Raw genomic sequence first — 115,343 nt, forward strand, 5'->3', positions numbered from 1 at the left:
ACTCTGGATGCCGCCCGATCCCGCCACGGCCTGATCCTCCGGCAGCAGGCGTACTGACGCACACCTTGAGACGATCACACAGCGCAATCAACAGAACCCGAAATGCGCAGGACGTGAATGCTTACGTTGTGATGTGATGCTCTCGCACCGCTTCGCGAACGCCATCGATTGTCATCGCAGTTGGTGATTTGACCGACATCAACTCCGCCTTTGGCTTGCGTAGCCCGAACCGAACCGCCGAGATCCCTACAGTGCAGTGCCGTGCGGGGCGTGGATCGAGTAGCCCATGAGCACTGGTCCGAAATTCTTGATGACATCCAGTCCGTTCGCTTCCGCGGCGACGATTGTCGTTATGCAGGCGTCCGCCTCGCCGCGCGCGCACGCCCGCGCCGCCTGAGCGTTGCTGTCGGCCGCAAGAATTCGCACGTCCAGTCCATCGAGAAGGCTCACCGGAGCCGGATGACTGACGACCCTGACCGCCCGGTCAGCCGCCGGCGACGAGATCCGCAGACCGGCGGCGACGCCGTCGGCGTCCGACGCGTCCATCACGATGTCTCCGTCCGACCTACCGGCGAGAACCATCGGATGCGTCGGAATCACGAAGCACTCGCGCAAGGCCATGGTTTTTATATTCTGGAAGACGATCTCATGCAGGCGGGGATATACCACACAGCCGAGTAACACGCTGTTGCCCGGCTTCTCCAACACCGCCAGGAGCGCCTTCTCTAGGGTATCGTGGAGCACGATCTCTCCGGACCGGTCGCCACGCCGTTCGAGCCAATGGCGGGCGGCTGCCTCGCAATTGGTGCCCGCGGGTCCGAGTGTGTGCAGCCTGAGGCTCGTTTTTCGCTGCATTGCTCTCCTGATTGCTGCCGATTAGGCGCTGCGTTCAGACGCGATCGCGAGGGCGGCGCCGACGCTCAGAATTTGTAGTCCTCGCGCACAGGATGGAAGGAATCGAAACCCTTGGCGCGTGTCCGCGCCCAGGCCGAATGGCTCACTCCACCGGGGATCACCAAGGTGTCCCCCGCGTTCAGCACCAGGAGATCGTCGCCGACCCGAATCTCGAGAACGCCTTCCAGGCAATGCGTTATCTGCTCCGCCTCGTGAGCGTGGACCGCCACCTCCGCATCTTTCTCGAACTCCCACGTCGCCACCGTCATGCGGTCACCGTGCACGAACCGTATACGGGCGCCGGGGAACAGATCGGTGACCACGCCCTCGTCGGCATGACGAATACTTGTCATTTCACCTTCTCGCTCGGATTGTGACTGCCCTGTCGACCCGACAGCGCCAGGAGATCGTCGCCGGAGCACAGAACTCCGTACAAAAGTCACTTACACGCGCACACTGAGGGCACAGAAGTCGCACAGCCGCGAGACCCGCCTTCCGGGCCGGTTTCACGGGGATTCGCGCCGGGCGGGGACCGCCGCCCTCGTGGCCCGCGATTCCCGCGCGGCTCCCAGCCGGCTCGTCCGCCGCGACACGCGTGCCCGTGTGTCCCGCGTTCGACGATCCCCTGTCCCCTGTACGAGGGATATGCGGTCAATATGCGCAACGCGCTCAGGCTGGGGCAAGGCCGCCTGGCCGGACGGTCTCGCTCTCCGCCGGTGACGGCCTCGATCAGTGCCCGCGTGCGAGGCCATCCGCGAGGAGACGCGACGTGTCGATTCACGAGAGGACTCGGATATGTCGAAAAGGGTGACGGCCCCGACGGCCTACGTCGAGCCGCCTCCGGAGTCGTGCGTCCACCGGTTGTTCGAAGCCCGAGTGAAAGCGGACCCCACGGCCACCGCGCTGGTGGACGCCGGCGGGCGGCTCACCTACCAGGAGGTCAACGAGCGCGCCAACCGGCTGGCTCGTCTCCTCGTCACGAACGGCGTACGGACGGGAGACCTGGTCGGGCTGCGTGTGCCCCGCTCGGCGGCCTGCGTCATCGCGATGATCGCGGTGCTCAAGGCAGGCGCCGGCTACGTTCACCTAGAGGATGTGATGCCGCTCAGGCGCCTGCGCGCCATAGCGAACGAGTGCGACCTCCGGCTTGTCATCACCGCGTCACCGCTCGGCTGGAGGGCGGCGGACGGCAGGCCGGTTCTCTCTCTTGACGACGAAGAGGCCGCGCTCGCAGGCACCCCCGGTACCGACCTCTGTGTCGACGTCCGTCCCAGTGACGTGATGTACGTGCCCTACACGTCCGGCTCAACTGGTGCCCCCAAGGGCATTCGGCTGCCGCATCGCAGTATGCCGGGGCTCCTCCAGGGGACCGGTTGCGTGCAGTGGGGGCCGAGCCACAACAGCCTGCACCACTGCGCGCTGTCATGGGACGGGCACGTCGTGGAGATCTTCCCCGTGCTGCTGTCCGGCGGCAGCGTCGTCATCTTCGAAGGCGACGCCGGCGACCCGCTCGCCGTCGCCACGTTCGCCCGCGTCCATGACGTGACGACGCTCGTCCTCACCGCGGCCGCTCTCAACGTGGTCGTCACGGAGGACCCGACCCGGTTGTCTGGCGTGCGGCACCTCATCACCGGCGGGGAGGCGGCCTCGCGTCCCCACATCGCCAAGGCCCTGGCGGCACTGCCGAACTGCCGGATCGTCAATGGTTACGGCCCCGTCGAGTGCAACGGACTCACGACCGCCCATCGGATCCGGGCCGAGGACCTCGATCGCTCGTCGATCCCCATCGGCCGTCCCGTCGGGGACCGCGTCGTCTACGTCCTGCGACCTGACGGCGGACTCGCCCCGGACGGCGAGGCGGGAGAGCTTTGTGTCGGCGGTCCAGCGGTCGCGGACGGCTATGTGGGCATGCGGGGGGCATCCGCCGAAACGTTCGTTCCGGATCCCTTCTCCCCCTTCCCGGGTGCCCGTATGTACCGGACCGGCGACATGGTCCGCCGTACGGCCGAGGGGGTCTTCGAATTCCTCGGGCGCTACGACGAGCAGGTGAAGATCAGAGGTGTGCGGGTAGAGCCGGGTGAGGTGACCGCGGCGTTGCGGAGTAGCCCGCTTGTGGCCGACGCGGCCGTGCTCGCCGACCACGGCTCCTCCAGGGGCGTACGCCTGATCGCCTATGTCCTGCCGACACCCGAGACCGACCCGGGGGAACTGTCGACGTCTCTCGTGACCCATCTCCGGGAGCGGCTCCCCACGGCCATGCTCCCGGGAGCCATCGTTCCGGTCCGGTGTCTGCCGAGAACGCGGACCGGCAAGGTCGACCGCGAGGCGCTGCACGCGGCGCAGGTCGAACACCTCGCGCACGGCATCGCCGGATCGGCTCCCACAGGAACTCACCCGGTCACCGAACTGCAGGGACTTGTCGCCGGCATCTGCGCGGACCTGCTGGAACGCTCGGCGGTCGGCCTGGACGACAATTTTTTCGATCTCGGCGGTCACTCACTGCTCGCCTCTCAGGTACTGGCCCGGGTACACCGCCGATCAGGGGTGGGGATACCACTGCGGCGGTTCTACGAGGCGCCCACCCCGCGAGGTCTGGCCGCCGCCGTGGAAGCCGTCCTGCGGGACGGTGACGAAGGCGGCACGAGCCGGGCGAGCAGCCGACCGCCACAGTCCGCGCCACCGGCGACGGCTCCGATTCGGCGGACAGAGCGGACGCGGGTACGCCTCGCCCGGCCTGCGGCCGGCGGAGGATCCGCGGCAGGCTCCCGGCCGGAGGGAGCGGAACGTGTTCTCGAAGAGGAGAGCCCCCATGATCGATGAACCGCTGTTCATACGACCGAACCTCACAATCGAGGGCCTGGTCGACCAGTTCTACGCGTGGACATACCTCCTCTCGCCCGCCGCCTCCGCGATGAACCTCGTCAACCTGCAGCTTCCGATGCTCGACTCCTACCTGGAGCAGCCGAGGACGCACGCCGACGCGGTCGCCAACCCGCGCATGAAGGGAGGATTCTTCGTCGATCACGGTGGAGCGCGCCTGGATGAGATCAAGGCGCTCCGCGATCACATGAGCACCGAGAACACCGACCTCGTCGCGCTCGCCAGCGCCGTCAAGGAGGCCGAGGACCTGCTGCGCGCGCAGGCCGACGGCTACGATCTGACCCCTCTCTACGGCCGGTTGCCTGCCAGTCTGCGCGGCTACGTGGAGCTCGTCTACGACCGCGACCACCATGCGTCTCTGCGTTTCCTTGAGGCTGCGCTCTACCGCAGCCCCTACTATCGAGAGAGCAGGCAGTCGGTTGAGTTGATGCTCGACGACGGTGGCGAGAGGCCGTTCTTCATGAGCACCCCCCGGCTGCCGCAGGAGGGGCATCTACAGCTGCCGCTGCCGCTCAGACACCCGGGCATCGACACGCTGTTCGCGATGCGCTCGACCTCCCGGACGTTCAAGGATCTGCGAGAGGCACTCGAGATCTCCGACGACCGCGTCGCCGGAAACCTGCGCGCCTACCTCACCGACCGGCCACTGCTTCGCGAGGATGTCACGGTCGAGGATGGATGCAGGATCCGCTATTTCGGTCACGCCTGCCTGGTGCTGCAGACCTCGGCCGTCAGCATCGTCGTCGACCCTTTCGTGAGCGGGCACACCGCCGCCGAAGACCGCAGATTCACCTACGCGGACCTGCCGGAGCACATCGACTACTGTCTCATCACCCACGGCCATCCGGACCACACCGTCCTGGAGACGCTGCTGCAGATCCGCGCGCGCACCGATCTGGTGGTCGTACCGAGGTGCGGCGGTGGGGCCCTGCAAGACCCGTCACTGAAGCGGCTGCTGGAGAATCTGGGTTTCACGGTCGAGGAGGTCGACGACTTCGACGTGCTGGACTTCGAGGGCGGCGAGATCGTGGCCACGCCCTTCTTCGGCGAGCACTGCGATCTCGACGTGCGGAGCAAGAGCACGTACTGGATCCGGCTGGGCGGCAAGACCGTCTTCGTGGACGCCGACTCATCCGGCGTCGAGCCGGAGTTGTACGGTCACATCGCCCGTGTGGTGGGCCGGACCGACATCGCCTTTCTGGGCATGGAATGCGATGGCGCCCCGCTCACGTGGATGTACGGAGGCCTGTTGACCCAGCCGGTGAGCCGCCGCATGAGCGTCACCCGAAAATTGTCCGGCTCCGACGCGGCCCAGGCATTGGGCATCATCGAGCAGCTCGGGTGCAGCAAGGCCTACGTCTACGCGATGGGCGAGGAGAGCTGGCTGCAGCACGTCATGGCCATCAGCTACACGCCCGAGTCCTACCAGCTGAAACAGGTCGCCGAGTTCCTCGACGGGTGCGCCCACCGGGGGATCGAGGCCGAGCATCTTCTCGTGCGCAAGGAGTTGCGCTGGTGAGCAAGGCACGACATGAGTTCCGGTGGCCGGCTCCTCCCCTGGCCCCGGAGGCTTCGGCGGACGCCCTCGCCACCCGCGACAGCCGCCTCCACGTGCGGGTCCTCTTGGACACGGGACCGGACCGGACGGAGCTCGCGCACGTTCGGCGGCTATTCGCCGAGGTCGGCGCGAGCGTTGAGGTCGAGGGCCACTCGTACGGAGGCCCTCCGCCGACGTCCATGTTCCTCATCGTCGTGAGCGTGCCACTGCTTCCCTTTCTGGCGCGCTTCCGGGCACCGGAGGAGAGCCCGGCCGCTCTCGCCTCGCTGGTGCAGCGACTGCATCGGATGCGCGCCGACCCATCCCGGTGGGGCCGCCCCCACACTGTCGTGATCGAGGACGTGTGGAGCGAGGTGACGATCCGATGCCCCTCCGGGCTGCCGGAACGGGCGTACGGTGACCTGCTCCTGCTGGATCTGAGCGGCTTCGGCCCGGACTCACCAACAGTCACCGTGAGTTGGGACGGGCGTTCCTCGGCCTGGTGGGCCCGCCTCGACAGCGGGCCTTGCCCGGTCCTGCGAAGGATCCCTCTCGACACCGGCCCTACGCGTCGCCCGCCCAGCGTGACGGGAATCGGCCCCGGTGAAGTGGAGCAGGTACGCGCGCTGGCCAACGGCGGTACGGACTCGGCCATCCGGTGGCAGCGGGCGAACGTCGTCCTCCTCTCCATCATGGGCTGGAACATCTCTGCCATCGCCCGCAAAACGCTGTTGTCTCCGGATCGCGTCAGGTCTCTCCTTGAACACGTGGAGCGTGCTGGAATCGCGGCCCTCGATCCCGGCTGCCGAGGTGAGCGCGCCTATCGCCCGACGGCCGAGCAGACGCACGAAGCGGTCGCAATCGCCTTGACCGCGCCAACGGACTCGGACGTCACCGCGTCTGCGAGCGGCACGGGCTGGGATCGGGACACGCTTGCCGAACATCTGGTCCGGGCGGGGATCGTGGAGGACGTCACAGCGGAATGGCTGGACGAGGTCATGCGCTCGTCAGGACGACCGCCCGAGCGTGGCCCGGATGAGCCCGCAGACCTCCGGTAGCCGTTCGCGGTAGTAGAAGTGCCCGCCGGGCATGAGGTGCGTGAAGACGGGCCCCGTCGTCAGTGACCCCCACTCGCCCAGTCGGCCGGGGGTGACGTCCGGGTCGCCCATCCCGCCGATCGCCATGATCGGGCACCTCAACGGGCGCGTGGAGGCCCGGTTCCGGGCCAAGAGGAGACAGTCCCCGCGCAGCACCGGAATCGCCATGTCCAAAATCTCGGGCGTCCACTCCATGCCGCCGTCAAAACCCACGGCGGCGATCCAGTCCTCCCACTGCACAACGGTCATGCCCGCGACGACGTCCGGATCCAGGCTCCACAGCTGCGGAGGGGGTGCTGCGGAGGCGACCATCAACGCCACGTGGCGCCCCGCCTCCTCAAGCCGTTCCGCCACCTCGTAGCAGACCGCTGACCCCATGCTGTGCCCGACGAAGACGAGCCTGTCCGCCGTCCCCTCCGTTCTCTCCGCCAGCTCCGCCACCGCCGAATCGGTGAGCTCTCGCAGGTTCGCCGGCAGCGGCTCGTTCCACCGTGGTCCCCGGCCCGGGTACTGCAGCAGGACAGCCGTGTCGCCCTCGCGAACGAGCGCGGCCGCCCAGTCAGCCATGCTGTACGCGCTGCCGCCGGCGTAGGGAGCCAACACGAAGGTGTAAGCGGGCGATGACCCGCGCGTGGGGGGTCCCACCTGCTGACCGGTATAGCGCCAAAGAAGCGGGCTGATGCGCTCAATTCCCATGAGCCGTCTCCCCCCTTCGAACCGTGCCGAGCAGCGCGTCCGCCAGGGAGGCGGGAGCCTCCGCCAGGGCGTCTTCCCTGACCGGGATGTCCACCACGCGTAGAGGACCCGAAGTCGCCGCCCGCCAGCCCTTCACGTAAGCAGCGCTGAGAGGGCGCGACCGCGCTCTGAGCAGGGTGATCGGGCACGACACCTCTCCGGGCCTTCCCACGTACCCCTCCGTCATCATGAGGTCGGCCCGCAAGACCGGTTCGAAGAACCGGAAAAGCGACTCGTCGTCGCGTATCTCCGCAGGGGTCAGCTCGTTCTCCCTCAGCCAGGCTCGCAGCTCCGCGGAGGTCATCGCCGACACGGGCCTCTCCGCCTCCGGGGCCGTCGTCCCCGGGGGTGGCTGACGAGCGACGAGGAGTCCGAGCACCGGGACGGACACGGTCCCGGAGGTGTGAACGATGGCCAGAGCCTCGTACGCGAGCAGCGCGCCGGAGCAGGAGCCCACGACGAGGATCGGCCTGCCGTGTGAGCGGGTGTCGCCCGCCAGCACGGCGGCTATTTCGGCCGCCGCTTCGGCGACCGTGGCGTGGGGCCGCTGCCGCACCCGCTTCTCGCGTCCCGGCAGCCGGATGCCGCGCACCTCGATGTCGGGAGCTACAACCCGCGCCACCGCGTTCCACGGCGCGGCGCCGGCGCCCGCGTGAGCGATCCCGTACGCGACCGCCCCGGCGTTGGGATTCGGCAGTGGCACGTGAACCGCAGCCGGATCGTAACCTTCGGCATCGGCGTTCACAACGAGTCCTCGACCGCATCGTCTGAGGAGCGCCCCCCGTCGATGAGAGCGGCAGCGACCTCCTCGATCGTCTGATATTCCAGAATCACCCGAGACGACAGCCCGGCCCATAGGCCGGGGTCGTCCAGATGTGCATGCGCCACGATCCTGGCCGCGAGCAACGAGTCCCCTCCGAGGTCGAAGAAGTTGGCCTCGGCATCGACATGGTCCAGGTCAAGGGCTTGGGACCACAGCCGAGCGAGTTCGGCCCGATAGAGCCGGAGCATGGCGTCGTCGGAGGAACGCCGCGGCCGGCGGCGATCGGCGTCGCTGGGGCGGCGCCTGACGTCCTCCGGGTCGGGTAGCGCCCCACGATCGAGTTTCCCATTTGGCGTCTGCGGAAGCCGGTCGACCACCACGATCGTGCCGGGGACCATGTACCCGGGCAGGACGCGTTGCGCGAGCACACGGACCTCCTCCGCGACCCGTTCCGTGTCCAGGGACGCGGAGGGACCCCGGAGCACGTAGCCGACCAGCCGCTGATGCCCGCCGTGAACGCGCAGATCAGCCGCGGCGGCGGTGACCTCGGGGTGCCGCGCCAGGATGGATTCGACCTCCCCGAGCTCGATCCTGTAGCCCCGGAGCTTGACCTGCCGGTCCATACGACCGAGGAACTCCAGCGCGCCGTCGAGCCTGCGCCGGACGAGATCGCCGGTGCGGTAAAGACGCCCCCCTCCGCCATGTATGGCGTCGGGGACGAAGCGCGAGGCGGTCAGCCCGGGGCGCCCGAGGTAGCCGAGAGCCACTCCGTCGCCCGCCACCACCAGTTCTCCGGAGGCCCCCTCCGGCACCGGCGTCAAGCGCTCATCGACAACACACAGCTGGTTGTTCGCCGAGGCCCAGCCGATCGGCACCTTCGCACCGGCGCACCCGTCCTGATCCCTGTCGATCTCGTAGATCGCGCAGTTCACCGTCGCCTCGGTCGGCCCGTACCCGTTGTGGATCGTGGCGCCGGGCGGCAGCAGCCTGTTCGCCGAGGCGACCAGCGCACCGGTGACCTCCTCACCGCCGAGGTGGACGGTGGTCAACGAGCTCAGATCAGGGGCGACGGCGAGGAGCTCGGCGAAGAACGCGGGAGTGGTGTGCAAGGTGGTCGCCTGGTGACGGCGGATCGCTTCGGCGAACTCGAGGATCTCCCGGTCGGCGCTCGCCGCGAAGCACAAGGTGCCGCCAAAGCACAGCGTCGAGAGAAGCTCCCACATACCGAAGTCGAACGCGTGGTTGAGGTTCTGCAGCACCCTGGTGCCGGTGTCGATGGAGAAGTAGGACCTGCTCCATTCGAGCAACGGCGACAGATTCCGGCAGGTGACCGCCACCCCCTTCGGCGTCCCCGTCGATCCGGATGTGTAGATCACGTAACACAGGTCGTCGGGGTCGCCGACGGCCTCGGCGAACCGATCAGAGCAGACGTCCTCACCATCGGGGCACGTACCGAGGTCGGTGTCGAGCTCGATGACGTGGGCCACGCACCCGGCGCTGCGTGCCAGGATCTCGGCCCGCTCCCGGTACCGGCTCTCGGTGATCACGATCCTGGCCCGGCAGTCTCGAAGCATGAAGACGAGCCTCTCCTCCGGGAGGACCGGGTCGAGAGGAAGGACCGCGCTGCCCGCTGCGAGGATGCCGAGGAGACCGACCGGCAGGGCGGGACCTTTGCCGACGAGCAACCCCACGACCTCGCCCTCGGGGCGTACCGCGGGAGTGTCCTCTCCCGCACATCCCGGAACCGCCTCGCACGACTGCCCCCTCATGCGCGGCTCGGCAAGGGCCGTTGGAGACTCTCGAGGCTGATCCCGTGACGCAGCGCAAGGATGACGCCGGCCGCCTCAGCGTAGCTGCGCACCCCTGTCACCCCGTCGAGCTGGAGCCGTTCAGCGGTGACGTCGATGATCGTCTCGTTGTCGGCCACTCCGATCACAGGAATGCCCCGGTGTGCGGCCTCGAGGACTGGTATCCCGCCAAGCGCGCTCGCAGGGGCGACGACGGCGAGCACGTCGTCCAGGCCGACCGTCCGAGCGATCCGGCACCGCGCGGCACCAGTTATCTGCGGTGCCCGCCGCAGGCCGATCAGAACGCTGGCCAGCCCGTTGGCGGAGACGAACTCCCCCGCGCCGCGCGCGTCCACGACGCCCTCCGGCAGGGCGACGTCCTTGAAATTGACCAACGGCGCATGCGCTGCCGGGGTGGAGAACGTGCGCACGATCAGATGAGAGAGCACCGCTTCGGCGCCGCCGACCGGATTCGGATGGCGCCCCTGGAAATGGTCGCTGTACGAGCCGGTGGACAGCTCCTGCACGTCCGTCGTCACCGCGATCGCGGTCGCGCCCGCGTCCAGCAGCTGCTGCGCCGCCTTCAGCAGCACATCGGGCCGATCGATCTGGCCGGTATAGCCTCCTGAGGGGTTGCGCACACTCCGCGTGCCGATTGGCTGGTCGGTGACCACGACGTCGACGATGTCGATGCCGTATACCGCGCGCACCGTGTTCACGATGTTGAAGACCTCGTCGAGCGCGGTGCGACTGGCCCGCTCGACGATGATCCCCACCCGGTTGGCGTACGGCTGGTAGAGATTGACCATCCCACGGACGAACAGGTCGATGCACGCGCCCTCCGTGTAGAGGACGCGTTCTCCGATGGAGATGAAGTTGGACGCGTTGACCGCGTTGGGATTGGTCACCACGTAGTCCGCGGCGGCGGCCAGGAGCGCCGTCGCCGGAGCGGCGTCGCCGGCGTAGCCTCCAATGGAGCATCCGACGCCCGTGGGTATGAGGCTGATCACGACGCCGATCCCACCTGGCGCCGGCGGCACGGCGGCCGGTAGCGGCGCGGCGACGATGCCATCGCACTCCGTCGCCTCCACAAGAACGCGCTCTGGGTCGGCGTCGCTGATGTACCAGCGCAGCGGTTCGCTGTCGAACAGTCCTTCGATCGCGGGGACGAAGCCACCGGCTGCCAGCAACTCCGCCCGGCCGACGGTGTAGGAACGGTTGACAATCACGTCAGATCACGTCTGCCTGTTCTTGATAAGCCGGGCGACTTGCCATGCCCGACACCACAACTGCTCGTAACTGATCTGGAAGTCGGAACCCGCACACGCAACCGCTTCCGGCGTTGCCGCGACCTGCGCCGCGAAGAGCGCGAAGGGGGTGTACTCGGTCGGGTAGCCCGGTGATGGTTCGTCTTCGTCCGCCGCCGTGTTCATGGCTGTCTCTCCTCCCTTGAATTTCGGCGCTCCGATTTTCGGTCATGACACCTCCGCCGGGACGGCCGGGATCTCACGTCCTAACCGTGCCAACGGCGAAGGAATCAGGAAGACAAGGGCCAGGCACATCCCGATCGCGGAGATCAGGAGACCGGTACGCAGGCTCAGCGCTCCGGCGAGAAGACCACCGCACGCGGCGCCGAACGGGGCTCCCCCGAGCGCTGCGAACCGGATGGTGGCCGCGACGCGGCCCTGTATCACGTCAGGCGTCATCGCCTGCCGGATTGTGAGGGCGATGATGTTGGCTGTCTGCGCCGAGGCGGCGTAAACGAGATTGATCGCGACGAGCAGGGCTACGGCGATCAACCCGTTGCCCTGAACGGCCGCGATCGCGGTGATCACCAGGCAGGCCGCCACGCGCAGGAGGACGAGGGCCGGCCCGTATCCCATCCGCGCCGGCAGCAGCCTCGACAGGACTGAGGCGAGCAGGAAGCCAGGTCCCAGCGCTGCGAAGACGAGGCCGATCGCACCTGGCGACAGGTGCAGTTCACGCGGCAGGAACACCAGGTAGACGGTCATACAGGCGCTGGAGGAGAAGTTGTATATGGCCGCAGTGATCGCCATGGTGCGGAGGGAGGCGTTGCGTCCCACATGCTGGAGTCCTTCGAGGATTTGCCCCAGCGCGCTGGAACCCTGTCCCTGCCCGTCTGGCGCCGTTCGGGTTTCGGGTCTGCGGATAAGTGAGATCGACGCTGCGGACAGCAGGAAGGAGATCACGCTGCCCACGGTCGCCACCGGGGCGGTGAGGAGCTGGACCAGACTCCCGCCCAGTGCGGGCCCGGCGATCTGAGCGGCTGAGCGGCTCGTTTCCAGCAGGCCGTTCCCCCTGCCCAACTGATCTCGCCGTATCAGTCGCGGCAGGTACGCCTGGTAGGCGATCTCGAAGAAGACCGAGCAGGTGCCGATCAGGAAGGCGGCGACGTAGAGCGTGCCCATGCCGAGCCGTTCCGTGAGATAGGCCGCTGTGACGGCGCCCAGAGCCACAGCCCTCCCCAGGTCGGCCACTATGAGGATGTCGCGCCGGCGCCGCCGCCGGTCGACCATGACCCCGGCGAGAAGCGCGACCAGGAGGAAGGGCACCTGCTCCGCCGAAGCCAGCAGTCCGACCTGTTCGGGCGGTGCCTGCAACGCGATCACCGCGACGAGTGGGAGCACGAGCATGCTGACCTGGCTGCCCACCTGCGAGCACGTCTGTCCCACCCAGAGCTTCACGAAGTCGGGGTTGCGCCAGAGTCCTGCCCCGTCGCGCGCGCCGGCCGCAGAGTCGTCCATGACCGGATCATGAGGATCACGGTCGGCCCTCGGATCCTCGCCCTCCGCGGTCCCGCTCGTTCCGCCGCTCGTCACTACCGCACACCCCCTCGAAACCCATCCGTGCGGCTCAGGCGCCCGCCCACTTCCGGGCCAGTGATTCAATGCGGCCGATCTCCGGTCCCTCCAGGATGCGTTTCGAGACCCCCAGGGGGCTCGGGTTGGTGAAGAAATCGCTGACCGAGAAGTCGATCTCCAGGCGCTGGCACAGCAACGACACAATCCGTACGGCCTGTAAGGAATGACCGCCGAGCGTGAAGATATCAGCCGTCAATTCGTGGACCGGCGCCCCAAGGATCTCGGCGAATGCCGCCTGGACCACGCGCTCGACGGCCCCCAGACGGACCGCGGGGGGCTCTTCTCGAATGGGCGGAGCCGGAAGCGCCCTCCGGTCGACCTTGTTGTTCGCCGTCAACGGCAGGCGATCGAGCCTCACGAAGAAAGACGGAATCATGTATTCGGGAAGCGACTTCCCGAGATGGTCGCGTAGCGCCTCGACCGGCAGTTCGTCCATGCCGGTGTAGTAGGCCACCAGGCATCTGTCGTGGGGGCCTCGGTCGGCGACGGTCACGACGCACTCGCCGATGCCCGGCAGCCGCCGTAGCACTGCCTCCACCTCTCCGGGCTCCACTCGGTGGCCACGGATCTTGACTTGGTGATCCGCCCGCCCGGTGAACTCGAGCACTCCGTCGGCCCGGCGGCGTCCGAGGTCCCCCGTACGGTACATGCGACCACCCGGCCGGGCGGAGCGCGGGTCGGGCAGAAACCTCTCCGCCGTGCGACGGGCGTCGCCCGCGTACCCCCGCGCGATTCCCGCCCCGGCGATGACGATCTCGCCCGTCACGCCCTCCCCCACGTCGCGCAGCTCATCGTCGAGCAGGTCGACGCGCACGCCCTCGACGGCACGGCCGATAGGCGGCGCTCCCTCCCCCGCCTCGTACCGTGCGAGCGTGGCCGCGACCGCCGCCTCCGTCGGACCGTAAGAGTTGTAGAGCTCACGCCCCTGAGCCCAGGTCTCGGCCAGCTCCGCCGACGTGGGTTCCGCGGCGACGAGGATCGCCCTGACCGTGGGCAGTGGAGTGACCGGCAGAGCGCCGAGCACGGACGGCGGCATGGAGACGAACGTCACCTTCTGGCGCCGGATCAGGGCGATGAGCCCGGGCGGATCGAGCAGAGCCGCCGTCGGCGGAATGACGACGCAGGCACCCGCCGCGAGCGGCACGAAAAGCTCGAACACCGACCCGTCGAACCAGGGCCCCCCGGAACCGAGCACGCGGTCGGAAGGCGTCAGTCCCAGCGGGACAGTATGGGAGAGCGCGAGATTGACGACGGACGCGTGCTCGACCATGACGCCCTTCGGCGTGCCGGTGGAACCCGAGGTGTAGATCACATAAGCGAGGTCCCGCGGGAGCAGGCCAGTGTCGAGGCGCTCGCCGGGAACGACATCGACAGCCGGTATCCGGGTGCCCTCGATCGTCACCCTGGGCAGGCCCGCGGGCAACCCAGCCGAGTGCGCGGCCGTGGTGACGACCGCGCTGACGTCGGCGTCGGCAAGAATCCGTCCCCTTCGCTCGGGCGAGTCGCCGGGGTCGACCGGTACGTATGCGGCGCCGGCTTTCCAGATGCCCAGGATGGTGAACGGCACCTCGATTCCGCGGTCGAGACACACGCCGACCCTGTCCTCCGGACCGACGCCCAACCGTGCCCGCAGGTGCACGGCCAGCTCAGCTGCGAGCCCGTCAAGTTGCCGGAAGGTCAAGATCCCATCCGGGGCGCGGATCGCCTCGGCATGCGGCCGCAGGGCGGCCTGGCGTTCCACCAGGACGTGCGCGAGGCGCGGAGCCGCGACCGCGGCGTCATTCATCACTTGCTCCCGGAGTTCCACCGCACCTGCCTTCAGCGTCGGTTTCGGACGCTGAGCGGGCGCATGTCCGTCCACGCTTCCTCGATGTACGCGAGGCAACGCTCCTTGGATCCGCGTACGCCGACCTCACGCCATCCCGCCGGAGGGGCCGTACCCGTCTGCCAGATCGAATACTGCTCCTCGTGATTGACCACAACGGTGTACTCGGCGGTGTCCGGTACATCCGCGGCTGCGAATTCACTGTCGGTCATTGCTCTCCTGTTCGATCTCATCGATGACCGCCGGGGCGGCTCTTCGCACGCTCCAGTTCGACGAGCGCCCGTACAAAGCTCCCGAGTTCGGAGTACTCGAAGACCAGACTGATCGGCACTTCTATATCGAAGTCGCGATCCAACCTGTTGATGACCTGAGTGGCGGCCAGCGAGTGACCGCCTAGATCGAAGAAATCGTCATCAGGCTCGACCACGTCACGGTTGAGCACCTCCCGCCAGATGTCGCCGATCGCCCACTCCAGCTCGCTCATGGCGCCCGAGGCCACACCTGGCGCGCCGCCCGGACCAGATCCACCTCCGGGGAGCGCCTGGGAGGCCGCGCGTGACTCTGGGTGCCCGGAATCCGTGAGTGAACAGATACGTCCCTCTGCGGACCACCGGCAGTAGCGCTGCGTGGAATAGACGGTCTCGCCGTCGATCAGGGAGAACAGCGCCCGGATCCCCGGGTCGTCGACTACTTCGAACGTATCCGGACAGGCATTCGGGCGGAGTGACCCGGCAACGAAGAGCCGCCCGGGCACGCCTGCGGGCACTAGATGGTTCCGGCTGTCGAGGATCAGCGCGCGCGACCCGCCGAGCTCCAGGCCCGGGCACCCGAGGACGTCGTCCAACCCGTCCGCGTCCGGGCACCACCGCCTCAGTATCAGCGACTGCTCCGGTTCTGTGAGCATCTCCAGCTCACCGATGCCACGGTCCGGGGTGGTGACGGAGCTCGCCAGCAGCCGCGTGTAATGGTCGTGCATCCGGCGGATCCCGTCGGCGTCGAACAGTTCCGGGGCATAGTCCCAGCACGCCGTCAGCCAGCCGCCGTTCTTCACCACGCCGAGGATCAGGTCGACAGGCGCGGGACCGAAATCGGACTCGATCGCCTCCATTTGCAGCTCGCCGCGCCGGACGACCTCACGGTCCACATCCGCGTACTGCATCATCACGTCGAAGAACGGCTGGCGGCCGAGGCCGCGTGCCGGCCGTAGCTCCTTCACCACCCAGTCGTAGGGCACCTCCTGGTGCTCGTGGGCGTCGAACCAGACCTCACGCACCCGCCGGAGCATCTCGCGGAAGGTGGGCGCACCGGAGGCGTCGAACCGGAGAGCCACGGTGTTGGTGAACAAGCCGACGAGAGGCTCGAACTCCTGCCGGGTCCGGTTGTCCACAAGGGTGCCCGTGACGAAATCCTCCTGGCCGGAGTACCGATGAAGGAGGATCGCGTACACCGTGAGCAGTCCCGTGAACAGAGAGGCCCCATGCCTCCTCGTCAACGCCTCCAGCTCGGCGACCGTCGAGTGGTGCAGGGAACCGATGAATGTGTTGCCGGTGCGACGTGCCGGGCGTCTCGACGCCGGTGACAGATCCAGCGATCGCGGGGGGTGGGTCAGTCGCCGGCGCCAAAAATCGAGCTGGCGCTCCCCCGTCTCACCGGACATCGACTCGCGCTGCCAAGCGGCGTAGTCGCCGTACTGGATAGGCAGCTCCGGCAGGACACCCGCGAGGCGCGACCGTTCCCCGCTTCCCTGTTCCTCCGCGGCGAGGTAGAGCGTAGTGAGCTCGTTGTGAAGCACGCGCAGGGACCAGGCATCGCAGACAAGATGGTCGAAGAAGAGCACGAGCACATGATCATCATCGGCCAGGGGAACCAGATGAGCCGAGAAGAGTGGCCCGTTCTCCTGGTCGAACGGACGCTGCAACATCCCGCGGATCCAACACCGCAACGCGTCGTCCGAGACGTCGTCGAGCTCGACATGGTGCAAGGGGACAGCCGGCGGCCGAGGATGGATGTACTGGACGAGGGTGCCGGACTCATGCCCGAAGGTGGTGCGAAGAATCTCGTGCCGGTTCACCAGCTCCGTGAGCGCGTCCGCGAGAGCGCGTACGGAGAAGCGTCCCCGGAACCGCAGTCCTGTCTGGAAGTTGTACACGCTTGACACGTTGCCTTCGAATTTCTGCAGGAACCATTGGCGTTCCTGCGTCAGCGAGGCGGGGACGACATCGACCTCGTACACCGAGGCTCTGCCGAGGGGGAAACTCATGCGCCCTCCGGAGTGAACGCCACTGGCAGGCTGCTGTAGCCGAAGAGGAAGTTGGAGTGGATCTGCTTGGCGGGCCCGCGAGACTCCATCTCGTCCACATGCCTACGCAGTGCGTCGAGCAGTGCCGCGAGCTGAATGCGGGCCAGTGACGCGCCCACGCAGTAGTGCGGCCCGTACCCGAATCCGACATGCGGGTTGGGCCGACGGGCGATGTCGAATCGGCCGGGCTCCGCGAAGACGTCCTCGTCCTGGTTGGCCGAGGTGTTCCAGATGGTGACGATGTCGCCCGCGCGCACCCGCTGGCCGCCTATCCAGGCGTCGGCCGTGGCAGTGCGGGCGAAATGCATTGCGGGAGTACTCCAGCGCACCACTTCCTCCACCGCTTCGTCGAGGTTCACGTCTCCGTTCTTCAGCGCACGCCACTCGTCGGGGTGCTGGATGAACGCCAGCACGCCGGTGGTGGAGGTCAGCCGGCTTGACTCGTCTCCACCGACGATGAAGCTGTAACAGTTGAGGACAATCTCGTCGTCGGACAGCGGACCGTCATCCGACACGGCGTTGATCATGTAGCTGATGGCGTCGCCCTCAGCGGGGGCGCGACGGCGTGATGCGACCAGGTCCGCGAGAAAGCCCAGAATCTCTCCCCTGGCCGCCAGGGTCTCAGCCTGACTGAACTTTCCGGTGTCGGAGCTGAGCACTCTCTTGCTCCAGTGCAGCAGCCGCTCGGTGTCTTCGGCAGCCGGCACACCGAGCAGATCGCAGACCGTTCCTATGGGAATGCTCTCGGCCACATCCTTGGCGAAATCGAACGAGCCCCGTTCGACCATCTCGCTGATCCGAGCCCCGGTACGCTTACGGATCCGTTCGGCCAAGGGTCCTAGGACACCGGGTTTGAACAGATCCCGGATCATGCCGCGCAGACTCCGATGGCGTCCGCCGTCGGCAACCGTGACCATGGCGTTGCCGGCGGAGTCGCCGCGACTTTGCAGCAGAGTGGTCAGCATGTTGCCCTTGGCGGAGCTGAAACTCGTCCCCGCCCGGTAGACCGACACGATGTCCGCGTATCGCGACAGCACCCAGAAGCCGGGACAGGTGTCGCTTGCGGGATGCCAGTACACCGGCCTGTCGGCCCGGAACCGCCGCCACATGTCGTGCAGGTCCACCCCGACGAAGCTGCTGGGATCAGTGAGGTCGACGTCGTCGAGGTGGTCCACGACCCTCAACGCGGGCGTCTGCGGGTGACCGCACGGCCGAGCCTCGATGCTCACGGTCCGACTCCTCGTGCCCAACTCGGATGCGATTGCGTGCAGGCCGATCCTCCAGGTCGGACGCACAGACGGCGCACAGTGAGGGCACACCTGCCACCGGTCGGACTGCACACGAGGGCCCATGCGGTTTCTGTGCGGCCCATGTGCGGAGCCCTGGGCATCCTTGCCTCGATGGATGGGAGGCGAGGATGCCCGGCATGTGGCTTGAGGCCGGCTATCGGCAGAGCAGTTTCGACGGGGCCGTCGCGGAGATCGGCTTCGCGTATGACAACGTGCCCTTCTATCGAGCGCACCTCGACGCCGCGGGACTACGGCCCGGCGACATCCTTGGCCCCGACGACCTTCGTCGCGTCCCGCTGACGGAGAAGGCCGACTACCGGCGGAACTTCCCTCGCGGCGTCCTCGCGCGCGGCAAAACCCTGAGGACGCCGCTCACGCTGAAGAGCCAGAGCTCGGGCACCGGCGGTGAACGTCTCACCACGATCACCCACACCTACGACCTGGCCGCGCGGATGCGCACCACGCTCAGCGTCAACAAGCCGCTCCTGGAGGCTCTGTCGGGGTGCAGGCAACAGCGTCCGGCACGGTACGCCGCGCCGAACTGCTCCGACGTCGAATGCGCCACCCCGTTCACGACGATGCACGACCGGCTGTTGCCGGATGGGACGCTCGTTCTCCCGGTGTCTCACGACCTGCTCGCGACCCCGGACCAGCTTGTTCGGCAGGCGATCGACGAACTGGACGAGTTCCAGCCGCAGTGGTTCTACGCGGACGCCACTCACCTGGCTTTCCTCGTCCGCCGGTTCCGCGAGCGGAAACTACCGCCGCCTCCGGTGTCGGCGATCGCGCTCACCTACACGATGGTCACCCATGTGGCACGCCGCCAGCTCCGTGATTTCTTCGGCACCGGCATACCTTCGGCCGAAATCGTATCCATGACAGAGATGGGGTGGGTGGCGATGGAATGCCATTTGGGCAACATGCATATCAACAACAAGAGCTTCCATACCGAGTTCATGGTGGGCTCTCGCCCCGCGCGCTTCGGAGAGCGGGGTGAGCTGGTGATCACGAGTATCGGCGACAGACTGTTGCCGCACCTGCGTTACCGGACCGGTGACATCTACCGGCTCGGCCGGGGGCCCTGTGACTGCGGAAGCAGCTTTCCCCTCGCAAGGCTTGAGGGTCGGCGCCAGAACATGATCCCGATTCCGGGAGGCGGCGAACAGGAGAGCGTGAGCGCGCGCCAGGTCAACGACTGCGTGGGCGACGCCCCCGGGATCGACGTGTACCGGTTGCACCAGGCCGTAGACGGCTCTCTGCTCTTCCAGTACATCCCCAGCGCTCATCGCAGGAGCATGGAGGACGAAGTGACCGAGCGGCTGCGAGGGCTGTTGGGCACCGGCTCGAGGCTCATGGTCGAAGCGGTCGCCTATATCCCGTCCGAACGCTCCGGCAAGTTCGCCTCGTGCACGTCCGACCTCTCCTCGATCGTCGTCAACCCGGAAAACGGCGGCGGCGTGGGCGCGTTCGGCATGAGGAGCAGCCGGTGAGGCCCACGGCGATCACGAACGGCTCGGGCGTCCCGCCTGATCTCGCGGCGCTGACCCGGCCAGACTTTCCGTTGCTGCAGACGACGGTCGACGGCCACCGGATCGTCTATCTCGACAATGCGGCGACGAGTCTCACCCCTCGCCAGGTCCTCGATGAGATGAATCGCTTCTACGCCGCAGTCGGCGCGAACGTCCACCGCGGAAAGCATGTCCTGTCCGAGCAGGCGTCGGACGACTTCGAGAACGTGCGTACGCGAGTGGCGCAGTTCACCGGTTTCCGGGGAGACGAGGTCGTGTTCACCGCCAACACCACCGCCTCGATCAACGCCGTCGCCTCCGGGATGCCGCTGACTTCGGACGACCTCGTACTCGTGCCGTTCGACGGGCATCATTCGGCGATGCTGCCCTTTCGGCGCGCGGCCGAGGTGAGGTACATCCCGGTCGACGGCTCCGGCTTCGTCGACCTCGATCGGTACAGTGACCTGCTGCGGCTGGGACCCACCGTTGTCGTTCTCAATCACTGTTCCAATGTCACCGGTGTGTACGCTCCCATAGCCCAAATGGCCGAGATGGCGAAGGAAGCGGGAGCGGTCACGCTGCTCGACGCCGCCCAAAGCGCGGGCCACCGCCGAATACGGGACGACAACCTGGATTTCCTGGCGTTTTCCGCGCACAAAATGCTTGGGCCTACCGGAGTGGGGATCCTGTGTGGGCGCAGAGCGCAACTCGCCCGCCTCCGACCCCCGGCGCTCGGAGGCGGCGTCGTCGACTGGGTCGACAGTCAACGCTACGAACTGCGCAAACTGCCTCATTCGCTGGAAGCCGGCACACCCAACATAGCGGGTGTGTACGGTCTCGGCGCCGCCCTGGACTACCTGGACCGAATCGGATTCACCGACCTCGCAGACCACGACCGCGCCCTCGGCGACGCACTCGCCGCCGAGGCGCGCGATCGAGAGGACCTCCGTGTGCTCGGTCCGGTCGGGTCGGCCGACCGCGGAGCCATTCTCAGCTTCACGATTCGCCGTATCCACAATCTCAAGGAAATCGCCAAGATCCTCAGTGACGCGTACGGCGTGATGTGCCGGAGCGGTCACATGTGCGCACAGCCCTTCGTCGATGGATTCACCGACGACGAGGTGCTGCGGGTGTCGGGATACCTGTACAACGACCGCGAAGACGTCGCCGCCCTGTTCTCCGCCCTTGACGCCGTGATCGATTCGGTCCGCTAGGCGAGGACCGGCGACGCCACCATGCAGACCAGTGGGGAGAGCCCGTCTATGGACGAACCCGGTACCGTCGGGTCGGTCATCGACCTGCTAGAGGAGAGCGTACGCAGGAACCGGGACAAGCCAGCAGTCTTGTCGCGTCACGGGACGCTCCGCTACGGCCAGTTGTTCGAGCGCGCCGAAATCGCCGTCGGCCGCCTTCGCTCGCTTGGGGCGGGCCGGGGAAGGACTGTCGCGGTACTCGCGGCTCCCTCGGTCGAGGGCATCCTCGGCCTTGTGGCGGCTGTGCTTACGGGCTCCGCCTATCTGCCGCTGTGCCCGTCCCTGCCGATACGGCGGATCGAGGCCATGCTCGCCGATTCCGAAGCCTCAGTCCTGCTGCACTCCGGTCACGCTCCCCCTCTCTTCACCGCCGACGTACCGCGTCTGGTCACGATCCCGATCCATGTGGCCACCGCGCCCCCGCCTGCCGGGGCGTCCTCAGAGGGCATGCCCGTCAAGAGTCATCCCGAGGATCCGGTGTCCGTGATATACACCTCTGGCTCGACAGGCGATCCGAAGGGCGTCGTGGTGCCTCATCGGGCGTTGGCGAACCGAATCACCTGGGGACAGCAGACCTACCCTTTGCGGCCCGGCGACCGAGTGCTCCAGCACACTCGTTATATCTACGACTTCTCCGCCTGGGAGGTCTTCGCGGCGCTCGCCTACGGAGCGACTCTCGTCACCGGAGAGTTCCGCAACTACCCTGACTTCACCGAGTTGTCTTCGCTCATCGAGGACTTCACGGTGACGACGGCGCACTTCGTGCCCACGCTGCTGTCGGCGTTCGTCAACAGCGCGTCCTTCGGCCGATGCACCTCGCTGAGCACGATTTTCTGTGGCGGCGAAAGCCTGCCGAAGAGCCTCGCCGAAGAAGTCCGGCGACGTACGGGCGCCGTCATCTACAACCAGTACGGGCCGACCGAGACGTGCATCGACTCCACCTTCCACCTCTACTCGCCGGAGCCGGCAGGCACCGGCGTGGCGACCGAGGGCGTCGTTCCCATCGGCCGGGCCGTCGCTCGTACCCGGCTGCACCTACTTGACGGGAATCTCTGCCCTGTACCGGACGGTGTGCTCGGCGAACTGCACATCGCCGGCGCCGGCCTTGCGCACGGATACCTCGGCCGTCCGGGTCTGACCGCTGATCGCTTCATCCCCGACCCTTTCGGTGATCCGGGCACACGGATGTACCGGACAGGGGACCTTGTGCAGCGCGACGGCTCCGGCTCGCTCGTCTTCCGGGGACGCGCCGACCTGCAGATCAACCTGCGCGGCGTACGCGTGGAACTGGAGGAGGTCGAGGCCGTGCTGGCGGCCTGCCCGGGCATCGCCGCCGCGGTTGCCCTTCCACCCGCCGACGAGCACGGCGGACTGCGAGCTGTCGTCCTCCCCGTCACCGGCGTTGTCCCCGATCCTCTCAAGGTACGCGAGTTCGCCAGAGACCGCCTTCCAGCCGCCTTCGTCCCCAATCAGATATCCGTGGTCGCACGGCTGCCCCGGCTGGTGACCGGCAAAATCGACCGAGCGGGCGTACGTGAGCTGGCCGACCAGGCAAGACAGCCGTCGACGGCACCGGACAGAGACGACGAGAGTGGACGGACGCACGATCTGGCCCTTGTCACCCGGATGTGGCAGGAGCTGCTGGGAGTCTCCCGGATCGGCGCGGACGACGACTTCTTCGAACTAGGCGGGCACTCCCTGCTCGCAGTCGAACTCGTCAGCAGGGCAAACGAGACGCTGGGAGCCGACATCCCCTTGGCCGACTTCTTCGAGGAGCCCACCGTCGTCAATTTCGCGAGGCTGCTCGCCGCGGGAAGGAGTGAGCTCGCATGAGCGAGGGGCAGACCACAGCCACCCTGATCGCATTTCCGGCCGCCGGCGGCGGAGCCTGGATGTTCGCCCGGCTGCGCCGGGCGTTGCCGTCCCATGTCGAGCTTGTCGTTCCCGACCTTCCCGGCAGGGGCAGGCGCGCCGGGCCGGGACAAGCCGAGAGTTTCGCGGAGCTGGTCGGACAGTTGTGCGACGAGCTCGGTGAGCGCGTCGTCCGCCATCCCTACGTGGTGTTCGGATCGTGTTTCGGCAGTCTCCTCAGCTTCGAGCTGCTCCGCGAGATCCGCAGACGTCGGTTACCGCTGCCCCGGGCATTCATGGTCTCCGCGCGAGAACCGCCCGACACCGCTCCGAGCTACTCGAGGTACCTGTCCCGTGAAGACGGGGAGCTCCGCGACTACCTGCAACGCAACCATCCCGTCGACCGATCCGACAAGCCCGCGGCACAGCTCCAGGACCTGCTTATCGGCTACCTGCGCAGAGACGTCGCGATCGCCGCACCGTACCAGTACACGGCGGAGGAGCCTTTGCCTGTACCGATCTTCGCCTATCACGGCACCGACGACCCCGAAGTGCCCCCGGACGGGCTGGAGGAGTGGCGTACTCACACCACACAGGAATTCACCCTGCGACTGGTCCCGGGGGAGCGAGACTTCTACCTCTCCGATACCCGTCAGCTTCTCGCCGATCTGACCGAGGTGCTGTCGTGACGCCCCCGGATCGGTCTCTGCCGTTGTCGTCGGCGCAGGAGCGATTGTGGTTCTTCGACCGGATGCACCCGGGCAGTGTGGTCTACAACGTGCCGATCGTGTTCTGGCTGCGCGGAACCCTGGACACGACCGCGCTACAAGCCGCCCTGGACGAGGTGGTCGCCCGCCACGAAATCCTCCGCACCCGATTCACCACCGTCGAAGGCCGCCCAGTACAGACCATCGATCCCCATCCGAACCTGTCCTGGACCACGCACGACCTCACCACCACCCCCACCCCCACACACGACCCCACACACGACCCCCGCCAAACAGCACTCGCCCACGCCCACGACCTCGCCCGCATCCCCTTCGACCTGTCCACCGGGCCCCTCCTCCGCCCCTGCCTCCTACGCACCGGCCCCCACGAACACCTGATCGCCATCACCGTCCACCACATCGTCTTCGACGCCTGGTCGCTGGAAATCTTCACCCGCGAACTCGCACACGCCTACACCACCCACACCACCACCCCCGGCCGGCGCCCGACCCCCCTCCCCCCACTCCCCCTCCAATACGCCGACTACGCCGCCTGGCAACGCCAACAACTCACCGGCGGCCACCTCGACGACCACCTCGCCTACTGGCGCACCCACCTCACCGACGCACCACTCGCCCTCAACCTCCCCACCGACCACCCCCGCCCCCGCACCCGCACCCGAACCCACACCGGCGGCTACCAAACCATCACCCTCCCCCGCCACCTCACCACCGCACTACGCACCCTCTGCACCGACAACGGCGTCACCCCCTTCATGGCCACACTCGCCGTCTACGCCGCACTCCTCTCCCGCTACACCGGCCAAACCGACATCCTCATCGGCACCCCCATCGCCAACCGCCCCCACCCACACCTGCAACCCCTCATCGGATTCTTCGTCAACACACTGCCCATCCGCATCGACCTCACCGACGACCCCACCACCACCGAACTCCTCCAACACATCCGAACCACCACCATCAACGCCTACGCCCACCAAGACCTCCCCTTCGAACAACTCGTCCGCGACCTACGCCCCAAACGCGACCCCACCCGCCCCCCACTGACCGAGGTCCTCTTCTCGCTCTACCACGGCTCGGCGGATGCCGACACGTTCGCCGGGCTCGCTGTCGAACAGGTCGCGATGCATCCGGGCGCCGCGGAATTCGATCTCTCACTGATCCTCAGACAGTCGGGAGACGATGTGATAGGCCAGTTGGAATATCGCGCGGACCTCTTCGAGACGCAGACGGCACGGCGCATGCTGGCGCACTACGTCACTCTCGCCGAGTCAATGGCCGCCACCCCGCACGCCCGGCTCTCCCAGATGCGCCTGCTGACGGAGCGGGAACGGTATCAGCTCGTCACCGAGTGGAATCCGCCCTCTCCGGCGAGGCCCGCCGCCCTTGCCGACGCGTGCCTGCACGAACTGGTCGAGGCACAGGCCGATCTCACCCCCGAGTCGGTCGCGGTGTCCTTCGGCCGGAACTCCTTGACCTACCGTCAGCTCGACGACCACGCGAACCGGCTCGCATGGTGGCTGCGGGAGCAAGGCGTCGCACCAGGGGTACCGGTCGGAGTATGCCTCGAGCGATCCGTAGAGTTGTCGGCCGCGGTGATCGCCGTCCTCAAGGCCGGTGGCGCGTACGTGCCGATGGACCCCTCCCATCCACCCGAGCGCAACCGGGCGATCGCCGAGAACGCCGGCATTCAAGTGGTTCTCACTCAAGACCACCTCGCTGGAACGTTCACCGACTGCTCCCGGGTGTTCCGCACGGACCGGGACTGGCTCCAGCTCAGTCAGGACAGCCGGTTCCCCACACGCCGGCCGGAAAGGCTCAGCGCTCCCGATGACCTCGCCTACATCATCTACACATCCGGGTCCACGGGCGCGCCGAAGGGCGTGATGGTGCGGCATCGATCTGTCGTCAATCTGGTTCACGCGCTGATGACGGACCTCGGGATCACCTCAAAGGATCGGGTGCTCGCCGTCACCACCGTCTCGTTCGACGTCGCCGGGGCTGACTATTTCGTCCCGCTGTCCGCAGGCGCATCGGTGGTCATAGCAGCACGTGAGACGATCATCGACGGTACCGCCCTGGCAGCGCTGTTGCGCTCTTCCGATGTGACGATGATGCAGGCGACACCATCGCTTTGCCGGATGCTGCTCGACAGCGGCTGGCCGGGGGACCCGGCACTGCAACTGGTCTGCGGCGGCGAGGCGCTGTCGGCGGAGCTGGCCGATCGGCTGGTCATCCGGGCCGGTCGGCTCTGGAACGGCTACGGGCCGACCGAGAGCACGGTGTATTCGCTGACCGCCCTGGTCCAGCCGGGAGACACGGCCCCGGTGCCGATCGGCAGGCCGATCGCGAACACCAGGGTGTACGTGGTGGATCAGAGGCTGGACGTCGTGCCGGTCGGCGTACCCGGCGAACTGCTCATCGGCGGAGACGGCGTAGCGCTGGGGTATCTCGGGCTGCCGGGCCTCACCGCGGAACGGTTCATTCCCGATCCCTTCAGCGGCCGGCCCGGTGACCGGCTGTACCGCACGGGCGATGTCGTTCGCTACCGTCCCGACGGCGTGATCGACTTCCTCGGCCGGATCGACCACCAGGTGAAGATCCGCGGTTTCCGGATAGAGCCGGGCGAGATCGAATCCGCGCTCGCCAAGCAGCCGGGCGTCAAGGAGTGCGTGGTCGTGCTCGACGCGAGCAGCACCGGCGACGCGCGGCTCGTCGCCTACCTGACCGGGAACGGCGGACCGGACTCGAGCTTGAGGCTCCGCACGGCGCTGCGCGATCGGCTACCTGACTACATGGTGCCCGCGGCGTTCGTGTGGCTCGATGTCCTGCCTCTGAACGGGAACGGGAAAATCGACCGATCCGCGCTGCGACCTCCTGAGCACGACCGAAGCGCGCTCAACAATCCGTTCACACCTCCGCGAGACCCGTTCGAGCAGTTGCTCACCGAGTTGTACGGCGACATCCTCAGCCTGCCCCCGGCCGATGTCGGAATCCACGACGACTTCTTCACGCTCGGCGGCCACTCGCTTCTCGCGACTCGGCTTGCGTCGAGAGCTTCGTCCGTGCTGTCCGTCGATCTGACGCCCGCCGACATATTCGAGCGACCGACCGTGGCGGAGTTGGCGGAATTGGCCCGGAACGGACGGAACCGTCCACTACCCGCGGCGATCCATCCCGTGCCTCGGAATCGGTCTCTGCCGTTGTCGTCGGCGCAGGAGCGATTGTGGTTCTTCGACCGGATGCACCCGGGCAGTGTGGTCTACAACGTGCCGATCGTGTTCTGGCTGCGCGGAACCCTGGACACGACCGCGCTACAAGCCGCCCTGGACGAGGTGGTCGCCCGCCACGAAATCCTCCGCACCCGATTCACCACCGTCGAAGGCCGCCCAGTACAGACCATCGATCCCCATCCGAACCTGTCCTGGACCACGCACGACCTCACCACCACCCCCACCCCCACACACGACCCCACACACGACCCCCGCCAAACAGCACTCGACCACGCCCACGACCTCGCCCGCATCCCCTTCGACCTGTCCACCGGGCCCCTCCTCCGCCCCTGCCTCCTACGCACCGGCCCCCACGAACACCTGATCGCCATCACCGTCCACCACATCGTCTTCGACGCCTGGTCGCTGGAAATCTTCACCCGCGAACTCGCACACGCCTACACCACCCACACCACCACCCCCGGCCGGCGCCCGACCCCCCTCCCCCCACTCCCCCTCCAATACGCCGACTACGCCGCCTGGCAACGCCAACAACTCACCGGCGGCCACCTCGACGACCACCTCGCCTACTGGCGCACCCACCTCACCGACGCACCACTCGCCCTCAACCTCCCCACCGACCACCCCCGCCCCCGCACCCGCACCCGAACCCACACCGGCGGCTACCAAACCATCACCCTCCCCCGCCACCACACCACCGCACTACGCACCCTCTGCACCGACAACGGCGTCACCCCCTTCATGGCCACACTCGCCGTCTACGCCGCACTCCTCTCCCGCTACACCGGCCAAACCGACATCCTCATCGGCACCCCCATCGCCAACCGCCCCCACCCACACCTGCAACCCCTCATCGGATTCTTCGTCAACACACTGCCCATCCGCATCGACCTCACCGACGACCCCACCACCACCGAACTCCTCCAACACATCCGAACCACCACCATCAACGCCTACGCCCACCAAGACCTCCCCTTCGAACAACTCGTCCGCGACCTACGCCCCAAACGCGACCCCACCCGCCCCCCACTGGTTCAGGCGATGTTCGCGTTCGCGCACAGGCGCGGTCACGCGCTCGAGTTCCCCGTGCTCGTGGCCGAGCCGGTCGACCTCCCGCCTCGTCTCAGCCGGTTCGACCTGTCGCTGATGCTGGAGGAAGAGGGCAACCAGATCAGCGGAGGACTCCTCTACGACAGCAGCCTGTTCGAGGGCGTCACCATCCAGAGGGCATCGGACGATTACGTGGCGCTGGCAACCCTCATGGCGCGTAGACCGGATAGGCGTCTGTCCGAAGTGTTCCCGGACCTTGCCTCTGCGGAAGAAGGCTCCATCACATGATCGAGGAAACCGGAATCAACGCGGCTTCTGGCTTCGACGAGGAAGCCGACCTGTACGACATGATGCGATCACCGCAGAGCAAGATCGATGTCCCGTTCTTCCAGCAAGCCGTCAAACAGACAGGTGGCCCCGTTCTCGAACTCGCTTGTGGGACGGGACGAATATTGCTGCCGTGCGCCATGATCGCCAAGGAAGCGGTGGGCGTCGATTTGGCACCGAAAATGCTCGCCATCGCCCGCCGCCGAGCCGCTACGCATGGTTTCACGCCGGCGGCCGTCCAACTGGTCGAGGGCGACATCCGCAACGTGCGGCTCAACCGCGTCTTTCCACTGGTGCTCATGGGAGGTCAGCCGTTGTGCTTCCTGCCCACTGAGGACGACGTCCGGGACACGCTCGTCACCGTACGCGCGCACCTCGCCCCGGACGGCCGGTGGGTGGCCGCGGTGCCGGTCCCGCGATGGGACGAGCTGATCCTGCGGAGCTCCCGCCCCCCGGCCATCGCTGAGGGGCGCCATCCCCGCACCGGTCAACGGCTTGCGATCCATGACGAGACCGTCTGCGACGAGATCAGGCGCCTTGTCGTGCGCACCCGCATCATCGAGACACTCGACGACGAAGGCAAGGTGGTGCGCGTGCAGCGCATCACGCAACATCTCTACTTCCGAGACCCCTCCCGCCTGCGAGAGATGATCACCGATTCCGGGTTCCGCATCCTCGAGTTGTACGGAGGGTACGCGAGGAACCCGTTCACGGATCGGTCACCAGTGATGATCTGGATGGCCGGGCTAGCCCCGTGATCAGCACCGACCGGTCCCGGTTGCTGGTCGACGCCACGACCACGTCGCACCCAGAGCGCCCAGACCGGCGTCAACCGCTTCTCGGGTCACCGATCCTCCGCTCAGCGTCCTGAGGGGAGCCTATTCATGGAGGAATGATGGTTGAACCAACCACGACAGAAGCGAATCCCGGCCTCATGGAACGCTTTCAGGTTCCCGGTTCCTGGGAGTTCACTCCCGAGGTCGCCGAGGAATTCGATGACCATGTCCATGCCAGCGTGCCGTTCTACGATGACATCCAGCAACTCGTCTCCGGCCTTTCCGACTGGCTCGCGCCGCGGGGCTCAGTCATCGCCGATCTGGGCGCTTCCACCGGCACCACGGCCGAGCTGATCGCCAGTCGGCATCCGGAAAGAAAACTCACGTTCCATCTGTACGACTCCCAGACGAACATGCTCAACATCGCCCAGCGCAAGCTCAAGGGCGTCGACGCGATCATCCACTGTCACGCTACATCCATCGAGAACGGTCTGGCTCACAACGGTGCCAGCATGACGCTCGCGTTGTTCACCCTTCAATTCCTCGACCCCGTTGACCGGGCGACGGTCCTGCGCAGCGCCCGGGGCCGATCGCGGCCGCACGGCGCTCTCATCGTCGCCGAGAAACTCCGCCTGCTCGATCCCCGCTGGCAGGAGATAGCGATCAGCAGCTCACACGACTACAAATACGCACACGGACAGAACGCCGATGCCGTGCACGCGAAGGAACGCTCTCTGCGTGGCGTCCTCAATCCGCTCTCCGACCTCGAACAGCGACGTCTGCTCAATGACTGCGGCTGGCGCGGCGTGGAGACCTTGTTCCGCTGGCACCAGTGGGTGGTCTACGCGGCCTTCGCCAGCGACATCAGTGAGGGAAGGCCGCTTGGCGACCACAGTGAGACGCGGCGCTGCTGTGTTGACCGCTGACCGGTCCGCCGGTCGAGATGACGGAGCCCCGCCTCCCGGCCACACCCGTCGAATGGAGACCGCGTGACAGGACATGAGATGTCTGCCCGTCCCGGCCCGGGCGGACCTCCTCACCAGTTGGAGCACGCGTATCCGGAGAACGACGGGATTGCACAGCAACTACTCGCCAAGGGGCGGGCGCGATGGACCGGGAAGACAGCGCTCCCCGGCGCCAGTGAGGAGCCCGTGGCTTCCGCTGACCGCAGCGAAACCGATCCGCACGGAGGTCTCGGTGAGGTCGGCGTCGGCCTAGTCTCCTTCGGCCAGGAGCGCATGTGGCTCACTGACCAACTTTCCCCCGGAAACAATGTGAGCAACTGCGCGTTCGCGGTACGTCTGCGTGGCGCCCTGGACCGCTCGGCTCTCGCGCACAGCATTCGAGCATTACAGCTTCGGCACGAGATCCTCAGAACGGTTTATCTCCCACATCCTGAGGGACTCCGTCAGCGAGTCCTTCCGGAGCCGGCACCACTTGACGTCCAGGACCTGACCGGTGAGCAGAATTCCCATACCCTCGCCCGCGATCGAGCGATTACTTTGGCGAATCGCCCCTATGCACTCGAACGGGAATTACCCGTCCGGTGGACGCTGTTCATGCTCCGCCCCGACGACCATCTGCTTCTCATGTGCTTTCACCACATCTGCACCGATGGCTGGTCGGAGTCGATAATAAACCGAGAGCTCAGCGCCCTTTACGCCGCCTTCAAAGAGCAACGAACATGTCCGCTTCCGATGCCGACCACGCAGTACAGGGAGTTTGCGGCCTGGCAGCGGCAGCAGTTCGCCGCACCACACACCGCGAAGAGCCTCCAGTTCTGGTGCGAGAGGCTTCTGGACGCGCCGGACAACTTGTTGCTGCCCTTTGACCGCGCCGCCACGGCACGCACGGGGTTCATCGGTGCGACCAGCGAGCATCGGCTGGGTAGCGAACTGGCCGAGCGCGTCCGTCGCTTCTCGAGGCAGGAACGGGCCACCGGGTTCATGGTTCTGCTATCGGCGTTCGCCGTTCTGCTGTTCCATGAGTCGGGGCAGGAGGAGATGGTCATCGGTGCGCCCACGGCGGGGCGGGGACGCCCGGAGTTCGAGGAGATCGTGGGCTATTTCGTCAACACTTTGGCGTTCCGGCTCGACCTGTCCGGCAATCCGTCCTTTCGTTCGCTCCTTCGACGTGTCCGCGAAAGCGTCCTGGAAGCGATGCCACACCAGCACGTTCCATTCGACAAGGTAGTTCAGGAGGTACGACCGACGCCTTCCCCCGGACGGCCGCGGCTCGTTCAGGCCATGTTTCACCTTCACAACACGCCGGCCGAACCGCTGCGCCTTCTTGATCTGCGCATCGAGTCCGAGCAGTTGTTTCCACAGGCCGCGGCCCTCGACCTGATCGTCGCTCTCGATCCGCAGGATCCCGGCCTGCGGGGAGTGTGGTCGTATCGGGCCGAACTGTTCGAAGCGGCCACTGTGTGCCGACTACAGCGAAAGTACGCATGGATGCTCGATCTTCTGATCGACGCGCCAGACCTGGCACTCGCCAAGTTTGTGGCACTCTCGAACGCCCCGGCAGACTCTCCGCCGAGAAGCTGACAGGCCGGAGCGGTCACAGCAACACAGCGTTACCCCAGGATGAAAATGGCTCAGTGGTCAGGGTCCAGGCCAACGCCCGGCAAAGCCCCAACCTCTCCCACGTTAGTCCCAGGCACGCGTCCGCCCATGACTTTGGTGGCGCCCTTGACCACCCCCGCCCCCGCTCTCGCCCCGCGACCACGCCCCAGCTCCCCGACACAGTGCACGAAACGACATCAAGTGTGCAGGAAAAGACAAGACACTCATGTCCGTTCGCTTGCATGCTGGTTCCAGCGGATCCCGGCAAGCGGTCGAAGCGTAGCGTTACGCAGGATGAAAAAGGCTCAATGTTAGATATTAGCGTAAATGTTCGAGTAAGGCCTTGTTTGGACGCACCGTAACTGACATCATCGAAACCGATGGAGTTCTCACAATATAACCATAAATCTCGCGATGACAGGAACGAGGCAAGCGGATCTGCAGATGCAGAAGGACCCTCCATGTTGACCGATAGTGATGCTCCCGATCCCCGACAGTCATCCAGTCAGGAAGAATTCGTCACCCAACTGCGTAGGTTGAAGGCGTGGTCTGGTCTTAGCTACCGGAAACTCGAGCAAAGGGCCGCCGCAGCCGGCGATCAACTGCCGAAGAGCACACTTGTGACCGTCCTCAGCAGAAACACGCTACCTCGCGAGGAAGTAATCGTCGCCTTCGTCCGCGCCTGCGGGTTCCCACAGGAGACCGTCGCTCAATGGACTGCGGTCCGACGGCGCCTCGCGATGGCGGCGGTACCTCCTGCCGGCGGGGCGGCATCGAATTAGTGCATTGCGGCACCACTATCGGCTCGGCGATACAGGCGACGCGCAGAATGTGAGTGGGTGAAAGTGAACCAGATCGGAAGATGAGCCACGCTGAACGGCATCAGGTCTTTCACCCGGATACGAGCGAAGCGATCGCGTCCCCGGCGTGGATGGAACTGGGTAGAGCAGGCTGAGTCGCATAGCCACCGCCAACCGACGCGCCGCTGATCAGGGGAACTTCCCCGGTCAGCTTCGATCGCGAGCTAGCCCTACGCGGCCCTCATCGGTCGGCTCCCAGTGGACACGGCTCTCGCTTGGCACCCGTGGACTTTGCGGAACTGCCGCTGATGCTGAACGGACAAGGCGATGTTCCGGTGGCGTCGATGGGATCCGCGGACGCCGAACGCCCAATCGCCGCGTGCTGTGCTGCGCACCGTACGCGCCGGAGGGTCGGCGCGACGACGTTAGGCTCGTGAAACAGGCCTCAGCCGCCCTGGCAGACGGAGCAGGGGGTGAGGCCGGACAACTCGGCGTCAGCCCGCGTCATGGTCTCCACACCGCTGTCGTCCATCCCGCTGACCAGGGGACATTCGGCGCTGTGGAAGCGCCGCGTGCCGACCATCACCCGCACCCGAGCGTCCCCGGCCTCGTCCCCGTCCGGGCCCCCGGCCGCAGACTGCTCGGCCGGGCGACCGGCGCCGTCGGCGTCGTCGTCGGCACTGTCAGCGCTGCCGGTGCTGTCGGCTCGCTCACCTGCCGCGCCCTTTTTTGCCGCGCCACCGCTCTTGCCCGCACCGGCACGTGTATCACCGGTGCCCGTGTCGCCGCCGGCCGCTGCCGAGGTGGCACCCGCGTCGCTGTCGGGCGCGGCGTCGGCCGGATTCGAGGTGGTGGGACCGGCGGAGGCCTCGAACCCGGCGCGCCCGGATTCGGTGGTCTCCGCCGGCGCCACCGGCTTCTTGCCCGGTGCCTTGGTCGCGCCCGGCTTGACTGCCTTGGCCGCGCCCGGCTGGGCGGAAGGGGAGGAGGTGCTCCCCCCCGGGTCCTCGCCTCCGGCGGCACCGGCCGGGGCCGGGTCCCAGGGCCGGACCCTGCCTGGCCTGAACCAGTCGTGTTCCGCCGTGTCGGTGATCGACTCGTCCGTCTCGTCGTCGGCCCGGCCGGGTTCGTCCCCGGTGCCGGACGGCGACCAGGACCGTGCGGACCAGGACGACACCGAAGACGCCGACGACCCAGACGACGACCCGGGCACTCCGGACGACCCGGACGTGGACGATCCCGGCGACGGGGTACCGGAGGCCGGGCTCCCGGAGGCCGGGCTCGCGGCGCCGGACGGCTTCGTCACGCTCCGGCCGAACCAGTCCACCGGCGTGTGGCCGTCGCCCTCGTCCTCGGTCACGCCTGACGACGTCTCACGCTTCCCTTCGCGCTTATCGTCCCGCTCCTCCGGCCCTGCCGTCGAACCGGACGCGGACGACCCGGACGCGGGCGATGAGCTGGTCGAAGAACCGATGCCAGACGAGGCGGAACCGGACTTCCCAGTCCCGGAAGACCCGGTGCCGGAAGACCCGGTGCCGGAAGACCCGGTGCCGGAAGACCCGGTGCCGGAAGACACAGCCCCAGAGGACGCGCTGCCGGATGCCGTGATGCCGGAGGAGACGGCGCTGGATGTCGCAGCCTGGGAAGCCGTGGTGCCGGACGAGCGGGCGGGCCCGGACGGGCGTGATCCCTGCACGCCGGTCTCGGGGAGCCCGGAAACGGGCGGCTTGGGGTCGGCTGCTGCGGAACGGGGAGACTCCGGCTCGGTGGCGGCGGAGGCCCCTGCGGGGCGGCGGGTCGGCTGGGGTCCGGCTTCGCCGCGCGGAACGCCGACGCTGATCGTGGCGTCGCCGACGGCGCTGTCACCGGCGGTGTCGCTGCTGGGGGCGTCGGCGCGGAGAGTGGTGTCACCGGCCGCGCTACCACCGGCCGTCGCACCACGGAGGGCTTCGGCGCGGAGAGTCGTGTCATCGGCCGCGCTGTCACCGACTGTCGCACCGCGCGGGGCGTCGGCGCGGAGCGTCGCGTCACCGGCCGCGCTGTCACCGGGGGGTGTCTCACCCCGGGCCGCGCTCTCGCCGGCGGCTTCGCCCGAGGCTGCGTCACCGGGGCCTGTGTCGCCGGGAGCCGTGTCGCCGCCGGTGGCGCTGTCGCCGGGTACGGGCTCCTCCGGCTCCGCCGGACGGGCGAAGGTCTCGGGGAGGCAGGTGGTGCAGGGGGTGAAGCCCTCCTCGCGGGCCTCCTCGTAGGTAAGCTCCTCGGTCTCGCGCCCCACGAGCTGGCGGCAGGTGGCCAGGTGGAAGCGTCTGCGTCCGGGGATCACCAGGACGATCGCGTCCGGGGCGAGGCCGCGGCCCGCGGTGGCCGGCGTCCGGGAGACCGGCGCCGTCCGCTGGGAGGGCTGCGGCGGGAAGGGCTGCGCGGGGAAGGCCTGGGAGGGGAAGGGCTGTGCGGGAAAAGACTGGGGCGGCACAGCCCCGTGATGCGTGACCGGCGGTGCCGCCACCATGGGCGTCGCCACCGGGTGCGCCGGTGCCCCTGCGAGGGTTCCGCCGTACGCCCCGCTCATCGCGCCGACGGGCGCGAGCTGGGGCGTGGTCGAACCCTGGGGGGTGGGAGCGGTCCCCTCGGCGGCACGCCCGCCGGACGGGAACAGCTCGTGGCGCCTCAGCAGTGCCCCGATCAGCAGACAGACCGCCGACAGGACGCTGACGACGATCGACCACATCACTAGGGAGGGCGTCCCTAGCACGACGCCCGCGATGAGCAGGACGATGGCGGCGAGGACCAGTGCGGCACTGATGAGGATCACGGGGGTTCTCCGAGCTACCGGGTCCGTGTGAGGACCCGCCACTGCTTACCGGCGGTCGTTGTGGGGGCCGTCGGGACCGGGGAAGGCGCCGGAGTGCTGGGGAGGCTCCTGGGCGAAGGGGTTGGGCGCGCCTGTCACCTGCTGCGGACCCGGCGCGGCGGCGTGGGCCATGGCCGGACCGCCACCGAGGATCGGGAAGGGCCCGCTGCCCTCGGCGGAGACGTTCAGCTTGTTGAGCTGGTCCTCCAGGAACAGCTTCAGGCGGCTGCGGTACTCGCGTTCGATGATCCGCAGGTCCTCCACCTTGCGCTCGATCTCGTCGCGGGTCTGCACCAGCGTGCCCATGGCCTGGCGGTGCCGCTCCTGGGCGTCGCGCTCCAGCGTCTCGGCCCGGGCGCGGGCGTCGCCGATGATCTGCTCGGCCTGACGGCGGGCCTTGCCGAGGATGTCGTCGGCCTCACGCCGCGCGCGGGTCACCGTCTCGTCCGCCTCGCGGCGGGCGTCGGCGATCGCCTGGTCGGCCGTCTGCTGCGCGAGGGCGAGCACGCGGGCCGCGGTGTCCATGTTGTCCTCGGCGGGCGGCAGGCCCATACCGACGGGCACCGGCTCGGGGCGCGCCGGCTCCGGAGGCTTGATCGGCTCCGGCTGGGGGGCCATCATCTCGGGCTTGGGCTCGGCCACCGGAGCGGACGCCATCTGCATGGAGCCCGGCATGCCCATGCCGCCGGGGACCTTGCCCCTGAGGCACTCGGCCAGCTTCGCGCGGAGTTCCTCGTTCTCCTGGATGAGACGGTCAAGCTCGGCCTCGACCTCGTCGAGGAACGCGTCGACCTCCTCCTCGTCGTACCCCGGCCTCAGCCGGGTGGTACTGAACTGCTTGTTCCGCACATCAGCGGGCGTCAACGGCATTTGGGTCTCCTTGGCGCGCTTGGAGTCTGTCCGGTAGAGCGTTACCCGATCAACGTGGAAGCGCGTTCACGACTTGGATCAAGACCAAAACCACAATGAACAGCACTGTGAAGCTCAGGTCAAAGGCCACCGTACCCAACCTGAGGGGCGGAATGAAACGGCGGAGGAACTTGAGGGGTGGGTCGGTCGCCGTATAGGTGACCTCAGCCAGCACCAGGACGACCCCCGTGGGCCGCCAGGAGCGGGCGAACGCCTGCACCGTATCTATGATCATTCTGCCGATCAGCAGAACCAGGTAGAGGGTCAGGGCGATGACCAAGATCTCGCTAATGATCCCCACGGTCGAGCCCCGCCTCCCCTCGGTTCCGCCGCCTCCGGGCCACAGGGGCACCGCTAAGCCGGTCACTGTTCATGTATGGAACTCTAGCTCTGGTTGAAGAAGCCGCGTTCCGCGATTCTGGCCTTGTCCTCGGCGGTCACCTCAACGTTGGCGGGGGACAACAGGAACACCTTGTTGGTAACACGTTCGATGCTGCCGTGTAGGCCAAAGACGAGACCTGCCGCGAAATCGACAAGGCGCTTGGCGTCGCTGTCGACCATCTCTGTCAGATTCATGATGACCGGCGTGCCCTCGCGGAAGTGCTCGCCGATCGTGCGCGCCTCGTTGTACGTGCGCGGATGCAGGGTGGTGATCCGCGCCAGATCGGTCGTACGGCGCTCCAGCACGGTCGTGGGGGGACGCGGAGCCGGGACGGACGTCTCGGTGTCCTCGTCGCGCTCCGGAGCCCCGGCATGCGCACCGGAGGTCGCGGCGAAGCCGCGCCGCGACGACTCGTAGTCCTCGTCGCCGTAGTCCTCGTCGGTGCCGTACTCCGCCGTGTACCTGTCTTCGTAGCGGTCGTCCTCCACGAGACCGAGGTAGACCGCCATCTTGCGCATCGCGCCGGCCATCGCTCGTCGTCCTCCGCGTTTCTGGTGCCTACAAGGTCCCTGGGGAAGGCCAGGGCGGTAGCCGTACCCCCCTTGGAGCTCACCGCTGATCGACCTCTACCTGGAGCGCGGACACCATGGTCCACTTGGGGGACATTACCTGACGAAGGGCTTTCTGCGGCCGAGCAACGCCGTACCGACTCTCAGGTGTGTCGCGCCGTTCGCGATGGCTTGGGGGATGTCACCGCTCATTCCGGCCGATATCACATCCGCGCCGGGGTGTTCCTCGCGGAGGCGTCCGGCGACGGCCCGCAGCCGGGCGAACGCCGGTGCCGGGTCCTCCCCCAGCGGGGCGACAGCCATGACCCCCCGCAGCCGCAGCCCCTCGGTCTTCGCGACGAGCGCCCCGAGGGCGGGCACCTCCTCCGGCCGCGCGCCGCCCCGCCCGGCGCCCTCGTCGAGGGAGACCTGGATGAGGCAGTCCACCTCGCGCCCGGCCCGTACGGCCTCGCGGCCGAGCGCCTCCACCAGGCGGGGACGGTCGACCGAGTGGACCATGTGGGCGTACGCGACGACGGAGCGGACCTTGTTCGTCTGTAACTGGCCGATGAAGTGCCAGGTGAGATCGAGGTCGGCGCAGGCGGCGGCCTTGTCCGCCGCCTCCTGGTCGCGGTTCTCCCCCACGTGCGAGACGCCCAGCCCGGCGAGCAGGCGCACGTCGGAGGCCGGGTAGGTCTTGGTCACCGCGATGAGGGTGACCTCCGCCCGCGACCGGCCGACCGCCCGGCACGCCTCCTCGACGCGCCGCTCGACCTCCGCCAGGGCGGCGGCCAGCTCCTCGCGCCGGTCCGCCTGCCGGTCGTCCCCGTGATCGTCCCGGTGATCGGGGTGGTCGTCCCGCGGGTCACGCACGGGCCACGCCCGCGGGCGTCCGCCCCGCCGCACCCCTCGGCCCGGCCCCCGTCTTGGCCCCTACTGGGGCTCCGGCCTCGGCCACGCCGCGCCGGAAGATCACTTGAGGAAGTCCGGCACGTCGAGCTCCTCCTCCTGCTCCTCGAACACCACCGGACGCCGGGGACCCGGCTGGGAGGGGCGGGAGGTGATCGGGGCCGGCGGCTCGGGGGTGGGCCTCGGGATCGACACCGGGCCGGTGACCCCCTGGTCGCGCCCGCCGTCGGCGGCGTCCCTCGGGAACGGCGTGACCCCCTCGGCCTGCGGCGCGGCCTGCTGGGCGGGCTGGCCCACCGGCTGGGCCGGCTGCGGCACGGCGCTCGCCTGCGGCTGGGCCGTGGTGTGCACGGTGGCGGCCTGCGCCGTGGCCGGCTGCATGGTGGCGGGCGGCGGCGTGGGCGCCGGGGTGGCCGCGGACGGCGTCACAGCGCCGACCGGCCGTACGGAGGGCTGGGCCGGCTCCGGGCGCGGCTCCGGCCTGACCGGTGCCGGGGTCGCGGGGCGTGCGGCCTGGGCCGGCGCCGGGCGGGCCTGCTGCGGGCGCGCCAGCGGAGCGGCCACCGGCTTGACCGGGGCCGGCTCGTCGAACCCGGCCGCGATGACCGTCACCCGCACCTCGTCGCCGAGCGCGTCGTCGATGACCGTGCCGAAGATGATGTTGGCGTCGACCGCGGCGGCGTTGCTGACGAGCTGGGCCGCCTCGTTGATCTCGAAGAGGCCGAGGTCGGAGCCGCCGGCGATGGACAGCAGCACACCGTGGGCGCCGTCGATGCTCGCCTCCAGCAGCGGGCTGGAGACGGCCATCTCGGCGGCGGCGACCGACCGGTCGTCGCCCCGCGCGTGGCCGATGCCCATAAGGGCCGAACCCGCGCCGGACATGACCGACTTGACGTCGGCGAAGTCCAGGTTGATCAGACCGGGCGTGGTGATGAGGTCGGTGATGCCCTGCACACCGGACAGCAGCACCTGGTCGGCGGCCTTGAACGCGTCGAGCACGCTCACCTGGCGGTCGGAGATCGACAGCAGCCGGTCGTTCGGAATGACGATCAGCGTGTCGACCTCCTCGCGGAGGGTCTCGATGCCGGCCTCGGCCTGCATGGCCCGGCGCTTGCCCTCGAAGCTGAAGGGCCGGGTGACCACTCCTATCGTGAGCGCGCCGAGCGAGCGGGCGATGCTGGCCACGACCGGCGCGCCGCCGGTGCCGGTGCCGCCGCCCTCGCCGGCGGTCACGAAGACCATGTCGGCCCCCTTGAGGACCTCCTCGATCTCCTCCCGGTGGTCCTCGGCCGCCTTGCGGCCCACCTCCGGGTTGGCGCCCGCGCCGAGGCCTCGCGTGAGCTCGCGCCCCACGTCGAGTTTCACGTCGGCGTCACTCATCAGCAGCGCCTGGGCGTCAGTGTTGATGGCGATGAACTCGACGCCCTTGAGTCCCTCCTCGATCATCCGGTTGACGGCGTTCACTCCGCCGCCGCCGATGCCGACGACCTTGATGACCGCGAGGTAGTTCTGCGGTGCTGCCACGACGAGGGGCCTTTCCGCTCGTTTGCGTTTCATGCGGGCAGGGCCCGCCGTCTTCTCTTGAACTCTCACCCTCAAGTTGAGATTTAGAGTTATGTCAACCTGAGGATTGATACGGACAGTAGGGTTGCGCGTCCCCCAGGGTCAACTAACCGCGCCGCAAGGCAGTCCGGCGTGTCGCGCGCTGTCCTATTCGCACGATGCCCCGGTCCAGGGCGGCTTCGGCCGGTTCGAGCACAGTCAGTGAGATTTGTCACCTGACCGTCACCACTTCGGGCGAACTGACGTCGTAGTTCTTCCCCGGCTTGGCCAGCGCGGCGAGCAGCACCCGCCCCTTGCGGGCCGAGTCCCGCGCGTCTCCCCAGGTGACGGAGCGGCCGTCGGTGAGCTTGAGGGTGATCGACCGGGGCGAGGGGGCGCGCAGCTCCCGCAGCCGGCCGAGGAGGTCGCCCGGCAGCGCCCGGAGCACGGTGAGGCCCGCCCGGGTGGCGGGATCGTCGGCGGCGGCCCGCTCCACCCGCAGCACCGGAAGCTGCGGCGGGGCGACCGTCACCTGCTGGAGGACGACCCCGTACCGGTCGATCACCGCCGTCGCGACGCCCAGGGGGACCGCCGCCGCGGGCACGCGCTCGACCACGCTGATCCGCAGCGTACCGGGCCAGACGCGGCCGACCGTGGCGGACTCGACGGCGCGCAGCGCCCGCACCCGCCCCTCGACCCCGGCGAGGTCCACGGTGGCGAGCGGGGTGCCCGTCCGCACTCCCGCCGCCTGGCGCAGCTCCTCGGCCGGGACGCGGCCGTTGCCGGTGATCTCGACCTCCCGCACGCCGAGGACGGGCGAGAAGAACACGACCCAGGTGGCGACGCCCACGACCCCGCCGGTCAGCAGGGTGGCGAGCGCCGAGCGCCGGACGGCCCGCCTCACCGGGCGGACAGCTCCGCGACGATTCGCGGGCCGAGCTCGGTGACGTCCCCCGCGCCCATCGTGAGGACGATGTCCCCGGCGTGTGCCCGGCCGGCGACGAGGGCGGGCACGGCCGCGCGGTCGGGGGCGTAGACCACCCGCTCGGCCGGCAGCGGCACCTTCCCGGCGACGAGCGCCCCGGAGACCCCGGGCTCGGGGTCCTCCCGCGCGCCGTACACGTCCAGCACCACGACCTCGTCGGCCAGGCCGAGCGCGACGCCGAACTCGTCGGCGAAGAACCGGGTGCGCGAGTAGAGGTGCGGCTGGAAGACCGCGATGACCCGGCCGTCGCCGCCGACCACGTCGCGGGCGGCGCGCAGGTCGGCGGTCAGCTCGGTCGGGTGGTGGGCGTAGCTGTCGAAGACCGTCACGCCGCCGGCCTCGCCCTTGGACTCGAACCGCCTCTTCGCGCCGGTGAAGGCGGCCAGGCCCTCCTTGACGTCGTCGAAGCGCAGGCCGAGGTGCAGCGCCACGGCGATCACCGCGGTGGCGTTGACCGCGTTGTGCCGGCCGGGCACGGCCAGGCGCACCTCGCCGCGTCCCGGCCCGCCGGGCGCCCCCGGGCCGAGCTCCACCCGGAACTCCACGCCGAGGCCGCGCGGGGCCACGTCGGTCGTGCGCAGGTCCACCCCGGCGCTCTCGCCGTACGTGACGACGGTGAGGCCGCGCTCGCGCGCGATCGGCACGAGGGCGGCGGCGCCGGGGTCGTCGGCGCAGACGACCAGCAGCGACCCGACGTGCTCGACGAAGCGGGCGAACCCGTCGTGGACGGCCTGGGGGTCTCCGTAGTTGTCGAGGTGGTCGGCCTCGACGTTGGTGACCACCGCGATCCGCGGCGCGAGCATGAGGAAGGAGCCGTCGCTCTCGTCGGCCTCGGCCACGAACACCTCGCCCGTGCCGTCGTCGGCGCCGAGACCGGTCGTGACGAGCTGGCCGCCGACGCAGTACGACGGGTCCTCGCCGCACTTCTGCAGCGCCACGGTCAGCATCGAGGTGGTCGTGGTCTTGCCGTGGGTGCCGGCGACGGCGATGCCGGTGCGGCCGGACATCACCGAGGCCAGCGCCGCGGCGCGCGGGATCACCCGGAGGTTCTGGCGCAGCGCCTCCCCCAGCTCGGGGTTGGAGTCGCGGATCGCGGTGGAGACGACGACCGTGTCGACGTCCTTGATGTGGGAGGCGGCGTGGCCGACGTGGACGGTGGCCCCCATCTCGCGCAGTTCGGTCAGCTGCGCGGACGGGCGCGCGTCGCTGCCCGACACCGGTACGCCCCGCTTGAGCAGGATGCGGGCGATGCCGGACATCCCGGCGCCGCCGATGCCGATGAAGTGCACCCGCCCCAGGTCGGCCGCCGGCACGGGGTCCACGAGCTTGACGAGACTCATCGGGAAGCGATCTCCAGCACCTTGCGGGCGAGCGTCGTGTCGGCGTCCTTGCGGCCCATCCGGGAGGCCGCCTCGGACATCGCGACCACGCGCTCGGGGTCGTTCAGGATCGGCAGCAGCGTCTGGACGATCCAGGCCGCCGACAGGTCCGCGTCGTCGACCATCAGGCCGCCCCCGGCCCGGACGATCGGCTCGGCGTTGAGGCGCTGCTCGCCGTTGCCGTGCGGCAGCGGCACGAACGCCGCGGGCAGCCCCACGGCGGTCAGCTCGGCGCAGGTCATGGCGCCCGCGCGGGACAGCACGAGGTCGGCCGCGGCGTAGGCGAGGTCCATCCGGTCGACGTACGGAAGGATCACGTACTGCGGGTCGCCGGGCGGGGGCTCGATCTCGACGGTGTTCTTCGGCCCGACCACGTGCAGCACCTGGACACCCGCGGCGCGCAGGTAGGGCGCGGCCTCCAGCGCGGCCTGGTTGACCGAGCGGGCGCCCTGCGACCCGCCGAACACCAGCAGCGTCACCCGGTCGGACTCCAGCCCGAAGTACGACCGCGCCTTGTCCCCCATCGACAGGCGGTCCATCGTGCTGATCTCCCGGCGCAGCGGGATGCCGACGTACTCCGCGTTGGGGAGGACGGCGTCCGGGTGCCCGGTGAAGACGTGGTCGGTGAGGCGGGCGCCGAGCCGGTTGGCGAGGCCGGGCCGCGGGTTGGCCTCGTGGACCACGATGGGCACGCCGCGCCGCCGGGCGCCGAGGTAGGCGGGGGTGGCGACGTAGCCGCCGAAGCCGACCAGGATGTCCGCGCCGACCTTGTCGAGGATGCCGGCGGCGCTGCCGATGGCCCCGGCGAGCCGGCCGGGCACGGTGAGGAGCTTGGGGCTGAGCGAGCGGGGCAGCGGCACGGCGGGCACGAGCTCCAGCTCGTAGCCGCGCGCGGGCACCAGGCGGGTCTCGAGTCCGCGCTCGGTGCCGAGGCAGGTGATGCCGATCCTCGGGTCGAGCCGGCGAAGCGCGTCGGCCAGCGCGAGCGCCGGCTCGATGTGGCCGGCCGTCCCGCCGCCGGCGAGGACCACCCTCATGTCACTCCCTGCTCTCTCGCGGATGTTCCCGCGGACGTTCTCGCGAATGCTCCCGCGGCCGCTCCCGCGTCGTTCCCACTCGTGCCGTACGCGGCCGTGCCGTCCGCCGGACGGCCTCGCGCGGGGACGCGGGCCGGCGCCAGGCTCGGGCGTTCAGGCCAAGCCAGCTTAGAGCCCGCGCGACCGGTCCGGGGCCACGGGCCGCCAGCGCCTCGGCCGCACCCGGCTCCCGTTTGGCGAACGACAGCAGCATGCCGAGCGACGCGAGCGTCGGCAGCAGCGCCGATCCGCCGTACGACACGAGCGGCAGCGGGATGCCGGTGACCGGGAAGGCCCCGATGACCGCGCCGATGTTGACGACGGCCTGCCCGGCGATCCAGGCGGTGGCCGCGGCGGACGCCAGCCGGACGAAGGGGTCCCTGGTCCGCATGGCGATGCGCAGCCCCGCGTAGCCGAGCAGGCCGAACAGCGCGACCACCACGAGCGTCCCCAGCAGCCCGAGCTCCTCGCCGATGATGGAGAAGATGAAGTCGCTCTCGGCGTGGGGCAGATAGTTCCACTTCTGCCGGCTGGCGCCCAGCCCGATGCCGAACCAGCCGCCCGACCCGATCGCCATCAGCCCCTGCACGGACTGGAACCCCTCGTGCTGCGCGGTCTCCCACGGATTGAGGAAGCCGGTCAGGCGGCGGAGCCGGTAGGGCTCGGCGATGATCATAGTGGCGGTCGCCAGCGCGAGCAGCCCGAGGATGCCGCCGAAGAGCCGCACGGGCGCGCCGACCACCCACAGCAGCGCCAGGAAGATCATCATGAGCACGAGCGTCGTGCCGAGGTCGCGCCCGAGCATGACCAGGACGGCCAAGAGGGCCACGCCCGGCATCAGGGGGATCAGCAGCTGACGCCACTCGATGCGTCCTGCGCGCGCCCGCGTCGCGAGCAGGTCGGCCCCCCACAGCACCAGGGCCAGCTTCGCCGGCTCCGACGGCTGCACCGAGAACGGGCCGATGACGATCCACCGCTGGGCGCCCAGCAGTTCCTGGCCGAGGAAGATGACCATCAGCAGGCCGAGGATCGACAGGCCCATCAGCGGATAGCCGGCGAGGCGGAAGAACCGCTGCGGCAGCCGGGAGCACACCCACATGAGCGGGAGCCCGATCGCCACCGAGGTGACCTGCTTCAGGAACCAGTAGAACGGGTTCCCGGTCCGCTGCAGCGCCTCGATGCTCGACGCCGACAGCACCATCATCAGCCCTAGGGCGAGCAGCAGCGCGCTGCAGCCCAGCACGAGGTGGTAGGACGTCAGCGGGCGGCCGAGCAGCTCGCGCAGCGCCGCGATCTGGGCGCCGGCCCAGCCGCCCGGCGCCTGCTCGCCCGGCGCCTGCTCGCCCGGCGTTCGCTCGCTCTGTGTTCGCTGACCTCGGGCCCGCTCGCTCTGTGCCCGCTCCCCCCGGGTCCGGCCCGCCGGGGCGCCGGCCGGGCTGCCGGTCTGGCCCGGCGCCCGGCCGCTCGCCGTCCGGTCGCTCACCGTCCGGTCGCTCACCGTCCGGTCGCTCACCGTCCGGTCGCTCACGGTCCGGTCGCTCACGGTGCCGCCAGGCGGTGCACGGCTGCGGCGAAGGCCTCCCCACGCGCTCCGTAGCCGGCGTACATGTCCAGTGAGGCTCCGGCGGGGGCGAGCAGCACGGTGTCACCCGGAGAGGCGAGCCGGGCGGCTTCGGCGACGACGCGGTCCATGACCCCAGTGTCTTGCCCCGGCACGTCCACGACGGGGACATTCGCGGCGTGTCGCGCCAATGCCCGCCGGATCAGCTCGCGGTCGGCCCCCAGCAGCACCGCGCCGCGCAGCCGGGGCGCGGCCTGCCGTACGAGGTCGTTCACGTCGGCGCCCTTGAGCTGGCCGCCCGCGATCCACACGATCGAGGGATAGGCGGCCAGCGACGCGGCCGCCGCGTGCGGGTTGGTGGCCTTGGAATCGTCCACGTAGTCGACGTCCCCCACCGTCGCGACGTGCGCGATGCGGTGCGGGTCGGGCGTGAACTCGCGCAGGCCCCGCCGTACGGCCTCGGGCGGCACGCCGTGGGCGCGGGCCAGGGCCGCGGCGGCGAGCGCGTTGGAGACGTTGTGCGGCGCGAAGGGGCGCACGTCCTCCAGCGAGGCCAGTTCCTCCGCCGAGGACGCCGGGTCGGCCACGAAGGCCCGGTCGACCAGCAGGTCCTCCACGATCCCGAGCTGCCCGGGCCGCGGCACGGCGAGTGTGAAGCCCACCCGGGAGGCGTACGGCTCGGCCAGGCGCGACGACCACGCGTCGTCGGCGTTGAACACGACGGTCCCGGCGGCGGTGAAGACCCGCGCCTTGGCCGCGGCGTACTCCTCCATCGAGCCGTGCCAGTCGATGTGGTCGGGCGCGACGTTGAGCACGGCCCCCGCGAGCGGCGCGAGGCTCGACGACCAGTGGAGCTGGAAGCTCGACAGCTCCACGGCCAGCACGTCGTACGGGCCGTCCACGGCCTCCACGATCGGCACGCCGACGTTGCCCACGGCGAGGGCCCGGTGCCCGGCGGCGGACAGGATGGAGGCGAGCATGCGGACGGCGGTGGTCTTGCCGTTGGTGCCGGTCAGCGCCAGCCAGGGGGCGGCGTGCTCCCCGCGCAGCCGCCAGGCCAGCTCGACCTCCCCGATCACCTCGGCGCCCGCCTTCCCGGCCGCGACGAGGAGCGGATGAGCGGGCCGCCAGCCGGGCGAGGTGACCACGAGCGAGACGCCCTCGGGCAGGGCGGGCTCGCCGAACCGCACCTCCACCCCGAGGGCTTCGAGGTCGGCGGCCGCGGCGCGCTGCCTCTCGCCGTCCACCGCCTCCAGGACGGTCACCCGCTCGCCGCGGCGGGCCAGGGCCCGGGCCGCGGCCGCGCCCGACACGCCGAGACCGGCGACGACCACACTCACTGCTTCGGCATCCATTCGAGGTAGAACAGGCCGAGACCGGCGGCCACGCACAGCGCGGCGATCAGCCAGAAGCGGACCACGATCGTGGTCTCGGCCCAGCCGGACAGCTCGAAGTGGTGCTGGAGCGGAGCCATCCGGAAGACCCGTTTGCGGGTCATCTTGAAGAACCCGACCTGGATGATCACCGACATCGTGATGAGCGCGAACAGGCCGCCCAGGATGACCAGCAGGAGCTGGGTCCGGGTGGTGAAGGCCAGACCGGCGATCACGCCGCCGAGGGCCAGGGAGCCGGTGTCGCCCATGAAGATCTTGGCGGGCGGGGCGTTCCACCACAGGAAGCCCAGACAGGCCCCCAGCACCGCCGCCGCGACCACCGCCAGGTCGAGCGGATCTCGCACCCAGTAGCAGTTGGGGCCGAAGCCGACCGTCGTGCAGCTGTTGCGCAGCTGCCAGTTGCCGATCAGCACGTACGCCGCGAGGACCAGGCAGGTGGCGCCGGAGGCCAGGCCGTCGAGCCCGTCGGTCAGGTTCACCGCGTTGGAGAAGCCCACGATGAAGAACAGGACCCAGACGACGAACCCGATGAGCCCGATGGACGGGCCGATGTCCCGCAGGAACGACACCCGCGTGTCGGCCGGGGTCACGGCGTAGGCGTTGGGGAACCGCAGCACGAGCACCGCGAAGACCGCGCCGACGACGAGCTGGCCGGCGGCCTTGGCGCCGCTGCGCAGGCCCAGGCTCCGCTGCTTGTAGATCTTGATGAAGTCGTCGAGGAAGCCGACCGCCCCGAGGCCGGTCATCAGGAACAGCACCAGCAGGCCCGAGGCCGTCGGAGGGTCGCTGACCGCCGAGAAGACGGTCACCCCGTGGGCCAGGAAGTAGCCGATCAGCGCGGCGATGACGATCACCGTGCCGCCCATCGTGGGAGTGCCCTTCTTGTCGTAGTGACCCGACGGGCCCTCCTCCCGGATGTTCTGGCCGTACCCGCGCCGGGCGAACAGCCGGATGGCCAGCGGCGTGCCGACCATGGACAGCAGCAGCGAGATCGCCCCCGCGATGAGGATGTTCCTCACCGGGCGTCACCTCCGAGGATCGCCTCGGCGACCCGCTCGAGCCCGGCCGCACGCGGCCCCTTCACCAGCACCGCGTCCCCGGGCGCGAGCCGGTCCGACAGCTCCCGCGCCGCCGCGGCGGCGTCGGGCGCGTGGATCGCGCCGGGGGCGCCCCTGAGCACCGGCCCGGCGTCCTCCCCCACGACGATCACCGCTTCCAGCCCCGCGCCGGCGGCCAGCCGCCCGAGGTCCTCGTTCAGCGCGGGGCCGTCCTCGCCCAGCTCGCGCAGCGCGGCGATCACCGCGAACCGCCGCCGCCCGGCGCCGATGACCCCGAGGCTGCCGAAGGCGGCCCGCATGGAGTCGGGGTTGGCGTTGTACGCGTCGTTGATCACGGTCACGCCGTCGGGCCGGTCGGTGACCTCCATCCGCCAGCGGCTGCGCGGCTCGGCCGCCGACAGCTCCTCGGCGATGGCCGCCACCGGCATGCCCAGCTCGTAGGCGGCGGCCGCGGCGGCCAGGGCGTTCTCGACGGCGTGCGCGCCGTACAGGCGCAGCCGCACCGGGGCGGCGCCGGACGGCGTGCGCAGCGTGAACGAGGCGCGGCCGGCCGCGTCGAGCGTCTCGTCCTCCGCCCGCACGTGCGCGCGGGCCGCGCGGCCGAACCAGGTCACCCTGGCCTCCGTACGGCCGGCCATCTCGCTGACCAGCGGATCGTCGGCGTTGAGCACCGCGGTCCCGTCGGCGGGCAGCGCCTCGACGAGCTCGCCCTTGGCCCGGGCGATCGCCTCCTTGCCGCCGAACACGCCGAGGTGGGCGGTGCCGACGTTCAGCACCACGCCGATGCGCGGCGGGGCTATCTCCGCCAGGTAGGCGATGTGGCCGATGTTGCGCGCGCTCAGTTCGAGTACGAGGAACCGGGTGTCCTCGTCGGCCTTGAGCACGGTCAGCGGATGGCCGATCTCGTTGTTGTACGAGCCGACCGGCGCGACCGTCGGGCCCATCCGCGTGGCGAGCCCGGCCAGCAGGTCCTTGGTCGTGGTCTTGCCCGCGGAGCCGGTCACGCCCACCACGGTCGCGCCGGGAAGCTCCCTCACCACGGCGTTCGCCAGGGCGGCCAGGGCGGCCTGGGGGTCCCCCACGATCACGGCCGGCGCGTCGACCGGCCGGGTGGCGAGGACGGCGACGGCGCCCGCCTCGTGGGCCTGCCGGGCGAAGTCGTGCCCGTCGGCCCGCTCCCCCTTGATCGCCACGAAGAGCGAGCCGGGCACGACCGCCCGCGAGTCGATCACGACCGGTCCTCGGACCACGGCCGCGGGGTCGGCCAGGCCGTTCAGGGCTCCCGACGTGATCTCGGCGACCCGGGCCAGCGGCAACGGGATCATGTGTCTGTCCTGCTCTCTTTCGCGTCGCTTGTCGGGCCCCCGTGAAGCGGTGGAGCACCGTCACCCGGAGCGCTGTCAACCGGAGCCCTGTGAACCTGAGCCATGTGACCCGGGACGCCTGGGGCGCTCCGTAACACCGCCTCACGCACCGGCGGTCTCCCCTGCGGCCCGCCGTGCCCGGTTCCGCTCCGCGATGGCCGCGGCGGCCACCTCACGGTCGTCGAAGGGGATGACCTCGCCCCCGACATACTGCCCCAGCTCGTGTCCCTTGCCCGCCACAACTACCACATCTCCGGGCGAAGCACCGCCGACGGCCAGGCGGATGGCGGCCGCCCGATCCGGCTCCACGACGACGTGCGCCCTCTCCTGCGGAGGTACCCGCAGCGCGCCCTCCAGCATCGCGGCGAGGATCGCGAGCGGGTCCTCCGTACGAGGATTGTCGCTGGTCAGGATCGCCACGTCGGCGAGGCGGGCGGCGGCCTCGCCCATCATCGGGCGCTTGCCGCGGTCGCGGTCGCCGCCGCAGCCGAGCACGACGACCAGGCGCCCGCCGGGCCCGTCGTCCCGTGTGCTGCCCTGCCCCTTGTCCGGGGCGTCGTCCAGCACCGCCCGCAGCGAGCTGAGCACCGACTCCACCGCGCCCGGCTTGTGCGCGTAGTCGACGATCACCTGCACGTCCCCCGGCACGTCGCCGTCGCCCGGCACCCGCTCCATCCGGCCGGGGACGCCGGTGAACTCGCCGACGCCGGTCACCGCGGCCTGCAGCGGGACGCCCGTCTCCACCAGCGCGACCAGCGCGCCGAGCGTGTTGGCCACGTTGAACGGGCCGGGCAGCGCCACCGCCACGTCGGCCTCGACCCCTCCGGGGCCGACGAGGCGGAACCGGCTGCCGCCGGAGCCGAGGCGGACGTCCTCGGCGCGCCAGTCGGCCTCCGGCGCTCCCGTGGCGGAGAACGTGGTGATCGGGATCTTGGCCGTGCCGGCCAGCTCGCGGCCGTGGGCGTCGTCGGCGTTCACCACCCCGAGACGGCTGAACTCGGGGGTGAACAGGCGCGCCTTGGCCGCGAAGTAGTCGTCCAGGTCCCGGTGGAAGTCCAGGTGGTCCTGCGACAGGTTCGTGAAGATCGAAACATCGTAGAAGAGGCCGTCCACCCGGCCGAGGGCCAGGGCGTGGCTGGAGACCTCCATGGCCGCGGCGCTCACGCCCTGCTCACGCATCAGCGCGAACAGGGCCTGCAGGTCGGTCGCCTCGGGAGTGGTCAGATCGGGCGTGAACCGCACGTCCCCGGCACGGATCTCCACGCCGCCGACGAGGCCGGTGCGGTGGCCCGCCGCCCGCAGTCCCGCCTCCAGCAGGAAGGTGGAGGTGGACTTGCCGCTGGTGCCGGTCACACCGATGAGCGTGATGCCGGACGCGGGCCTGCCGTACACCCAGGAGGCCACCTGCCCGAGCACCGCCCGCGGGTCGGGCACGACGAGCACCGGCAGGCCGGTGGCCGCGGCCGCGTCACGGCCCTCGGGGTCGGTGAGGATCGCCGCCGCGCCCGCCGCGAGGGCGGCTCCGGCGAACTCCGCGCCGTGCCGGGAGGTGCCGGCCACCGCCACGTACAGGTCGCCGCGCCGCACCCGGCGCGAGTCGAGGGTGACGCCGGTGACGGCGCCGCGGACCACCCGCGCTCCGGGGGAGGGCACGGCCGACGACGACGGGCCGAGCAGGGACGCGAGCGCGGACAGCGGGCGGGCCTGGACGGCCTCTGGACGCATGGACGACGCGGAACGCACGGCGAGAGCGTACCCCTCTCCGCCGCTCGCCTCCGCCACCCGGCCGTCCGTCACCGGGGCCCGCGTGGTCTCCACCCCGGCCGGTTCGATCCCGGTCACTCCGCGGGGCGAAGGACCATCGCGGGCGCCTTCGTGCCGGTCGGGGGGATCTTCCTGCTCTTCAACGCGAAAGTCATGACGTCCTTGAACACCGGGGCGGCGACGGCGCCGCCGTAGTGGTCCTTCTTCGGGTCCTGGATGACGGCCAGGGCCATCAGCCGGGGCTGGTCGGCGGGGGCGAAGCCCACGAACGTCGCGGTGTATCCGCAGTATCCCGCGCACTTCTCGTCGTACCGCATCGCTGTGCCGGTCTTGCCCGCGACACGGTAGCCCTCGATCGAGGCCTCCTCTCCCGTGCCCTCGTGGCCGACCGCGGCCTCCAGCATGAGCGCGATGGATCGGGCGGTCGTCTCGCCGATCACCCGCGTGCCCTTGGCGGCCGGAGCGGCGACGAACGCGCCGTGCGCGTCGGTGGTGCCTGCCACGATCGAGGGGGTCACCCGCACTCCTCCGTTGGCGATCGTCTGGTAGACGCTGGCCATCTGCAGCGCGGTGACCGAGATGCCCTGGCCGTAGGCGATCGTACAGCGCTGGCTGCCCGACCACGTCTGCCACTGGGGCAGCAGGCCGTCCTGCTCGCCGGGGACGCCCGAGCCGCTGCGCGCGCCGAACCCGAAGGACCGGAACATGTCGTACAGCCGCTGGCTGGAGATCTTCTCCGCCGCCATGATGGTGCCCACGTTGCTCGACTCCGCGAGGACCCCGGTGAACGTCATCGACTCGGGCCCGTGCGGGTGGGCGTCCTTGAGCTGCTGGTCGGCGCACTGGATGTGGTCGGGCACCCGGAAGACGGTGTCGGGCGTGACCACCCCCGCCTCCATCGCCGCGGCGGCCGTGATGACCTTGTTGGTGCTGCCCGGCTCGAAGATCTCCGACACCGCGCGGTTGGCGCGGTCCTCCGCCGGGGCGGACTGCCAGTCGTTGAGGTCGGCCTGGGGCGCGTTGGCCATGGCGAGGATCCGGCCGGTGGCCACGTCCATCACGATCACGCTGCCGCTGCGCGCCCCGGTGTCGTGCACCCGCCGGGCCAGCGTCTGCTCGGCGGCCCACTGCAGGTCCCGGTCGATGGTCAGCCGGACGTCCCGTCCGGGCACCGGCGCCTCGCGCTGGCTGCGCGTCATCGGGATGCGCTGGCGGTTCGCGCCGAGCTCGATGCTCTGCTTGCCGTCCCGGCCCGCGAGGACGTCGTTGTACGCGCTCTCCAGGCCCTCCAGGCCCCGGCCGTCCACGCCGGTGAAGCCGAGCAGGCCGCCCGCGAGCGACTTGCCGGGGTAGAGACGGCGGTAGGTCTCCTTTGTGCCGACGCCCCTGAGCTTGAAGCCCATGATGCGCTTGGCCCGCAGGGGCTCGACGTCGCGGGCCAGCGGGATGTAGCGCTGGGTGACCTTGGCCAGCGCCGCGTCGATGTCCTGCCTGGGCTTGTTCAGCTCGCGCGCCAGCGTGGCGGCGACCAGGTCGCGCTTGGCCGGGTCGACGTCCTTGGGGTCGACGTAGACCTCTCTGGCCTCGACCGTCACCGCGAGTTCGTGGCCCTCCGCGTCGGTGATCGCGCCGCGCCGCGCCGGCAGGATCTCGGGCTGCACCCGCTGCTGTACGGCCTTCGCCTGGAGCACCTTGGAGTCGAGTCCCTGCAGCTGCACCAGCCGTCCGGCGAACAGCGACAGCACGATCGCCATCACCAGCATCGCCGCCCGCAGCCGCCGTACGGGGTTGCCCAGCCGTAGCACGGCCGGCGGGCGCGGGGGTGGCGGCGGCCCGCCCGGCGCCCGGAGCGGACGCGGCGGGGTGCGCCCTGATGTGCGCGGCGGAGTACCTGCTGGTGTACGCGGCGGTGCGCCTGTTGGGGTGCGCGGCCGTGTACCTGCCGGTGTACGCGGCGGAGCGCCGCCCGTCCGGGCACGATCCTGGCCCGCGCCGCCCGACGTTCTTCCACCCGGCGCTTCCGCGGCAGATCCGCCCCTTGGCGAGGGTCCAGCCCCCGGCGCGCCCTTGCCGGAGGCGCCGGCGCCCGTGGCGCTCCTGGGCGAGGCCCCACCGCCCGGCGCGCCCCCGGAGGACGCTCCTCTGGCCGAGGCCGCTCCGGCAGGCGGGCGGGCCCCACCGGCGCCGCGGGACGAGACGTCGCCCCCTGCGCCCGCGCGGGACCGGGCCGGCGTCTGACCGCCGCTCCCCGCGCCACGTGGCCGCCCCGCGGCTCCGCCACGGCCCCGATCCGAGCCGCCGCTCCCGGCCCGGGACGCACCGTCGCCCGGCACGCCCTGATCGGCCGCGCGCTCGCCTCCCGCACGGTCACGCGCCGCGCGGCTGCCCGGCACGCGGTCGCCGTCCGTACGATCACGGGCCGCACGGGTGTCCCGGGCGGGGCGGTCGGGGGCTGCGGCGTCGCGGTCCGCGGGGCCTCTCGCGCGGCCGGCGTCGCCGCCGCGCCCGGCTCCGCCGCCGGCGCCCGGGCGTGCCGGACGCGCCGGACGGCCGGACGCGTCGCCGGACCCGGAATCGGACGGGCGGCCGGGACGGCCGGGTTTCTGCGGTCCGTCCTGACGGGAGGGCCGTCCCGGGGACCCCGGGTCACGCCTGCCGCCGCCCGGGCCCTGGCCGCCACCACGCCCGGTGGGACCCCCGCGGCCGGGACCCGGGTTCCGGCCGCTGTCTCTCACCGGTCCGTGCCCTCCTCCGTGCCCTCCTCCTGGCCCTGCTGCCCGGCCGTGCCCTCGCCCGTCGTGATGAACCGAGGGGCGGAGCGGTCCTGCTCCAGGCCCTGCCCACGACCCGCCTCGTCCACCGCGCCGGGCTGACTCCACGTGCGGAGCAGGTTCTCCTGCTCGGCGGCCTGCCGGTGCAGGTCGTCGATGCTCGACCGCAGGTCGGTCAGCTTGAACGAGTCCTGCGCGAGGACCGTGTTGAGCAGCAGGAGGGTCACCAGACCCCCGCACATGAGACCCACGACGAGCAGCACGAACGGCGCACGCGGAGGCCGCCGGAACGCTCGCCGCGCCATTCTGGCACGTGGGGACGTCGCCGGGGAGGCAGCGGCGCCCGCGCCACGCCGGGCGCGTCCCGGCGCGGGCGCGGCCTCGGCGGTGTCCCGGCGCTCCCGCTCCGGGCTCTCCCGGCGCGGCGACTCACGCTCCGGCGTCTCCCGGAGCGGCCTCTCACGGAGCGGCCTCTCACTGGGCGGCGCGACACGGCCGGCCGCGGCCGCCCGTACGGCGTCGCGCTTGGGGGCCGGGGCGGATCCGGCGGCGGTCTTCGCCGGGGCCCTGCCCTTCCGGGGAGCCGCGGGCGCCTCCTGGCGGGCCCTCGCCTCGGCACGGGCGGGCGTGGCGGCGGGGGCCGCCGCACGGCCGCGTCCGGTCACGCCGCCGCGGGGAGCCGGGACGGCCTCGCGCGGGAGTGCGTCGCTCGCCGCGGCGGGCCGGGCCCGGCGCGGCTGGTCGTCCTCACGCCGGCGGCGCGCGCCGCCGAGGGGCCTGTCGGGAGTCGCGACGGTCTCGCCCGCCGATCCGGCGGCCTGGCCCGGCACCCGGCCGGGCACGCGAGGCGGCGCGGCCACGCGTCCGGCCGCCCTCCTGCTCTCCTGCTCTGTCCTCATCCCTCGCGGATCCTCTCTGCCGCCCGCAAGCGGGCCGAGGCCGCCCGCGGGTTGCGGGCCACCTCTTCGTCGTCCGGGAGCTCCGCTCCCCTCGTCAGAAGGCGGAACCGAGGCTGGTGCGCCTCCAACGGGACCGGCAGCCCCGGAGGGCTGGTGTCCTTGGTTCGCGCCGCGAGGACCCGCTTGGTGAGCCGGTCCTCCAGGGAGTGGTAGGCGAGCACGGCAACGCGCCCGCCCAGTGCGAGCGCGCCGAGCGCGGCCGGGAGCGCGCGCTCCAGCGCGGTCAGCTCTCCGTTCACCTCGATGCGCAGCGCCTGGAACGTTCTCTTGGCCGGGTTGCCCCCGGTCCGCCTCGTCGCGGCGGGTATCGCCGCGCGTACGAGGTCGGCGAGCCGTTTCGTGCTGGTGATGGGGTCCTTGGCACGCTCCTTGACGAGGAGGTTCGCCACGCGTGCCGCGAAGCGCTCCTCGCCGTAGTCGCGCAGGATGCGGATCAGGTCCGCGACCGGGTAGGTGTTCACCACGCGCTCGGCGGTGAGCTCCTGGTCGCGGTCCATCCGCATGTCGAGGGGGGCGTCGTAGGAGTAGGCGAAACCGCGCTCGGCCTCGTCGAGCTGAGGGGAGGACACGCCGAGGTCGAACAGCGCGGCGTCGATGCGGGGCCGTCCGGCGTCATGGAGCACGTCGGCCAGTTCGTCGGAGACGGCGCGCACCAGAGTGATCCGGTCCGCGTACGGCGCGAGCCGCGCGGTGGAGCGCGCGATGGCGGTGGGGTCGCGGTCGATTCCGACGAGGTGGAGGGAGGGGTGGGCGGCGAGAAGCGCCTCGGCGTGCCCGCCGAGACCGAGGTTGGCGTCCACGGCCACCGGCTCCGGTCCGGTGAGCGCCGGAGCGAGCAACTCCAGCACGCGATCGAGCATGACCGGAACGTGACCACCCGGCTGACCGGGCTCGTACGACAACGCTTCCAACCCCCATTACGCCGCTGTACTCGCGGATTCGCGGCTGTGCCGCCGGTGACTACCCAACGGATCCCCACCCATGCCGGTTCCTCCAGTGGAACCGACCCGCCCGGCCAGGTCCCCATCCGCGTCGCCTGCCGTGGCGTCTGACACCGGGGAAGGTGCATCAGCTGCCATCTGGGAGCGGGTGGAGACCTCGCCGAACGTCACCGACGGGTCTTCTGATCGAACGAGAAAGGGAATCGAGCTACAGGATCCCGGGCAGCACCTCCTCCGACAGATCGGAGAATGCCTGCTCCTGGGCATCCAGGTAGGTGTCCCACGCCTGGGCGTCCCAGATCTCCAGACGCGTGTTGGCGCCGATGACGACGCAGTCGCGTTCCAGCCCGGCGTACCGCCTGAGCGTCTGGGGAATCGTGATGCGCCCCTGCTTGTCCGGCATCTCGTCGGACGCGCTGGCGAAGAAGACACGGCTGTAGTCGCGGACCGCCTTGGCCGTCACCGGTGCGGTGCGCAGGGCCTCGGTGATGCGCTGGAACTCCTCTACGGGGAAGACGTAGAGGCAGCGCTCCTGGCCTTTGGTGATCACCAGACCCTCCGCCAGCTCCTCGCGATACTTCGCCGGCAGGAACAGCCGTCCTTTGTCGTCGAGGCGCGGGTGGTGGGTGCCGAGAAACACCGGACCCACCTCCTGTGCCTTGCGGAGCGCTCAGCTCTGTAGCCTCTGCCCTCCACTGCGCACCACCATACTCCACTTCTCCCCACCGTCAACTGATTCCGGCCGTGTCCGCATTCGAAATCGGCGGCGTTTTCGCAGGTGAAATGGGGTGGGTCGGAGTGGGGCGCCGCGCCGCCCCCGCCCGCGCGCGGGCGTGTCGGCCCACAGCGCGACCCTTGACGCGCAGGGGGTTCCGGCCGGGCGCGCGGCCCGGTGGGGGAAGGGGCGGGAAAGCGGGTGGGGGGAAGTGGAGCGGCCGGGGTCGCGCCCCGGGATTCGGCCGGTCGCGGTACGTGACCGCGAAAGGTCAGGACTCTACGCGCACTTCACCCTGATTTCTGGACAAAGTCGCCCGCGAACCACAGGGGACATAAGGTCGGTACACAGAATGGAAAAGGAACGTTTAACGCCCCATTCTCGGGGACGCACCCTCATGGAGGCCTGGTGGCTGTAACACCCGACGTCACCGACGCGACAGCCCCGCTTGAGGATCTGGTGGACACCGCCCATCGGATCCGCAACGCGATCGAATCCGTGATCGAGGGCAAGAGCGACGTCGTCCGCCTGACTCTCACCGTGCTCCTGGCGGAGGGCCACCTACTGATCGAGGACGTGCCCGGCGTCGGCAAGACCATGCTCGCCAAGGCCCTGGCCCGCTCCATCGACTGCCCGGTCAAGCGCGTGCAGTTCACGCCCGACCTGCTGCCGAGCGACATCACCGGGGTCAGCGCGTACAACCAGCAGACGCGGGAGTTCGAGTTCAAGCCGGGCCCGGTGTTCGCGAACATCGTCGTCGGCGACGAGATCAACCGCGCCTCCCCCAAGACGCAGTCGGCGCTGCTGGAGTGCATGGAGGAGCACCAGGTGACGGTCGACGGCGTCACCTACACACTGGAGTCGCCATTCATGGTCATCGCGACGCAGAACCCCATCGAGATGGAGGGCACCTATCCCCTCCCCGAGGCGCAGCGCGACCGGTTCACCGCCAAGATCGCCATGGGCTACCCCGAGCCGGCCGCCGAGCTGGAGATGCTCGACGTGCACGGCGCCTCCCAGCCGCTGGACAAGATGGAGCCGGTGGCGACCACGGCCGAGGTGGCCGCGCTGATCCGGGCCGTCCGCGCCGTCTACGTCTCCCAGCCGGTCAAGCGCTACGCCGTCGACATGGTCGCGGCCACCCGGAGCTCCTCCGACCTGCGGCTGGGCGCGTCCCCGCGGGCCACCCTCCATCTGGTGCGCAGCGCGCGGGCCCACGCGGCGCTGTCCGGCCGCGACTACGTGATTCCCGACGACCTTCAGGACCTGGCCGTTCCCGTGCTGGCGCACCGCCTCCTGCCCAGCCTCGAGGCGCAGGGGCAGCGCCGCCGGCCGGAGCAGTTCGTCGACGAGCTGCTGCGGCGCGTCCCCGTCCCGGACGCGCACTGAGTCCGGACGCCGAGTCCCGGACGCGCACTGACGAGAAAGCGACGGAGGGCCCATGCCCGGCCTGAAGGCTCTGACATCGCGGGGACGGTCGTTCCTCGCCTCCGGCGTGGCGGCCCTGGTGTGCGCCCTCGTCCTGGGCGAGCAGGACCTGCTGCGCGTGGCCGTACTGATCATCGCGATGCCGCTGATCGCGTCGCTGGTCGTGACGCGCACCCGCTACCGCCTGTCCTGCACCCGCCGGCTCGGCCCGGCGCGGGTGCAGGCCGGCGAGGAGAGCACGGTCACCCTGCGGCTGGAGAACGTCACACGGCTGCCCACCGGGCTGCTGCTGGTGGAGGACACCGTGCAGTACGCGCTGGGCACCCGGCCGAGGTTCGTCCTGGACCGCATGGAGCCGCGCGGCGTCCGGGAGATCGACTACAAGGTCGGCTCGGACCTGCGCGGGCGTTTCCCGATCGGGCCGCTGTCCGTGCGGATCGCCGACCCGTTCGGGCTGGTGGAGCTGACCCGCTCGTTCACCGTCACCGACACGCTCGTGGTCACCCCCGAGGTGGTGCCGCTGCCGCAGGTACGCCTGTCGGGCGACCACACCGGCGGGGGCGACAGCCGTACGCGGTCGGTCGCGGCGGCGGGCGACGACGACGTGGCGCCACGCGAGTATCGCCAGGGGGACGACCTGCGCCGGGTCCACTGGCGGTCGACGGCGCGGCGCGGGGAGCTGATGGTCAGGCGCGAGGAGCAGGAGTGGCAGAGCCGCGGCGCGCTGCTGCTCGACACCCGCAGGTACGCCCACCGGGGCGAGGGGCCGCGCTCGTCGTTCGAGGTGGCGGTCTCCGCCGCCGCGTCCATCGGGGTCCACCTGTCCGCCGAGGGACTCGCCCTGCGCCTGGTCACCGACCAGGGCGCACGGCAGACGGTGGACACCGGCCAGTCGTGGTCGCTGCTCGACACGCTCGCGGTCGTCCGGCAGAGCTCGGCGCGGTCCCTGGAGCACGGCGTCGGCGCGCTGCGCCAGGGCGGCGGGGAAGGCCTGATCATCGCGGTCCTCGGCGCGCTCGACCCCGAGGAGGCCCACGCCCTCGCGCGGCTCCGGCACCCGGGTGTGACCGCCGTGGCGGTGCTGCTCGATCTGGCCGGCTGGGACGGCTCCGGCGGTGAGCACGCGCAGGCCGCCCGGTCGGTGCTGACCGGGGCCGGCTGGCGGGTGCTCGACCTGCCCGCCGGCGCCTCGCTCGCGACCGTGTGGCCCGAGGCCGGAAACAGCAGGAGCGCGGCCTGAGCCGGCCGGGCTGCCCGGAGAAGAGGTGGAACCCTTGAAACTGCCGATCACGGCGGGGCTCGCCACGGCGGCGGTCACGATCACGCTCTATCCGCTCTTCGAGGGCGGCGCGTGGTTCTGGTCCTGCATGGGGGTCATCCTGGTCGTCGCCGCCACCGGGACGGTGGCCTCGCGCCTGGGCGCCCGTCCCTGGGTGGCGCCCGCGGTGGCGCCCGTCGCGGTGCTCGTCTACCTGACGGCCGCCTTCACCGCGCAGGAGGCGTTCCTCCGGGTGATCCCCACCCGCGGCTCGCTCGCCGGGCTCGTCGCGCTCCTCGGGGAGGGTTTCGACGACATCCAGCGCTACGCCGCCCCGGTGCCCGCCAACCCCGGCATCACCCTGCTCACCACGTCGGGCGTGGCGCTGATCGCCCTGGTGGTGGACGTGTTCGCGGTGCGGCTGCGCCGCGCCGCGCTGGCCGGGCTGCCGATGCTCGCCCTGTTCACCGTGCCGGCCGCCGTGCTCCCCGAGCCGATCGGGTGGCCGGCGTTCGTCGTCGCGGCGTTCGGATATGTCGGCCTGCTCGTCGCCGACGGCCGGGAGCGGCTGAAGGGCTGGGGCCGGGCCGTGGTGGTCCGCCGCTCCGGCCCGGCGTCCGGGGTCGCGCCGGACACCGAGCGGCTGGCCCTGTCGGGCAAGCGCATCGGCGTGACGGCCATCGTGTTCGCGGTGCTGGTGCCCGCGATCCTGCCGGCGCTGTCCCCCGACCCGCTGTTCGGTTTCGGCGTCGGCAACGGCCTGGGCGGGAGCGGCGGCAACATCGGCATCCCCGACGCCATCGCCAAGCTCGGCGGCCAGCTCAGGCAGGACCGCAACGCCACCGTCCTCAACTACACCAGCAGCGACGACAAGCCGCACTATCTGCGGATCTACGCGCTCGACGTCTTCGACGGCGCCAAGTGGACCTTCAGCCCACTGCGGGGACGCCCGGAGGACCGGGTGTCGGAGGGGCCGCTGCCGCCCGTGCCCGGCCTCGGCCCCGGGGTTCCGGTGAAGCGGGCCACGATGCGGGTCACGATCAGCGAGGACCTCGACCGGCTCCACTTCCTGCCCCTGCCGTACCCGGCCCGGCAGGTCGACGCCGACGGCGACTGGCGGGCCGACCGCGGGTCGCTCATGGTCTTCTCCACCCGCGACGAGGTGGCGGGGCTGGACTACCAGGTCGTCGCCGACGAGCCCGACCCCGGTGCCGGGGCGCTGCGGTCGGCGGTGACGCCGCCGGAGAGCGAGCCCTTCCTGCGGCTGCCGGAAGGGCTCGACCCGCGGGTGAACGCCCTCGCCCGCCGGGTCACCGCCGGGGCCACCACGCCGTACGAGAAGGCGGTCATGCTCCAGGAGTGGTTCACCCGGAAGGGCGGCTTCACCTACAGCCTCCGCGCGTCGGGATCGGGTGCCGAGGCGCTGTCGCGCTTCGTGCTGCGCGACCGCGCGGGCTACTGCGAGCAGTTCGCCGGGGCGATGGCCGCGATGGCCCGGATGGCCGGAATCCCGGCCCGGGTGTCGATCGGCTACACGGGCGGCAGCAAGATCGACGGTAAGTGGACGGTCCGTACCCACGACGCCCACGCCTGGCCGGAGCTGTTCTTCGACGGCGTCGGCTGGCTGCGGTTCGAGCCCACCCCGGCCGGCGTCGGCGGGCAGGGCACCGCCGAGGTGCCGGAGTACACCCGGCCCGTCACACCGGAGGCCGAGCCCTCGGCCGGTCCCTCGGCGGGACAGTCGGACGACGGCGAGGACACGACCGGCGTCGGCGGCCCGTCCCGGCCGAACCCCCGCCAGCTCGACCGCGAGCCGCAGGGCGCGCCCGTCGCGGCCGACCCGGGCACGCCCACGAGCGTCAAGATCGGCCTCGGGGCCGCGGGCGCCCTGGTGCTGCTGCTGCTGCCCGCCGCGGCGCGCCTGCTGGTGCGGCGCGGCCGGAACCGCCGGCTGGCCCGTCCGTCCGGCGGGCCGCACGCGGCGTGGGCGGAGCTGCGCGACACGCTGATCGACTTCGGCATGGCCGGGGAGCCGGGCGAGACGCCGCGCGCGCTCGGCCGCCGGATCGGTGAGAGGTACGCGCTGGACCGGCGGGCCGCCGAGTCGCTCGCCCGCGTCGTCACGGCCGAGGAGCGGCTGCGGTACGCGCCGGCGCCCCCGGCGTCCGGGCCGGTCCCCGCGGACCTGCACCGGATCAGGCGCGGGCTGGCCGCGCACCTGTCGCGGTGGCGGAGGCTGGGGGCCGCGCTGGCTCCGGTGTCCACGCTGCTGCGGGTGCGGGCGTTCGGCGAGGGCGCGCTCGACGTGTTCGACCGGATGGAGAACCTGGCGCCCAGATTGAACAGGACACGGTTGAGCAGGACGCGGCCGGCCGGGGCACGGCAGGACGGGACGCGTTCGGGCGGCCCGGACGGGCCGTTCCGCCGGCCGGCCACCGGGGACGACGGCGAGCCCGCGCGGGAGCCGACCCTCACCGGCACCCGCCGCTGAGCGGCGAGGCCGATCCGAGGGCGATCCGAGGCCGGAAGAAGAGGCCGGGCACAAGAGGCCGGGCACAAGAGGCCGGGCACAAGAGGCGGTGGGCCCGCTGTGCGGGCCCACCGGGGGTGTTCAGAACGTGTGCGCGAGCACGGGGATCAGTGCTCGTCGTGACGGCGGCGCCAGCGCTCCTCCATGCGCTCCATGAAGCTGCGGCGCTGGGGGCGGCGGCCTCGGGTGCGGGACGACTGGGAGTCACCGAACCCGTTCATGCGTTTCCAGCTCGACAGGCCCCAAAGACAGGTGGCCAGCATGACCACGAAGCCGGCGGCACCGAGCCAGATCAATGCCGCGACGACGCCGACCATCAGCAGGACCACGCCGAGTGCGAAGCCTATGGAGGCCTTCACCAGGCGGCGCTTGTAGTGGCTGCGCGGATCACTGATCCGTACGGTGTTCGCCCACTTCGGGTCCTCGGCGTAGAGGGCCTGCTCGATCTGGTCGAGCAAGCGCTGCTCGTGCTCAGACAGCGGCACGGCGCCTCCCAAGGACGGCCCCATTCAGGGGAAGACGGCAACGGACGACGCGGGGTGTCCGAACCTCGCGGTCGGTTATCCCCAGAATACGAGGCCTCAGACGTAGGCGAAAGAAAACGACCAACGCGGTCCAAACCGGAGGCGACGTCATGGACCTATTGGACCAAACGGACGACGAACAAGCGACGCCGGCTTCACCGCGTCCGGGCCGAAGCGGCGGGCGGCCCGGTCCATGGCCTGCTCCGCCTCCCGCCAGCCCGTCTCCCGTTCGCCCAGGCCGAGCTGGCGGGTCGCCGCAGCGGCCGGGCCGAGGTTCTCCACGCGCACCCCGACCAGCCGCAGTCGCACCCGTTCCAGTCCTGCCGCCTCGTAGAGCTCGCATGATGTGTCGTAGATCTCCTTCGCGACGTCCGTGGCCTCGCGCAGCGTACGCGACCGGGTGATGGTGGTGAAGTCCGAGCGGCGGAGTTTGACGCTGACGGTGCGGCCGACGTGCCCGGCGGCGCGCAGCCGCGCGGCGACCCGCTCCGACAGCCGGAGCAGCTCACGCCTGATCGTCTCGGGGTCGTCGACGTCGTGCGGGAACGTCTCCTCGTTGCCGATGCTCTTGTCGGGCGCGTGCGGCACCACTCGGCGTTCGTCGCGCCCCCAGGCGAGGGCCGCCAGGTGCGTGCCGGCGACGCCGAGCTCACGCCGGAGCGTCGCCACCGGCACCTGGGCCAGGTCGCCCACGGTCCGGATGCCGAGCCGTACGAGGGCCTGCTCGGTGCGCTCGCCCACCCCCCACAGGGCGGCGACCGGCAGCGGGTGCAGGAACTCCACCACCTTGCCGGCCGGGACCACGAGCAGGCCGTCCGGCTTGCACTGCCGTGAGGCGAGCTTGGCCACGAACTTCGTGCTCGCCACGCCCACCGAGCAGGTGATGCCGTACTGCTCGGCGACCTGGGTGCGGATCATCCGGGCGATCGCGGCGGGACTGCCGAGCCTGCGCCTCGCCCCGCCCACGTCCAGGAACGCCTCGTCGGAGGCGATCGGCTCGACCTCGGGTGTGATCGCCTTGAAGATCTCCATGACGCCGCGGGACACCTCGGAGTACTTGCCGTGGCTGGGCGGGATCACGGTCGCCTGCGGGCAGACGCGCCGGGCGCGGGTCATCGGCATCGCGGAGTGGACGCCGAACCGGCGGGCCTCGTAGGTCGCGCTCAGGACGACCCCGCGCGCGCCCGCCGCGCCCACGATGACCGGGGTGCCCCGGAGCTCCGGGTGGTCGAGCAGCTCGACGCTCGCGAAGAAGGCGTCCATGTCCACGTGCAGGATCGGGCAGCCGCTGTCGTCGACGGGCCCCTCCGGCGGCGGCGACGGATCCCGGGGCAGCAGCTGGTTCCGGGACATGACGTCACCTTACCCGACCGCTCCCCCACCAACCCCACCCCACCCGAACGTCTTTTCTATTCGCGTCCGACCACGGTCGCCCGCGTCTGTTCGCGGGGTCTGTTCGCGCGTCTATTCACGGTACGCGATGGCGTGGATCTGGGTGGCGATGTCCCGCAGCACGGGATGGGTGGCCGCCGCCCGCTCCAGCGCGACCAGGCCGTCGGGGTCGCTCTCGGCCAGCATGCCCGGCACGAGGTCGGCGAAGATCCGCACGCCGTGCACCTCGCCGACGGCGAACCCCGCCGTGCCCAGCAGCGCGGCCAGCGTCTCCCGGGAGAAGCGGCGCGGCGTCGGGTCGCGGTCGCCCCAGCGGCCCCCCGGGTCCGACAGCACCTGGCGGGCCTCGTCGAAGTGCCCGGCCAGGGAGCGGTGGACGGCCGCGGCGACCGAGTTGGCGGCGAGCACGCTCACCACGCCGCCCGGCCGCAGGATGCCGGCGACGGCGCGCAGGGCGCCCGCCGGGTCCTCGACGTACTCCAGCACGCTGTGGCACAGGACCAGGTCGGCGCTGCCGGGCTCCAGCAGGTCGCCGAGGTCGGCGGCGTCGCCCTGCAGGCCCTTGACCCCGACGCCCGTCTCGGCGGCGCGGCGCTCCAGGGCGGCCAGCGAGTCGGGGGTCGGGTCGACCACGGTCACGACGTGGCCCAGTGTGGCCAGCGGCACGGCGAAGCCGCCGGTGCCGCCGCCCGCGTCCACGATGTCGAGGGTCTCGCGCCCGAGGGCGGCCGTCCGCTCGGCGAGGACCGCGCGCAGCGCCTCCCAGACGACGGCGCGGCGTGTGGCGTCACGCACTTGCGGCCTCCTCCCGGCTCAGAGCGACAGCGAGGGCTTGAGCTGCTTGAAGCGGGCCAGCAGGCCGTTGACGAACTGCGGCGACTCGTCGGTCGACAGCTCCGCCACCAGATGCACCCACTCGCTGATCACCACACCCTCGGGGACCTCCTCCGACCACAGCATCTCGTACGTGCCGCCGCGCAGGACGTTGCGGTCCACGGCGGGCATGCGCTCCAGGGTCCAGCCCTCGGCGTACGTCGAGATCAGCTCGTCGATGCGGTCCAGGTGCCGGACCACGCCCTCGACGAGGAAGGAGGTGTACTCGTTGACCGGCGGGTCCGCCCGCTCCACCCGCTCGGCGAGCACGTCGAGCGGGCTCACCTGCCGGGCCTCGGCTTCGAAGAGGACGTCCAGCGCGCGGCGGCGGGCCTTCCCCCGAGCCGACACGTCAGGCCCGACCGAGGTACTCGCCGGTGCGAGTGTCGACCTTGACCTTCTCGCCGGTGGTGATGAAGAGGGGGACCTTGATCTCGGCGCCGGTCTCCAGCGTGGCGGGCTTGGTGCCACCGGTCGAGCGGTCGCCCTGCAGGCCGGGATCGGTGTGGGCGATCGTCAGCTCGGCGGCCGCCGGGAGGTCGACGTACAGCGGGTTGCCCTCGTTGAAGGCGATGGTCGCGGTGGTGTTCTCCAGCATGTAGTTGGCGGCGGTGCCCACCACGGACCGCGCGACGTTGACCATGTCGTAGGTCTCGGTGTCCATGAACACGAAGTCGTCGCCGTCGAGGTAGGAGTACTGCATCTCCCGCTTGTCGACGTTCGCCACGTCGACCTTCACGCCGGCGTTGAAGGTCTTGTCGACGACCTTCCCGGACATGACGTTCTTCAGCTTGGTACGGACGAACGCGCCGCCCTTACCCGGCTTGACGTGCTGGAACTCGACAACGGCCCACAACTCTCCGCCGTCGAGCTTGAGCACGAGTCCGTTCTTCAGGTCGTTCGTCGTCGCCACGTGCGTCTCCCGCGTGCGGCTGCCCTAGAGGACGAGCAGCTCCTTGGTCGTCAGTGTGAGAAGCTCCGGCCCGTCAGCACGCGTGACCAGCGTGTCCTCGATGCGCACACCGCCCGCGCCCGGAAGATAGACCCCCGGCTCGACGGTGATCGGAACTCGATCCTCTAGTCTACCGGTCCTGCCAGGGCCCAGGAACGGCAGCTCGTGGATCTCCAGGCCGACCCCGTGCCCCAGCCCGTGGCCGAACCGCTCGGCGTGGCCCGCTCCGGCGATCACCTCGCGCGCCGCCGCGTCCACCTCGCCGGCCGTCGCCCCCGGCCGTACGGCGTGGCGGCCCGCGCGCTGCGCCCGCCGCACGAGGTCGTACAGGTCGCGCTGCCAGGCGGCGGGCGGGCCCACCGCGACCGTGCGGGTCATGTCGGCGTGGTAGCCGCCGTACCGCGCGCCGAAGTCCATCGTCACGAGGTCGCCGCGCTCGACGCGCCGCTCCGAGGGCGAGTGGTGCGGGATCGAGCCGTTCGGGCCGCTCGCCACGATGGAGTCGAAGGCGGGCCGGTCCGCGCCGAGTTCGACCATGGCGACCTCCAGCCACCGGGCGATCTCCCGCTCCGTGACGCCGGGGGCGACGCGCTCCACGACGAGGGAGAACGCCTCGTCGGTGAGCGCGCACGCGCGGCGCAGCGCCTCGATCTCCGCCTCGTCCTTGACCGCGCGCAGGGTCTCCACCAGGCCGCCGGCCGGGGTGAGGGCGGGGCGGCGTCCGGGGTGACTGCCGGACGGCCGCTCGGAGAGCCGCTGGAACAGCCCGACCGGCATGTGGTCGCCCTCCACCAGGACCCGCTCCGCGCCCGCGCACCGGTCGAGCAGCGCCCCCGCCACGTCGCGGTCCTCGACGACCTCGACTCCCGCGCACACCGCCTCGGCCGTCTCCCGGTAGCGCGAGTCGGTGGCGAGGGCGGCCTCCCCCGCCGCGGTGACGAGCACGGCGGCGTTGGAGCTGGTCAGCCCGGTCAGGTAACGCACGTTGACCGGCCAGGTGACGAGGACCGCCCCGGCCTCGTGCTCCCCCAGCGCCTCGGCCAGCCGCGCGCGCCGCCTGGCGTGGGTCTCCTCGGCGGTCTTGTCGGAAGTCTTGTCGGCGGTCCTGTCGGCGGTCCTGTGGACATCGGTCACGAACGGACTTTACCGCCGTCCTCCGGGCATCCCCGCAGACCGCGCGTACCCTGCCTGGGACCGGCGACCGGGCCGCGGGTCAGGACGCCAAATCCCTGATCTTCTCGATGAGCCCGACGCGCTCCTCGTGGGTGTGCGCGAAGGGGGCGACGTTGAGCGTGGTGACCCCGGCCTCGCGCAGCGCCGCGATCCGCTCCCTGACGTGACCCTCCGAGCCGGCCAGGGAGATGTGTTCCAGCAGTTCTCTCGGCACCAGCGCCTCGGCCTCCTTCTTCCTGCCCTCCAGGTAGAGGTTCTGGATCTGCTCGGCCTCCTTCTCGTAGCCGTAGCGGCGGGCGAGGTCGTTGTAGAAGTTCCTGCCCTTGGCGCCCATGCCGCCGATGTAGAGGGCGGCCATCGAGCGGCCCAGGTCCAGCACGTCCTCGACGTCGTCGCCGATCGCCAGCACGGCCTGCGCGATCACGTCCAGTTCGCCGAGCGCGGGGTCCCGGCGCTCCCGCCCGGCGGCCAGCGACGCGCCCCACACCTCCCCGGCCTTCTCGGGCATGAAGAAGATCGGCTCCCAGCCCTCGGCGAGCTCGGCGGCCAGCTCGACGTTCTTCGGCCCGATCGCCGCGACGACGATCGGGATGCGCTCGCGCACCGGGTGGTTGATCAGCTTGAGCGGCTTGCCGAGGCCGGTGCCGCCCTCCAGCGGAAGGGTGTAGTGCCGTCCCTCGTACTCCAGCCGCTCGCGCCGCCAGACCTTGCGGCAGATCTCGATGATCTCGCGGGTGCGGCCGAGCGGCGCGTCGTACGGCACGCCGTGGAAGCCCTCGATCACCTGCGGGCCGGAGGCGCCGAGGCCGAGGGTGAAACGCCCGTCGGACACGTAGTCGAGGCCCGCGGCCGTCATGGCCAGCAGGGCCGGCGTTCTGGAGTAGATCGGCAGGATGCCCGAGGCGATCCGCAGCCGCTCGGTCCGCGCCGCGATGTAGCCGAGCTGGCTGACCGCGTCGAAGCTGTACGCCTCGGCGACGAACACGATGTCCAGCCCGGCCCTCTCGTAGTCGGCCAGCTCCGCGACCGTCTCCTTGAAGTCCCCTGAGTAGTTGAGGGCCATCCCGATCCGCATCCGCCTCGTCCTTCCGCGCGTACACCGGTGAGTAACCGAATGATGTTCCGTCGGCGTGACCAAGGCTAACGACCCGGACCGGCCGCGGCCACCTCGCTCAGGGGCGGCACAGGGGGTCTGGTAGCGGCTCGGCGGCGACTCAGGGGCGGTTCAGGGGCGGTTCAGGGGCGGTTCAGGGGCGGTTCAGGGGCGGTTCAGGGGCGGAGGGCGACACCGCCGAGCACCGGCAGGGCCACCCCGCGCAGGGGCAGCGCGTCGGGCTCGGGCCGCCACCGGTTCAACTCGACGACCCCGGGTTCCACCAGGTCGAACCCGTCGAAGAACCTGGCGATCTGCGTGGCGGGCCGGGCCTCGAACGGCGCGTTGGCCCTGCTGTAGACACTGCCCATCGCGGCCATCTCATCCGGAAGGGGATCGGAGCTGACATGCGAGATCACGACGTGACTGCCCGAGGGGAGCAACTCGCGATAGGCGGCCATGAGCCCCTCCGGGTCCTCCTCGTCGCGCACGAAGTGGAGGCACGACACCAGCAGCAGCGCCACGGGCCGGTCGAGGGCGAAGCCGTTCGCCTGCGCCGCGGCGACGACCTCCTCCGGCCGCCGCAGGTCGGCCAGCGCGAAGCGCACCCGGGGATCGCCTTCGAGCAGCGCCCGCGCGTGCGCCGCCACCACCGGGTCGTTGTCCACGTACGTCACCCGCACGTCGGGCGAGACGTCGAGGGCGATCTCGTGGACGTTGCCCTGCGTCGGAAGCCCCGCGCCGAGGTCGAGGAAGGCGCGGATGCCACGTTCGCGGGCCAGGAAGCGCACGGCCCGGCCGAGGAAGGCGCGGTTCTCCTGTACGGCCTCCCGCACGTGGCCCTGCGACAGTTCGATGATCCGCTCGGCCGCCGCCCGGTCGGCGGGCAGGTGGTTCTTGCCGCCCAGATAGTAGTCGTACATCCGGGCGACGTTGGGCCGCGTGACGTCGAACCCACCGGGCGCCTGCTCCGTCATGACACGCTCCCGCTCGGCCGGATGATTCCTCATGATCATAATGGTCGGCCCGGCAAACGGCGCCGATTCGGGCAAATCAGTCGGCGCCGGTGTCGGCGCTGCGTCGACGCCGGGACGCGGCGGGTCTGCTCGGCGCGTGGTCCGCAGCCGGGCCGGGCCGCGGTGGGCCTGCGCGACCACACGGCGGGCGGCATGCCGGCGCTGCGGGGTGTCGTCACGGGCGCCGGCGTCCGGCCGAGGGTCTCGACGGCGGTCTCCCCCGTGGCCTTACCGGTGGCCTCACCGGCGATCTCCCCCGTTGGCTCCCCGGAGTCGCCGCAGGTCGTCCGGGGTGTCCACGTCCGCCGGGTCGCCCGCGTCGTCGCAGGCCACGGCCGTGACGAGTCCGGGATGGGCGCGCAGGAAGGGACGGGCGCCCACGTCGCCCACGGCGAGCGCCTCGACCTCCGCGAAGTGCTCGCGGGCGATCAGTACGGGGTTGCGCGGCACGCCTCCGTACGCGGCGACGGCGACCCGGGCGCCGTCCCGGAACGCCGCGACCAACCGGCGCACCGCCTCGGGCCGTACGAGGGGCTGGTCGGCGAGGGCGATCACCACCGCGGCGGCGGACGGCGGGAGCGCACGCAGCCCGGCCCGCAGCGACGAGCCCATGCCCGTCTCCCACAGGGGGTTCCGCACGACGACCGCGCCGACCTCCGCATCCTCAGCCGCGCCCTTGGCCATGCCCCCGAGCGCCTCCGCGACCGCGCCGACCTCCACCTCCTCAGTCGCGCCTCCGGTCGCGTGCTCGACCGGGTCCGCCCCCACGCCCGCCTTCGTATCACCGGCCGCCTTCTCCACCGCGCTCTCGGTCATGCCCTTGAGTTCGGCCTCGACTGCGGCCTCGGCGGCTCCGACCACGACCAGGACGGGCCGGCACCCGCCCTCCGCGAGCAGCCGGACGCCTCGCCCGGCGAGGCGCTCCCCCTCGAACTCCACCAGGGCCTTGGGCCCGCCGAACCTGCTGCCGCCCCCGGCCGCCAGCAGCAGCCCGGCGACGACCTCCTCGTCCGTCACGTCACCGCTCGCCGTGGATGCGACCGGAGGTCTCGGTGAGCGGCCTGCCGCTGCCGCCCCAGCGGAGCCGGATCAGCTCCGCCGCGATCGACACGGCGGTCTCCTCGGGCGTGCGCGCCCCGAGATCGAGCCCGATGGGCGAGCGCAGCCGGGACAGCTCCTCCTCCGACAGCCCGGCCTCGCGCAGCCGCGCCAACCGGTCCTCGTGGGTGCGCCGCGACCCCATCGCCCCCACGTACGCCGCCGGGGTGCGCAGCGCCGCCTCCAGCAGCGGCACGTCGAACTTCGGGTCGTGGGTGAGCACGCAGATCACGGTGCGCCCGTCGACCTCGGTGGTGGTCAGGTAGTCGTGCGGCCAGGCCACCACGACCTCGTCGGCCTCGGGGAACCGCTTGGCGGTCGCGAAGACCGGCCGCGCGTCGCACACCACCACGTGGTAGCCGAGGAAGCGGCCGATCCGCGCGACGGCCGCGGCGAAGTCGATGGCGCCGAAGACCAGCATGCGCGGCGGCGGCGCGAAGGAGAGCACGAACACCGGCAGGTCGTCCAGCCGCCGCTCGCCGTCCGGGCCGTACCGCCGCACGCCCGTCAGGCCCTGCGCCAGCATGCCGCGCGCGTCGTCGTCCACCGCGTCGTCGAGCCGGGCGGAGCCGAGCGAGCCCGTCGCCCGGTCCGGCCACACCACGCGGCGGGCGCCCACCCGGCCGGGACCGCCGATGATCGTGGCCACCGCGACCGGCCGCCGCGTCGCGACGGCCGCGGCGATCTCCCCCAGCTCCGGGTAGTCGCGCCGCGACACCGGCTCCACGAACACGTCGATGATCCCGCCGCAGGTCAGCCCGACCGCGAACGCGTCGTCGTCGCTCACGCCGTACCGCTCCAGCACCGGCGTCCCGTCCCCGGCGACCCGTGTGGCGAGCTCGTACACCGCCCCCTCGACGCAGCCGCCCGACACGCTGCCGACCGCCTCGCCGTCGAGCACGGCCATCGCCGCCCCCGGCGGGCGCGGCGCGCTGCGGAACGTGCCGACGACGGTGGCGAGCCCGAACCGCCGCCCCGACTCCCACCACTCCAGCACCTGGTCGAGCAGATCACGCATCGGCCCCTCCCCTCCGTACGGCCCCGCGCGGATCCGCGCGCCGACCGGCCAGCAGCGCGGCCAGGTCCTCGAACGCGGCCAGGCTGTGCCCGGCCAGGAAGTCCGTGACGTACGGCAGCGCCGCGCGGATGCCCGCGGTCAGCGGCCGGTAGGCGGGGTCGCCCTTGTGCGGGTTGACCCACACCACCCGGCGGGCGAGCCGCGAGAGCCGGGCCATCTGCGCGCCGAGGAGGTCGGCCGGTCCGCGTTCCCAGCCGTCGGAGGCGATCACGACGATCGCTCCCCGGGGGTCGGGCAGCCGCAGCAGGGCCCGCACCTCCTCGCCCAGCCTGGTGCCGCCGCTCCAGTCCGGGATGGCGGCCGAGCACTCGTCCATGGCGAGGCCGGGATCGTGGTGGCGCAGCGCGCCGGTGATCCTCGTCAGGCGCGTTCCCGCGCTGAACACCTCGGTCGCCCGGGGCTCCGCCCGCACCATCGCGTGCGCGAACCGCAGCAGGGTGTCGGCGTAGGCGGCCATCGAACCGCTGACGTCGACGACCAGGACGACCCGGTGCGGCCGGCGCCGGCGGGCGCGGCGGCGCGGCCGGGCGGGCTCCCCGCCGTCGCGCAGGATCTCCCTGATCGTGCGCCGCCTGTCGTACGCCGGACCGTGGGGCGACGGACGGTACCGCCGCGACCTGCGCGTCTGTCTCGTGCCGCGCAGCAGCGCGAGCAGGCGGTGGACCTCCCGCCGCTCCGCCTCGCTCATCCGCGCCACGTCCCGGTGCCGCAGCACCTCGATCTCGCTCGCCGTGGCCGGCGGCGCCCCCGGCTCGCCGGTGGTCCGCGGGCCGCCCGTGTCGTACGGCGCCGCCACCGGCCGGGCCACCGATACGGCCGTTCCGCGGACGCGGTGTGCCGGCCGGAGGGAGGCGGAGAAGTAGGCGGCGAAGCAGCGGTCGTACCGGGGCAGGTCGTCGGGGCCCGCGCACAGGGTGAGACGGCCCGCCCAGTAGACGTCCCGTGCCACGGCGGCGTCGAGGTGGGCGAGTGCCGCCAGGAAGTTCTGCGTGCGCTGGGGGTCGGCCGGCACTCCGGCCGCCCGCAGCGTCCGGGCGAATCCGACCAGCCCGCCGGTGATCCGCTCGGCGTCGCCCGCCTGCCGTGGTCCGGCCCCCTGCGCTTCGGAACTCTGCATTTCGGAACTCCGCGCTTCGGAACTCCGCGGTTCGGGCGTGCGCTCGGCGGGGCGGCGGGCGCCGGGGTCAGTCACGTCCGCCGTCCGCGTGGAGCAGCCCTCCCGCGCGCACCGTCTCCTGGTCCTCCCGGTGCTTGAGCAGGGCGCCGAGCGTGGCGGCGGCCAGGGCCGGGTCGAGTTCCGCCGCGCCGAGCGTGAGCAGGGCCTCCGCCCAGTCGAGCGTCTCCGCGACGCCGGGCGGCTTGAGCAGGCCGGCCGCGCGCATCCGCCCGGCGGCCCGCGCCACGTCCGCCGCGAGCCGTTCGGCGCAGCCGGGCAGGCGCCGCCGCACGATGGCCACCTCCCGGTCGAAACCCGGGTGCTCAAGCCAGTGGTAGAGGCAGCGCCGTTTGAGCGCGTCGTGCACCTCACGGGTCCGGTTCGAGGTCAGGACGACGACGGGCGGGGTCGGTGCGCTGATCGTCCCGATCTCCGGCACCGAGATCGTGAAGTCCGACAGCACCTCCAGCAGGAAAGCCTCGAACTCGTCGTCCGCCCGGTCGATCTCGTCCACCAGCAGCACGCTGGGCTGCGTCTCCAGGGCCCGCAGCAGCGGCCGGGCGATCAGGAACCGCCGGTCGTAGATCTCGCCCTCCAGCGCGGCCACGTCGGCGCTCCCCGCCGCCTCTGCCGCCTTGAGGTGGAGGAGCTGGCGGGGGAAGTCCCAGTCGTACATGGCCTGGGCGGCGTCCAGGCCCTCGTGGCACTGCAGCCTGATGAGCGGCGCGCCGAGGATCGCCGCCAGCGTCTTGGCCAGCTCGGTCTTGCCGACGCCCGCCTCGCCCTCCAGGAACAGCGGCCGCCCCATCTTGAGCGCGAGATAGGCCGCCGTCGTGAGCCCCTCGTCGGGCAGGTAGTCGTGGTGGTCGAGCAGCTCCGCCAGCCCCGCCGGCGAGTCGATGTCGGAGATGGTGGTGGTCCGCCGCAGCACACGGACAGGCTACGCGCAGGCCGTTCCGCCCCGCTCTGGCCGAATCCGCCAAAGCCGGGCGACCCGGAGACGCCGCCTTGGCACAATCCCACAGCGCTCCCCCACGCGGTCACCGGACCGGCGGGCGAGGCAGGCGCCCGGGTCCCTGCCGGTCCCCTCAGGCCGGGTCGGCGTCCGGTGGTCGATCGGCGACGAGGTCCAGGCTGTCGCGTCGCCCGGCACTCCTTAGGGTCGGAGCATGACCGACGACCCGAGTCTGCCCCGGCCCGCCTGCCTCGCCGGCTCCCCCGCCGGGCGGGCGCTCGCCGCCGAACTCGCCGCCCGATGGGCGGAGCCACACCGCCGCTACCACACGACGGCCCACCTGCGGGCGGTCCTGGCCGCGGTCGAGCCGCTGGCCGCCCAGGCCGCGGACGCCGACGCCGTACGGCTGGCCGCGTGGTTCCACGACGCCGTCTACGACGGGCGGCCCGGACGGGACGAGGAGCGCAGCGCCCAGCTCGCCCAGTCCCGGCTGCCCGCCTGCGGTCTGCCCCCGGCGCGGGTCGCCGAGGTCGCCCGGCTGGTGCGGCTCACGGCGGGCCACACGTACGAGCCCGGGGACGCGAACGCGGCCGTCCTGTGCGACGCCGACCTCGCGATCCTCGGAGCGCCGCCCGAGACGTACGAGGCGTACACGAGGGCCGTGCGCGAGGAGTACCGGCACGTGCCCGGCGACGCCTTCCGGGCCGGCCGCGCCGCGGTGCTGCGGGCGCTGCTCGGCAAGCCCCGCCTGTTCGGCACTCCCGTCGGCCGGGACCTGTGGGAGGACCGCGCGCGCGAGAACATGACCCGTGAACTCGCCGATCTGGAAGAGCGCGCCTTTACAAAGTAGATCTGTTTCGCGTCTTCGGGAGGCGCAGGCCGGACGCGCGCAACCGCCGTACCAGCTCCTGGCTCCCGACCGGCTCGGCTCCCAGGAGGACGGCCCGGTCGTAGACCGTCTCCGGCACGTCGTAGTGGTCCCGGTCGAAGGCGCGTTCCGGCACGTCGAGCAGGCGGGCGAACTCGTGCAGTTCCCGCAGTGACGAGTCGCTGACCAGATGGGACCAGAGCAGCCCCCGGGGACCTGGCCAGTTCGGCCGGTCGATCAGCACCGCCATGCGCTCTCCCGTCGTCGCCGATCAGCATAAGCCGATGACACGGGCATGGGTCGCGGCCAAAGCCGAGGTCGATTTCGCCGACGCTCCCCAGATTTGCCTGGTAGGTACCCCTGGGGGTATAAGGGAGGCATGCAGATGAACGAGGCGATGGTCGGCGACGCGGTGACGCGACTGCGGAGGGCTCATGGCCAGCTCGCCGGGGTGATCGCGATGATCGAGGCCGGCGAGGACTGCACCAAGGTGCTGACCCAGCTGGCCGCGGCTTCCAAGGCGATCGACCGGGCGGGGTTCAGGCTGGTGGCCAGCGGGCTGCGACACTGCCAGGCGGCGCAGGAGCGGGGCGAGGAGACTCCGATGAGCGTGGCCGAGCTGGAGAAGCTGTTCCTGGCCCTCGCGTAGGCGACTCTTCCGGAAAGGCTCGCTTTTCCATATCCCGACGATACCCCCCGGGGTATATACACCGGAGGTTGCAGTGACTTTGGACGTCGATCCGACCCGCTTCGCGCAGGCGCATGGCGAGGGTGCCACCGTGGCCGGCGTCCGGGAAGCCGGGCTGGAGGTCCCCGGGCGGCCGGGTGACGCGCGACGCGGGCGGCTCACCGGTAGCCCCTTTTTTTGCTCGTCACATACCCCCGGGGGTACCAGGAGAGAAGTATTCCCCTCGGTGCCGATCGAGGGTGAGCCGGTCGCGGTGTTCTCCCGCGGCAGCCTCCTGGTCGCCTCGTCGTACGCGACCCCGGCTCGGCCACGCGGCCTGGCCACCCCACCTGAGAAACCGAGAAGGAAACCGTGAACACCGAACTCCCGAACACCGGATCCCCGGACATCGACACCGCCACCGCCCGTGCGCTGATGGCCGCCAACCCCGACGTGCTCGTCGTGGACGTGCGGACCCCCGCCGAGTTCGAGACCGCGCACATCGGCGGCGCGATCAACCTGCCGTTCGACCAGGTCGACGCCCACCTGCGGCGGATCGTCGCCGACGCCGGCGGGCGGATGCTGCTCGTCTGCCAGTCCGGCGGCCGCGCCACCCAGGCGCGCAAAAGGCTCTGCGAGGCGGGGCTGCCCGACACGGTCGTGCTCGCCGGAGGGATGAACGCCTGGATCGCCTCCGGCGCTCCGGTGGTGCGCGGAAGGCAACGATGGAGCCTGGAGCGCCAGGTTCGCCTGGTCGCGGGCGGCCTCGTGCTCGCCTCGATCGTGGCCGACCTGTGGCTGCCGGGGGCGCGCTTCGCAGGCGTCCTCGTCGGCGCGGGCCTGATGTTCGCCGGTCTGACCGACACCTGCGCGATGGGCATGCTGCTCGCCCGCCTGCCCTACAACCGGGGCGCGACCACCGACGTGGACGCCGCCCTCGCCTGTATCCGCCGCCCCGGCCGCGGCGCGGCCTGACGGATCAGGGAAACACCATGACCGCTCTCACCCTCGTCGGCGCCGTCGTCGTCGGTCTGACCCTGGGCCTGTTCGGCGGCGGTGGCTCGATCCTGACCGTCCCCCTGCTCGTCTACGTCGCCGGCGTCCCGGCCAAGGCGGCGATCGCCATGTCCCTGTTCGTCGTCGGGGCGACCAGCGTGGTCAGCGCCGTCGGTCACGCCCGCGCCTGCCGCATCCGGTGGAGGACCGGGCTGGTTTTCGGCCTCGCCGGAATGGCCGGTGCGTACGGTGGCGGCCTCCTCGGGCCGCACCTGCCCGCGACGGCACTGCTGGCGGGGTTCGCGCTGATGATGATGGCCACCGCCGCCGCCATGATCCGGGGACGCAGGCCGGCCGGGCCCGCGCCGGCCCGCAAGGATCTGCCGATCCTGCACGTCGTCGCCGAGGGCGTCGTCGTCGGCCTGGTCACCGGAGTGGTCGGAGCCGGCGGTGGGTTCCTCGTCGTCCCCGCGCTGGTGTTGCTCGACGGCATGCCAATGGCCACGGCCGTCGCCACCTCCCTGGTGGTGATCGCGATGAAGTCCTTCGCCGGGCTGGCCGGCTACCTGCAGACCGTCCCGGTCGACTGGTCGATCGCCCTGCCCGTCACCGCGGCGGCGGTCGTCGGCGGTCTGGCCGGGGGGTGGCTCGCCGGGCGCATCCAGGCCGACCGCCTGCGCAAGGGGTTCGGCTGGTTCGTGCTCGTGATGGGCGGCTTCGTGCTCATCCAGCAGGCCCCGTCCACTCTGTTCCACGCCGCGTGGGGCGTCGCCGCACTACTGACCGGCGCCTCCGTCGCGGCAGCAGGGATCGTCCGTCCACTCCTGCGCAAGGGACGCCACCGTGACCACCTGGGCCCCGCGCACCGGGGGACTCAGCCGCACCCGACGGCGCGAGCGGAGAAAGGCGAGGTGGGACACGCAGGAGGAAACGCGCACACGGTGGAGGTGCTGGGGCGCGCGCTCACCACCGGCCGGCCCACCGCCGCCGAGCTGCCCGCACGGGTCGCCACCGCCCCTTCGCGGGGCCGCGGCACCTCACCCGACCATGACCGATCGGTACCCCTGGGGTATCAAGCGAATAGGAGGAAACCGATGTTCTTCACGCAGTACTACCTGGACTGCCTGTCTCAGGCCTCGTACCTGATCGGAGACACGTCGACGGGCCGGGCGGTGGTGGTGGACCCACGGCGCGACGTGTCCGAATACCTCACCGACGCCGAGGCGCATGGGCTGCGAATCGAAGGAGTGATCAACACTCACTTCCACGCCGACTTCCTCGCCGGCCACCTGGAGCTGGCCGCGCGCACCGGCGCCTGGATCGGCTACGGTCGCGCCGCCGAGGCCGAGTACGCGATCCGCAGGCTGTCCGACGGCGAACGGATCGAACTCGGCGACGTCGTGCTGGAGATCCTGGAGACGCCCGGGCACACGCCGGAGTCGATCAGCGTCCTGGTCCTCGAACACGCCGCCGACTCGGTCCCGTACGGCGTGCTGACCGGAGACGCGCTGTTCATCGGCGACGTGGGACGACCCGACCTGCTCGCCTCGCTCGGCATGACCTCCGACCAGCTCGGGCGCATGCTCTACGACAGCGTCCAGCACAAGCTGATGGGCCTGCCCGACGAGGTGCGGATCTTCCCCGCCCACGGCGCCGGCTCGGCCTGCGGCAAGAACCTGTCCACCGAGCGGACCTCGACGATCGGCATGCAGCGGGTGACCAACTACGCCTGCCGGCCGATGAGCGAGCAGGAGTTCCTGTCCATCGTCACCGAGGGACAGCCGCCCGCGCCCGGCTACTTCATCTTCGACGCCGTGCTCAACCGCAAGAACCACGACCTGCTGGACGTCGCCGCGCACGCCCGGCCGCTGACGGCCGAGGAGTTCCTCGCCCGGCGAGCCGCCGGCGCGGTGGTGCTCGACGCCCGCGACGCGCAGGAGTTCGCCCTGGCCCACCTGCGCGGCTCGCTCAGCGTCCCGGCGGACGGCCGGTTCGCCGAACGGGCCGGCACGGTCATCGAACCGGGCAGCGAGATCGTCGTCGTCGCCCCGCAGGACCGCGAGGTGGAGGTCGTCACCCGGCTGGCCCGCATCGGCTTCGACACGGTGACCGGCTACCTGCGCGAACCGGAGGCCGCCTTCCTCGCCGGGTCCGACGAGATCGCCCACTCCACCCGCCTGACCGCTACCGAGCTGTGCGAGGCGCTCCGAGCCGAGCGGCCTCCGTTCCTGCTCGACGTCCGCAACGCGAGCGAGCTCGCGGACGGCGGCGTCGAGGGAGCGGTCAACATCCCGCTCGCCCAGCTCCCGGCCCGGCTGGCCGAGGTTCCGGACGACCGTCCCGTCGTCGTCTACTGCGCCGGCGGCGCCCGTTCCGCCATCGCGGTCAGCCTGCTGGAGCACAGCGGACGCGCCCAGGCGAGCGACCTCATCGGCGGATACGGCGCCTGGCTGAGCGCCTTCACCCCCTCCTCCGCCGGTTCCCGATCCTCAGGTGACCTCCGCTGATCCCGTGCCGGCCGGGGACGTTCGCCACGGTCGCCGGAACAGTCACCTCTCTGTTTAGGGAGGAAAGATGAAGGAGAGATTCGCGCGGAAGCCCGCGGGCGAGCGGCGCAGGAGCCGCCGTCCGGGACGGTCGAGGCAGTGGGCCGATCTCACCCCGAGGCGGCGGGCGGTGCTCCTGACGCTCGCGTCGGTGGAACTCTCGCTGACCGCGACCGCCGCCGTCGACCTGTTCCGCCGCCCGCGGACTCGGTTGCGCGGTCGCAAGGCCCTCTGGTGGCTCGCCCTGGCCGTCCAGCCCTTCGGGCCCATCGCGTACCTCGCTCTGGCCCGCAGGCCGAGGAGGACGTAACCCGTGGCGGTGCGGAGCCGGGGGGATTCCGCGCGTTCCGCTTCCGGCGTCGCGGGCGGGCGGATGTGACCGGCTGATGTCGTGCCGGTCACATCCGCGTGGGGCGACCGCGAGAAGACCCGGAGCGGCTCTGCCGAAAGGCCGCCCTCTACGCCTCCGGCCGTCTCCGCGTTCCGGGCCGGTCGGCGGCTAGCACTTGCCCTTCACGCGCTTGCATTTCGGACAGCACTTGTACTTGCGATGGTTCGTGCAGCGATAAGAGCACTTGGGCGGCTTCGGTTTCGCGACGGACGCGCCGGGAGCCGCCTGCGAGACGGCGACGCCGCCGGAGATCGTGGACGCCCGCACCGGGGATCCCGCCGCCGGCCAGAGCGCGACCGTCGTGAGCAGCGCCGAGCCGATGGTCATGCCGAGTCGCCTTCCTCGCATGGCCGTTCTCCTCTCCGATCACGTCACACGTGGGTTCGGGTGTTCCTCTTCCATAGTCCGGACCGGTTCCGGAATGCGTCCAGACCATCGGCCGACACGCGACATGATCCGGGGTGAATCAATTACGATTCCCTATCTCCCAATCGACGTGGAGCGGCCGGAGTCCGTTTGGATTAATCCCCGATGGGCGTTTTCCGGTATTCTCCCGGCACGGGATCTACGTTCTCCCGGAACGGCGACCGCCAAATGCGTGGACGACCATCGCGATGGAATTCTCCGGATACGGCAAAAGCCTGAATAGTCGGCATCTGGGCGGCAACCTCGTCCAGAACGTGCCCGCGGGAACACAGCCGCGGAACCACAGGGTCACCAGGGGGAAACGATGGCCGCACGACATGCCCGATCCCTTGCCGCGCTCACCGCCGCGGTCACACTGACGCTGGCGCTGCTCACCGGCTGCGGAGGCACGACCACCAGGGCGGTGTCCGAAGAGGCGGCCGTCGCCGGACCGGCGGCGGCCGCCACGCCGACCGCGACGGAGAGCGAGTACAACTCGCCGTGCCCGTCGGGCGGCAACGCCAGGCGGTTCGCCAAGACGCGCTTCGCGCTGCACGCGGGCCTCGCCCTCGGCGCCTTCCACCGCTACATCTACAAACCGCTGCGCAGCGGCGGCTTCGAGCAGGGAGCGGAGAAGCGCAAGCGGACGTTCGCGAAGGCGGCGGTGGCGGGACTGTTCGCCCTGCACGAACTGAAGGTCGCCAAGGGGTTCGCCGTGGCCAACCCGACGCTCTGCAAGGCCGTCGAGGGCGTCGGCACCAAGGTCAGGGCCCTCACCGACAGACTCAAGAGCGGCACCGCGACGGAGGCCGACCTGAACGCCGGCCAGGCCTCGCTGAGCGGCCTGCAGAGCGACGCCGCGAGGACCGGTTTCCCGTTCAAGGAGCGGAAGGTCACCGTCCCCGGAGCCTCGTGACCGGGTGCCCGGGTCCCGCCGGCCGCCGGCCGTCGGCCGTCGGCCGTCGGCGGAGAGACATAACCTATTGACTTGGTAGGAAATATGGACAACTCTTGTGGGGAATCTTCCGTCGTCCCTGCGAGGTGTGTCCATGTCCGTCGCCGGAATCGAAACCGGCACCGCCCCACACGCCGGCGGCGCCCCTGCCGTCCGCGCCGCCGCCGTAGGCGCCGCGGTCCGGTCCGCCGGGAGGCGGTCGTACCGGTGGGTAAGCCCCGTGGCCGTCGTGCTGGTGTGGCAGGCCGCGAGCGGCAGCGGGCTGCTGCCCGCCCGATTACTCGCCGCGCCGTCGCAGATCGCGGCGACCGCGCTCGACCTGGTGCGGTCCGGCACGCTGCCCACGGCGATCGCGGTGTCGCTCGAACGCGTCCTGCTCGGCTTCGCGGCGGGAGCGGCGGCCGGCATCGTCCTGGCGCTGGTGGCCGGGCTGAGCCGGGCCGGAGAGAACGCGGTCGACCCGATCATGCAGATGCTCCGGGCGCTGCCGTTCTTCGGGCTGATCCCGCTGTTCATCCTCTGGTTCGGCATCGGTGAGACGCCCAAGGTGCTGCTGGTCGCGCTCGCCGTCTCCTTCCCCCTCTACCTCAACACGTTCTCCGGCATCAGGGGCGTGGACGGCAAGCTCGCCGAACTCGCCCGTACGCTCCGGCTCGGCAGGGCCGCGCTGGTGCGGCACATCGTGCTCCCCGGCGCGCTGCCCCAGACCCTCGTCGGGCTGCGCCAGAGCCTCGGCGTGGCCTGGCTGGCGCTGATCGTGGCCGAGCAGATCAACGCGGACGCCGGGCTCGGCTACATGATCAACGACGCGCGGGAGTTCCTCCGCACCGACGTGATCGTGGTCGGCCTGCTGGTCTACAGCGCGCTCGGGCTGCTCACCGACGCCCTGGTCCGGCTCCTCGAAAGGAGGGCGCTCGGATGGCGGCGCGAGTTCCTGTCCCGCTGAGTGACGCGGCCCCCGCCGGCGGTGCGGGCCGTCCCGGCGAGGCACCGGCGGCCTCGGTACGGCGCCTCACCCGGCGCTTCGGCGACCGCGCGGTGCTGGACGGCCTCGACCTGACGATCGCGCCCGGCGAGTTCGTGGCGCTGCTCGGCCGCAGCGGCTCGGGCAAGTCCACCCTGCTGCGCGCGCTCGCCGGGCTGGACGACGAGGCCGAGGGTGACATCGAGGTCGACGGCTCGGTGGCCGTGGCCTTCCAGGAGCCCCGGCTGGTGCCGTGGAAGCGGGTGCGCGACAACCTCACGCTCGGCCTGGACGCGCCCGGCCCCGCCGCCAGGGCGGACGCCGCGCTCGCGGAGGTCGGCCTGACCGAGCGTGCCGGGGCGTGGCCGCTGACGCTCTCCGGCGGCGAGGCGCAGCGGGCGAGCCTCGCCCGGGCCCTCGTCCGCGAGCCCCGCCTGCTGCTGCTCGACGAGCCGTTCAGCGCTCTCGACGCGCTGACCCGGATCACCGTGCACCGCCTCGTGCTCGACCTGTGGGCGGCGCACGGCCCGGCCGTGCTGCTGGTGACCCACGACGTGGACGAGGCCCTGGCGCTCGCCGACCGGGTCCTGGTGCTCGACGGCGGGCGGGTCGCCCACTCCTGGACCGTCACCGCGCCGCGCCCCCGGCACCGCGACCACCACGACCTCCTCGCCCTGCGCGCGGCCCTGCTGGCGGCCCTGGGCGTGCCCCCGGAAGGAACGGAATGACCAGGAGACTCCTCGCCGTACTGCTGATCGCCCTGACGGCCGGCACGGCGGCCTGCGCCCCGGCCGGGCAGGACGCCGCCGCCGGAAAGCCGGGCGAGGCCCAGGGACGCGTCACGCTGCGGGTCGGCGACCAGAAGGCCGGCTCCGAGGCCATCCTCAAGGCCGCCGGGCTGCTCGGCGGCACCTCCTACACGATCGCGTGGTCGCAGTTCACCTCCGGCCCGCCGCTGCTGGAGGCCGTGAACGCCGGCGCGGTCGACATCGGCGGCGTGGGCAACACCCCGCCCGTCTTCGCCGCCGCCTCCGGATCGAAGATCAAGGTCGTCTCGGCCTACCGGCAGAGCGCCAAGGGGTCGGCGATCCTCGTCCCCGGCGGGTCCGCCATCACCTCGACGGCGCAGCTCAAGGGCAGGAAGATCGCGGTGGCCAAGGGCAGCTCGGCCCACTACCACCTGCTCGCCGTGCTGAAGAAGGCCGGGCTGTCCTTCAAGGACATCCAGCCGCAGTATCTCCAGCCGGCCGACGCCCTGGCGGCGTTCTCCTCCGGCACGGTCGACGCCTGGGCCATCTGGGACCCCTTCTCCTCCCAGGCGAGGATCCAGCACGGGGCGCGGCTGCTGGTCGACGGCGCGGGCATCGTGAACGGCCTGGGCTTCCAGGTCGCCGCCCCGGCCGCGATCGAGGACACGGGCAAGCGGGCCGCGATCGCCGACTTCCTCTCCCGCCTGGCCAAGGCCCGGGTCTGGGCCGCCGCCCACCTGGACGAGTGGGCGAAGGTCTGGGCGCGGGAGACCGGCCTGCCCGCCGAGGTGGCGAACGCCGCCGTCGCCAACGCCGTGGCCACCCCGGTCGAGATCGACGACTCGGTCGTCTCCTCGGAGCAGGAGATCGCCGACGCCTTCGGCGCCGAGGGCCTGATCCCCGGCACGGTCACGTTCTCCCAGTTCGTTGACGACCGATTCAACGACGTCGTCGGAAAGGCCGCGCGATGAGATTCCACTGGTTCCTGCCCACATCCGGCGACGGCCGGGCGATCGTCGGCGGCGGGCACGGCCTGACGCGCAGTCACGGCCTGTCCGCGGCGGCCGTCCGCCGCCCGCCCTCGATCGACTATCTCGCCCAGGTGGCCCGCGCGGCCGAGCAGGCGGGGTTCGAGGCCGTGCTCACCCCGACGGGGACCTACTGCGAGGACGCGTGGCTGGTCACCGCCGCGCTGACCCAGGTCACGACGCGGCTGAAGTTCCTGGTCGCGTTCCGGCCCGGTGCGCTGTCGCCCACCCTGGCGGCCCAGATGGCCGCCACCTACCAGCGGATCTCCGGCGGGCGGCTGCTGCTCAACGTGGTCACCGGAGGTGAGACCGCCGAGCAGCGGCGCTTCGGCGACCATCTGGCCAAGGACGAGCGGTACGCCCGGACCGCGGAGTTCCTGACGATCGTCCGCGGCGCCTGGGACGGGCCGTTCGACTTCACCGGCCACTACTACGACGTCGAGGGCGCGACGGTCGCCGAGCGCCCCGACCCCGTGCCCGAGCTGTACTTCGGCGGCTCGTCGGCCGCCGCCGGCCCGGTCGCGGCCCGGCACGTGGACGTCTACCTCACCTGGGGCGAGCCGCCGTCGCAGGTCGCGGCCAAACTCGACCGGATGCGCGAACTGGCCGCCGCCGAGGGCCGTACGCTGCGCTTCGGCATCCGTCTGCACGTGATCGCGAGGGACACGTCCAAGGAGGCGTGGGCGGAGGCGAAGCGGCTGCTCGACCAGATCTCCCCCGAGGACATCGACGCGGCGCGCGCCGTCCTCGGCCGCAGCGAGTCGGTCGGGCAGCAGCGGATGCTCGCGCTCCACGAGGGCTTCCGCGGCGGCAGGGTCAGGGACCTGGAGATCCACCCCGGCCTGTGGGCGGGCGTCGGCCTGGTGCGCGGCGGCGCCGGCACGGCTCTCGTCGGCAGCCACACGGAGGTCGCCGACCTCGTCGAGGAGTACGCCTCCCTCGGCGTGGAGGAGTTCGTCCTGTCCGGCTACCCGCACCTGGAGGAGGCCTACTGGTTCGGGGAGGGCGTGCTGCCCGAACTGCGCCGCCGCGGCCTGCACGACACCCCCGCGCCCGTACGGCTGACCGCCTGAGGCCCGCCGGGGCACCGTCCTCACCCGGACGGCGGATGGCGCGTCGCCCGCTGTGGTGACGCGCCGCTCCGGCGCGTCCGCCTAGTTTCCTCGTGATGATCAACGGGTGGAACGAGGAAAGGGTGAGGAACATGCGAGCTGGTCGTGGTGCCTGGCTGGCGGCCGGGGCGGCGGCGGGGCTTCTCGTGGGCGGCGGCGGGATCGCCGTGGCCACGACGGCGACGACCTCGTCGATCGTGGCCTGCGTGGGAGCCGACGGCGTGATGCGAATGGTTGGGGAACTGGAGTCGGCCCGGGCCGGGGCAGCGGGGCTCGCCGCGCCCACTCCCACCGCCACCACGCCCACGTCGATATGCCGCAACGGCGAGCGGACGGTCACCTGGAACGTCGCCGGCCCCGAGGGCCCGCAGGGCCTGCCCGGACCTCAGGGCCCCAAGGGGGACACCGGACCCCAGGGGCCTCAGGGCGTGACCGGACCACAGGGCCCGAAGGGGGACAGGGGCGAGCCGGGCGCCGCGTACGGGCAGACCTACAACGCCCAGAAGAACGTGACGTACGCGGACGGAACGCAGGTCGAGGTGGCGCGGATCCCCGAGGTGCCCGCGGGAAACTACGTGATCCAGGCCGCTGTAAAGACCGAGATCGTCTACCCCACACCCGGGTCCCAGACCCTCACGTGCGAGGTCAGCACACCCACGGGCGTCACCTCCGCCATTCCGCGGCAGTCCGGCTCCAGTAAGTCGGACGGGGGCATCCTGCTCGCCTTCTTCGTCACCGCCAAGCTGGACACGCCCGGCCCTGTGGTCCTCACGTGCCGGCTCTCTTCGGAGCTGAGCACCAGGGCCTACTCCGAGAGCAGGCTGATGGCGACCGGCGTGCCTTCGGTCGTCAACTTCTAGCCGGAGATCCGGGAACGTCCGGCCCTGGCCGCCGGGGGCGGCCAGGGCCTCGACGGCGCGTCCCGGGTATGCGGGAATCTCCGGGCCGGCGTGGCTCGGTGATCGTTTCCGCGCACGGCACTAGACCGGCGGAACGGCCTCCCCGCGCTTCACGGCCTTGAGCGTGCGCATCGCCAGGTCGATCCGCTCCAGCGCCGTGCCGAGGTGCGAGTCGGGCTGGAACGGCAGGTCGGCGGCGAGGGCGCACGCCTCCAGCACCCGCTCGACCGATTCGTCGTCGAGCAGGTCCTCGTACACGAGCACCAGCGAACGGGCCTCCCTCGCACCGGTCGTGAGGCCGGACAGGAGATCGCCGGCCGCCCCGGCGGTGTGCTCGTGCGCCGACGCCCGCTGCTCGGCCAGCGAGAAGGCCCGCGCGGACATGCTCGACAACGCGAGCAGGACGGCGGTCGCCGCGCTCCGGATCTCGTCCTCCCTCCTGAGCCGGCGATCGAACTCGTGCTGGGCGACGACCTGCCGCATGACCGCGCCGTAGGTGGCACGTGCCTGCACCAGCGAACCGGCCGTGCTGAACACCCCGCCGATGACCGCGCCGAGCAGCCCCAACCAGAATTCCGACATCGGCCACCCGTTATTCAGACGTCTGATTCGTGCGAGGAGTCGTACGGCTGTTCCGGCGGCCGCCTCGCCTCGTCAGATGTTAGGAGGAACGTTGTTCAGATTCCGGAAGAATTCGTCGATTGTTCGAGATTTCCGGCGATGATCGCGGAGAACCGGAATGATCGGGGCCATCTCCCCCATCGCCCGGCCCGCTCCGGTCTCCTTCGCGATGCGAACGGCCCGCAGAGCCGCGCGGGCGGATTCCTCCATGTCGCCGGCAGCGGCATGGGCGACCGCCAGGCGGGCGGAGACCAGGCTTCCCTCGTGGTAGAAATCGCGCGGCCACTTCCGCATGCCCGCCTCCAGCACCTCGATGGCGGCTCGGGGACGCCCGGTGTCGGTCAGGACCTTTCCGCGTTGCAGGGCGAGATAGGCGTGCGTGACGTAATCCGCCTTGATCAGATTCCTCTCGCCCGGGTGATCCTGGGCACGCGGGCCGTCGACCAGTTCGTCGGCCTCGTCGAGCAGCCGCAGGCCGATCTTCCGCACTCCCATGCCGCTGTAGGCGTGGGCCCGCTGCTGCAGCAGGAACGCCTTCATCGTCGGCGGGAGCCCGTCCTCGATCGTCGTCCGCGCCAGCGACAGAGCGAAGGGCCGGTCGTCCGCGTCGACGGCGATCTGGGAACGCCGGCCGAGGAAGTAGGCCTCCAGCTGGGCGTTGCCGCCGACCCGTGCCCAGGTGACGGCCAGGTCCTCGTAGGACGCGGCGACGGCCGGAGCGCCGGCGCTCTGATGGAGCCAACCGGCGAAGTCGGCCCACTGGGCGCCGGTCCTGAGCAGATCACGGCTCATGGAGCCGCGCGCTCCCTCCCGCAGCAGGCGCCGTATCAGCGACAGGTACCCCGCGGCGGAGGCGATCAGCTCGGCCGGGCCGAAGGCGCGCTCGCGCGCCACCAGGGCGAGCCGGGCCGCGTCCAGATCGTCGATCATCTCCCGGCCGAGCCGCGGCCGCAGGACCGCGCCGGCGATGTCCCCGCGGCTCGCCGCGTAGTAGATCATCGCGCTCAGCGAACCGGTGAAGGCCCTCCTGCTGATCAGCCCCTCGGGGCCGGATCCGGGCGGGCTCTCGGGCGGTGGGTCGAGATGCAGATCCAGCAGCGCCTCCACCCGGTCCGCCAGACCGCTCGCCGGCCGGACCGGGAGCATTTCCAGCCAGACGACGAACGCCGGATCGCACCCCGCCCGCTTGGCCAGCTCTTTCGTGGTGAGTTCGGCGGCCAGCCGCCGCGCCTGCAGCGTTTTACCCCACGGAAGGTCAGATCTCCCAACGTCGCTCGAATCGGGCTTATTGCCCAATTGCGACTCCCGCCTGGCGGCCACGTCCAGAGTCTAGGAGGCAGGCGCTATTCGAGCCATGTCGATTATTTCAGGGCTACTGATATTTCCTGATTTCGGTGACCTCTAAGGAGCTAGAGGTGGTCGGGGGCCTCGCCGCGTTCCCGGATGAGGGCGGTGAGCTGGGCGACCGCCCGGCGCGAGCGCTCCCGCTCGGTGCTCTGGATGCCCATCGCGCCCAGGCTGAGCCCGTTCGCGAGGTCGAGCTTGGGCCAGGGGTCGCCCTCCACCATCGTGACGTCGAGCACCTCCGCCCACTCGAAACGGTGGACCCGCAGCGGGTTCACCACCGTGATCCCCCGCTCGTCCGCCCGCACCCGCAGGCGGCCGAGCAGGTGCAGCACGAACGCCACGAGCAGCCCGAAGCCGACCATGCCCAGCCGGTCGGGCAGCTTGAACTGCTCCGGCAGGCCGACCGCCAGCACGATCGCGCCGCCCACCATCACCCCCGCCAGGCCGTACGCGATGATCGTCGTGCTCCGGGGCCGCCAGGTGACCGGCAACGACGGCACGCCCTCAGGCATGACGATCCCCCTCGGGACTGCGTACGGCGTGCCCGGCGGACGGACGGAACGTGATCACCAGTGACATCTTCCCGGCTCGGCGCTGCGGATGCGAGGATCGCGCGGGTGTCAGCCGGCGAGGCCGCGCAGGAGGACCGCGGTCTCCAGGGCGGCGATCGTCGCCTCGTACCCCTTGTCCTCCTTGCTGCCCGGCACGCCGGACCGCTCGACCGCTTGATCAAGGGTGTCACAGGTCAGCACCCCGTTGCCCACGGGGGTGGACTCGTCGAGGCTGACCCTGGTCAGCCCCGCGGTGACCGAGTCGCAGACGTAGTCGAAGTGGGCCGTGTCGCCCCTGATCACCGCGCCGAGCGCGACGACGGCGTCGCAGCGCCGCGCCAGTGCCTGGGCGACCACCGGGATCTCCAGCGACCCGGCCACCCGGACCGTGACCACGGCCGCGCCGCTGTCCTCGGCCGCCCGCACCGCCCGGGCCAGGAGCCGGTCGGTGATCTTCTCGTGCCACCGGGCCGCGACGATGCCGACGGTGAGCCCACCCGCGTCCACCGCCGCCGCGTCCGGCCGTCCCGCACCGCTCATGCGCCCTCCTCGCCTGACGGCTCGGAGCCGCATGCGCGGACCGCGCTGTGCCTGCTTATTCGCTCGCTTCGCTCACTCATGAGGCCTCCCTGCCGAAGTGCTCGCCGTGGATGTCGCGGGGTATGCCGCCGGAGATCTCGTGGCCGAGCCGGTCGCGCTTGGCCGTCAGGTACCGCTCGTTGTAGGGGTTCATCGCCACCGGCATGGGTTCGCGGCCGAGGACCTTGACGCCGTACCCGTCCATGCCCCGCGTCTTGGCGGGGTTGTTGGTCAGCAGCCGCACCGACTTCACGCCGAGGTCGGCCAGCATCTGCCCCGCGTTGGAGAACTCCCTGGCGTCCACCGGCAGCCCCAGTTCGAGGTTGGCGTCGACGGTGTCGCTGCCGTTGTCCTGCAGGCCGTAGGCCCGCAGCTTGGCCAGCAGCCCGATGCCCCGCCCCTCGTGGCCGCGCAGGTACACGATCACGCCGCGGCCGCACTCGGCGATCATGCGCATCGCGGTGTCGAGCTGCACCCCGCAGTCGCAGCGCAGGGAGCCGAGCACGTCCCCGGTGAGGCACTCGGAGTGCGCCCGGACGAGCACGTTCTCACCGTCGCCGAGGTCGCCGTACACCAGCGCCAGATGCTCGCCGCCGTCGAGCGCGCTGGCGTAGCCGTACGCGCGCCACATGCCGTACCGGTTCGGGATGCCGGTCTCGGCGACCCGGGTGACCATCGGCTCCGACCGGCGGCGGTGCTCGACGAGCTGCTCGATCGACACGAGCGCGAGGTCGTGCTCGTCGGCGAACTCGCGCAGCCTCGGCAGGCGCGCCATCGTGCCGTCGTCGTTGACGATCTCGGCGAGCGCGCCGGCCGGGGACAGCCCGGCCAGCCGGGCGAGGTCCACCGACGCCTCGGTGTGGCCGGGACGCGCCAGCACGCCGCCCTCGCGGTAGCGCAGCGGGAAGATGTGCCCCGGCCGCACCAGCTCGTACGGCTCGGTCGCCGAGTCGCACAGGGTCTTGATGGTCCTGGCCCGGTCGGCGGCGGAGATGCCGGTCGTCACGCCGTCCCTGGCGTCCACGCTGATCGTGTACGCCGTGCGCAGGCGCTCGCGGTTGTCCTGCACCATCAGCGGCAGGCCGAGCCGGTCGAGCGTGGCGCCCTCCATGCCCACGCAGATCACGCCGCTGGTGTGGCGGATCGTGAAGGCGACCAGCTCGGGCGTCGCCTTGGACGCGGCGAAGATGAGGTCGCCCTCGTTCTCGCGGTTCTCGTCGTCGACCACGACCACGGGACGGCCGTCCCGGATGTCGGCGACGGCCCGCTCGATCGGGTCCAGCCTGATGTCACTCACGCGATCACCGCCCGCAACGTGCGCGACTGGCGCAGCCAGTCACGGAAACCGATCATCACCATCACGAAGAACAGCCCGTAGACCACCCCGGAGACGACCAGCCCGGAGCTGAACGCCAGCGGCACCCCCACGAGGTCGACGGCCACCCAGATGATCCAGAAGTCGACCAGGGCCCTGCCCTGCGCCCACGTCGCCGCCGCGCTGCCCACGAAGATGTACGCGTCGGGCCAGGGGCTCCAGGAGATGTTCCAGCCCCGGGAGTTGAGGAAGGTGAAGGTGAGCGCGACCGCCACCGTCCCGGCGACCAGCAGGCCCACGAGCGCCGCCCGCTCTCCCGGCCGCGCCGACCGGATGGGCAGCTCCGCGCCGCCGCGGGTGCCGCGCGACCACTTCACCCAGCCGTAGACCGCGAGCACGCCGAACAGCGCCTGCTTGAGCGCGTTGCCCGTGATGTGCGCGCCGACCGACGCCACGAACAGCAGGACCGACCCGAGCAGCTGCACCGGCCAGGTCCAGATCGTCTTCCTGATCGCGAGCCAGACCGTGCCCAGCGCGCACACGTTGCCCACCAGGTCGGTCCACAGGACGTGCTGGCCGTACACGTCGAATCCCGCCTCGGTCCAGCTCACGCCGCGACCTCCTTGGCGGTCGCGGCGGTCAGCTTCTCGACGTACTTGGCGATGACGTCCACCTCCAGGTTGACCGGCTCGCCCGGCTGCTTGCGGCCGAGCGTGGTGAGCTCCAGGGTGGTGGGGATCAGGCTGACCGCGAAGGAGTCGTCGCTGACCTCAGCCACGGTCAGGCTGACCCCGTCCACGGCGATCGACCCCTTCTCCACGACGTAGCGGGCGAGACCGGCGGGCAGCGAGATCCGCACGACCTCCCAGTGCTCCCCGGGCTCGCGCGACAGCACCTCCCCGGTCCCGTCCACGTGGCCCTGCACGATGTGCCCGCCGAGCCGCTGGTCGGCCCGTACGGCGCGCTCCAGGTTGACCCGCGAGCCGGGGCGCAGGGCGCCGAGCGCGGACCTGGCGAGGGTCTCCTTCATCACGTCGGCGGCGAAGGAGTCGCCCTCCGCGCCGGCCACGGTGAGGCACACGCCGTCGACGGCGATCGAGTCGCCGTGCCGGGCGTCGCCGGTGACGACCGGGCCGCGCACCGTGAGGCGCGCGGAGTCGCCCAGGGACTCCAGAGCCACGACCTCGCCGAGCTCCTCGACGATTCCGGTGAACATCTCAGCTCTCCTTAGGGGACTGTACGACCTGGGGATCCGCACCCAGGGGATCGGTGTGCGGGAAGGACTGACGAGCGGGGATCTTGGGCCGCAGGACCACCTTGAGGTCCGGCCCGAGGGGGGTCACCGAGGCGAACTCCAGCCGGTGGATCTCCGTGATCGTCGAGACGCCCGCCGGGCCGAGCGCCGCCGCGCCCGCGCCCAGCAGCGCCGGGGCGAGGTAGCCGACGACCCGGTCGACGAGTCCCTCCCGCAGGAACGCGCCCGCGAGCGTGGGACCTCCCTCGACCAGCACGCTCACGATCTGCCTCCCGTGCAACTCAGCCAGGAGAGCGTGGAGGTCTATTCCCCCCTTGGCACGGGGGATTCGTACGACGTGGGTCAGGTGGGCGGGGACGGCGGCGTCCTCGGCCACCGCGACCAGCGTCGGGGCCTCGCCGTCCAGCACGCGGGCGCCCGCGGGGGTGCGGGCGCCGGGGTCGGCGACGACGCGCAGCACGGGCGTGGCGCGTGGCGAGGCGGGGAGGGCCGCCGGCGGCGCGATCGAATCGACGGACGGCCGGACGGTCAGCCGGGGGTCGTCGGCCAGCACGGTGCCGATTCCGGCGAGGACGGCGTCGCTCTCGGCCCGCAGGCGGTGCACGTCGGCCCGCGCCTCGGGCGAGGTGATCCACTGGCTGGTGCCGTCGGAGGCCGCCGAGCGGCCGTCGATCGTCGCGGCGAACTTCCAGGTCACGTAGGGCCTGCGGGCCCGTACGAAGGTCAGCCAGGCGGCGTTGCCCTCCTCGGCCTCCGCCGTCAGCACGCCCTCGTCCACCAGCACGCCGTGCCGCCGCAGCACCTCAGCGCCGCCCGAGGCCACGGGGTTGGGGTCGGGGACGGCGACGACGACCCGCGCCACGCCGGCCTCCAGGAGGGCGGCGGCGCAGGGCCCGGTCCTGCCGGTGTGGGCGCACGGCTCCAGCGTCACGTAGGCCGTGCCGCCCCGGGCCCGTCCGCCCGCCTCGCGCAGCGCCACGACCTCGGCGTGCGGACCGCCGGCGTAGGCGTGGAAGCCCTCCCCGGCGACCTCGCCCGACGCGTCGAGGACGACGCAGCCGACGACGGGATTGGGGCTGGTGCCGCCCAGTCCCCGGGCGGCGAGCGCGATCGCGCGCCGCATGTGAAGGATGTCCCGCGAGGTCACCCGGTCTTCCTCTCGCCGTTGCCGTAACGGCGGGCCCCGGGGAACGATCGGGATGCGGCCACGCACCACTGCTCGGGCGGCCCGCTGCCGGAACGGCCCTGTGGGACCGCCCGGCGGCATACGACCGCCCGTTCGCGCGCTTCCTCCCATCCGGACTTTCACCGTCGGTCCTGGAGTCTCACCAGGTCCACCGGCCGATGGCTTCGGCCGGGTCGCGGACTTCACCCCTGGGGGCAGGGATGTCACCGCCGGTTCGGAATTACACCGACCCCGGAGCACGCTGCTCTGCTACCACCAGTGTAGCCATGCCCGGCTCGACGGCCATAGCGCGGGATTGCGGCGATCGGAGTGGTGATCGAACAAGGATCCTTATCCGTGCGCTTCTTCTCGGGTATGTGTGGGTTATGTCACAAAGTTGTGACATAAGTACATTCATGTAATATGCAGTGTCCCGCGATGCGTCCACCAAGGTCAACGCGGCCGCAGGACACAAGGTGATTTACATTGCACAACGAAGCAAGAACGCGTCGAACTGTCCGCGCGAAGTGATTGACCCCTGCCAAATCAGTTGCCAGGGTTCCCTATAGTCGGATCTCTTCCGATCGTTAATGGTCCACCCGGGAGCACCGAACCATGACGTTCCCCCCTTCGACCGCGACCGACGCCGCCGCGGAACCCGCGGACACCGCGGACCCGGCCGCGTCCGGTTCCGCCGTCGTCGGCCGCTCGCCCGGACGGCTCATGTGGCGCCGCTTCCGGCGCGACAGGACAGGCGTCGCCTCGGCGATCGTCGTGCTCGCCTTCTTCCTGATCGCGCTCCTGGCTCCCGTGATCGCCGGGTTGTACGGCAAGGACCCGTACACCACGTACGGGCAGAACCAGCCCGGCCTGCTCAACCAGTTCGGCTATCCCGTCGCGCCGAACGGCGGCATGAGCGGGGACTTCTGGTTCGGCCTGGAGCCCGGCCTGGGCCGGGACGTCTTCACCCAACTGGTGTACGGCATCCGCACCTCGCTGAGCATCGCCGTCATCGTGACCGTGCTCACCACGATCATCGGGGTCGTGATGGGCATCACGTCGGGTTACATCGGCGGCCGCACCGACTATGTGATCGGGCGGGTCATCGACACGCTGCTCGCGTTCCCCTCGCAGCTCTTCCTGATCGTCTTCCTCCCGGTCGTCGAGGCGGCTCTCGTGCTGCCCGAGGAGGAGACGCCGGTGTGGCTGCGGTACGTGTCGATCTGCGTCGTCCTCACCGTCCTCGGCTGGGCCACGATCGCCCGCCTGCTGCGCGCCCAGGTGCTGTCGCTGCGGGCGCGCGAGTTCGTGGAGGCCGCCCGCGTCACCGGCGCGTCGCCGGCCCGGGTCATCTTCAAGGAACTGCTGCCCAACCTCTGGACGCCGATCATCATCCAGGCCACGCTCGCGCTCCCGCTCTACGTCGGCGCGGAGGCGGGACTCGGCTTCCTCGGCGTGGGCATGACCGAGCCCACCCCCGACTGGGGCCGCATGTTCCAGGTGGGCGTGAACGTCTACCACTCCGACGTCACCTACCTGCTGTTCCCCGGCGTCTCGATGCTCATCTTCGTTGTGGCCTTCAACCTGCTCGGAGACTCCATCCGCGACGCCTTCGACCCACGCACCAAGCGCTGACCCATGAGCGCGCACCTCCATAGGAAGGACCACATGAGATCGCACAGCAGGCGATTCGTCTCCATGACGGCCGTGCTCGCGGCGGGCGCGATGGCGCTGGCCGGCTGCGCCAAGGGCGGTGGCGGCGGGGCCCCCGAGGGCGCCGCGGGCAGCTCCCAGAAGCCGCTGGAGAACAAGGCCGTCAGCGCGATATCGGTCGGCACCGCCGACGACTCCACGGGACCGGCCCCCGAGGTCCCGGGCGCCAAGCCGGGCGGCACGGTCTACATGATCGACCGTGACGACTTCAGCCACCTCGACCCCGGCCGCGTCTACCTCAACTACAACTCCTCGGTCTCGGCCCTGTTCACCCGGACGCTGACCAACTACAAGCAGGACGACGCCGGCAACATCAAGCTCGTCGGCGACCTCGCGACCGACACGGGCACGACCACCGACGGCGGCAAGACCTGGAAGTTCACCCTCAAGGACGGCCTGAAGTGGCAGGACGGCGCGCCGATCACCTCCGCTGACGTCAAGTACAGCTTCGAGCGCCTGTTCGCCGACTTCATCACCGAGGGCCCCGACTACGCCGAGTCGTGGCTGGTCCCCGACGCGAACAAGCCGTTCCGCGACCAGTACAAGGGCCCGTACGACGGCAAGGAACTCGACACGATCGAGACGCCGGACGACAAGACGGTGGTCTTCCACCTGAACGCGGCGCACCCGGACTTCAACTTCACCGTCGCCATGACCGGCTACGGCGCCGTGCCGAAGGCGCACGACACCAAGCAGAAGTACGACAAGCAGCCCTGGTCGTCCGGTCCGTACAAGATCGTCAGTCACGTGACGGACAAGTCGCTCGACCTGGAGCGCAACGAGCACTGGGACAAGAACACCGACCCGATCCGGCACGCGTACCCGGACAAGTTCCACATGGAGTTCGGCCTGCAGAGCCAGCAGTCCACCGAGCGCTTCATGGCCGACGCGGGCAACGACAAGCAGGCGTTCACCTTCCACAACCCGGTCGCCCCCGAGCGGGTCCAGGAGGTGCTCGGCAACCCCGACCTGATGAAGCGGTCGCTGCAGGGCCTGACGCCGTTCACGACCTTCTACAACATCAACACCAAGCGGGTCACGGACGTCAACGTCCGCAAGGCGATCCAGTTGGCCTGGCCGTCCAAGCAGATCCAGCAGCTCCAGGGCGGTGAGATCTCGGCCGGGAAGATCGCCACCACCGTGATGAGCCCGACCGTGCTGGGCTACGAGGCGTTCGACCTGTACGAGAAGTCGAGCAAGCCCGAGGGCGACCCCGAGGCCGCGAAGGCGCTGCTGGCGAAGGCCGGGAACGCCACCCCGACCATCGTCTACGCCTACAACCAGACGCCGACACAGGAGAAGGTCACCATCGCCATCAAGGAGGCGCTGGGCAAGGCCGGGATCAAGGTCGTGGGCAAGCCGCTGAACGCGGGCACCTACTACGACGCCATCGGCCCGGTGGACAACAAGTACGACGTCTACTGGGGCGGCTGGGCGGCCGACTGGCCGACCGGCTCCACCGCGATCCAGCCGCAGTTCGACGGCCGCCAGATCTCCGACAACGCGCCGAACTACAGCCACCTGAACGTGCCGGAGATCAACTCGGCCATCGACAAGGCCAACGCGGCCACCGACCCGGCCGAGGCCGGCAAGGCGTGGGCCGCGATCGACCGGCAGATCATGGACCAGGCCGCGATCATCCCCGAGTTCTACCAGACCTACTTCGGCCTGTACGGCTCGGGCCTCGGCGGGGTGCGGTTCGACCCGATCCAGGGCGAGCAGTCCGCGCTGAACGTCTACGTGAAGTAGCACCACCCGGGTCCGCCGCCTCCGCCCCCGCGGGCGGGGCGGCGGGCCCCCGCCCGTTCCGACCGCTGGAGCACGTACGAGACCATGACCAGCTTCCTGGTACGCCGGATCCTCGGCGCCCTCATGATCCTGCTGATCATCAGCGCGGTCACGTTCTACCTCTTCTACGCCGTCCCCCGCGACCCCGCCCGGGCGTTCTGCGGCAAGATCTGCCCGCCGGAGACGCTCCAGCTGGTCCGGCACAACCTGGGCATGGACGAGCCGCTGTTCGTGCAGTACTGGCACTGGCTCGTGGGCATCTTCGCCGGCCGGGAGCTCGTGCAGTTCGGCGACTGCCCCGCCCCCTGCCTGGGCTACTCCTTCGCCACCCAGGAGCCGGTGTTCGGCGCCATCGTGGACCGCTTCCCGGTGACGCTGTCCCTGACGTTCGGGGCGTCGATCGTCATCCTCGCGTTCGGCATCATCACCGGCATGATCGCGGCCTGGAAGGTCGGGCAGCCGCTCGACAAGATCGCCAGCGCCTCCTCCGTCATCGGGGCCTCGCTGCAGATCTACTTCGTCGGCCCGCTGCTGGCCTTCTACCTCGTCGACACCATGCAGCTGATCCCGCGCCCGTCCTACGTGCCGGTCACCGAGGACCCGGTGGGCTGGTTCACCCACCTGCTCCTCCCGTGGGTGGTGCTGTCGATCATCTTCACCGCCAACTACACCAGGATGACCCGCTCCCAGATGGTGGAGCAGCTCGCGGAGGACTACGTCCGCACGGCGCGGGCCAAGGGCATGTCGAACCGCGCGGTGTTCTTCCGGTTCGCCTGGCGCGGCGCGATGATCCCCATCGTCACGATCTTCGGCGTCGACCTCGCCACCCTGCTGGGCGGCGCCATCATCACCGAGCAGACGTTCACCCTCCACGGCATCGGCGAGCTCGCCGTGCGGGCCGTGCAGAACAACGACCTCCCGATGCTGCTCGGCGTGACCATCGTGGGCGCCGCGATGATCGTCATCCTCAACATCGTCGTGGACGTGCTCTACGCGTTCATCGACCCGCGGGTCCGCCTGACCTGAGCCGCGCCCGAGCCGAACGCCCGAAACCTGGAACTGGAGCAGCAAGTGACCACCGTGTCGTGGAGCGGCGAGCCGGGGACCTCTCGCGGCCCCGGGCCGTTCCTGTCCGTCCGTGACCTGAGCGTCGAGTTCAGCACCGAGGACGGCGTCGTCCACGCCGTCGACGGCCTGTCCTTCGATCTGGAGAAGGGCACCACGCTCGGCATCGTCGGCGAGTCGGGGTCGGGCAAGTCCGTCACCAACCTCGCCATCCTGGGCCTGCACGACCCCGCGCACACGCGGATCGGCGGCGAGATCTGGCTGGAGGACCGGGAGCTCATCACCGCCGACCGCGCCACGATGGAGAAGCTCCGCGGCGACCGGGTCGCGATGATCTTCCAGGACCCGCTGACCGCCCTGTCGCCGTTCCACACGATCGGCCGGCAGATCGGCGAGGTCTACCGCAAGCACCGGGGCGCGAGCAAGAAGGAGGCCCGGGACCGGGCCGTCGAGATGCTCCGGCGGGTGGGCATCCCGCAGCCGGAGGTGCGGGTGGACCACTACCCCCACGAGTTCTCCGGCGGCATGCGGCAGCGCGCGATGATCGCCATGGCGCTGGTCTGCGACCCCGACCTGCTGATCGCCGACGAGCCGACCACCGCGCTGGACGTGACCGTCCAGGCGCAGATCCTCGACCTGCTCAAGGACCTGCAGCAGCAGTTCGGCACCTCGATCATCCTGATCACGCACGACCTCGGCGTCGTGGCCAACACCGCCGACGACGTCCTGGTCATGTACGCCGGGCGGGCGGCCGAGCGCGGCACCGTCCGCGAGGTGCTGCGCGAGCCGCGCCACCCCTACACGTGGGGCCTGCTGTCGTCGATGCCGCGGCTGAACTCCAGCGTGGACGTCCCGCTGAAGCCGGTGCGCGGCACTCCCCCGAGCCTGCTCAACCCGCCCTCCGGCTGCCCGTTCCACCCGCGCTGCGACTATCCGCGGCTCGCCGGGCCCGAACTGTGCTTCCGGCAGCGGCCGGACGTCTCCCCCGAGACGGGTCACGGGGACGCCTGTTACCTCACCCTCGAACAGAAGAGGGAACTTCGCACCACCCAGGCCTCGGACCAGACCGAGGCACAGATCGACGCTCGGACCGAGGACGGCGCATGAACGAGACGCTGCTGGAGCTCAAGGGGCTGGTCAAGCACTTCCCCGTACGGGGTGGCACGCTGATCAAGCGCCAGGTCGGGGCGGTCCACGCGGTGGACGGCATCGCCCTCGCCGTCGGCGAGGGCGAGACCGTCGGCCTGGTGGGCGAGTCGGGCTGCGGCAAGTCCACCACCGGCCGCCTGGCGGCCCGCCTGCTCGAACCCACCTCGGGCGAGATCCTCTATCGCGGGCGGAACATCGCCCACAGCTCGCGCCGGGAGCTCAAGCCGATCAGGCCCGAGATCCAGATGATCTTCCAGGACCCCTACAGCTCGCTCAACCCGCGCCAGACCGTCGGCACGATCATCCGCGGGCCGATGGAGGTCAACGACATCGACCCGCCCGGCGGGCGCAGGCGGCGCGTCCAGGAACTGCTGGAGATCGTCGGCCTCAACCCCGAGCACTACAACCGCTTCCCGCACGAGTTCTCCGGCGGCCAGCGGCAGCGCATCGGGATCGCCCGCGCCCTGGCGCTCGACCCCAAGCTGATCATCGCCGACGAGCCGGTGTCGGCACTGGACGTCTCCATCCAGGCGCAGGTGGTCAACCTGCTGCAGGAACTGCAGCGCGACCTCGGCATCGCGTTCCTGTTCATCGCGCACGACCTCGCGATCGTACGGCACTTCTCCCAGCGCGTCGCGGTCATGTACCTCGGGAAGATCGTCGAGATCGGCGACCGTGCCTCGATCTACGAGCGGCCCCGGCATCCGTACACGCACGCCCTGCTGTCGGCGGTGCCGGAGCCCGACATGTCGAGCGAGCCGCGTGAGCGCATCCGCCTGGCGGGCGACGTGCCCTCGCCGATCAACCCGCCGTCCGGCTGCCGGTTCCGCACGCGCTGCTGGAAGGCCCAGGACAAGTGCGCCGAGGAGGTGCCGCCCCTGGTCCGGCTCAGCGGCAACCGCGAGGGCCACCTGACCGCCTGCCACTTCCCCGAGGCGCCCACCACCCAGGGCGAGGACGTGGTCCTCGACCCCGCCCTGGCCTGACCCCGGCCCGTCCGGGGGACGGCCGCGCGGGTCCGCGGCGTGACCGGGCGCGGCCAGGCCAGGCAAGCCCGGCCGAGAAGCCCGTTCGGATGGGCCGGTCAGGAGGGCGGGGTCGCCCGCTCGGCGAGGTTCCTGAGCTCCGTGACGGCGCGGGCGGGGTCGTCGGCGCCGTAGACGGCGTTGCCGGCCACGAAGACGTCGGCCCCGGCCTCTGCGCAGCGCTCGATGGTCTCCGTGGACACGCCGCCGTCGACCTGGAGCCACACCTCGCCGCCGTACTTGTCGATCAGGGTGCGGGCCCGCGACACCTTCGGCAGCACGATGTCGAGGAAGCGCTGCCCGCCGAAGCCCGGCTCGACGGTCATGACGAGCAGCATGTCGATCTCGGGCAGCAGGTCCTCGTACCCCTCCACGGCGGTCGCCGGGTTCAGCGCGAGACCGGCCCTCGCCCCGGCCGCGCGGATCGCCCGCAGCGTGCGCACGGCCGCCTTGGCGGCCTCGGCGTGGATCGTGACGCTGCCCGCGCCCGCCTCGGCGTAGTCGGGCGCCCACCGGTCCGGCTCCTCGATCATGAGGTGGCAGTCGACCGGCGTCGAGGTCGTCTTGAGCAGGGACTCGACGACCGGCAGGCCGAGCGTGAGGTTGGGCACGAACCGGTAGTCCATCACGTCGACGTGGAGCCAGTCGGCGACGTTCTCGACCCGCGCGGCCTCGTCGGCGAGGCGGGCGAAGTCGGCGGACAGGATGCTGGGCGAGATCTGAACGGCCATAGTCCCTGCAGTCTATTCAGCCCTGGCGCCAGGTCCCCGCCCCCGCCCCGTACCGCCCTGCCGCCTCGTGCCGTCCCGGGTCCGGTCCGGGAACCCGTGGCGAGGACGCCCTTCAGGGACGGCGCAGCAGCGCCAGGAACATCGCGTCGGTGCCGTGCCGATGCGGCCAGAACTGCGCGTACGGCCCGTCGCCGAGCCCTGGGACCTCGGGCAGGAACGCGCGCGCGTCCAGCACCTCGGCCCGGTCGCGCACGTCCTCCACCACCGCGCGGGTCTCGGCCAGGTGCGGCGAGCAGGTCACGTACGCCACGACGCCGCCCGGCCTGACGGCCTCCAGCGCCGAGTCGAGCAGCCGCCGCTGCAACGCGGTGAGCTCGGGGATGCTCCGGGGGTCGCGCCGCCACCGGGCCTCCGGCCGTCTGCGCAGCGCGCCGAGCCCGGTGCAGGGGGCGTCGAGCATCACCCGGTCGAACGCGCCGGGCCGCCACGCGGGCCGGGTGCCGTCCGCCGTGATCACCTTCGCCTCGCGGGTGGTGCCCCAGACCAGACGGGCGCGGTGATACTGCAGGTCGGCGCCGAGCAGCCGGGCGCCCCGCTCCGTGGCCACCGCGTCGAGCAGCCCGGCCTTCCCGCCGGGACCCGCGCACATGTCCAGCCAGGTCGTGTCGTGGTCGAGCGGCACACGGGTCAGCGCGAGCGCGACAAGCTGGCTGGCCTCGTCCTGAACGGCCGCCCGCGCCTCCCCCACCGCCGCGAGGGAGCCGGGGTCGCCCTCCGGCAGATACGCGGCGTACGGCGAGTAGGCGCCGGGCTCCGCCCCGGCGGCGAACAGCTCCTCCACCGTGGCCCGCCCGGGCCGCGCCACCAGCGCCACCCGGGGCCGCTCGTTGTCGGCCTCCAGCAGCGCGGCCGTCTCGTCCAGGTCGCCGCCGACCGCGTCGCGCAACGCGGTGACGATCCAGCGCGGATGGCTGTAGCTGACGGCGAGGTGGCCGGCCGGGTCCTCCTCGCGGGGCGGCGCCACGATCTCCAGCCACTGCTCCAGCGTCCGGCCCGCGACCTTCCGCAGCACGGCGTTGGCGTACTTGGACGGGCCCGGCCCGACGCGCAGCCGCACGAGGTCGATGGTGGCGCTGACCGCGGCGTGGGGCGGGATCCGGGTGCGCAGAAGCTGGTGCACGCCGAGACGCACCGCGTCGAGCAGCGGCGGGTCGACCTTCTCCGGCGGGCGGTCGCTGCACGCGGCGATCACCTCGTCGTAGGTGCCGAGGCCGCGCAGCGTCCCGTAGGCCAGCTCGGTGGCGAGGGCGGCGTCCCGGCCGGTGATCCGCCGCTGCCGCAGCAGCGTGGGCATGAGCAGGTTGGCGTACGCGTCACGCTCGTCGACGGCCCGCATCAGGTCGTAGGCGGCGTTACGCGCCTCGTCACGCGGCGGGCGGCCACGGCCCTGCCTCCGCTGCCCGGTCCTCGCCTCGGGGGCGGCCTGCCCGGCGTGCCCCGTCTGCGCGCCGCGTCCCGGCCGGGCCCGGCCGGCACCGCCGCGCGGTCCGCCACCCTGGCCGCCGGCCTGGCCACCGTTCTGTCCGCCGCCCCGGCCCTCTGCCTGGCCGCCCCGCCGGCCGCGCGGCGCGCCGCCCCCGGCGTCGCCGCCCTGGCCCCTGCCCTGCTTCACCCTGCCACCCTCGACCCTGCCACCCTCGACCCTGTCATCCGTGAACCAGCGGGCAACCCTAGCGCCTTCCTCCGCCACCCCGCCGCCCGGCGAACGTTCCGCCCGCGCCGTGCACCGCCCGGAACGCGTCCGCCTCGACGCGGCACCGCCCGGTCACGTCGGTGGTGGTGGCCACCGGGTCCCTCAGACCAGCGTCTCACCGTCGGCGAAGCGAACGCCGCGGCCCCACTCGGCGGCGGTCATCTGCCGCTTGCCCTGCGGCTGCACCTCGCCGAGCTCGACGGGGTGGCTGGCGGTGCCGACGAGCACGGTCTTCCTGGTGGCCGCGATCTCGCCGGGGGCGAGCTTGTCCGCGTCGGGGGCGAGCCGCACCGGGCCGATCTTGACCCGCTGGCCGCGGAACTCCGTCCAGGCGCCGGGAGCCGGAGTGCAGGCGCGCACGAGCCGGTCCACCCGCATCGCGGGCGCGGCCCAGTCGACGCGCGCGTCGTCGACCTCGATCTTCGGGGCGAGGCTGACGCCGTCCGCGGGCTGCGGGCGCGCCTCCAGGGCGCCGTCCTCGACGCCGTCCAGCGTGGCCAGCAGCAGGCCCGCGCCCGCCTCGCCGAGCCGGGCCAGCAGCGTGCCGCTGGTGTCGTCGTCACGGATCGGCTCGGTCAGCACGCCGAAGACCGGCCCGGCGTCCAGCTCCTTCACGATGCGGAAGGTCGAGGCGCCGGTGACGTCGTCACCGTGCAGTACGGCGTGCTGGACGGGAGCCGCGCCCCGCCACGCCGGCAGCACGGAGAAGTGCAGGTTGATCCAGCCGTGAGGCGGGATGTCGAGGGCCGTCTGCGGAAGCAGCGCGCCGTAGGCGACCACCGGGCAGCAGTCCGGGCCGATCGCCCGCAGCCGGTCGAGGAAGTCCGGGTCGCCGGCCTTCGCCGGTCTGAGCACCTCGATGCCCGACTCCTCCGCGAGCTGGGCCACCGGGCTGGGGTGCACCTTCCGCCCCCGGCCCGACTGCGCGTCCGGCCGGGTGACGACGGCCGCCACCTCGTGCCGGGGCGAGTCCAGCAGGGCGCGCAGCGACGGCAGCGCGGTGTCGGGGGTGCCGGCGAAGACCAGGCGCACTACAGGGCCCGTCCCTGCGTGGCGTGCGGCGAGATCTTCACCACCGGGGCCGACAGGCCGCTCCACTCGGCCTCGCGGATCGCCTTCATGGCGAGCTTGCGCTGCTTCGTGTCCATCCTGTCGATGAACAGCACGCCGTCCAGGTGGTCGGTCTCGTGCTGGAAGCAGCGCGCCATGATGTCGGTGCCCTCGATCGTCACCGGCTCGCCGTGCATGTTGAAGCCCTTGGCGACCGCCCGGATCGCCCGCGGCGTGGGGAAGGACAGGCCGGGGAAGGAGAGGCAGCCCTCCTCGCCCTCCTCGTCCAGCTCGTCGCCGAGGTCGAGATCGGGGTTGATCACGTGGCCGAGCTGCTCGTCCACGTAGTAGGTGAACACGCGCAGCCCGACGCCGATCTGCGGCGCGGCGAGCCCGGCGCCCGGCGCGTCCATCATCGTGTCGGTCAGGTCCTTCACGAGCCTGCGCAGCTCCTTGTCGAAGTCGACCACCGGCTCGGCCGGCGTGCGCAGCACGGGGTCGCCGAACAGGCGGATCGGCTGAATGGCCAAGGGTCGGCTCCGTTCACGTCACATACACGAGGAGGATCACCACAGTCTATGTGCGCGACCGCACCTTCATCGCCGTCTTCCTGGCCGTCTTCGCGATCAGCGGATCGGGGTGGTGCCGGCCGAGCATCTCCAGCACGGCGAGGGCGTCGGGGTGGTCGGCCCGGCCCATCTCGGGCACCAGCGCGAGCAGGTCCTCGCCGAGCAGGTCGAAGTGGGCCACGGAGTCGACCGGGGCGCCGATGTAGAGCAGGGCGGCGAGGGTGTCCACCGCCACCCAGGCGCCGTCGCCCTCGCCGAGCGCGGGCGCCTCCAGGTCTCGCACGCCCAGCCAGGCCGCGGCGTAGCGCCACATCATCGGCTCGTCCAGGGCCTCCCGTACGGCCTGCGCGGCCTCGGGGCCGAGCTCCTCCAGCACGGTCCCCGCGGTGCCGCGCTGGGCCGCGTCGCCCGACGCGGCGATCTTGATCAGCTCCCGCGCGGCGTCCTCCGGGACCCGGCGCTCCAGCCAGAGGGTGGCGGCGCTGGCGGACGCCCGGCCGTGCAGCATCGCGTCGATGAGGTCGGCGGCCCCCAGCTCGGCCAGCGCGGCCACCTCGCCCAGGGACGGAGCGTCGTGTCCCTCCCGCAGCAGGTCGCGGCGCACCGCCCACACGCCCGGCTGGCTGAGGCGGACCAGCTCGCCGGTCAGCTCGATCAGCCCGCAGTACTCCAGCAGCGCCATCGCCGCCGACAGCTCGCCCGGCAGGGTCATCCGCAGCCGCCGCAGGTCGGCCGGCCGCGCCTCGCATCCCACCTCGTGCGCCTGCAGGATGCCGCCGGCGAGCGCCGCGAGCGGCATGCCCTCGCGCACCGAGTAGATCGTGGCGAGGATCTCGGTGAGGTGCTCGTCGACCACGGCCGAGCCGGTGAGGCCCTCCTCGGTCCGGTCGAGCACGTCCATGACCACGCCGTCCCAGAACTCCATGGGGTCGGGCACCCCCGGCCCGGGGCGGGCGCCCTGGCGGGTGACCTCCACGAGACGGCCGTTCACCGCGACCACCCACAGCAGCCGGAGCCGGGCGGCCGCCAGGTCCAGCGCGGCGACGACCGCCTCCGCCTCGGCCGGGTGCGGCAGCCCCTCCTCGGTCACCTCGCAGACGCCCTGGGGGGAGGCCGCGCAGCGGCCCCCGACCCACTCGGCGAGGCGGCGGGCGTCGCGTACGAGGGGGACCTCCCGGACCGCGTGGACGAGCTCCTCGTCGGGGGCGATGTCGACCGGCGGGAAGGTGAGCACGTCGCTGTCGGCCATTCCAGCAACTTACTGCACAGCAGTCACCTGATGCCCCGCGAACGTGCCTTGAAGGCCGCTTTCCGGGCGGCCTTCGCGGCGGCCTGGTCCCGCAGCGTGTTGCCGAGCAGCTCCAGGACCTCGACGACGTCGGGGTGCTCCACCCGCCACATGTCCTCGATCAGATGCGGGGGCGGGCCGGAGGCCGCGATGTTCTCCGCGAAGCCCTCGGGGTCGGCCTCGGCGGCGGGCAGCGCCAGCGCCAGCATGTCGACGCTCATCCACAGCACCTCCTCCGGCGTGAGCGCGGGGGCCTCCAGGCCGCGCGAGGACAGCCAGTGGATGGCGTGCGGGCGAAGCTCGGTGTCGTCCAGGTAGGACCGCACGACGGGAGCCGCCTCCCGGCCCAGCCGGTCGACGATCGTCACCGCGACCCCGCGCACCTCCGCCGGGGCGCCCGCGACGGCGGCCAGCAGCTCCGCCGCGGCCTGCTCGGGCGTACGGCGGGACAGCCACTCTGCGATGTCCCGTTCGGCCGCCTCGTCCGCCGGGCCGTCGCCGATGAGGCCCGCGATGAGGCCGCTCGCGTCGCCTTCGGCCAGGTCGGGGGCGAGCGGCGCGTCCATGCCCATGCCCGCGTACACCTCGCGCAGGCCCCACAGGGCGTGCGTGGTGAGGGCCAGGCCGTCCTCCGTACGCTGGACCGTTCCCGCGTACGCCAGGCCGGTCAGCGCCTCGTCCAGCCGCCCCACCGGCCGCCCGTCGGCCAGTTCACGCAGGTAGTCGGCGAGCGCGTCCACCGGGACGGGCGACTGCAGCCGGTAGAGCAGGTCGTGGATCTGGGCCATCCCGTCGTCGACCACCCGCTCGCCGGTCAGCGGCACCAGGCCCTCGATCAGCAGCTCCAGCGCCCCCGTCCACAGGTCGAGCACCTCCTCGTCGCCGCGCTCCGCCAGGTCGCGGAAGCCCTCGGCCGCCTCGACGGCCGGAGGGCCGGCGTGCGCCAGCCCCAGTTCGAGCGCCAGGCGCCAGGCGGCCTCGGGGCGTCGTACGCCGAGGCCGTCCCTGATCGCGCGGGCGTCCGCGGCGCGCAGCGAGCGGCGCAGGGTGAGGGTGCGGCGGCCCTCCGCCAGCCACGTCACCACGCGGTGGGCGTCGACCAGCAGCGGCACCTCGCGCGCCGCCCGCGCCACCTCCTCGGCCGGCGCGAGCCGTACGGGCGGCAGCGGCGCGCAGCCGGGGCAGTCGCAGTCGGGGCCGTCCGTCTCCCCCTCGGCCCGGCCGCCCGCGGCGTCGAGCTCCAGCGAGTCGGGGCCGATGGCGCTGAACAGGCTCTTGGCCATGCCGAACTTGGACGTGTCGGCGAGCGCCCGGGGCATCTCGGGCTCGATCTCGTCGATCGTCGCCCGCATCCGGGCGGCGGTCTTGCCGCCGATCTCGCCCGTGTCCAGGAGGAACTCGACCAGCGTGCGCGCCGCGGCCACGGTCTCCGGCGCGCTCTCGGGCGGCGCGATGACCTTGCGCGGGTAGATCTCCAGCAGGAGCTCCTCGAAGGTCCCCGGCCGGAAATCGCCCAGCTCGTTGACCTCCAGATAGTCGCTGGCGTAGTCGCACAGCAGCCGTACCTCGTCGACGTCGACCTCGACGTTCCTCTCCCGCCCCCAGGCGCGGAGGCCGTCGACGGCCCGGTTCACCCATTCGATCGACACACACGCACGCTAACGGCTCGCTTTGTGCGAGGCGAATCGGTCAGATGAGATCGAGCGGATCAATGTTCACTCGGACCACCTCCGGTGCCTTGCGTGCCGAGCGCACCCCGGAGGCGCCCTTGAGCGCGCGGGCGAGCGCGGAGCCGAGGTGACGCGGCACCCGGACCATGGCGCGCTCCATCCCGCCGTCCACCGGCACCGGCCCCAGCACCTGCGCCCCGGCGGGCAGACCGGCGTCCGCCAGCGTCTCCCTGACGGCCGCCGCCGGGCCGGTCAGCGTGGCCAGCCGCACGGCCGGCGGGAAGCCCAGCTCGGTCCGGTCGTCGAGCTCCCGCTCGGCGAAGGTGACGGTGTCCCACCGCAGCAGGGCCTGTACGGCCGGGACCGCCGCGTCGGCCATGACGACCAGCTCGCCCGCAGGCCGCAGCAGCGCGGCGGCGTTCGCCCAGCGCCGCAGGGTCTCCTCGGCCGCGCGCAGGTCGGGACGGCCGAGCAGGGCCCATCCGTCGAGCAGCACGCCGGCCGCGTAGCCGCCGTCGGGCACCGGTTCGGCCCCTGGGGTGGCCACGACCAGTGCCGGAGCTCCGCTCACCCTGGCCAGGACCCCGTCGCGTCCGCTCGTGCGCACGGCGACGGACGGGAAGGCCCGGCCCAGCTCCTCCGCCGTCCGCCGGGCGCCCACGATGACGGCCCGCACGCCGGTCCCCCCGCAGGAGGGGCAGCGCCAGTCGCCCGCGATCCGGCCGCACCAGCGGCAGTACGGCATGGCGTGCCCGCCCCGCAGGGCCAGCGGTCCCGAGCAGACCGGCCCCGAATACGACGGCTCCGAGTGCGACTGCTCTGAGTACGACTGCTCCGAGTGCGACTGCTCCGTGGCGAGGCGGACCGGCGGCGCGCCCGAGCAGCGGGCGGGAGCGCGGCAGTGGCGGCACGCGAGCGCGGGCAGGTAGCCCCTGCGCGGGACCTGCACGAGGACGGGCCCGTGCTCCAGGCCCTCGCGCAGCGCCCGCCAGGCGACGCTGGGCAGGCGGGCGGCCCTGGCCGCCTGGTCACGGGCCAGTTCGGCGTCGTCGCCCGCGGGGCGCACTCTGGGGGCCCGCGCCCGCACCACCGCGCGGTCGGGCACGAGGGGGCCGGCCCAGCCCGTGTCGACGAGCGCCGTCGCCTCGGCGGTGCGGGCGTAGCCCCCGACGAGCAGGCCCGCTCCCGACTGGTGGGCGCGCAGGCCGAGGACCTCCCGCGCGTGGGGATAGGGGGCGTGGCGCTCGGCGTGCAGGTCGTCGCCGTCGTCCCAGATGACCGCGAGGCCCAGCCGGGCCACCGGGGCGAAGGCCGCCGGGCGGTTGCCCACCGCGATGCCGGCCTCCCCTCGCAGCGCCTTGAGCCAGCGCCGGTATCGCTCGGCGGGCCCGAGGTCCGCGGTGATCGCGACGTGCGGGGTGTCGCCCAGGGCCTCGGCCACCAGGGCCACGTCCCTGCCGTCGGGAACCACCACGACGACGCCCCGGCCGCCGTCCAGCGTCACCCGCGCGGCGGCCGCGATCGCGTGGGGCCACGTCGGCCCGTCGGCGTCCGTGCCGGGCAGGGCGGTCCACACCGCCCGCGGCGCCCTGCCCTCGGCCAGCGCCTCCAGGAACGAGGCCCCCGCCGGATAGGCCTCCCACGGACCCGCGTACGCGTCCTTCCCCGCCGGGGCGGCGGCGTCGGCGCCCGCGGGGAGATCGGCGCGGCGGACGGGGGTGCGCGCCTCGGCCTCGACCCGGGCGTGCCGCGGCGGCACCGCCAGCCGCAGGACGTCGGGCAGGGTCCCGGCGTAGCGGTCGGCCACCGCACGGGCCAGGCGGGCGATCTCGGGGGTGAGAACGGGCTCCGGGGAGATCACCCGCTCCAGGAAGGACAACCGTCCGCCGTGTTCGCTCTCGGCCAGCCGTTCGAGCAGGTAACCGTCGGCGAGCTGACCGGCGAAACGGACCCGCACCCGGCAGCCGGGCACGGCCTCGGCGTCCATCTCGGCGGGGACGAGGTAGTCGAACGGCCGGTCCAGGTGCGGCAACGGCGTGTCCACCACGATCCGGGCGACCGGAAGGCTCGCCGCCGCCTCACGCGCCCCCTTGCGCGCGCCCGCCCGCGCCCGCTCCGTGCCCGCCGCACGAGTCCGCCCGGCGGGCTGGATGAACCGCTTCCCGGCGGCGGGAGGCGCCGGTAGGAGCGCCTCCTGCGGATGAGGGGCACGGGTCGGCTCGGTCACGTGTACGTCCTACCAGACCCGGCGGGCCGCAATCGCCCACAGGCCCGCGGGCTGTGCGCGAAGCCGGTCGAGGGTCCGGGCCGGCGGGCCGAGCGCCGGCCTGCTCGCCGAACAGCAGCAGGCGACGCTCGCCCAGGACTGTCGCCTGTGACAGGGCACCGGCCCGCGGGGTCGTCGCCTGTGGCCACGCCGGTTTCGCGGGGCCCCGGCCCGGCAGGGCCGGGCTGACGTGGCCGGGGGTGCCTGTCCGGCGCCGCCGCGAGGGCGGCGCCGGACGACAGCGCCAGGTGCCCGGCGCCGAAGTCCGGCGCCGGGGTCCGTCAGGGACGGGTCACAGGCCCGCGGCGGTGCGCAGCGCGTCGGCCCGGTCGGTGGACTCCCAGGAGACGCCCTCACGGCCGAAGTGGCCGTACGCGGCGGTCTCGGAGTAGATCGGGCGCAGCAGGTCGAGGTCGCGGATGATCGCGGCCGGGCGCAGGTCGAACACCTGGAGCACCGCGTCCTGGATCACGTTGACCGGCGCCTTCTCGGTGCCGAACGTCTCGACGAACAGGCCGACCGGCTGCGCCTTGCCGATCGCGTACGCCACCTGGACCTCGCAGCGGTCGGCCAGACCGGCCGCGACGACGTTCTTGGCGACCCAGCGCATCGCGTAGGCGGCCGAACGGTCCACCTTGGACGGGTCCTTGCCGGAGAAGGCGCCGCCGCCGTGGCGGGCCATGCCGCCGTACGTGTCGATGATGATCTTGCGGCCGGTGAGCCCGGCGTCGCCCATCGGGCCGCCGATCTCGAAGCGGCCGGTCGGGTTCACCAGCAGGCGGTAGCCCTCGGTCTCGATCTCCAGGTCGGCCAGCACCGGCTCCACGACGTGGTCGCGGATGTCGGGGGCCAGCATCTCCCGCAGGTCGATCTCCGGGGCGTGCTGGGTGGAGACCACCACGGTGTCGAGGCGGACCGGCCGGTCGCCGTCGTACTCGATCGTGACCTGGGTCTTGCCGTCCGGGCGCAGGTAGGGAACGGTCCCGTTCTTGCGGACCTCCGACAGGCGGCGGGCCATCCGGTGCGCGAGCGTGATCGGCAGCGGCATCAGCTCGGGGGTCTCGCGGCAGGCGTAGCCGAACATCAGGCCCTGGTCGCCCGCGCCCTGGCGGTCGAAGTCGTCGGCGCCCTCGCCCTCGCGGTGCTCGTAGGCGTCGTCGACGCCCTGGGCGATGTCCGGCGACTGGGCGCCGATGGACACCGACACGCCGCAGGAGGCGCCGTCGAAGCCCTTGTGGGAGGCGTCGTACCCGATCTCGAGGATCTTCTCCCGGATCAGGGCGGGGATGTCGACGTAGGTCTCCGTCGTCACCTCGCCGGCGACGTGGACCTGGCCAGTGGTGATCAGCGTCTCGACGGCGACCCGGCTCTTCGGGTCGTCCTTGAGCATCGCGTCGAGAATCGCGTCACTGATCTGGTCAGCGATCTTGTCCGGGTGGCCCTCGGTGACCGACTCGGAGGTGAACAGGCGACGGGACAACTCTGGGCTCCTCATGCAGCGGCTGCTGACGTCTGTGAAGGACCGGCGGTAGGGCCTACCGGCGGCCATTCGATGCTCACGCGAGTCTAGCCTCAGGCGATGCGGCGCGGCACAGCCATCCCGGTTCCGGCCACGTCACCGGTTCCCCGACAGGCGGCGGGCAGGACGCGCCCGCCGGGGTCCCGGACGCTCGTCAGAGGTCGGGGAGGGGATCTCTGGGCAGGTCACCCGGGGAGAAGGCCTCGGCGTCCGCCGCCGCGACCACCGCCGCGTACTCGTCGTCGACCTCCAGGGTCATGCCGTCGATCTCGATCCTCGGGCCCGACCCGAACTCGACCGGCCCGAGGCGCGTACGGCGGGGATAGCGGGCCCACACCCGCGACGGCTCGTCCCGCGTGAGCATCTTGGTGGACAGCAGCGTGACCGAGCGGTTCGTCACGACGACGAGAAAGCTGATCATGGCAGGAGGAGGCAGGGCCACCGCGGGAAAGACATAGCGGATGTCCTCGCCGGGGCCGAGCATGGCCCGGCAGCGCTCTCTGATCGTGGCGGACACCGGCATGCGATCGCTCCCTCGACGCACCCTGCGGAGGCGGGCACGGACGCCCGCACCGGCACCACGCGAGGTCCGCGAGGGGTCGAGGTCCACGAGGGGTCAGGGGAGACGCCGTACCACCAGGTTCCACACTACGTCGGCGAGATCCTCTTTGGGACCCCTCGGAATCTCCACCGACTCACCCTCCGCGGTGAGGACGACCGCGGCGTTGTCGGGCGTGCCGAACGCGAGGTTCTCCCCCACCTGGTTGACCACGAGCAGGTCGCAGCCCTTGCGTTCCAGCTTGGCGCGCCCGTTGGCGAGGACGTCGTCCGTCTCCGCCGCGAAACCCGCGATCACCCGGGGGTACGTCCTGCCCCCGGCCCGGCGGGTCTCCCCCAGCTCAGCCAGGATGTCCGGATTTTTCGTGAGATGGATTGGATCGGGCTCGGCGGCCGACTTCTTGATCTTCGTGCCGCTCTGCCGTACGGGCCGGAAGTCCGCGACGGCGGCGGCCATGACGACGGCGTCGGCGTGCTCCGCCGCGGCCAGGACCGCCTCACGGAGCTGCGTCGCCGACTCCACCCGCACCACCTTCGCGCCCGCCGGGTCGGGCAGCGCCACGTTCGCCGACACCAGCGTGACCTCCGCGCCCCTGGCGACGGCCGTACGGGCGAGGGCGTATCCCTGCAGCCCCGAGGAGCGGTTGCCGATGAAGCGGACGGGGTCGATCGCCTCACGGGTGCCACCGGCGGAGACGACGACGTGCCGCCCCGCCAGATCGCCGCCGCGGCCCGCGAGCACGCGCCGGCAGACCTCGAAGATCTCGGCGGGGTCCGGCAGCCGCCCGGGGCCCGTGTCGGCGCCGGTGAGCCTGCCGCTCGCGGGTTCGATCACCACCGCGCCCCGCTCCCGCAGCGTCGCCACGTTGGCGCGCGTGGCGGGGTGCTCCCACATCTCGGTGTGCATCGCGGGCGCGAACACCACCGGGCATCGCGCCGTGAGCAGTGTGTTCGTGAGGAGGTCGTTCGCCATGCCGTGCGCGGCCCGGGCCAGCACGTCCGCCGTCGCCGGGGCGACGACCACCAGGTCCGCGGACTGCCCGATGCGCACGTGCGGCACCTCGTGCACCGACTCCCACACCTCTGTGGTCACCGGGTTGCCCGACAGCGCGGCCCAGGTCGGCTCGCCGACGAAACGCAGGGCGTCCCTGGTCGGCACGACGCGCACGTCGTGTCCCGACTCCGTGAAGAGGCGCAGCAACTCGCAGGACTTGTAGACCGCGATGCCCGCGCTGACGCCCAGCACGACTGTGTTTCCCGCTTCGCTCATCGGGGCGCTCATACCCGGCGCCTTCCCTCGTCGCTCGTCCCTCGCTCCTCAGTCCAGACCGCCGGCGCGCCCCTCCGGCTCGCTCGGGGTTCTCCGCGTCGCTCATCGAGGCGCTCACCCCTGGCTGGTCGTGCCGGAGGCACGCGAGGAATACAGCCCTCGTCGCTCGTCCCTCGCTCCTCGGTCCAGACCGCCGGCGCTCCCCTCCGGCTCGCTCGGGGTTCTCCGCGTCGCCGCCGGCGGGGCGGGGGTCAGCCCTCGATGGGCTCGGAGGTCAGCAGGCCCTCGGCGACCTCGCGCAGGGCGATGGACAGCGGCTTCTCCTGGGCGTGGGTCTCCACGAGGGGCCCGACGTACTCCAGCAGGCCCTCGCCGAGCTGGGAGTAGTAGGCGTTGATCTGGCGCGCCCGCTTCGCCCCCATGATCACAAGGCTGTACTTGCTGTCGACGATGTCGAGGAGCGAGTCGATCGACGGGTTGGTGATGCCTTCCGCGTAGGCGGCGCTGCTTGCCACGTCAGTGATTCCCCTAGCTAGGTGAGTGTCCCAGCAAGGTTATCAGCCGGTGGCACACGTCATCGACGGACGTGTTGACGAGGGTGAGGTCGAACTCCTTCTCCGCCGCCAGCTCGACGCGTCCCGCCTCCAGGCGGCGGGCGATCACGTCGGGAGGCTCGGTGCCGCGGCCGCGCAGCCGCCGCTCCAGCTCCTCCCAGCTCGGCGGGGCCAGGAACACCAGCAGGGCCTCGGGCATGGTCCTGCGCACCTGCCTGGCGCCCTGCAGGTCGATCTCCAGCAGAGTGGGGACGCCCGCCGCCAGCCTCTCCAGCACCGGACGCCTGGGCGTGCCGTACCGGTTGCCGGCGAACTCGGCCCACTCGAGAAGCTCGCCGGAGGCGACGAGCCGGTCGAACTCGTCGTTGCCGGCGAAGAAGTACTCCACGCCGTGCGTCTCCCCCGGACGGGGCTTCCGGGTTGTCACCGAGACCGACAGCCACACCTCCGGGTGGGACCGCCGGAGCTCGGCGACGACCGTGGACTTGCCCACACCCGACGGACCGGACAGGACCGTCAGGCGCGGGCGGGGTGTGGAGTCACCTCCGCGTGCCCGGGACCCGCTGTCGGTCGCCGCCTCATGGGCCCGATCTCCAGCGGACCAGGACGTTTCGGTCACTCCGTACCCCCGTGAACTCGTTCGTACGCCGCCGAGATCAGCTCTCGGCGCCGCCGAACTCGCGCTCAAGGGAGGCGCGCTGGTTGGCGCCGAGACCCCGCACACGGCGGGATTCGGCGATACCAAGGCGCTCCATGAGCTGCTTGGCGCGGACCTTGCCGACGCCAGGGAGCGACTCCAGCAGAGCCGAGACCTTCATCTTGCCGATGACGTCGTCGGTCTGCCCATCCTTCAGCACCTCAGCCAGAGAAACCGCGCCGTGCTTGAGCCGGTTCTTGACCTCGGCACGCTCCTTGCGTGCCTTGGCGGCCTTCTCAAGAGCTGCGGCGCGCTGCTCGGGGGTCAGGGGAGGAAGAGCCACGCCGGGTCACCTCGAATTTCTTGTCGATGTACTCGGACGGGAGGGGAAACTAGCTGGTCTTGGCCGTAACGGCAACGTCAAGAGAGGTTTCTCGGACCATAAAATTGATTTTACTACTTCCAGTATTGGAAAAGTTACTCTGGGTAGATCAAAACCGCCTCAGCAGGCCCGGAACGGATGACGCTTCGTTACGGGCCCGATGAGACGTTCAGGGACTTTCAGGGGGTGATCACGGGGTGCTCACAGGGCGCACGCGGCGCAGCGCGGCGGCGATCGCGGCGGCGGCGGCGCCGGGGTCGGGCGCCCCGGTGATGGGCCGCCCGATCACGAGGAGGTCGGCCCCCTGGGCGACCGCGTCCTCGGGGGTGGCCACCCTCGCCTGGTCCTGGGTGCCGGCGCCCGCGGGCCGTACGCCGGGGGTGATGAGCGTGATCTCCGGGCCGACCTCGGCCCGCACGGCGGCGACCTCCCGGGGCGAGCAGACGAGGGCCTGCGCGCCCGCTCCGACGGCCACGGCGGCCATACGGCGCGCGGCCTCGTCCGGGGGTCCCTGGATGCCCACCTCGCGGAGATCGGCCTCGGAGAGCGACGTCAGGAGCGTCACGGCCGCGATCCGCGTGCCGGGGGACGCCTCGACGGCCGCCCTGACCATGGCGGGACCCCCCGCGGCGTGCACGGTCAGGTAGGTGGGCTTGAGCCGGGCGACGGCCCTGGCGGCCGCGCCCACGGTGTTCGGGATGTCGTGCAGCTTCAGGTCCAGGAAGACCTGCACGCCGCTCGCGCCGCGCACCGAGGCGATCACGTCGGGCCCGTACCGCAGGTAAAGTTCCAGTCCCACCTTGACCGTGGAGACGTGCGGGGTGACCAGACCGGCCCAGCGGGCCGCGGTCTCCAGGTCGGGCGCGTCCAGGGCGACGGCGATGGGGGCGGGCGTGGTCAAAGCGAACTCTCCTCCAGATCGGTGCGTGTGCGTGGTTGCGCGCCCGCCGGGCGGTGGGCCAGGCCCACGACGTCGGCGAGGCGGTCGAACCCGCGCGCCTGCAGAAGCTCCTCCAGCTCCCTCAGGACGCGCGGGCAGGCGTAGGGGTCGTGGAACAGGGCCGTGCCCACCGCGACGGCGCAGGCGCCCGCCAGGACGAGCTCAAGGGCGTCCCTGCCGGTCGTGACGCCGCCCATGCCCACGATCGGCACCCCGGGCAGCGCCGCGTGCACCTGCCACACGCAGCGCACCGCCAGGGGCCGTACGGCGGGGCCGGACAGGCCGCCGGTGCCGGCGGCGAGCGCGGGACGCATCGAGTCCACGTCGATGCTCATCCCGACCGGCGTGTTGATCATCGCGAGGGCGTCGGCGCCGCCGTCCACGCACGCACGCGCGACCGCGACGACGTCCGCCACGTCCGGCGACAGCTTGGCGATCACCGGCACGTCGTACGGCGTCGCCGCGCGCACCGAGGCCACGACCTCCGCGGCGGCCGAGCCGTCGCGGGCGAACACCCTGCCGCGGTCCTCGACGTTCGGGCAGGACAGGTTGACCTCCACGGCGGTGACGCCGGAGACCCCGGCCAGGCGCCGCGCCAGCGCGGTGTACTCGGTCACGGTGCCGCCGCCGATCGACACGACCGTACGGGCGCCCCGCTCGGCCAGCCAGGGCAGCTCGCGCTCCAGGAACGCCTCGACGCCGGGGCCCTGGAGGCCGACGGCGTTCAGCAGCCCGGAGGGGGTCTCGGCCATCCGCGGCGTCGGCCGCCCCGCGCGCGGGGCCATGGTGATCGACCGGGTGACGAACGCGCCCAGCCGGTGGACGTCGGAGAACTGGGCCAGCTCACGGCCGGTCCCGCCGCAGCCGGAGGCGGTCAGGATCGGGTTGGGCAGTTCCACGTGCGCCAGATAGGTCCGGAGGTCGGCCGTCACCGCCGGCGCCCCCGCCTCGGCTCAGGCATGCCGTCCGCCTGGCGCGCCGAGCGCGTCGAACGGGATCGTTCCGACGTCGTCGAACCGCACGCGCTCGCCCCGGAACACCGGCCCGTCGGCGCAGGCGCGGACCATCCGGGTCACCCCGTCGTCGCCGATGACCGGCACCACGCACGTCATGCAGACGCCGATGCCGCACGCCATCCGCTCCTCCACGGCGACCTGCACCGGGATGCCGAACTCGGCCGCGACCGCGGTGACGCCGCGCAGCGTCTCCATCGGGCCGCAGGCGTAGACGACGTCGGCCCGCGCGTCGGCGATGACCCCGGGGAGCACGTCGGTCACCCGGCCGCGCATGCCGAGCGAGCCGTCCTCGGTGGTCAGCGTGGTCGTCTCGCCCATCCGGCGGGCCCGCAGCGCGCCGAAGACCCGGTCGGCCGACGGCGCCCCGAGCACGAAGTCGACCCGGCAGCCCCGCTGCTGCAGCGCGTCGCCCAGCGCGAACAGCGCCGCCGCGCCGTGCTCGTCGCCCACCAGCACACAGGTGCAGGGGTCGCGGGGCAGCGGGAAGGGCCGGCCCAGCGGGCCGACCAGGTCGAGCGTGTCGCGCACCCTGAGGTCGGCGAGCCAGGCCGTCCCCGCGCCGCGCACGCCGAAGACGAGCTCCACCGTGCCACCGTAGTCCGGCTTCACGTCGTGGACGGTGAAGGCCCGCCGGGTGAGCATCGAGGTGTTCCGACCGCCCACGGCGACCGTGACGAAGTGGCCGGGCCGGAACCGGTCGGCGATGCCCGGGGCGACGACGGTGAGCGCATGGTAGGCGTCCACCCGGCGCGTCGTCAGCACCGTTCCCGTGACCTGAACCGGACTCCCGGCCACTAAGTCCTCCCTGCTCATGGCGCTCGCTCCGCTCGCGCGGCTACGGGCGCCGAAGCTGGCGAGGTCGTGCCGGAGGCGCGCAGTGTATCCAGCCCTCGTCGCTCCGGGTCGCTCGTGCCTCGCTCCCTCGCTCCTCAGTCCAGATCGCCGGCGCGCCCTCCGCGCTCATGGCGCCCTCCAGATAGATGCCCCGGGCTAGTCTCGCAGCCTCCTGGCGTGTTCCTGGAGGGAACGCACGTCGATGTCGCCCCGGACGAGTTGCTGGATGCCCTGGACCGCGGCGGCCAGGCCCTGGACGGTGGTGATGCAGGCGATGCCGCGGTTGACGGCGGCGGTGCGGATCTCGTAGCCGTCCAGGCGCGGCCCGGACTGACCGGGGCTGCCGAACGGGGTGTTCACGATGAGGTCCACCTCCCCGTCGAGGATGCGGCGCACGATCGTCGGCTCGCCGCCGGGGCCCGTCCCCTCGCTGTGCTTGCGCACGATCCTGGCACGGACGCCGTTGCGGCGCAGCACCTCGGCGGTGCCCTCCGTGGCGAGGATCTCGAACCCGAGGTCCGCCAGCGCCTTCACCGGGAAGATCGCGGCCCGCTTGTCCTTGTTCGCCACGGAGACGAACGCCCGGCCCTTGGTGGGCAGCGCGCCGTACGCGGCCGACTGCGACTTGGCGTAGGCCGTGCCGAAGAACTCGTCGATGCCCATGACCTCGCCGGTCGAGCGCATCTCCGGCCCGAGGACGGTGTCGACGCCGCGGAACCGGTTGAACGGCAGCACCGCCTCCTTGACCGCGACCGGCGCGTCCAGCGGCAGCGTGCCGCCGTCGTAGCCCTCCGGCAGCATGCCCTCGGCGCGCAGCTCGGCGATCGTGGCGCCCATCGTCAGCCGGGCCGCGGCCTTGGCCAGCGGCACCGCCGTCGCCTTGGACACGAACGGCACCGTACGGCTGGCCCTGGGGTTGGCCTCCAGGACGTACAGCACGTTCGCGGCCAGCGCGTACTGGACGTTCAGCAGGCCGCGCACGCCGACGCCGCGGGCGATGGCCTCGGTGGCGGCGCGGATGCGCTTGACGTCGTAGCCGCCCAGCGTGATCGGGGGCAGCGCGCAGGCCGAGTCGCCGGAGTGGATGCCGGCCTCCTCGATGTGCTCCATGACGCCGCCGAGGTAGAGCTCCTCGCCGTCGAACAGCGCGTCCACGTCGATCTCGATGGCGTCGTCGAGGAACCGGTCGATCAGCACCGGGTGCTCCGAGGCCGCCCGGGCCATGTAGGTCGCGAGCGTGTCCTCGTCGTACACGATGGCCATCCCCGCCCCGCCGAGGACGTACGACGGCCGTACGAGCACGGGGTAGCCGATCTCCTCGGCGACCGCCTTCGCCTCGTCCACGGTCGTCGCGGTGCCGTGCTTGGGCGCGGTCAGCCCGGCCTCGGACAGGACCCGGCCGAACGCCCCGCGGTCCTCGGCGAGGTGGATCGACTCCGGC

The 115,343-nt window shown here is 71.3% G+C and carries 100 protein-coding genes and 1 riboswitch (1 of these 101 running past the window's edge); of the genes, 31 read left to right on the forward strand and 69 right to left on the reverse strand.

The window, feature by feature from the left end; translation table 11 throughout:
• Positions 1 to 246 precede the first annotated feature (246 nt).
• Positions 247 to 855, reverse strand: coding sequence for a hypothetical protein (locus tag HHX33_RS18280; RefSeq protein ID WP_182875682.1), 609 nt, complete (start codon positions 853 to 855; stop codon positions 247 to 249).
• A 65-nt stretch (positions 856 to 920) separates the two neighbouring features.
• Positions 921 to 1,247: a cupin domain-containing protein gene (locus HHX33_RS18285; RefSeq protein WP_182875683.1), complete on the reverse strand. Its 327-nt coding sequence runs from the start codon at positions 1,245 to 1,247 to the stop codon at positions 921 to 923.
• A gap of 454 nt (positions 1,248 to 1,701) precedes the next feature.
• On the opposite strand from HHX33_RS18285, the gene HHX33_RS18290 reads away from it, so the two are divergent.
• The 3 genes from HHX33_RS18290 (at position 1,702) to HHX33_RS18300 (ending at position 6,369) form a co-directional block, all read left to right on the forward strand.
• Entirely contained in the window at positions 1,702 to 3,714 is a 2,013-nt protein-coding gene (locus HHX33_RS18290) for a non-ribosomal peptide synthetase (protein ID WP_182875684.1), read from the forward strand.
• On the forward strand, positions 3,704 to 5,293 hold the full coding sequence (locus HHX33_RS18295) for an MBL fold metallo-hydrolase (protein ID WP_182875685.1): 1,590 nt from the start codon (positions 3,704 to 3,706) through the stop codon (positions 5,291 to 5,293). The genes HHX33_RS18290 and HHX33_RS18295 overlap by 11 nt, the downstream gene beginning before the upstream one ends.
• Before the next feature lie 218 nt (positions 5,294 to 5,511).
• Positions 5,512 to 6,369 carry a helix-turn-helix domain-containing protein gene (locus HHX33_RS18300; RefSeq protein ID WP_182875686.1) on the forward strand — a complete coding sequence of 286 codons (858 nt, stop codon included), beginning with the start codon at positions 5,512 to 5,514 and terminating at the stop codon, positions 6,367 to 6,369.
• On the opposite strand, the gene HHX33_RS18305 is transcribed toward HHX33_RS18300, so the two are convergent.
• The 10 genes from HHX33_RS18305 to HHX33_RS37275 form a co-directional block, all read right to left on the reverse strand.
• Positions 6,319 to 6,975, reverse strand: coding sequence for a thioesterase II family protein (locus HHX33_RS18305; RefSeq protein WP_182875687.1), 657 nt, complete (start codon positions 6,973 to 6,975; stop codon positions 6,319 to 6,321). The genes HHX33_RS18300 and HHX33_RS18305 overlap by 51 nt on opposite strands.
• Before the next feature lie 118 nt (positions 6,976 to 7,093).
• Entirely contained in the window at positions 7,094 to 7,846 is a 753-nt protein-coding gene (locus HHX33_RS18310) for a thioesterase II family protein (RefSeq protein ID WP_182875688.1), read from the reverse strand.
• 38 nt (positions 7,847 to 7,884) lie between these two features.
• The gene (locus HHX33_RS18315) at positions 7,885 to 9,597 is read right to left on the reverse strand and encodes a non-ribosomal peptide synthetase (RefSeq protein ID WP_182875689.1); all 1,713 of its coding nucleotides are present in this window, start codon (positions 9,595 to 9,597) and stop codon (positions 7,885 to 7,887) included.
• A gap of 74 nt (positions 9,598 to 9,671) precedes the next feature.
• A complete protein-coding gene (locus HHX33_RS18320; protein WP_220501939.1) occupies positions 9,672 to 10,922 on the reverse strand; it encodes a DUF3326 domain-containing protein in 1,251 nt (416 codons plus the stop codon).
• Positions 10,923 to 10,928: 6 nt separating this feature from the next.
• Positions 10,929 to 11,126, reverse strand: coding sequence for a hypothetical protein (locus HHX33_RS18325; protein ID WP_182875690.1), 198 nt, complete (start codon positions 11,124 to 11,126; stop codon positions 10,929 to 10,931).
• Between the two features lie 42 nt (positions 11,127 to 11,168).
• Positions 11,169 to 12,458 carry an MFS transporter gene (locus tag HHX33_RS18330; RefSeq protein WP_182875691.1) on the reverse strand — a complete coding sequence of 430 codons (1,290 nt, stop codon included), beginning with the start codon at positions 12,456 to 12,458 and terminating at the stop codon, positions 11,169 to 11,171.
• Positions 12,459 to 12,567: 109 nt separating this feature from the next.
• Positions 12,568 to 14,361 carry a non-ribosomal peptide synthetase gene (locus HHX33_RS18335; protein ID WP_182875692.1) on the reverse strand — a complete coding sequence of 598 codons (1,794 nt, stop codon included), beginning with the start codon at positions 14,359 to 14,361 and terminating at the stop codon, positions 12,568 to 12,570.
• A 32-nt stretch (positions 14,362 to 14,393) separates the two neighbouring features.
• Positions 14,394 to 14,612 (reverse strand): MbtH family protein, encoded by a 219-nt coding sequence (locus HHX33_RS18340; RefSeq protein ID WP_182875693.1) that lies wholly within the window; start codon positions 14,610 to 14,612, stop codon positions 14,394 to 14,396.
• 17 nt (positions 14,613 to 14,629) lie between these two features.
• Positions 14,630 to 16,660, reverse strand: a complete 2,031-nt coding sequence (locus HHX33_RS18345; RefSeq protein ID WP_182875694.1) for a condensation domain-containing protein — start codon at positions 16,658 to 16,660, stop codon at positions 14,630 to 14,632.
• Positions 16,657 to 17,928: a cytochrome P450 gene (locus tag HHX33_RS37275; RefSeq protein ID WP_220501940.1), complete on the reverse strand. Its 1,272-nt coding sequence runs from the start codon at positions 17,926 to 17,928 to the stop codon at positions 16,657 to 16,659. The genes HHX33_RS18345 and HHX33_RS37275 overlap by 4 nt, the downstream gene beginning before the upstream one ends.
• Before the next feature lie 188 nt (positions 17,929 to 18,116).
• Between HHX33_RS37275 and HHX33_RS18355 the strand changes: the two genes are divergently transcribed.
• The 9 genes from HHX33_RS18355 (at position 18,117) to HHX33_RS37720 (ending at position 32,060) form a co-directional block, all read left to right on the forward strand.
• Positions 18,117 to 19,478, forward strand: coding sequence for a phenylacetate--CoA ligase family protein (locus HHX33_RS18355; protein ID WP_182875695.1), 1,362 nt, complete (start codon positions 18,117 to 18,119; stop codon positions 19,476 to 19,478).
• On the forward strand, positions 19,475 to 20,710 hold the full coding sequence (locus HHX33_RS18360; RefSeq protein ID WP_220501941.1) for an aminotransferase class V-fold PLP-dependent enzyme: 1,236 nt from the start codon (positions 19,475 to 19,477) through the stop codon (positions 20,708 to 20,710). The genes HHX33_RS18355 and HHX33_RS18360 overlap by 4 nt, the downstream gene beginning before the upstream one ends.
• Before the next feature lie 48 nt (positions 20,711 to 20,758).
• Positions 20,759 to 22,582 (forward strand): non-ribosomal peptide synthetase, encoded by a 1,824-nt coding sequence (locus tag HHX33_RS18365; protein ID WP_182875696.1) that lies wholly within the window; start codon positions 20,759 to 20,761, stop codon positions 22,580 to 22,582.
• Positions 22,579 to 23,289 (forward strand): thioesterase II family protein, encoded by a 711-nt coding sequence (locus tag HHX33_RS18370; protein WP_182875697.1) that lies wholly within the window; start codon positions 22,579 to 22,581, stop codon positions 23,287 to 23,289. The genes HHX33_RS18365 and HHX33_RS18370 overlap by 4 nt, the downstream gene beginning before the upstream one ends.
• A complete protein-coding gene (locus HHX33_RS18375; protein ID WP_182875698.1) occupies positions 23,286 to 27,899 on the forward strand; it encodes a non-ribosomal peptide synthetase in 4,614 nt (1,537 codons plus the stop codon). The genes HHX33_RS18370 and HHX33_RS18375 overlap by 4 nt, the downstream gene beginning before the upstream one ends.
• Positions 27,896 to 28,696: a class I SAM-dependent DNA methyltransferase gene (locus tag HHX33_RS18380; RefSeq protein ID WP_182875699.1), complete on the forward strand. Its 801-nt coding sequence runs from the start codon at positions 27,896 to 27,898 to the stop codon at positions 28,694 to 28,696. Before HHX33_RS18375 ends, HHX33_RS18380 begins: the two co-directional genes overlap by 4 nt.
• Positions 28,697 to 28,830: 134 nt before the next feature.
• Entirely contained in the window at positions 28,831 to 29,640 is an 810-nt protein-coding gene (locus tag HHX33_RS18385; protein WP_182875700.1) for a methyltransferase domain-containing protein, read from the forward strand.
• Between the two features lie 225 nt (positions 29,641 to 29,865).
• Positions 29,866 to 31,260, forward strand: a complete 1,395-nt coding sequence (locus tag HHX33_RS18390; RefSeq protein ID WP_182875701.1) for a condensation domain-containing protein — start codon at positions 29,866 to 29,868, stop codon at positions 31,258 to 31,260.
• A gap of 479 nt (positions 31,261 to 31,739) precedes the next feature.
• On the forward strand, positions 31,740 to 32,060 hold the full coding sequence (locus tag HHX33_RS37720; RefSeq protein WP_220501942.1) for a helix-turn-helix domain-containing protein: 321 nt from the start codon (positions 31,740 to 31,742) through the stop codon (positions 32,058 to 32,060).
• Positions 32,061 to 32,523: 463 nt separating this feature from the next.
• Here HHX33_RS37720 and HHX33_RS36195 read toward each other — a convergent pair whose 3' ends face one another.
• The 18 genes from HHX33_RS36195 to mraZ all read right to left on the reverse strand — a co-directional run bounded on the left by HHX33_RS36195 (position 32,524) and on the right by mraZ (position 55,111).
• Positions 32,524 to 34,890 carry a hypothetical protein gene (locus tag HHX33_RS36195; protein ID WP_259402618.1) on the reverse strand — a complete coding sequence of 789 codons (2,367 nt, stop codon included), beginning with the start codon at positions 34,888 to 34,890 and terminating at the stop codon, positions 32,524 to 32,526.
• Between the two features lie 45 nt (positions 34,891 to 34,935).
• A complete protein-coding gene (locus HHX33_RS18405) occupies positions 34,936 to 35,799 on the reverse strand; it encodes a DivIVA domain-containing protein (protein ID WP_117410375.1) in 864 nt (287 codons plus the stop codon).
• A gap of 49 nt (positions 35,800 to 35,848) precedes the next feature.
• Positions 35,849 to 36,139, reverse strand: a complete 291-nt coding sequence (locus HHX33_RS18410) for a YggT family protein (RefSeq protein ID WP_117410376.1) — start codon at positions 36,137 to 36,139, stop codon at positions 35,849 to 35,851.
• Positions 36,140 to 36,222: 83 nt separating this feature from the next.
• Positions 36,223 to 36,750 (reverse strand): cell division protein SepF, encoded by a 528-nt coding sequence (locus HHX33_RS18415; RefSeq protein WP_117410377.1) that lies wholly within the window; start codon positions 36,748 to 36,750, stop codon positions 36,223 to 36,225.
• A gap of 135 nt (positions 36,751 to 36,885) precedes the next feature.
• Positions 36,886 to 37,563: a YggS family pyridoxal phosphate-dependent enzyme gene (locus tag HHX33_RS18420; protein ID WP_220501952.1), complete on the reverse strand. Its 678-nt coding sequence runs from the start codon at positions 37,561 to 37,563 to the stop codon at positions 36,886 to 36,888.
• A gap of 177 nt (positions 37,564 to 37,740) precedes the next feature.
• Entirely contained in the window at positions 37,741 to 39,201 is a 1,461-nt protein-coding gene (gene ftsZ / locus HHX33_RS18425; RefSeq protein WP_182875705.1) for a cell division protein FtsZ, read from the reverse strand.
• Positions 39,202 to 39,451: 250 nt separating this feature from the next.
• Positions 39,452 to 40,123 (reverse strand): cell division protein FtsQ/DivIB, encoded by a 672-nt coding sequence (locus tag HHX33_RS18430; protein WP_111701212.1) that lies wholly within the window; start codon positions 40,121 to 40,123, stop codon positions 39,452 to 39,454.
• Entirely contained in the window at positions 40,120 to 41,544 is a 1,425-nt protein-coding gene (gene murC / locus HHX33_RS18435) for a UDP-N-acetylmuramate--L-alanine ligase (protein ID WP_182875706.1), read from the reverse strand. Before murC ends, HHX33_RS18430 begins: the two co-directional genes overlap by 4 nt.
• Complete coding sequence (gene murG, locus HHX33_RS18440) at positions 41,541 to 42,620, reverse strand: undecaprenyldiphospho-muramoylpentapeptide beta-N-acetylglucosaminyltransferase (protein ID WP_111701210.1); 1,080 nt, start codon at positions 42,618 to 42,620, stop codon at positions 41,541 to 41,543. The genes murC and murG overlap by 4 nt, the downstream gene beginning before the upstream one ends.
• A 1-nt stretch (position 42,621) precedes the next feature.
• Positions 42,622 to 43,953: a putative lipid II flippase FtsW gene (gene ftsW / locus HHX33_RS18445; protein ID WP_182875796.1), complete on the reverse strand. Its 1,332-nt coding sequence runs from the start codon at positions 43,951 to 43,953 to the stop codon at positions 42,622 to 42,624.
• Positions 43,954 to 44,198: 245 nt separating this feature from the next.
• Complete coding sequence (murD, locus tag HHX33_RS18450; protein ID WP_182875707.1) at positions 44,199 to 45,575, reverse strand: UDP-N-acetylmuramoyl-L-alanine--D-glutamate ligase; 1,377 nt, start codon at positions 45,573 to 45,575, stop codon at positions 44,199 to 44,201.
• Entirely contained in the window at positions 45,557 to 46,633 is a 1,077-nt protein-coding gene (gene mraY / locus HHX33_RS18455; protein ID WP_111701208.1) for a phospho-N-acetylmuramoyl-pentapeptide-transferase, read from the reverse strand. Before mraY ends, murD begins: the two co-directional genes overlap by 19 nt.
• Positions 46,630 to 47,997, reverse strand: a complete 1,368-nt coding sequence (gene murF, locus HHX33_RS18460; protein WP_182875708.1) for a UDP-N-acetylmuramoyl-tripeptide--D-alanyl-D-alanine ligase — start codon at positions 47,995 to 47,997, stop codon at positions 46,630 to 46,632. The genes mraY and murF overlap by 4 nt, the downstream gene beginning before the upstream one ends.
• A 141-nt stretch (positions 47,998 to 48,138) precedes the next feature.
• On the reverse strand, positions 48,139 to 49,761 hold the full coding sequence (locus tag HHX33_RS18465; RefSeq protein WP_182875797.1) for a UDP-N-acetylmuramoyl-L-alanyl-D-glutamate--2,6-diaminopimelate ligase: 1,623 nt from the start codon (positions 49,759 to 49,761) through the stop codon (positions 48,139 to 48,141).
• 113 nt (positions 49,762 to 49,874) lie between these two features.
• Positions 49,875 to 51,605: a penicillin-binding protein 2 gene (locus tag HHX33_RS18470; protein WP_310741434.1), complete on the reverse strand. Its 1,731-nt coding sequence runs from the start codon at positions 51,603 to 51,605 to the stop codon at positions 49,875 to 49,877.
• Between the two features lie 926 nt (positions 51,606 to 52,531).
• Positions 52,532 to 53,470, reverse strand: coding sequence for a hypothetical protein (locus HHX33_RS18475; protein ID WP_182875709.1), 939 nt, complete (start codon positions 53,468 to 53,470; stop codon positions 52,532 to 52,534).
• Entirely contained in the window at positions 53,467 to 54,390 is a 924-nt protein-coding gene (rsmH, locus tag HHX33_RS18480; protein WP_182875710.1) for a 16S rRNA (cytosine(1402)-N(4))-methyltransferase RsmH, read from the reverse strand. The genes HHX33_RS18475 and rsmH overlap by 4 nt, the downstream gene beginning before the upstream one ends.
• Before the next feature lie 289 nt (positions 54,391 to 54,679).
• A complete protein-coding gene (mraZ, locus tag HHX33_RS18485; protein WP_117409747.1) occupies positions 54,680 to 55,111 on the reverse strand; it encodes a division/cell wall cluster transcriptional repressor MraZ in 432 nt (143 codons plus the stop codon).
• A 483-nt stretch (positions 55,112 to 55,594) separates the two neighbouring features.
• Here mraZ and HHX33_RS18490 point away from each other — a divergent pair, with 483 nt between their 5' ends.
• From HHX33_RS18490 to HHX33_RS18500, 3 genes are read left to right on the forward strand one after another with little or no spacing between them, the layout of a single operon-like run.
• Positions 55,595 to 56,575: an AAA family ATPase gene (locus HHX33_RS18490; RefSeq protein ID WP_117409748.1), complete on the forward strand. Its 981-nt coding sequence runs from the start codon at positions 55,595 to 55,597 to the stop codon at positions 56,573 to 56,575.
• 52 nt (positions 56,576 to 56,627) lie between these two features.
• Positions 56,628 to 57,854 (forward strand): DUF58 domain-containing protein, encoded by a 1,227-nt coding sequence (locus tag HHX33_RS18495; protein WP_182875711.1) that lies wholly within the window; start codon positions 56,628 to 56,630, stop codon positions 57,852 to 57,854.
• 34 nt (positions 57,855 to 57,888) lie between these two features.
• Positions 57,889 to 60,363 carry a DUF3488 and transglutaminase-like domain-containing protein gene (locus HHX33_RS18500; protein WP_182875712.1) on the forward strand — a complete coding sequence of 825 codons (2,475 nt, stop codon included), beginning with the start codon at positions 57,889 to 57,891 and terminating at the stop codon, positions 60,361 to 60,363.
• 146 nt (positions 60,364 to 60,509) lie between these two features.
• On the opposite strand, the gene HHX33_RS18505 is transcribed toward HHX33_RS18500, so the two are convergent.
• The 12 genes from HHX33_RS18505 to HHX33_RS18560 form a co-directional block, all read right to left on the reverse strand.
• Complete coding sequence (locus tag HHX33_RS18505) at positions 60,510 to 60,887, reverse strand: DUF3040 domain-containing protein (protein ID WP_182875713.1); 378 nt, start codon at positions 60,885 to 60,887, stop codon at positions 60,510 to 60,512.
• A gap of 147 nt (positions 60,888 to 61,034) precedes the next feature.
• A complete protein-coding gene (locus HHX33_RS18510) occupies positions 61,035 to 62,279 on the reverse strand; it encodes a DNA polymerase IV (protein WP_117409751.1) in 1,245 nt (414 codons plus the stop codon).
• A 111-nt stretch (positions 62,280 to 62,390) separates the two neighbouring features.
• Positions 62,391 to 63,113 carry a methyltransferase domain-containing protein gene (locus HHX33_RS18515; RefSeq protein ID WP_182875714.1) on the reverse strand — a complete coding sequence of 241 codons (723 nt, stop codon included), beginning with the start codon at positions 63,111 to 63,113 and terminating at the stop codon, positions 62,391 to 62,393.
• Between the two features lie 18 nt (positions 63,114 to 63,131).
• Positions 63,132 to 63,542 (reverse strand): transcription antitermination factor NusB, encoded by a 411-nt coding sequence (nusB, locus tag HHX33_RS18520; RefSeq protein ID WP_117409753.1) that lies wholly within the window; start codon positions 63,540 to 63,542, stop codon positions 63,132 to 63,134.
• A gap of 1 nt (position 63,543) precedes the next feature.
• Complete coding sequence (gene efp, locus HHX33_RS18525; RefSeq protein ID WP_117409754.1) at positions 63,544 to 64,104, reverse strand: elongation factor P; 561 nt, start codon at positions 64,102 to 64,104, stop codon at positions 63,544 to 63,546.
• Positions 64,105 to 64,128: 24 nt separating this feature from the next.
• Positions 64,129 to 65,277, reverse strand: a complete 1,149-nt coding sequence (locus HHX33_RS18530; RefSeq protein ID WP_182875715.1) for an aminopeptidase P family protein — start codon at positions 65,275 to 65,277, stop codon at positions 64,129 to 64,131.
• A 79-nt stretch (positions 65,278 to 65,356) separates the two neighbouring features.
• Positions 65,357 to 66,391 (reverse strand): LLM class F420-dependent oxidoreductase, encoded by a 1,035-nt coding sequence (locus HHX33_RS18535; protein ID WP_182875716.1) that lies wholly within the window; start codon positions 66,389 to 66,391, stop codon positions 65,357 to 65,359.
• Between the two features lie 194 nt (positions 66,392 to 66,585).
• A complete protein-coding gene (locus HHX33_RS18540; protein WP_259402620.1) occupies positions 66,586 to 67,419 on the reverse strand; it encodes an SAM-dependent methyltransferase in 834 nt (277 codons plus the stop codon).
• A gap of 246 nt (positions 67,420 to 67,665) precedes the next feature.
• The gene (locus tag HHX33_RS18545) at positions 67,666 to 68,442 is read right to left on the reverse strand and encodes a nucleotidyltransferase family protein (RefSeq protein WP_182875717.1); all 777 of its coding nucleotides are present in this window, start codon (positions 68,440 to 68,442) and stop codon (positions 67,666 to 67,668) included.
• Between the two features lies 1 nt (position 68,443).
• Positions 68,444 to 69,541: an XdhC family protein gene (locus HHX33_RS18550; protein ID WP_138462803.1), complete on the reverse strand. Its 1,098-nt coding sequence runs from the start codon at positions 69,539 to 69,541 to the stop codon at positions 68,444 to 68,446.
• Positions 69,534 to 70,718 carry a vWA domain-containing protein gene (locus HHX33_RS18555; protein ID WP_182875718.1) on the reverse strand — a complete coding sequence of 395 codons (1,185 nt, stop codon included), beginning with the start codon at positions 70,716 to 70,718 and terminating at the stop codon, positions 69,534 to 69,536. Before HHX33_RS18555 ends, HHX33_RS18550 begins: the two co-directional genes overlap by 8 nt.
• A 67-nt stretch (positions 70,719 to 70,785) precedes the next feature.
• Positions 70,786 to 71,688, reverse strand: coding sequence for an AAA family ATPase (locus tag HHX33_RS18560; RefSeq protein WP_117409759.1), 903 nt, complete (start codon positions 71,686 to 71,688; stop codon positions 70,786 to 70,788).
• A 238-nt stretch (positions 71,689 to 71,926) separates the two neighbouring features.
• On the opposite strand from HHX33_RS18560, the gene HHX33_RS18565 reads away from it, so the two are divergent.
• The gene (locus HHX33_RS18565) at positions 71,927 to 72,562 is read left to right on the forward strand and encodes a metal-dependent phosphohydrolase (RefSeq protein WP_182875719.1); all 636 of its coding nucleotides are present in this window, start codon (positions 71,927 to 71,929) and stop codon (positions 72,560 to 72,562) included.
• On the opposite strand, the gene HHX33_RS18570 is transcribed toward HHX33_RS18565, so the two are convergent.
• The gene (locus HHX33_RS18570; RefSeq protein WP_117409761.1) at positions 72,552 to 72,830 is read right to left on the reverse strand and encodes a DUF4031 domain-containing protein; all 279 of its coding nucleotides are present in this window, start codon (positions 72,828 to 72,830) and stop codon (positions 72,552 to 72,554) included. The genes HHX33_RS18565 and HHX33_RS18570 overlap by 11 nt on opposite strands.
• Before the next feature lie 129 nt (positions 72,831 to 72,959).
• Here HHX33_RS18570 and HHX33_RS18575 point away from each other — a divergent pair, with 129 nt between their 5' ends.
• The 4 genes from HHX33_RS18575 (at position 72,960) to HHX33_RS18590 (ending at position 77,099) form a co-directional block, all read left to right on the forward strand.
• A complete protein-coding gene (locus tag HHX33_RS18575; protein WP_182875720.1) occupies positions 72,960 to 73,229 on the forward strand; it encodes a metal-sensitive transcriptional regulator in 270 nt (89 codons plus the stop codon).
• A 453-nt stretch (positions 73,230 to 73,682) separates the two neighbouring features.
• Entirely contained in the window at positions 73,683 to 74,222 is a 540-nt protein-coding gene (locus HHX33_RS18580; RefSeq protein WP_182875800.1) for a rhodanese-like domain-containing protein, read from the forward strand.
• A gap of 17 nt (positions 74,223 to 74,239) precedes the next feature.
• Positions 74,240 to 76,750 carry a TSUP family transporter gene (locus HHX33_RS37280; RefSeq protein WP_182875721.1) on the forward strand — a complete coding sequence of 837 codons (2,511 nt, stop codon included), beginning with the start codon at positions 74,240 to 74,242 and terminating at the stop codon, positions 76,748 to 76,750.
• A gap of 67 nt (positions 76,751 to 76,817) precedes the next feature.
• Positions 76,818 to 77,099 carry a PLDc N-terminal domain-containing protein gene (locus tag HHX33_RS18590; RefSeq protein ID WP_182875722.1) on the forward strand — a complete coding sequence of 94 codons (282 nt, stop codon included), beginning with the start codon at positions 76,818 to 76,820 and terminating at the stop codon, positions 77,097 to 77,099.
• A 189-nt stretch (positions 77,100 to 77,288) separates the two neighbouring features.
• Here HHX33_RS18590 and HHX33_RS18595 read toward each other — a convergent pair whose 3' ends face one another.
• Positions 77,289 to 77,528 carry a hypothetical protein gene (locus HHX33_RS18595; RefSeq protein ID WP_182875723.1) on the reverse strand — a complete coding sequence of 80 codons (240 nt, stop codon included), beginning with the start codon at positions 77,526 to 77,528 and terminating at the stop codon, positions 77,289 to 77,291.
• A 382-nt stretch (positions 77,529 to 77,910) separates the two neighbouring features.
• Here HHX33_RS18595 and HHX33_RS18600 point away from each other — a divergent pair, with 382 nt between their 5' ends.
• The 6 genes from HHX33_RS18600 to HHX33_RS37285 all read left to right on the forward strand — a co-directional run bounded on the left by HHX33_RS18600 (position 77,911) and on the right by HHX33_RS37285 (position 83,253).
• Positions 77,911 to 78,501, forward strand: coding sequence for a hypothetical protein (locus HHX33_RS18600; RefSeq protein ID WP_182875724.1), 591 nt, complete (start codon positions 77,911 to 77,913; stop codon positions 78,499 to 78,501).
• A 133-nt stretch (positions 78,502 to 78,634) separates the two neighbouring features.
• Positions 78,635 to 79,486 carry an ABC transporter permease gene (locus HHX33_RS18605; protein WP_138462807.1) on the forward strand — a complete coding sequence of 284 codons (852 nt, stop codon included), beginning with the start codon at positions 78,635 to 78,637 and terminating at the stop codon, positions 79,484 to 79,486.
• Complete coding sequence (locus tag HHX33_RS18610; RefSeq protein WP_182875725.1) at positions 79,459 to 80,232, forward strand: ABC transporter ATP-binding protein; 774 nt, start codon at positions 79,459 to 79,461, stop codon at positions 80,230 to 80,232. The genes HHX33_RS18605 and HHX33_RS18610 overlap by 28 nt, the downstream gene beginning before the upstream one ends.
• Positions 80,229 to 81,224 (forward strand): ABC transporter substrate-binding protein, encoded by a 996-nt coding sequence (locus HHX33_RS18615; protein ID WP_182875726.1) that lies wholly within the window; start codon positions 80,229 to 80,231, stop codon positions 81,222 to 81,224. Before HHX33_RS18610 ends, HHX33_RS18615 begins: the two co-directional genes overlap by 4 nt.
• On the forward strand, positions 81,221 to 82,354 hold the full coding sequence (locus tag HHX33_RS18620) for an LLM class flavin-dependent oxidoreductase (RefSeq protein WP_182875727.1): 1,134 nt from the start codon (positions 81,221 to 81,223) through the stop codon (positions 82,352 to 82,354). Before HHX33_RS18615 ends, HHX33_RS18620 begins: the two co-directional genes overlap by 4 nt.
• Positions 82,355 to 82,485: 131 nt before the next feature.
• Complete coding sequence (locus tag HHX33_RS37285; RefSeq protein WP_220501945.1) at positions 82,486 to 83,253, forward strand: collagen-like protein; 768 nt, start codon at positions 82,486 to 82,488, stop codon at positions 83,251 to 83,253.
• Positions 83,254 to 83,373: 120 nt separating this feature from the next.
• Here HHX33_RS37285 and HHX33_RS18630 read toward each other — a convergent pair whose 3' ends face one another.
• The 8 genes from HHX33_RS18630 to ribD form a co-directional block, all read right to left on the reverse strand.
• The gene (locus HHX33_RS18630) at positions 83,374 to 83,874 is read right to left on the reverse strand and encodes a hypothetical protein (protein WP_182875729.1); all 501 of its coding nucleotides are present in this window, start codon (positions 83,872 to 83,874) and stop codon (positions 83,374 to 83,376) included.
• Positions 83,875 to 83,946: 72 nt separating this feature from the next.
• A complete protein-coding gene (locus HHX33_RS18635) occupies positions 83,947 to 85,233 on the reverse strand; it encodes a hypothetical protein (protein ID WP_182875730.1) in 1,287 nt (428 codons plus the stop codon).
• Positions 85,234 to 85,322: 89 nt separating this feature from the next.
• Positions 85,323 to 85,772, reverse strand: a complete 450-nt coding sequence (locus tag HHX33_RS18640) for a PH domain-containing protein (RefSeq protein WP_138462811.1) — start codon at positions 85,770 to 85,772, stop codon at positions 85,323 to 85,325.
• A 108-nt stretch (positions 85,773 to 85,880) separates the two neighbouring features.
• Positions 85,881 to 86,351 carry a 6,7-dimethyl-8-ribityllumazine synthase gene (gene ribH / locus HHX33_RS18645; RefSeq protein WP_182875731.1) on the reverse strand — a complete coding sequence of 157 codons (471 nt, stop codon included), beginning with the start codon at positions 86,349 to 86,351 and terminating at the stop codon, positions 85,881 to 85,883.
• A gap of 76 nt (positions 86,352 to 86,427) precedes the next feature.
• Positions 86,428 to 87,687 (reverse strand): bifunctional 3,4-dihydroxy-2-butanone-4-phosphate synthase/GTP cyclohydrolase II, encoded by a 1,260-nt coding sequence (locus HHX33_RS18650; protein ID WP_182875732.1) that lies wholly within the window; start codon positions 87,685 to 87,687, stop codon positions 86,428 to 86,430.
• Entirely contained in the window at positions 87,684 to 88,316 is a 633-nt protein-coding gene (locus HHX33_RS18655) for a nicotinamide mononucleotide transporter family protein (RefSeq protein ID WP_182875733.1), read from the reverse strand. The genes HHX33_RS18650 and HHX33_RS18655 overlap by 4 nt, the downstream gene beginning before the upstream one ends.
• The gene (locus tag HHX33_RS18660; RefSeq protein WP_182875734.1) at positions 88,313 to 88,921 is read right to left on the reverse strand and encodes a riboflavin synthase; all 609 of its coding nucleotides are present in this window, start codon (positions 88,919 to 88,921) and stop codon (positions 88,313 to 88,315) included. The genes HHX33_RS18655 and HHX33_RS18660 overlap by 4 nt, the downstream gene beginning before the upstream one ends.
• Position 88,922: 1 nt before the next feature.
• Positions 88,923 to 90,107: a bifunctional diaminohydroxyphosphoribosylaminopyrimidine deaminase/5-amino-6-(5-phosphoribosylamino)uracil reductase RibD gene (ribD, locus tag HHX33_RS18665; RefSeq protein ID WP_310741435.1), complete on the reverse strand. Its 1,185-nt coding sequence runs from the start codon at positions 90,105 to 90,107 to the stop codon at positions 88,923 to 88,925.
• Positions 90,108 to 90,239: 132 nt separating this feature from the next.
• Positions 90,240 to 90,390: riboswitch (FMN riboswitch) on the reverse strand.
• Between the two features lie 350 nt (positions 90,391 to 90,740).
• Here ribD and HHX33_RS18670 point away from each other — a divergent pair.
• The 5 genes from HHX33_RS18670 to HHX33_RS18690 all read left to right on the forward strand — a co-directional run bounded on the left by HHX33_RS18670 (position 90,741) and on the right by HHX33_RS18690 (position 96,826).
• Positions 90,741 to 91,760, forward strand: a complete 1,020-nt coding sequence (locus HHX33_RS18670; protein WP_150933053.1) for an ABC transporter permease — start codon at positions 90,741 to 90,743, stop codon at positions 91,758 to 91,760.
• Positions 91,761 to 91,793: 33 nt separating this feature from the next.
• Positions 91,794 to 93,587, forward strand: coding sequence for an ABC transporter substrate-binding protein (locus tag HHX33_RS18675; protein ID WP_182875735.1), 1,794 nt, complete (start codon positions 91,794 to 91,796; stop codon positions 93,585 to 93,587).
• Between the two features lie 84 nt (positions 93,588 to 93,671).
• Positions 93,672 to 94,652, forward strand: coding sequence for an ABC transporter permease (locus HHX33_RS18680; RefSeq protein WP_111700282.1), 981 nt, complete (start codon positions 93,672 to 93,674; stop codon positions 94,650 to 94,652).
• A 45-nt stretch (positions 94,653 to 94,697) separates the two neighbouring features.
• Positions 94,698 to 95,798, forward strand: coding sequence for an ABC transporter ATP-binding protein (locus HHX33_RS18685; RefSeq protein ID WP_310737891.1), 1,101 nt, complete (start codon positions 94,698 to 94,700; stop codon positions 95,796 to 95,798).
• On the forward strand, positions 95,795 to 96,826 hold the full coding sequence (locus HHX33_RS18690) for an ABC transporter ATP-binding protein (RefSeq protein WP_182875736.1): 1,032 nt from the start codon (positions 95,795 to 95,797) through the stop codon (positions 96,824 to 96,826). The genes HHX33_RS18685 and HHX33_RS18690 overlap by 4 nt, the downstream gene beginning before the upstream one ends.
• A gap of 98 nt (positions 96,827 to 96,924) precedes the next feature.
• Here HHX33_RS18690 and rpe read toward each other — a convergent pair whose 3' ends face one another.
• The 17 genes from rpe to carB form a co-directional block, all read right to left on the reverse strand.
• Positions 96,925 to 97,596, reverse strand: coding sequence for a ribulose-phosphate 3-epimerase (gene rpe, locus HHX33_RS18695; RefSeq protein ID WP_111700279.1), 672 nt, complete (start codon positions 97,594 to 97,596; stop codon positions 96,925 to 96,927).
• Between the two features lie 112 nt (positions 97,597 to 97,708).
• Positions 97,709 to 98,992 carry an RsmB/NOP family class I SAM-dependent RNA methyltransferase gene (locus HHX33_RS18700; protein ID WP_220501961.1) on the reverse strand — a complete coding sequence of 428 codons (1,284 nt, stop codon included), beginning with the start codon at positions 98,990 to 98,992 and terminating at the stop codon, positions 97,709 to 97,711.
• Positions 98,993 to 99,451: 459 nt separating this feature from the next.
• Entirely contained in the window at positions 99,452 to 100,381 is a 930-nt protein-coding gene (gene fmt / locus HHX33_RS18705; RefSeq protein ID WP_182875738.1) for a methionyl-tRNA formyltransferase, read from the reverse strand.
• A complete protein-coding gene (gene def / locus HHX33_RS18710) occupies positions 100,381 to 100,929 on the reverse strand; it encodes a peptide deformylase (RefSeq protein WP_117408579.1) in 549 nt (182 codons plus the stop codon). The genes fmt and def overlap by 1 nt, the downstream gene beginning before the upstream one ends.
• A gap of 46 nt (positions 100,930 to 100,975) precedes the next feature.
• The gene (locus HHX33_RS18715; protein ID WP_182875739.1) at positions 100,976 to 102,217 is read right to left on the reverse strand and encodes a hypothetical protein; all 1,242 of its coding nucleotides are present in this window, start codon (positions 102,215 to 102,217) and stop codon (positions 100,976 to 100,978) included.
• Between the two features lie 23 nt (positions 102,218 to 102,240).
• The gene (locus HHX33_RS18720; RefSeq protein WP_117408577.1) at positions 102,241 to 103,905 is read right to left on the reverse strand and encodes a hypothetical protein; all 1,665 of its coding nucleotides are present in this window, start codon (positions 103,903 to 103,905) and stop codon (positions 102,241 to 102,243) included.
• 40 nt (positions 103,906 to 103,945) lie between these two features.
• Positions 103,946 to 106,153, reverse strand: a complete 2,208-nt coding sequence (locus HHX33_RS18725) for a primosomal protein N' (RefSeq protein WP_182875740.1) — start codon at positions 106,151 to 106,153, stop codon at positions 103,946 to 103,948.
• 331 nt (positions 106,154 to 106,484) lie between these two features.
• Positions 106,485 to 107,672, reverse strand: coding sequence for a methionine adenosyltransferase (metK, locus tag HHX33_RS18730; protein WP_117408575.1), 1,188 nt, complete (start codon positions 107,670 to 107,672; stop codon positions 106,485 to 106,487).
• Between the two features lie 193 nt (positions 107,673 to 107,865).
• A complete protein-coding gene (locus HHX33_RS18735; protein ID WP_117408574.1) occupies positions 107,866 to 108,234 on the reverse strand; it encodes a hypothetical protein in 369 nt (122 codons plus the stop codon).
• Positions 108,235 to 108,327: 93 nt separating this feature from the next.
• Positions 108,328 to 109,539, reverse strand: coding sequence for a bifunctional phosphopantothenoylcysteine decarboxylase/phosphopantothenate--cysteine ligase CoaBC (coaBC, locus tag HHX33_RS18740; RefSeq protein ID WP_182875741.1), 1,212 nt, complete (start codon positions 109,537 to 109,539; stop codon positions 108,328 to 108,330).
• Between the two features lie 251 nt (positions 109,540 to 109,790).
• Positions 109,791 to 110,054, reverse strand: a complete 264-nt coding sequence (gene rpoZ, locus HHX33_RS18745) for a DNA-directed RNA polymerase subunit omega (protein ID WP_117408572.1) — start codon at positions 110,052 to 110,054, stop codon at positions 109,791 to 109,793.
• 13 nt (positions 110,055 to 110,067) lie between these two features.
• Entirely contained in the window at positions 110,068 to 110,613 is a 546-nt protein-coding gene (gmk, locus tag HHX33_RS18750; RefSeq protein WP_244361583.1) for a guanylate kinase, read from the reverse strand.
• Between the two features lie 136 nt (positions 110,614 to 110,749).
• Entirely contained in the window at positions 110,750 to 111,073 is a 324-nt protein-coding gene (gene mihF / locus HHX33_RS18755; RefSeq protein ID WP_030450375.1) for an integration host factor, actinobacterial type, read from the reverse strand.
• Positions 111,074 to 111,302: 229 nt separating this feature from the next.
• Complete coding sequence (gene pyrF, locus HHX33_RS18760; protein ID WP_182875742.1) at positions 111,303 to 112,013, reverse strand: orotidine-5'-phosphate decarboxylase; 711 nt, start codon at positions 112,011 to 112,013, stop codon at positions 111,303 to 111,305.
• Positions 112,010 to 112,984 (reverse strand): dihydroorotate dehydrogenase, encoded by a 975-nt coding sequence (locus tag HHX33_RS18765; RefSeq protein ID WP_117408569.1) that lies wholly within the window; start codon positions 112,982 to 112,984, stop codon positions 112,010 to 112,012. Before HHX33_RS18765 ends, pyrF begins: the two co-directional genes overlap by 4 nt.
• Positions 112,985 to 113,005: 21 nt before the next feature.
• A complete protein-coding gene (locus HHX33_RS18770) occupies positions 113,006 to 113,881 on the reverse strand; it encodes a dihydroorotate dehydrogenase electron transfer subunit (protein WP_117408568.1) in 876 nt (291 codons plus the stop codon).
• A gap of 177 nt (positions 113,882 to 114,058) precedes the next feature.
• Positions 114,059 to 115,343 carry the 3' end of a carbamoyl-phosphate synthase large subunit gene (gene carB / locus HHX33_RS18775; protein ID WP_182875743.1) on the reverse strand. It continues 1,994 nt past the right edge of the window, so 1,285 of the gene's 3,279 nt are visible here — the last part of the coding sequence; its start codon lies off the right edge, out of view — the gene reads right to left on this strand; its stop codon occupies positions 114,059 to 114,061.

Source organism: Microbispora sp. H10670 (assembly GCF_014161385.1).
GTDB classification, from domain to species: domain Bacteria; phylum Actinomycetota; class Actinomycetes; order Streptosporangiales; family Streptosporangiaceae; genus Microbispora; species Microbispora triticiradicis.

What these genes read in the sequence shown, in the direction of transcription:
- HHX33_RS18335 (WP_182875692.1), bottom strand. Translation starts at nt 14,361, where the DNA reads ATGAATGACGCCGCGGTCGCGGCTCCGCGCCTCGCGCACGTCCTGGTG.
- HHX33_RS37720 (WP_220501942.1), top strand. Translation starts at nt 31,740, where the DNA reads ATGTTGACCGATAGTGATGCTCCCGATCCCCGACAGTCATCCAGTCAG.
- HHX33_RS18605 (WP_138462807.1), top strand. Translation starts at nt 78,635, where the DNA reads ATGTCCGTCGCCGGAATCGAAACCGGCACCGCCCCACACGCCGGCGGC.
- HHX33_RS18550 (WP_138462803.1), bottom strand. Translation starts at nt 69,541, where the DNA reads ATGCGTGATCTGCTCGACCAGGTGCTGGAGTGGTGGGAGTCGGGGCGG.
- HHX33_RS18330 (WP_182875691.1), bottom strand. Translation starts at nt 12,458, where the DNA reads ATGGACGACTCTGCGGCCGGCGCGCGCGACGGGGCAGGACTCTGGCGC.
- rsmH (WP_182875710.1), bottom strand. Translation starts at nt 54,390, where the DNA reads ATGCTCGATCGCGTGCTGGAGTTGCTCGCTCCGGCGCTCACCGGACCG.
- HHX33_RS18475 (WP_182875709.1), bottom strand. Translation starts at nt 53,470, where the DNA reads ATGAGGACAGAGCAGGAGAGCAGGAGGGCGGCCGGACGCGTGGCCGCG.
- murD (WP_182875707.1), bottom strand. Translation starts at nt 45,575, where the DNA reads ATGGATGCCGAAGCAGTGAGTGTGGTCGTCGCCGGTCTCGGCGTGTCG.
- HHX33_RS18280 (WP_182875682.1), bottom strand. Translation starts at nt 855, where the DNA reads ATGCAGCGAAAAACGAGCCTCAGGCTGCACACACTCGGACCCGCGGGC.
- HHX33_RS18380 (WP_182875699.1), top strand. Translation starts at nt 27,896, where the DNA reads ATGATCGAGGAAACCGGAATCAACGCGGCTTCTGGCTTCGACGAGGAA.
- HHX33_RS18355 (WP_182875695.1), top strand. Translation starts at nt 18,117, where the DNA reads ATGCCCGGCATGTGGCTTGAGGCCGGCTATCGGCAGAGCAGTTTCGAC.
- HHX33_RS18385 (WP_182875700.1), top strand. Translation starts at nt 28,831, where the DNA reads ATGATGGTTGAACCAACCACGACAGAAGCGAATCCCGGCCTCATGGAA.
- HHX33_RS18735 (WP_117408574.1), bottom strand. Translation starts at nt 108,234, where the DNA reads ATGCCGGTGTCCGCCACGATCAGAGAGCGCTGCCGGGCCATGCTCGGC.
- HHX33_RS18630 (WP_182875729.1), bottom strand. Translation starts at nt 83,874, where the DNA reads ATGTCGGAATTCTGGTTGGGGCTGCTCGGCGCGGTCATCGGCGGGGTG.
- HHX33_RS18305 (WP_182875687.1), bottom strand. Translation starts at nt 6,975, where the DNA reads ATGGCTGACTGGGCGGCCGCGCTCGTTCGCGAGGGCGACACGGCTGTC.
- HHX33_RS18285 (WP_182875683.1), bottom strand. Translation starts at nt 1,247, where the DNA reads ATGACAAGTATTCGTCATGCCGACGAGGGCGTGGTCACCGATCTGTTC.
- HHX33_RS18340 (WP_182875693.1), bottom strand. Translation starts at nt 14,612, where the DNA reads ATGACCGACAGTGAATTCGCAGCCGCGGATGTACCGGACACCGCCGAG.
- HHX33_RS18495 (WP_182875711.1), top strand. Translation starts at nt 56,628, where the DNA reads ATGCCCGGCCTGAAGGCTCTGACATCGCGGGGACGGTCGTTCCTCGCC.
- HHX33_RS18405 (WP_117410375.1), bottom strand. Translation starts at nt 35,799, where the DNA reads ATGCCGTTGACGCCCGCTGATGTGCGGAACAAGCAGTTCAGTACCACC.
- HHX33_RS18675 (WP_182875735.1), top strand. Translation starts at nt 91,794, where the DNA reads ATGAGATCGCACAGCAGGCGATTCGTCTCCATGACGGCCGTGCTCGCG.
- HHX33_RS18535 (WP_182875716.1), bottom strand. Translation starts at nt 66,391, where the DNA reads ATGCGGATCGGGATGGCCCTCAACTACTCAGGGGACTTCAAGGAGACG.
- HHX33_RS18580 (WP_182875800.1), top strand. Translation starts at nt 73,683, where the DNA reads ATGGCCGCCAACCCCGACGTGCTCGTCGTGGACGTGCGGACCCCCGCC.
- HHX33_RS18610 (WP_182875725.1), top strand. Translation starts at nt 79,459, where the DNA reads ATGGCGGCGCGAGTTCCTGTCCCGCTGAGTGACGCGGCCCCCGCCGGC.
- ribH (WP_182875731.1), bottom strand. Translation starts at nt 86,351, where the DNA reads ATGAGCGGTGCGGGACGGCCGGACGCGGCGGCGGTGGACGCGGGTGGG.
- murG (WP_111701210.1), bottom strand. Translation starts at nt 42,620, where the DNA reads ATGAGGGTGGTCCTCGCCGGCGGCGGGACGGCCGGCCACATCGAGCCG.
- HHX33_RS18345 (WP_182875694.1), bottom strand. Translation starts at nt 16,660, where the DNA reads ATGAGTTTCCCCCTCGGCAGAGCCTCGGTGTACGAGGTCGATGTCGTC.
- HHX33_RS18640 (WP_138462811.1), bottom strand. Translation starts at nt 85,772, where the DNA reads ATGCCTGAGGGCGTGCCGTCGTTGCCGGTCACCTGGCGGCCCCGGAGC.
- HHX33_RS18510 (WP_117409751.1), bottom strand. Translation starts at nt 62,279, where the DNA reads ATGTCCCGGAACCAGCTGCTGCCCCGGGATCCGTCGCCGCCGCCGGAG.
- HHX33_RS18295 (WP_182875685.1), top strand. Translation starts at nt 3,704, where the DNA reads ATGATCGATGAACCGCTGTTCATACGACCGAACCTCACAATCGAGGGC.
- HHX33_RS37280 (WP_182875721.1), top strand. Translation starts at nt 74,240, where the DNA reads ATGACCGCTCTCACCCTCGTCGGCGCCGTCGTCGTCGGTCTGACCCTG.
- HHX33_RS18615 (WP_182875726.1), top strand. Translation starts at nt 80,229, where the DNA reads ATGACCAGGAGACTCCTCGCCGTACTGCTGATCGCCCTGACGGCCGGC.
- murC (WP_182875706.1), bottom strand. Translation starts at nt 41,544, where the DNA reads ATGAGTCTCGTCAAGCTCGTGGACCCCGTGCCGGCGGCCGACCTGGGG.
- HHX33_RS18570 (WP_117409761.1), bottom strand. Translation starts at nt 72,830, where the DNA reads ATGGCGGTGCTGATCGACCGGCCGAACTGGCCAGGTCCCCGGGGGCTG.
- HHX33_RS18565 (WP_182875719.1), top strand. Translation starts at nt 71,927, where the DNA reads ATGACCGACGACCCGAGTCTGCCCCGGCCCGCCTGCCTCGCCGGCTCC.
- HHX33_RS18700 (WP_220501961.1), bottom strand. Translation starts at nt 98,992, where the DNA reads ATGCGGGCCGTCGACGAGCGTGACGCGTACGCCAACCTGCTCATGCCC.
- HHX33_RS18540 (WP_259402620.1), bottom strand. Translation starts at nt 67,419, where the DNA reads ATGAGGAATCATCCGGCCGAGCGGGAGCGTGTCATGACGGAGCAGGCG.
- HHX33_RS18670 (WP_150933053.1), top strand. Translation starts at nt 90,741, where the DNA reads ATGACGTTCCCCCCTTCGACCGCGACCGACGCCGCCGCGGAACCCGCG.
- HHX33_RS18300 (WP_182875686.1), top strand. Translation starts at nt 5,512, where the DNA reads ATGTTCCTCATCGTCGTGAGCGTGCCACTGCTTCCCTTTCTGGCGCGC.
- HHX33_RS18465 (WP_182875797.1), bottom strand. Translation starts at nt 49,761, where the DNA reads ATGCGTCCAGAGGCCGTCCAGGCCCGCCCGCTGTCCGCGCTCGCGTCC.
- HHX33_RS18600 (WP_182875724.1), top strand. Translation starts at nt 77,911, where the DNA reads ATGGCCGCACGACATGCCCGATCCCTTGCCGCGCTCACCGCCGCGGTC.
- HHX33_RS18595 (WP_182875723.1), bottom strand. Translation starts at nt 77,528, where the DNA reads ATGCGAGGAAGGCGACTCGGCATGACCATCGGCTCGGCGCTGCTCACG.
- HHX33_RS18680 (WP_111700282.1), top strand. Translation starts at nt 93,672, where the DNA reads ATGACCAGCTTCCTGGTACGCCGGATCCTCGGCGCCCTCATGATCCTG.
- HHX33_RS37285 (WP_220501945.1), top strand. Translation starts at nt 82,486, where the DNA reads ATGCGAGCTGGTCGTGGTGCCTGGCTGGCGGCCGGGGCGGCGGCGGGG.
- HHX33_RS18660 (WP_182875734.1), bottom strand. Translation starts at nt 88,921, where the DNA reads ATGTTCACCGGAATCGTCGAGGAGCTCGGCGAGGTCGTGGCTCTGGAG.
- HHX33_RS18620 (WP_182875727.1), top strand. Translation starts at nt 81,221, where the DNA reads ATGAGATTCCACTGGTTCCTGCCCACATCCGGCGACGGCCGGGCGATC.
- murF (WP_182875708.1), bottom strand. Translation starts at nt 47,997, where the DNA reads ATGATCCCGTTGCCGCTGGCCCGGGTCGCCGAGATCACGTCGGGAGCC.
- HHX33_RS18690 (WP_182875736.1), top strand. Translation starts at nt 95,795, where the DNA reads ATGAACGAGACGCTGCTGGAGCTCAAGGGGCTGGTCAAGCACTTCCCC.
- HHX33_RS18715 (WP_182875739.1), bottom strand. Translation starts at nt 102,217, where the DNA reads ATGGCCGACAGCGACGTGCTCACCTTCCCGCCGGTCGACATCGCCCCC.
- HHX33_RS18590 (WP_182875722.1), top strand. Translation starts at nt 76,818, where the DNA reads ATGAAGGAGAGATTCGCGCGGAAGCCCGCGGGCGAGCGGCGCAGGAGC.
- HHX33_RS18370 (WP_182875697.1), top strand. Translation starts at nt 22,579, where the DNA reads ATGAGCGAGGGGCAGACCACAGCCACCCTGATCGCATTTCCGGCCGCC.
- HHX33_RS18575 (WP_182875720.1), top strand. Translation starts at nt 72,960, where the DNA reads ATGCAGATGAACGAGGCGATGGTCGGCGACGCGGTGACGCGACTGCGG.
- HHX33_RS18770 (WP_117408568.1), bottom strand. Translation starts at nt 113,881, where the DNA reads ATGAGCAGGGAGGACTTAGTGGCCGGGAGTCCGGTTCAGGTCACGGGA.
- HHX33_RS18555 (WP_182875718.1), bottom strand. Translation starts at nt 70,718, where the DNA reads ATGCAGAGTTCCGAAGCGCAGGGGGCCGGACCACGGCAGGCGGGCGAC.
- HHX33_RS18325 (WP_182875690.1), bottom strand. Translation starts at nt 11,126, where the DNA reads ATGAACACGGCGGCGGACGAAGACGAACCATCACCGGGCTACCCGACC.
- coaBC (WP_182875741.1), bottom strand. Translation starts at nt 109,539, where the DNA reads ATGAGCGAAGCGGGAAACACAGTCGTGCTGGGCGTCAGCGCGGGCATC.
- HHX33_RS18365 (WP_182875696.1), top strand. Translation starts at nt 20,759, where the DNA reads ATGGACGAACCCGGTACCGTCGGGTCGGTCATCGACCTGCTAGAGGAG.
- HHX33_RS18415 (WP_117410377.1), bottom strand. Translation starts at nt 36,750, where the DNA reads ATGGCCGGCGCGATGCGCAAGATGGCGGTCTACCTCGGTCTCGTGGAG.
- rpe (WP_111700279.1), bottom strand. Translation starts at nt 97,596, where the DNA reads ATGGCCGTTCAGATCTCGCCCAGCATCCTGTCCGCCGACTTCGCCCGC.